Here is a 115,343-nt window from a genome sequence, read left to right on the forward strand (position 1 = left end):
CGGCCGGTGGGGGGGGGGCGCGCGGGGGGCCCCCCCCCCCCGGCGCGGGGGGGGGCCCCCCGGCGGGGGGGGGGGCGCGGGGGCCCCCCCCCCCCCCCCCGCCCCACGTCGTCGTATCCGTGGTCCGTCACCCCGGCGGATCGGTCGGACCGACGCGCTTCGGGTTCATCGTCGCGAAGACCGTCGGGAACGCGGTCACGCGCAACCTCGTCCGTCGACGCTTGAAGGCGATCGCGCACGAACTGCTCGCCGGCGTGCCGACCGGGCACGACGTGGTGATCCGCGCACTGCCAGCCGCTGCGCAGGCCGGATGGCCTACCCTGCTCGGAGACGTTTCGCGCTCGTTCGCGCGCGGAGTGGAGAAGGCAGCATGAACCGCAGTCGGCTGACCCGGATCGCTTGGGTCATCGCGTTGCTCCCGCGCAACGCGTGCGTCGTCGTGCTCCGTGCCTACCGCGCGGTCATCTCGCCGCTCTACGGGAACGTCTGCCGTTACCACCCGTCGTGCTCCCGGTACGCGCTCGAGGCCATCCAGCAGTACGGGGTGGTCCGTGGCACGGCCTTGGGTGCGTGGCGGATCGCCCGCTGCAACCCCTGGGCAGCCGGCGGCATCGACGACGTCCCGGAACGACGTCGTTCCTACACCGTGAACCGGTTCGGGTTCGTCACCGGCCCGACCTCCACACCGCAGCCCCAGCAGCCTGCGATCGCCCCGCTGCTGCTCTCCCAGCGAACGCGAAAGGCGTGACCGCCCCCATGGACTTCATCGGAACGATCCTCTGGCCGCTCAAGTGGGTGGTCTCCGCCATCCTCGTCGGCTTCCACTGGATCTTCGAGAACCTCGGCATGGACCCGGGTGCCGGCATCACGTGGGTGCTGTCGATCATCTTCCTGACCTTCGTGGTCCGCGCCGCGCTGATCCCGATCTTCGTCCGACAGATCAAGTCGCAGCGCCGCATGCTCGAGGTCGCGCCGCAGCTCAAGAAGATCCAGGACAAGTACAAGGGCAAGAAGGACCAGTTCTCGCGTGAGGCCATGAGCCGCGAGACCATGGCGCTCTACAAGGAGACCGGGACGAACCCGCTGAGCTCCTGCCTGCCGCTGCTCATCCAGATGCCGATCTTCTTCTCGCTGTACTCGGTGCTGCACGAGGCGCAGATCAACAAGACGGGCATCGGCCTGCTCTCCAGCGACCTCGCTCGCTCCTTCGGCAACGCGTCGCTCTTCGGCGCCCCCCTGCACGAGACCTTCACCAACGCGTCGGGCTGGGAAGTCCGGGTGATCGCGGGCTTCATGATCGTCGTGATGACGGCGTCGCAGTTCATCACGCAGCTCCAGCTCGTCGCGAAGAACATGTCCCCGGAGACCAAGGAGTCTCCGATGTACCGCCAGCAGAAGATGATGCTGTACATCCTCCCGCTGGTCTTCGTCATCTCGGGTCTCTCGTTCCCCCTCGGCGTCATGTTCTACTGGCTCGCCTCGAACATCTGGACGATGGCGCAGCAGTACTTCGTCATCCGCAGCATGCCGACCCCGGGTTCCGAGGCAGCTCTCGCCCGCGAGGCCCGCCTCGCGAAGAAGGCCCAGCGCCGCGGTACCCCGGTGCTCGCGGAGGCCGGTGCAGGCGCGGCCGCGGTCGAGGTCGAGCCCGTGCGGGTCACGACGCAGCGTCAGCAGCCGGTCGGCAAGAACCGGTCGAAGAAGAACGGGAAGAAGTAAGTGACGGACGACACCACCACCGCCGAGGCGCCCGAGACCGACCACGATGAGGTCGAGCGCGACGAGGCCGACATCGCCGGTGACTACATCGAGGAGCTGCTCGACATCTGCGACCTCGACGGAGACATCGAGATCGAAGAGCGCGGCGGCCGGGTGTACCTGTCCGTCACGGATGACGGTGACTCCCTTCGTGTCCTGTCGAAGCCGGAGACCGTGACGGCGCTCCAGGAGTTGACCCGCATCGCGGTGCAGGCGGAGACGGGCGAGTTCAGCCGCCTGATCCTCGACGTCGCTGGCTCACGCGATACCCGTGCGTCGGAGCTGCAGCGCCTCGTCGACACCGCGATCGAGCGGATCGAGGGCGGATCGTCCTCTGCGGCGCTCCCCCCGATGTCGTCCTACGAGCGCAAGCTGGTCCACGACCTCGTCGCGGAGAAGGGCTTCCACTCGGAGTCCGAGGGTGAGGGCCGCGACCGGCACACCGTCGTCACGCGATGACCGAGGCTTCCGCACCGGAGCTCGAAGTCGAACCGGCCGCCGCGGCGGCCCTCTTCGGCGACCGCCTGGAGCTCGCCCGCTCGTTCACGAACGAACTCGCACGGCGGGGTGAGGAGCTGGGGCTGATCGGCCCCCTCGAACTGCCCAGGCTATGGACGCGACACATCCTCAACTCAGCGTTGCTGGCACCCCTCCTGGAGGCCCGTGGCCGAGTCGCCGACGTTGGCTCCGGTGCCGGGTTGCCCGGCCTGGTCCTCGCGATCGCGCGCCCGGACGTACACTTCACGCTCATCGAGCCGATGGAGCGCCGGGTCGACTGGCTGAACGCCGAGGTCGAGCGCCTTCCCCTCGACAACGTGACGGTGGTCTGGGCGCGTGCCGAGGACGTCGCTGACGACATCGTCGTCGACCAGGTGACTGCCCGTGCGGTGTCCGCGCTGTCGAAACTCATCCCCCTCACCGTTCCACTCGTGCGCTCCGGCGGACAGCTCATCCTGATGAAGGGCGCGCGGGTCGACGAAGAGGTCGAGAAGGCTCGCAAGGTCATCCTGCGCAAACGTCTCGGCGACGTCGAGGTCCTCGAGCTCGGGGACGGTGTGGTCGAGGAGACCACGCGCGTGTTCCGGGCTACAGTTGATTGACGCCGGCAGCAGCGCTCCGCGTTCCACGTGAAACACGAACCGGGGAAGAGGGCACTCGTTGAGTTCATCCACCGACTACGACGCTTCGACGCCGCTCGCTCGTGAGATCGCTGACCTGAACCGACGCCGGCGGGCCATCGCGACCCAGCAGTTCCCGCTGCCGGAGAAGACCCGCATCATGACGGTGTCCAACCAGAAGGGTGGGGTCGGGAAGACCACGACGACGGTCAACCTGGCTGCCGCCCTGGCGCACGGTGGTGCTCGCGTTCTGGTGATCGACCTGGATCCGCAGGGCAACGCATCGACCGCCCTCGGAGTCGATCACCAGGCTGAGGTTGCGAGCATCTACGACGTCATCGTCGACGAGGCGCCCATCGCTGACTGCGTCCAGCGCTCCCCGGAGTCGGAGACGCTCTGGTGCGTGCCGGCGACGATCCACCTTGCGGGCGCGGAGATCGAACTCGTGTCGCTCGTCGCGCGTGAACAACGGCTGCGGACAGCACTCGACCAATACTTGGATTCGCTCGACGAGCCGTACCACTACGTCTTCATCGACTGCCCGCCGTCACTCGGCCTCCTGACCATCAATGCCTTCGTCGCTGCCGAGGAAGTGCTGATCCCGATCCAGTGCGAGTACTACGCGCTCGAGGGTCTGAGCCAGCTCCTGCGGAACATCGAGCTCATCGAGCGGCACCTGAACCCGAAGCTGCGCGTCTCGACGATCCTGTTGACGATGTACGACGGCCGGACGAACCTCGCGAACCAGGTGGCTGCGGACGTCCGGGAGCACTTCGGTGACCAGGTGCTGAAGTCGATGATCCCCCGGTCGGTACGTGTCAGCGAAGCCCCGAGCTACGGCCAGAGCGTCGTGGCGTACGACGTCAACTCCACCGGCTCGCTCTCCTACCTGGAGGCGGCTTCCGAGATCGCAGCACGAGGAGCGCAGAACTGATGGCACCGAAGCGAACCGGACTCGGCCGAGGCATCGGCGCCCTCATCCCGACGGCGACCGAGCAGCAGGACCGTCCCGTCGACGTGTTCTTCCCGACCGGGGGATCGCCGGCATCGGCGCCGACGGCAGAAGACCTCGTTGCCGTCCCCGGCGCCCGGCTGGCGAACCTGAATCCACTCGACGTGGTCCCGAACGCGCACCAACCGCGCAAGGAGTTCCGTGAAGAGGAACTGCAGGAGCTCGTGCACTCGATCCGCGAGATCGGTGTCCTGCAGCCGATCGTCGTGCGCCCCATCACTGGTGCCTCCGGCACGGAGCCCCAGTTCGAACTCATCATGGGCGAGCGTCGTCTCCGCGCGACGAAGGAGTTGGGTCTCAGCACGATTCCCGCCATCGTCAAGGAAACCCCCGATGACGCGATGCTGCGCGATGCGCTGCTCGAGAACCTGCATCGCGCGCAGCTGAACCCGCTCGAAGAGGCGTCGGCGTACCAGCAACTCCTCGCCGACTTCGGCATCACGCAGGAGCAGCTCGCGCAGAAGATCGGTCGGTCCCGGCCGCAGATCACGAACACGATCCGTCTGCTGCGCCTCCCCTCCCCCGTGCAGCGGCGAGTCGCAGCAGGTGTCCTGTCCGCGGGCCACGCTCGGGCGATCCTCGCGGCCCCGGACGCAGAGGCGATGGAGTACCTCGCCGAGAAGATCGTCAACGAAGACCTCTCCGTGCGCACCGCTGAAGCGCTGGCGCAGCAGCTTGCCGCCGGAACTCCGGCAAAGCCCAAGCAGCAGACGACGAAGCGCCAAGCGCACTTCGACGACCTCGCAGAACGCTTGGGCGATCGTCTGAACACCCGGGTGAAGATCGCCGTCGGCGCGCGGAAGAGCTCGGTCACGATCGACTTCGCGAACGGCGAAGACCTGAACCGTATCCTCGCCGAGCTCGGTATCCGCGACATCGGCGAGTAGGCGGTCATCGGCGGCGCTGCTGGCTCCTCCTGCGGGAGTGTGCGCCGCACTCCGCCGCACTCCCCCGCGCTGCGCTACACGGGCGGCGGGAGCCTCTTCGGTCAGACATTGATCGTCAGCCGCACGAGGTCGCGCGCTCATGGGGTCAGCAGCGGCCTGTGCGGCTGTCTCCGGGCCGAACGTCCTCGTCTCGGGTGTCCGGCCTACCCCAGCATCCGCAGCGGCGCCAGAGCGCGTTGAGCGGTTCGCGCACGCCCCTTTGGTGGGCGGCGGCGGTGAGTTTCGCAGACGCGTCGACGATCCGTCACGCCCCTGAAGATGTCGCAGGGGCTCCTCATCATCGACCGTTTCACGTGGAACGGCAGGACGCGGCTGTTCCTTAACCTCGGGCGCGAGCTCGAGCGATGTTTCACGTGGAACGCTGCAGGCCTGGAACGCTGAGAACACCGGAGCTCGGTCGCGCAGTGCCTCTCTCACTCGTCGTCGCGCGGGGTAGCGGGCGCGCTCTGACGAGGGTACGCGCCCGAGGCTGAGGAGTTCGTGCGCTTCCTTACACGCAATGTTCCACGTGGAACGACAAAGCAGGGCAGGGCTGTGGCGCCGCGACCCGCGCCGGCTGGTCGCTGTCTCACGTGGAGCGCCGCAGGCGTGCAAGCTTCCAGACTCCGACCGCGGCGAACACCGGCTTGACCGCGGCCATCTCGCCCCAGCGATGGTCCGGACCAGGTACCAGCCGCCGTGCGAGATCCGGACGCTGGCGGCGGAGATAGCGCCGCGCCTTCTCAGCATGGAGACTGTTGGACGCGAACACGATCCATTGTGCGTCGGCGAGAAGTGGCGCGACGTTGCGGACGTTCTCCCACGTGGACCGACTCTCCGTTTCGACGACGAGTCTCCCTGACCAACCGAGGTCGTCGCGGAGGTGACGACGGAGGAGTTCGGCCTCGGCCATGGAGCCGCGGACCGCTCCCCCGCTACAGATGATCGTGGTGCCAGGTCGGCCGCGCGCACTCCGAAGGGCGATCCGCGCGCGCCAACGATTGATCATGTTGATCCGTGAGTGGCCGTTCGCGAAGCCGAGAACCACCACGCAGCCGGCGGCCATGGCGTCCGGTATGGCCGCGAGTCCGTGGCCGCGCCGACTTGCGCAAGCGTGCAGACCGTCTGCGGCGATCACCACCGCCAGAGCGACCCCGGTGCCGACGGTGAGGAGGGATGTTCCACGTGGAACACGCCTCTGCTGCATCGGGGGATCAGTGCGCGTCGTCGCGGATCGCCTGCTCGGCGAGTTCCGCGTAGGTCCAGCCGAGATCGAACCCCGATGCGGAGAGGGCCTGCGGGACGAGCGAGGTCTCCGTGAGGCCCGGCAGGACGTTGGCCTCGAGGAACCACGGCGTCCCGGCCCCGTCGATGATGAGGTCGACACGGGACAGGTGCCGGAGGCCCAGCGCTTCGTGCGCGGCGACGGCGGCCGCGGACACGGAAGCCGCCTGCTCCACCGAGAGGCGCGCGGGGGTGTAGAACGTCGTCTCACCGGCGTTGTACCGCGCCTCGAACCCGTAGGTTCCACTCCTCGGCACGATCTCGACCGCCGAGAGTGCAAGCGGGCCGTCACCGGTGTCGATGATGCCGACGGCGACCTCCACGCCCCGGATGAGCTGCTCGACGACGACGTCGTCACAGTAGGTGTACGCCGTGACCATCGCACGGGGCAGGTCGTTCACGTCGTCCACCAGCGTGACGCCCTGAGCGCTGCCGCCACGGGCCGGCTTCACCGCCAGCGGGACAGGGTGCTCACCGGCGATGGCCTCGAGTACCCCAACCGCACCGAGCTCGCGGAAGACGTCGTGCGACAGCGTGATCGACCGTGGAGTCCGGACGCCGGCGCGCGCGACGAGCGCGGACGCGGTGGGCTTGTCCCATGCCAGGCGGGCCGACGTGGATCGCGAGCCGACGAACGGGATGTCGAGTGCCTCCAGGATGCCCCGCAGGGCCCCGTCTTCTCCGGACGCGCCGTGCAGAGCCGGCCACACGACGTCCGGGCGTGACTCGGCGAGAGCCGGGAGCAGCGAGGCGTCCGCATCCCGGAGGTCGACGTTCCAGCCGTAGCCGGTCAGGGAGTCGGCGACCCGTCGACCGGAGCGGAGGGAGACGTCACGCTCGTGTGAGATCCCTCCGGCGACGACGACGACGTGACGGTGTGCGGGCGCGGCCATGCGGGTGGTCCTCCGTGCTGGGTAGGAACGAAAGTGCTGATCAGGAGATGTTCGGCGGCGGAGCGGACACCGACGACGACGGCCGGACGACGGCGTTCGCCCGCGTGGCGGAACCGAAGGTCTCGAGGAGTTCCAGCTCGTCGTTGACGACCGTCGCGAGACGCTTCACCCCGACCCGGATCTGCTCGGCGGTCGGGTAGCAGAAGGACAGCCGGATGTTCCCGCCGCCGCGACCGTCTGCGTAGAACGCGGTCCCCGGCGTGTAGGCCACGAGTTCCTTCACCGCGCGAGGCAGCATGCCCTTCGAGTCGAGGACGTCCGGCAGGGTGAGCCACACGAAGAACCCACCGTTCGGTCGGGTCCAGGTGAGGTCGGGCAGGAACTCCCCCAGCGCGGAGAGCATGGCGTCGCGGCGCTCGGCGTAGAGCCCACGGAAGGTGTCGATCTGACCCTTCCAGTCGGCCGCATCGAGGTAGGCGTTGACGACGTACTGCCCGAAGGAGTTCGGCGCGAGCACGGCCGATTCGTTGGCGAGGACGAGCTTCTCGCGGATCGCGTGCGGAGCCAGTGCCCAACCGACCCGGAAGCCCGGCGCGAGGGTCTTCGAGAACGAGCCGAGGTACACCACGCCCTCGTCGTCGATCGAGCGGATCGCCTGGGGCGCCGGCTCGTCGAACCACAGGAGCCCGTACGGGTTGTCCTCGAGCACGAGGATGCCGTTCGAGCGGCAGATGTCGAGGACCTCGATCCGGCGCTCACGGCTCATCGTGACGCCAGCGGGGTTGTGGAAGTTCGGGATCGTGTAGAGGAACTTGACCCGCTTGCCCTGCGTCCGGAGGTTCGCGATCGCCTCGCGCAGGGCCTCCGGGACGAGGCCGTGCTCGTCGGTGGTCACGTGCACGGTCTCGGCCTGGTACGAGCGGAAGACGCCGATCGCGCCGACGTAGGACGGTGACTCGGCCAGGACGACGTCGCCCGGATCGATGAAGAGTCGCGTGACGAGGTCAAGGGCGTGCTGCGAGCCCGTGGTCACGACGACGTCGTCCGCCGAGGCACGGATGCCCTCGAGGCTCATCACGTCGACGATGTGCTCGCGCAGGGACCGCAGGCCCTGCCCCCCGCCGTACTGGAGCGCCATGGCGGCGTCCTCGGCCATCACGCGGTCGATCGAGCCCGTCACGAGCTCACGGGGCAGGGCGGAGACGTACGGCATGCCCCCGGCGAGGGAGACCACCTCGGGGCGCGATGCGACGGCGAACAGGGCTCGGACCTCGGAGGCGCTCAGCCCGGCGGTGCGCTGGGCGTAGGAGTCGTACCAGGGGTCGAGGCTGGTGCCGTTCGTCATCGTGTGCTCCGTTCACTGAGGCATTCCCGCCACACTACGACATGTGCTGCGGAAACCCGGGGTCCGATCGGCCTCTGGTGGCCTGCATCGTGAGAGAACGCACCATCGGACGCACAGGTGTCCGGCCAGCGACAGCAGAACGCCCCGCCCCCGGGACCGGGGACGGGGCGTTCGAGCGTGTCGTGCCGACTACGCGAGGAACTCGGCGAGGTCGGCTTCGAGCGCCGGCTTCGGCTTGGCGCCGATGACGGTCTTGACGACCTCGCCGCCCTTGAAGACCTTCATGGCCGGGATCGAGGTGATCTGGTAGTTCATGGCCGACTGCGGGTTGTCGTCGACGTTGAGCTTGACGATCTCGATCTTGTCGGCGTGCTCCGCGGCGATCTGGTCGAGGATCGGCGAGACCGCGCGACACGGACCGCACCACTCGGCCCAGAAGTCGACGAGGATCGTCTTGTCGGACTTCAGGACCTCGTCCGAGAAGGTGGCGTCGGTGACTGCCTTGGCGTTGGACATGTGTGCTCCTTCGTGGATCCCGGTCGCAGCCGAGAAGTCGTTCGGTGGGTACAACGGACGGGCCGCTGTGACATTCCCCGGGTTCAGGCGCGTGCGGCCTCGACGTCGACCGTGACGGGCGGCTCCGGGGTGACGCCCTCGGCCGGCACGGTGAGGTCGTCGTCGAGTTCGGCGAGGTACTTCTCCGCGTCGAGCGCGGCCACCGTACCCGAACCCGCAGCGGTGATCGCCTGCCGGTAGGTCGGGTCGATGACGTCACCGGCCGCGAACACGCCCGGCAGGTTGGTCTTCGACGAGCGGCCCTGGACGGCGATGGTGCCCTCCGGCGCGATGTCGATCTGCCCGTGGATGAGGTGGGTCCGCGGGTCGTTGCCGATCGCGATGAAGAGTCCGTCGAGCTCGAGCGAGGAGGCCTCCCCGGTCACGGTGTCGCGGAGCTGCACGCCCGTCACGGAGGACTCACCGTCGATGCCGATGACCTCCTTGTTCCACGCGAACTCGATCTTCGGGTCGTTGTGGGCACGGTCCTGCATGATCTTCGACGCGCGCAGGGTGTCCTTGCGGTGGATGACCGTGACCTTGTCGGCGAAGCGCGTGAGGAACGTCGCCTCTTCCATGGCGGAGTCACCACCGCCGACGACGGCGATGTTCTTCTGACGGAAGAAGAAGCCGTCACAGGTCGCGCACCACGAGACGCCGTGGCCCGACAGGCGCTCCTCGTCCGGGAGGCCGAGGTGACGGTAGGCGGAACCCGTCGCGTAGATCACCGCGAGGGCCTCGTACGTCTCGCCGGAGCCGACGGTGACCTTCTTGACCTGGCCGGTGAGGTCGACCGACACCGCGTCGTCGTACAGGACCTCGGCGCCGAACTTCTCGGCCTGCTCCTGCATCTTGATCATCAGGTCGGGGCCCTGGATGCCCTCGGGGAAGCCCGGGAAGTTCTCGACCTCGGTGGTCTTGGTGAGTTCGCCACCGGTCTCGACGCTGGACGCGACGATGAGGGGCTTGAGCTCCGCGCGCGCGGCGTAGATGCCGGCGGTGAACCCGGCCGGACCGGAACCGATGATGATGAGCTGGCGCATGCCTCGCTGCCCTTCCGTTGAGTGCTGACCGGGTCAACACATGCTACCGGCGCGACATTCCACGCCACCCGTGCAGCGCGGCCAGCGGCCGACAGGACGCGGACGGCGACCTGGCCGCGAGCGGGCTCAGCGACCGAGTAGGGCCCAGGGACAGCGACCGAGTCGGACCCGGGGTCAGCGACCGAGCCGGGCCCGGACGATGTCGACCGCCCCGCGGATCTCCTGGTTCCGCGCGAGCGCCAGCACACCGAAGTAGACGAGCGCCATCACGACGCCGGTGAGGACGATCGTCAGGACCGCTCCGGTCGCGTCGGACATCGCGAACCCGCTCGCGCTGAACGCTCCGAAGAACCAGACGACCACGAGGCCGACCGCTCCGGCCACGAGCGCGGCGACGATGAACTGCAGGTGCGACCGGGTCACGTTCGCACCCTCCATGCCCTTGAGTCGCCGCGACACGAGCACGAGTGCGAGGACGGTCTGCGCCGAGCCGGCGAGCGTCGTGCACGCCGCGATCGAGAACCCGATGACCGTGTCCGGGAGCAGAGACACCGAGAGGGCCCCGATCACGAAGAGGACCGACTGGACGCACTGCATGAGGAACGGCGTGCGGTGGTCGTGCAGCGCCCAGAACACCCGCTGGATCACGAACAGCATGCTGAAGAGGACGAGTCCGGGCATGTAGGCGAGGAGCACGGCACCGATCGACAGTGCACCGTCGAAGGTGCTCGCGAAGATCCGGCCGAACGGCACCGACACCACCATGAGCGCCACGGAGGCGAACACGGTGAAGAGTCCGACGATCCGCAGGCTGAGGGACAGGTTCCGCCGCACGGCGTCGAGGTCGCCGCGTTCGGCGTCGTGGCTCATCCGCGTGAAGTACGCCGTCGCGATCGACACCGTGATGATCGAGTGCGGCAGCATGAACAGCAGCCAGGCGTTCTGCAGCACCGCGTTGCCCGCGGCCCCGGTCCCGAGCGACGAGACGCGTGACTGGACGAGGCCGGCGAGCTGCGTGACGAGGATCATCGCGAAGAGCCACCCGGCAGCGGTCCCCGTCGCCTTGAGCCCCACGCCCCGCCACCGGAAGTCCGGGCGGTAGGTGAGACCGGCACGACGCCAGAAGAACGGCAGGAAGGCGGCCTGCGCCACGACGCCGAACGACGCGCTGCCCGCGAGCACCGCGATCTTCGCCGGGGTCCAGTCGTCGAGGCCGGCGTTCACCGAGCGGTCCCCGAACAACGCCATGAAGACGATGAGCCCGCCGACGGCGATGACGTTGTTGATGAGGGGCGCCCACGTGAACGGCCCGAAGACCTGCTTGGCGTTGAGGACCTCGCCGAGGAGCGAGTACATCGCGTAGAAGAGGATCTGCGGCAGGCACCAGAACGCGAAGGCCACGGCGAGGTCGGTCTGGGCGGCGGTGAAGCCCTTCGAGCCGTCGCCGCCCTGGATGCTGTACGCCCAGACGAGGAACGGTGCCAGCGCGGTGGCGATGATCGTGATGACCACGAAGACCGTCCCGCCGAGCGTCACGATCTTGTTGACGTACGCGGTACCGCCGTCGGTGTGCTGCTGCATCGACCGGACGATCTGCGGGATGAGCACGGCCGAGAGCAGACCCCCGGCGATGAGCGCGTAGATGTTGTTCGGCAGCTGGTTCGACACGGCGAACGCGTCGGCAGCGACGGAGCCCTGCTGGCCGATCGCGTAGGCCAGGATGATCGTCTTCGCGAACCCGAGGACGCGCGACACCATGGTGCCGGCTGCGAGCATCGCGCTCGCTCGGCCGAGGCTTCGCTCGGCGACGGGTTCGGCGTCGACGACGGGCTGCGGCTGGGTGGTGCTGATGAGGGGCTCCTCGGGTGCGGGCTGCTCGGCGGGTCGATCGGTCGGTCGGCGCGCGGGGTCGTCCGACGCTTCGTCGTGGTGACCGGAACCGGCCTGGAGGCGCGCCCCGGCCCCGCCGTCGAGGCTCGCCTCGTCGAGGTGCTCACGGTCAGTGCGCGATGCCGCAGCCGCGGCTGCCGGCCGGCCCGGGCCGTCCTGCGGATCGCTGCGGGGCCCTGCGACCGCGGCAGACCGCGCGGCCGCTGCTGCGTGGCGGACGGGCACCGGGCCTCCCGGCTGTCCCGCCTGGACCGACGGACCCGACTGGACCGCCTGGACCGACTGACCCGGCTGCTCGGCGAGCGGGCGGTTGGGGTCGTCGTCCTCGTCGTCGGTCTCGCCGCGGCGACGTCGCGCCCGCTTGCGGATGCTCCGGAAGATGCCGAAGCCGAAGATCGCGACGAGCGCGATGCCGGCGACGGCGGTGATGACGGTCTCCCACTGCGCCTGCACGTTCAGCTCGACGGTGGCCGGCTGCGCGATGGTCTGACCGGTCGGGGTCGTCAGCGCGAGGGTGAGCGACACCTTGCCGTTCGCCACCGACTGCACCGGCACCGTGGTGCGCGTCGAGGAGTCGCTCTGGACCTTGACCACGATGTCGTTGCGGACGACACGGAGCGCCGAGTTCGACGGCTGCACGGAGAGCCGGACCGTCACCGGGTACTTCGACTCGTTGCGGATCGAGATCGGCAGGGACGACCGGTCGCCCAGCAGCGTGAGGCTGCTCGAGTCCGTGATCGTCACCGACTCGGTCGTCTTCGTCCAGCCCGCCACGCGGTTCGTGATCGCTGCGTCGAGGGTGTCGCCGTCCGTGCGCCAGGAGTTCGAAGCGAGGGCCAGGAGCTGGAGTCGTGCCGGTGCGGTGACGTCCTCGGGGGTGTCGAGCGCCGTGGCGAAGCCGGAGAGGGCTTCCGAGGCCTGGACCAGCCGCTCCAGGCGGTCGATGCGGGCATCGCCGTCCGACGCCTTGGTCAACGTCAGGGAACCGGGGGTCGCCGACGCGGTCGAGGACAGGTCGGTCGGCGCGGCCCACGGGGTGCTCTCGAGCGCGTCGAGGGCCTGGGACAGCCGGGTGGAGTCCGACGGCCAGTCCCGACCGAGGGTGAGGAGGACCGGGGACGTCGCGGTGCCGGCGCGGGCCGCGCTCGCGAGGGTCGCGGTGAGCTCGGACATCGCGGTGTCCCAGGTGCGCTGGTCGGTCGCGGTCGCCGCCTGGCGGAGGAGCGACGACATCGCCTGGTCGGCCACGAGCACCTTGTCGGAGCCGATGCGCTCGGACGCCGGGATGGTGGTGTCGGCACCCGCGGAGGTGTTCCCGCTCGCGACGATCGTCGTCGTGGTGCCGGCTTCGCGGAGCGCCGGGAGGTCACCCTGGGCGACGGTGCCCTCGACCGGCCACGCGACGTCGTCCATCGAGTAGTCGAAGTCGAGGAGCGACGAGGTCGTGGGGAGGACCTCGGTGCTGTCCGGGTCGGTGCCGTCGGCGGCGCCATCGGCCGCGCCGGTGGCTCCGTCGGTCGGGGAGGCGGTCGCGGTGTCGCCCGGTGCGGCGGTGGAGGGTGCGTCCGTCGGGGCGGTCGCCGACGGGGTCGGGCTCGGCGTGGAGGCGCCGGGGAAGTTCTCGGGACGGATGCCCGCGTCGAGCGAGATCGGCGCGAGGACGCCGTCTGCACCCGCCTGCCGCAGCCCCGTGACGTCGGCGTCGGCCCAGGGCAGCGCGAAGGTCTCGTTGCGGATGTCCTCGAGGTCCTGCAGCCACGCGGTCGCACTCGACGGTGCGTTCTGGCCGAGGATCCGGATCGACGCGATGATGCGCGGGTCGATGCCGACCGCGACGTTGTGCCCCTCGGCGGCGCGGAGCTGCTGGGTGAGCGTCCCGTCGACCGCGGTCGCGGCGGCGAGTTCGTCGGCCCCGACGAACATGCTCGACGAGTGCGGCAGGGTGATCGGCATCGCGACCGAGACCCCGACCGGGGTGACGCCCACCGACGTCTCGGCCGACGCCGGGTCCCACGTGATGGCGGAGCGGGCGATGGCGGTCGTCCCGCCAGCGGTGTAGACGGCCGCGATGCGTCGCGGACCGAACGAGCCGTAGCCCCCGAGTCCGACGTTGCCCGGGACGATCTTCACCGAGCGCAGGGTGACCGAACGGTGCGCCGGGACGGCCGGGACGTCCACAGTGTCCATCGGGGCGCCAGGGTAACCGGTCGTGCTGGTGTCGACGAGCCAGTCGGACAGCTGGTCGCGTGAACTCACCACCCGGGAGATGTCGAGCTCGGCCGTGCCCGCCGGGAGCGCATCGTCGGTGTCGTTCGTCACCGTGACCGAGAGCGTGAGGTCCTCGTCGCGGTGCACGACCCCGCGGTTCGCCGGGGACACCGTGACGCTCGTCGTGCCCTCGGTCGCGGTCGACACCTCGGCGGGAGCCGTCTCGACGGAGGACGCGGTCGTCAGGGCGCTCGCGGACGGGGCGTCGACGGGCGCGACGACGAGGCCGAGCGCCACGAGGGACGACGCGGCCGCGGCGAAGATGGTGCGGAAGAGCTGCATACAGGGGTGCCCGGGGGATCGACCCGGACCGTGCACGAGTGTATGAGGCCCCACCATGAACACCGCCCGTGCGCGCGCAGGGTGTGGAGAACTCGTCGGCTCGATCTGGGAGGATTGGTCCGTCATGCAGTCCGTTGCCCAGGCCGTCGAGCGACTCGACGCACTCGCCGAAACCCTCCCCGTGGCCACCCTCGCGCGGGCGTTCGCCGACGCCGGACACGAGCTGGCCCTCGTCGGCGGCCCGGTGCGCGACGCGTTCCTCGGCCGTCCGGTCACCGACCTCGACTTCACCACCGACGCCACCCCGGACGACGTGCTCCGGATCGTCGAGCCGATCGCGAGCGCCACGTGGGACGTCGGCCGCCAGTTCGGCACCATCGCCGCGCGGGTGCACGACGAACAGGTCGAGATCACGACCTACCGGAGCGACGTCTACGACGGCGAGACCCGGAAGCCCGAGGTCGCGTTCGGCGAGACCATCGAGGACGACCTGCTCCGCCGCGACTTCACCGTCAACGCGATGGCGCTCCGACTCCCCCAGCGCGAGCTCGTCGACGTGCACGGCGGTGTCGAGGACCTGCTCGCCGGGCGCCTCCGTACGCCGCAGCAGGCGACGGTGTCGTTCCGCGACGACCCGCTGCGCATGATGCGGGCGGCCCGGTTCACGTCGCAGCTCGGGTTCACCGTGTCCGACGACGTGCGCGACGCGATGGCCGAGCTGGCCGACTCGATCGAGATCGTCTCCGCCGAGCGGGTGCGCGAGGAACTCGTCAAGCTCCTGAACACCGCCGACCCCGTCCCCGGTCTCCGGCTGCTCGTCGACACCGGGCTCGCCGAACGCTTCCTGCCCGAGCTGCCCGCGATGAAGCTCGAGATCGACGAACACCACCACCACAAGGACGTCTACGAGCACTCGCTCACGGTGCTGACGCAGGCCATCGGGTACGAGGCCGAGCGCCACCCCGGCGCAGCCCCGGACACCGTGCTCCGGCTCGCGGCGCTCCTGCACGACATCGGCAAGCCCGCGACCCGGAAGCTCGAGCCCGGCGGTGCGGTGAGCTTCCACCACCACGACCTCGTCGGGTCGAAGCTCGCGAAGAAGCGGCTCCGTGCCCTGCGGTTCGACAACGACACGATCGGCTCCGTGGCCCGTCTCATCGAGCTGCACCTCCGATTCTTCGGCTACACCGACGGCGCCTGGACGGACTCCGCCGTCCGTCGCTACGTCCGCGACGCCGGTCCGGAGCTCGAGCGGCTCCACGAGCTCACCCGCTCCGACGTGACGACGCGGAACCGCCGGAAGGCCGACCGCCTCGGGTTCGCGTACGACGACCTCGAGGCACGCATCGCGACCCTCGCCGAGCAGGAGGAACTCGATTCGATCCGTCCCGACCTCACCGGCGACGACATCATGCGCATCCTCGACATCGCGCCCGGACGAGCCGTCGGTGAGGCCTACCGCTTCCTGCTCGAGACCCGGATGGACGAGGGCCCGCTCGGGCCCGAGGAAGCCGAGGCGCGCCTGCGTGCCTGGTGGGCGGCGCGCGACGCCGACTGAGCGTCGCGCCCCGCGCGCAGGGTGACCGCCGGGAGGGCCGGGGCGGCTTCCACAGGTGGTGGCGCGCCTCCAGGCGGTCCGGTAGGCTGTTCAGGTTGTCTCCGTGCGTCTGCGCGCTGACACATGCATCAACCCTCCTGCTCCGGGAACCGCCCGGAGCCGCCGAGACCAAAGGAGGTGGGTTCCGCATGCACCAGTACGAACTGATGGCGATCCTCGACCCCGAGATCGACGAGCGCACCGTCGCTCCCAGCCTGGACAAGTTCCTCGCCGTGATCCGCAACGACGGTGGCACCGTCGACAACGTGGACGTCTGGGGCCGTCGTCGTCTCGCCTACGAGATCGCGAAGAAGTCCGAGGGCATCTACGCCGTCGTCGACTTCACGTCCTCCCCCGAGGCCGCCAAGGAGCTCGACCGTCAGCTCGGTCTCTCCGAGGCCGTCCTCCGCACGAAGGTCCTCCGCGCCGAGGAGGCGATCGCTCAGGTCGCCGCCCAGAAGCAGCGCGACGAGGCCCGCGCGGCCCGCAAGGCCGCGAACGCGACCGCGAGCGCCGAGTAAGTCATGGCCGGCGAAACCGTCATCACGGTGGTGGGCAACCTCACCGCGGACCCCGAGCTGCGCTACACGCAGAACGGGCTCGCGGTGGCGAACTTCACCATCGCCTCCACCCCTCGCACGTTCGACCGTCAGGCGAACGAGTGGAAGGACGGCGACGCGCTGTTCCTCCGTGCGAGCGTGTGGCGCGAGTTCGCCGAGCACGTGGCGGGCTCGCTGACGAAGGGCTCGCGCGTGATCGCGCAGGGTCGTCTGCGTCAGCGCTCGTACCAGGACCGTGAGGGCCAGCAGCGCACGAGCATCGAGCTCGAGGTCGACGAGATCGGCCCCTCGCTCCGTTACGCGACCGCGCAGGTCACCCGTGCCTCGGGTGGCAACGGCGGCGGTCGTGGCCAGGTCGGCGGCGCGAACGCTGGCGGCAACGGCGGCAACTGGAACAACGGCGGCGGTCAGTCGGACGCGCCCTGGTCCCCCCAGGGTGGCCAGCAGGGTGGCGGCAACGCACAGTCGAACGACGTGTGGTCGACGCCCGGCGGCTCGTACGACGACGAGACCCCGTTCTGACCCCTCCGGTCCACCGGACACAACTTCTTCATCTCTAAGGAAAAACAATGGCTGGAAAGAGCACCGGCGACCGCCGGAAGCCTCGCGGCAAGGGTGGCAAGAACGCCGCTCCCGCGAAGTCGATCAAGGTCGGCGTCATCGACTACAAGGACGTCGCGACCCTTCGCAAGTTCATCTCCGAGCGTGGCAAGATCCGCGCCCGTCGCATCACCGGCGTCTCCGTCCAGGAGCAGCGCCTCATCGCCCGTGCCGTGAAGAACGCCCGTGAGATGGCGCTCCTCCCCTACGCCGGCTCCGGCCGCTGATCGGAGGATCTCCCATGTCGAAGCTCATCCTCACCCACGAGGTCTCCGGCCTCGGTTCCGCCGGTGACGTCGTCGACGTCAAGAACGGCTACGCCCGCAACTACCTCATCCCCCAGGGCTTCGCTGTCGCGTGGTCCAAGGGCGGCGAGAAGCAGGTCGAGTCGATCCGTGCCGCGCGTACCGCTCGCGAGCTCGCCACCATCGAAGAGGCCCAGGACCTCAAGATGAAGCTCGAGAACGCCACCATCCAGCTGTCGGTCAAGGCCGGCAAGGACGGCCGTCTGTTCGGCTCGGTCCGCCCGGCGGACGTCGCCGCTGCGGTCGAGGCACAGGGCGTCGGCTCGCTCGACAAGCGCAAGGTCGAGGTCCCCGCGACCATCAAGACCGTCGGTGACCACGAGGCCACCGTGCGTCTGCGCGAGGACATCACCGCGGTGATCTCCCTCAAGGTCGTCGCCGCCAAGTAAGGCCGCGAACACCGCTCACGACGGGCGGGTCTCCTCCGGGAGGCCCGCCCGTCGACGTTCCCGCAGGCGGCGGTTCGCGCCTGGCTGGTTACCGTTCAGGTGAGCGCTCCGAACCTGGAAGCAGCGTGAGAAAGTTGCCCTCAGGTTTCGGTTTGTCAACTGGTTTTACACACCCGAAACGGCCGGTTCGTCAACCTTCAATGGGAACTTGAACCCCACTTTTCCACACACGGTGTGGAACGGAAAACCCCAGATCAAGCGGTCGAAACTGTGTTCTAGAAGCAGGTTGTCCACACACCTCTCCACAGTTGTCCACACGGCACTCCGGCGTGTTCCGCAGCCTCTCCACAGAGTTATCCACAGGGCACATTTGTGGGGATAACTCCGAGGCCCTTAGCGTGGCCCGGCGACCTGGCGATGTCGGTCGTCCGGCATAGAACTTCGGTGCGGGCAGGGGCCCGCGCCGTACCAACGACAGGAGTCCGTGTGTCGATCGCGCATCTCGATCCGTCCCCCCGCGACGTCGCCGACCGCGGAGGCATGGAGCGGACGCCGCCGCACGACCTCCTCGCCGAACAGTCGACCATCGGCGGCATGCTCCTGTCGAAGGACGCCGTCGCTGACGTCATCGAGACCGCGCGCGGGGTCGACTTCTACATCCCCAAGCACGAGGTCATCTTCGACGCGATCCTCTCGCTGTACTCCCACGGCGAGCCGACGGACGTCATCGCCGTCACCGACGAGCTCACGAAGACCGGGCTGCTCTCGCGTGCCGGCGGTGCCGAGTACCTGCACAGCGTGACGAGCATGGTGCCGACCGCTGCCAACGCCGGGTACTACGCCGCGATCGTCGCCGAGAAGGCCGTGCTCCGCCGCCTGGTCGATGCCGGCACCCGCATCGTGCAGATGGGCTACGCGTCCGAGGGTGAGGTCACCGACCTCGTCAACAGCGCGCAGGCCGAGGTCTACAACGTCGCGGGCGGCGTCCAGACCGAGGACTACGTGCCGCTCACCGACGCCATCGGCGCCGCCATCGACGAGATCGAGGCCGCGAAGGGCCGAGACGGCCAGATGACCGGCGTGCCGACCGGCTTCAGCGGGCTCGACGGGCTGACCAACGGCTTCCACCCCGGACAGCTCATCATCGTCGCCGCCCGACCCGCACTCGGCAAGTCCACCCTCGCCCTCGACCTGTGCCGGGCGGCCGCGCTCAAGCACAACCAGACCGCCGCGTTCTTCTCGCTCGAGATGGGGCGGGCCGAGATCGCCATGCGTCTGCTGTCCGCCGAGTCGAGCGTGCCGCTGCAGAACATGCGCAAGGGCACCGTCGACTCCCGCGACTGGACGACCATCGCGCAGACCCGCGGGCGGATCAACGACGCCCCGTTCTTCATCGACGACTCCCCCAACATGACGCTCGTCGAGATCCGCGCGAAGTGCCGCCGTCTGAAGCAGCAGCACAACCTCAAGCTCGTCGTCATCGACTACCTGCAGCTGATGACCTCGGGCAAGCGCGTCGAGTCCCGCCAGCAAGAGGTCTCCGAGTTCTCGCGAGCCCTCAAGCTCATGGCGAAGGAGCTCGGCGTGCCGGTCATCGCGCTGTCGCAGCTGAACCGTGGTCCGGAGCAGCGTGCCGACAAGAAGCCGATGATCTCCGACCTGCGTGAGTCGGGGTCGATCGAGCAGGACGCCGACATGGTGATCCTGCTGCACCGTGAGTCGGCGTACGAGAAGGACAACCCGCGTCAGGGCGAGGCCGACCTCATCGTGGCGAAGCACCGCAACGGGCCGACGGACACGATCACGGTGGCGTTCCATGGGATGTTCTCGCGGTTCGTCGACATGCCGCAGTAGGGCCTTCGAGCTGTCCCGGAGGCGCCCTTTTTTGGTACCGGCACTACAGATTGGGCAACTTTTGAGATGTCCATCGCAGTCTTGGTCGCTGTAGGTTCCGTGCGGACATGGCACCTTCCGTTACACATGGCACAGACGTGGCACCTGCGGCTCAGCCTCGTCGTGTCAGCGCGGAATGTATAGTCATCGCGTGCTGACTATTGCCCCTCGGCTGGACGTTATGAACCGACTCGGCCGCGCCCTGTCAGACCCGACGCGGTCCCGCATCTTGCTCCGTCTGCTCACTGCCCCCGGCTACCCGGCCCGGCTGGCGGAGGAACTGGAGCTGACACGGACGAACGTGTCGAACCACCTCGCATGCCTTCGTGGCTGCGGGATCGTCGTCGCTGTACCGGAGGGACGCAGCACCCGGTACGAGATTGCGGACCCGCACCTCACTCAAGCCTTGGGCGCTCTCGTCGACGTCGTGCTCGCCGTTGACGACGGAGCCGCCTGCACGGACGAGGACTGCGATGTTCCCCTGTGCTGCGGAGTCGGCGCATGAGCGCCGCCGTGCAGCTCACAGCCCCGCTGTCGACCGCACGCCGGAGCGTGTTGCAGAAGCGGGTGCGGTGGATCGTCGCAGCGACGATCACGTACAACGTGATCGAGGCCGTGATCGCGATCGCCGCCGGCACGGTGGCGTCTTCAACGGCACTGATCGGGTTCGGCCTCGACTCGATCGTGGAAGTCCTCTCCGCCGCCGCGGTGGCGTGGCAGTTCGCCGGCCGTGACCCGGAAGCACGCGAGCGCACCACGTTGAAGGTCATCGCCGTGTCGTTCTTCGGCCTCGCGCTCTACGTCACCGTCGACGCCGCCCTCACCCTCGCCGGGCTCCGCGAGCCGGAACATAGCACCGTCGGGATCGTCCTCGCGGCGGTCAGCCTCGCAGTCATGCCGTTCCTCAGCCTGCTGGAGCGTCGAACGGGGAAGGAACTCGGCTCCGCGTCTGCGATCGCGGACTCCAAGCAGACCCTCGTATGCAGCTACCTCTCCGCCGCCGTCCTGATCGGGCTCCTGCTGAACACCCTGTTCGGATGGTCCTGGGCCGACCCGGTGGCCGGGCTCGTCGTCGTCTTCTTCGCCGTCCGCGAAGGCTTGGAGGCGTGGCGCGGCGACGCCTGCAAGCAGCCGGTGTCAGCGCTGACCGGTGAGCGCGACGTCGATACCTGCGACTGCTGCTGACCGGCTGGGCTTCCCATGCAGCGTGGGGAGCGGTTCCTGCTCGACTGGTTCGAGTTCGAGGCCGTCGAAGATGGGTACCGGCTCTGGTCCGCCGACGACCCGGAACCAGTTGCCGACGTCGAAGCCCTCCCCGAGCAGTGCCAGGTGTGCATGCAGCGCTCCGGACTGCGATTCCGATGCGACAGTCTCGACGACGCTGAACGCCGAGTCGCCGCATGCCGCTATCTCGGCCTCTAAACATCCGCTACTGGGCGAAATCAAGGACGTGCCATCTCCTACGAAACTGCAGACGTCGGCGCGCTCCCGTAGCCCTCTGATTCCGTGCGACAAGGGCCACATAGAGCCGAAACCTACAGTCGCGGGCATACCCGTGTAGGTTCCGCGGTCAGGCCGATGGCTTCCGCCGTCGCGGTTCGTCAGAAAGTAAGGGTCAGCGTCTGTGGCTGATCGTTGCGACGGTGCCAGTGCCCCACTGACCCGGCACCGTCGCCGCGACCTCACCGCGAATGGATGGCGAGCCGTGACCCAGGAGCGTGCTCTAACCGGGTCGCTTGCAGGCTAACCCGACTCGTCGTCAGGCTCTACCCTCGTGCCTCATACTGGCCCTGCTCCGGCTGGTTACCGGGGTAGAGCCCGAACGTGTCACCTGATCGGCGCGGAACGGCTCGGGTGGCGTCCGGGGTTGCCTTCCCGTACAGAGGGCGCCGCTCTCACCGGCCACCCCGTCGAAGGGGCTGCGGTGCCGGCTACGCCGTGTCTAGCGGTTGCCGGCGACGGGGATGTCCCAGTAGTGGGGTTGTTCGTACTGCTCGGACCAGCCGCGTCGCATCCGTGTCGCCGCCCGGTCAAACTCGGTCACGACGTCCGTGTCTGCGGTCAGGAGCGCCTGCAGACGGAGGCCGTCGTAGAGGGCGAGGAGCTGCTTCGCGCCTCGGACTGGATCCATCGTGGACGGTTCCCGACCCTCCCGCACATCAACAACCAGCCCCTCGTGGATCGCTTCCCGGAACCGCCGGTACATCGACCGGTAATAATCCGCCCCATCCAACGACGCGTCACTGGCCGAGGCGAGGCTGTAGGCCAGCAGCTCCATCAGCGCCGGCTCTTCCGCGTGCGCGGCCATCAGCGCGTGCATGTACGCGACCGTGCCCTTCTCGGCGATCAACGGCGCCAACGGTGCCGAGATCGCATGCGTCCACCGCTCCACCGTTGCAGCCAGCAGTGCACGATCTGTCGGGAAGAATTCCCGCACCGCTTCCGGTGTCATCCCTGCGTGCGCGGCCGCGACGACGAGGCTGAACCGGGTTACACCGCCGTCGTGCAGGGCGGTGATCGCACCGTTGATTGCCCGCGTGCGGGGAGCTTCTTCCGCCTCCGTAGTCTGGCTTGTCAGCGGGGCGAGGGGGTGCTTGCGGAACCACTCCAGCAACCCGCGGGCACGTGTCAGCCCCGCCGCCGGATCGAGGGCCTGACCGGACGCGAACAGGTCCCGGAAGCCGGGAACCTCGTGCACCAGCGGATCGAGCGGCTGGAACGCCATCGACCAGTCCGGGAACGACCGCTGAGCAATCGGCTCGTCAGCCAGGACCCGAACGTTCGTGTGCCGCGGATCGCGGCGAACCTGCTCGAACCGGGCGCCGACGGTCTCCTCGTCGCCCTCGAGGATCCCGAGGCAGTTCTCGCCCTTGTGCGCGAGGATCCCCGTCACCCCGAGTGCGGTGTTTCTCTCCCGTCCGACGGCGAGGATCTGCGCGAGTTCTGTGTCCGTGATCGGACGGGTCTGGGTGCTGGTGTAGACGATCGATCGCATCGGTTCTGGTCTCCCTGTTCTTCCCGGAACGCTGCAACTCCCGAGTGAAGCCCGGCATTGAGCCCGGCCGCAACCCCCCGACCGAGCACAAACACATCGACCGCGATGGACACATGGGAAGCTGGTGCCAAACCGAGCGAACCAAAGGCGTACGCGGACGATCGTCGTTGCTTCGGGTTCGACACGATCGTTGTGGCGGAGGCCGGTCCGGGAACAGGAGATTTAGGGGCCCGTCGCCATGACCCTGCTCGGTATGTGGCTCCTCCACCGCAACCAACGGCCGGACCGGAATTGGGGACTACCGCACGAGCGCTGATCCTATTGACGCAATTGAGACACCCGTCGCTGTTATGTACGAAGACCCGGCTCAGCTTCCTGAGCCGGGTCTTCACCGTGGGGGCCGTGGGCTACATCTGGCCGACGGTGCCACCGGCGGTGTCGCTGTAGTACCAGGAGCCGGTGGCGGGGTCTTGGTGGAGGGTGGGGTCGGTGGCAGGGTCAGCCGAGTGGCTGCCAGTGTCCTGGACCACAACAGAGGTGGTACCGGGTGTGGTGGCGGCCTGGGCGGCGGCGCCGGTGATGAGGGTCGCGGTCGCGGCTGTGGCCAGGGCCAGGGAGACGACGATGCTGCGACGAGTGCGGATGGCGGTCATGAGAAGGCTCCTGATCGAGGGTGTCGGGCCGGTTCTGGCCCTTCACCACCACATGTCCCGTAGCGTCAGCAGCTTTCATCGACGGCCCATCTTCTCGACTCACTCCCAGGCTTCCTGACGTGTGAAAGATGGTGGGGGATGGCGGACGTGTCGAGGTGTGAGCGTGTCGGAAGAAAGTGAGCATGCCCGGTTCAACGAGGTCGCCGGAGTCGTCGTCGAGCCGGTGCGGAGATATCTGTACCGGCGAGTAGACCAAGCGACGGCGGACGATGTCCTCAGCGAGGTCTTAGTCGTGCTGTGGCGCAGAGGGATCGAGGTCCCGGTAGGCGGCGAGATCCCGTACGCGATCGGGGTTGCCCGGCTACAGCTGCAGAACGCTCTTCGCTCGATGCGCCGCCAGGAGCGGCTCGTCGCCCGGATCATCACCATCGACCCGCCACATGAGTCAGTGTCCGAGCAGGGCGCAGGGGATCCGTGGGTGGGCCTGGTGCGACAGGCTCTTGGTCAACTTGGCGAGTTGGACGCGGAGGTTCTGCGCTTGCACGTGTGGGAAGAACTCGCGGTGTCGGAAGTCGCGGAAGTGCTCACGATGACGCCGAACGCGGTCTCGATACGGCTACACCGGGCGAAGAAGAAACTCGCCGACAAAATCCGAAAGATGGCACCGGGTGTGGGACATACAGCAGCGAAGAAAGGAGGACAATCATGACGAACAACCGCCACGATACCGACGAAGCCGGTGACAACCAGGTCCTCGCGTGGATGCGCGAGGCAGATCCGACCTCTGCCCTGAGCCCACTGTCGGCACCGCAGCTTGAACGTCTGAAGCAAACCGCCACGACCACCACCAGTAGTATCGCTCCTCCCCGCGCCCGCAGCCGTCGCCGCTTTTTCGCCATCGCCTGCATCCCTATCGCAGCGACGGCCGCGGTCATCGGCGGAGTCAGCCTGGTCGGGCCGAGCAGCACCAGCGGCGGGGTGACCGCGCTGTCTGCACCCGCTGCGGGCGGGCCAGCGGCCATATGCGCCAAGGTCACCCCAGAAGCACTGGCGACGTCCACGCTGGCGTTTCGAGGCACGGTCACCTCCACCGCGGACGGCCTCGTGACCTTCCGAGTCGACGACGTCTTCTCTGGCAATGCCGAGAAGACCGTCACTGTTCCCCAAGGCGACCCAAAAGCCCAGGTCGACGGTGCTGCGCCAGTGTTCAAGGACGGCACCACCTACCTCGTCGCCGCGACCAAGAACGTCATCCGGTCCTGCGGCCTCTCCGGTGAAGACACCCCCGAACTCGACGCCCTCTACGACCGCGCATTCTGACAATGCCCAACCCCAAGACGGTGCACACGCCGCCCCACAAGGTCCCTCAATGGCGCGCCCCACACGTGCCCCCGGAGCGAACACGTCGCGACACCGCCGTCATCGCCGTTGTCGACGCGATGGTCCTCAGGCTGTCGCTCAGCAGCGAGGGACCACCACGCTTTGCTCCGCCACCTCTTCAGCAAGTGAAGACCGCCACCCAACTTTCCTAGCGGTTCACATAGCGGCAGACGCCCTCACGGCACGCCCATCGTTGCGGGGGCGCCACACTGTCCCGCAGGAAATAGCAGCCCACGGAAAGGGATATCAGCGCATTGCCTGCCTATTTCGAACGCACAGCACCTGGACATTGGGTGGTGCGCGATACCACTGGTGCCGTGGCCGGGACAATCAGACGCAACGGTAGAGCCTTCTCAGTCGCCAGCGACCCTCCGATTGATACTGCGAGCTTACCCACGTTCGCGGAAGCCTTTTCATGGCTTTTCAGCCCCGAATTCGCTCAACTTCCGCCAATTCAATCGGTGACGGACAAAATCGTCGCCTCGGCGAGCTGGAAGTCGATCGCCTGCCAAGGCTTTCTCACGGAACTTCCTGCGCGCTGAGTGCGACGACCGCGACCGCCGGTCCACAATTCGCTGCGACAACGGTGCCAGGCTCCTACTGCCGGCGCCGCTCCCTGCACCATGACCGTGTCCACGACGGCGGTCGTCGAGCGGCTCGTCGCGTCCGACCATGTCGAGCGCCACGCCCCCACTTGCCGAGGTGCCGTCGGCGACCACAGGCAACCTCTCACGAGAAGCGTTGACATCAGCATGCGGGAACGGGGTGAGGCCGGCTTGTTCGGGTCAACCAGCCTCACCCTGGAGCGATCCTTCCGCTCTGGCCGAGAACCACTCGGTTGATGCAAACGTATAGACTTTTGGTTGTGGATGCAACCATCAGTTCGGGGTGCCGGACGTTGGCTACGCGGCTGACGCGCACATGATGGGTGGTGGCCCGAAGCCGGATTCGAGGCGATCACGCCGTCACGTCCAGGTCCAGGTCCAGTTCGGAGGGTCTGGCGAAGGAGGACGACCACGGTAGGCGTGCCCACAGCACATGCCGCGCCTCCAGCGAGGTCGCCGACGGTATCGACAGAGTGCGCAGCGGCGTCGAGATCGTGTCGCACCTTGAAGATCGTGGTCCCGTGCGCGGCGCCAGGGCCGTCAAGCAGTTCGGGCTCTGCAACCTGGCGCGCCACGTCGAGGAACTTCGTCGGTTCGTCGAGGATTGGCAGATCAGTCGCCTTCGCGATCCAGACGCCTCACCGCTGTCCGCCGTTCAGGTTGTCAACGCCCCCGCGCCGACACTGCGATGGCACCGGCGACCTCGAGGTCCCGAGCGACCGAGGCGTCACCCTCCGGGCTCTACCGCTGGAACGCTTGAGGTTACAGGTATCGTCCGTGTCCGGCGAGGCCGACGGGCCCGATCGCCGCAGGCATGATCGGCTGCTGCGGCAGGAACTCCATCGCCTCTGGAGCTTCACGCGTCGTTGCGGGAAGGCACCGCCTACGTGTGTTGACCAACAGAGCCCGAATAAGTCAGCTGCCGGTGGGCAGAGTCATTCACAGGATATGGGTGCCTTCTTCACCCAGGGTGCGGGTCAGCGTGCCACCGAGCAGCTCGGCACATTCCCGGAGCCCGACCATCGCGTGATGCGCGCTAGGTCGCCCCGGCTCCGCGACCAGCTCCGTCAACACCCTCCCGCCCGTCGTCGTGATCTGTAGGTGTACCTCCGCACCGGGTGCGTGCTTCCGGGCGTTCGTGAGCCCCTCCTGCACCAGACGGAACACCGCACGCTGCACCGCCGTCGGTAACGGCCGGTGCAGCTTCACGTGTGAGTGCACGACAATTCCGCTGCACGTTAACAGGCCCGGCAGGTCCTCCAAGGTTGGTTGCGGCGCCGGCCGTCCAAGTCGACACGCTCTGGTCTCGAACAGGAGGCACTGAGGCTTGAACGACGGGGTGCCTCCAACGACGGACGTCGCGTGGGCCCCCTCGCTGAGGCCTGACCGACGGGAACGTCTCCCGACGGAGGGTAAGGCAAGCCTCCGAGGGTCGTGGGGGCGGCAGCGCCGCTCGAGAACTTCGCCCAGTTTTGGGTGGACACCTCAGTTAGACGGTCAGATCGACTACCATGGTGAGTACAAACAGAGCCCCGATCGGCTGGATCGAGTGGGGGCTCTCATACAGCAGATCGGGGCTGAGGTGTCTTGGTAGGACGTCCTCGACCTTAAGGGTTCCGCAACTCTTACGCCAGTCGGCCACATGGTGGACAACGGCGTGCATCTGCCTCCTCGGAGGAAGTCCTCGGCGGTGCTGCGATTCGCTGGGTGTGGGTGGTGTTCTTCGCCGACTCACGGCCCATTGAAAGCTCCGCCGTCGCGGGTCTTCCTCTTCTCAAGTGCCAAGGAGGCACATCTTGAAGAGCAACCCCCGTGGTTACACGGTCACCTGCCCACACTGCCGCACGAAGTTCCTCATCGGCGGTTACTCGCCGGGGATGATCCGGTGCGGCGCCTGCGGCCGCGCGTTCAACTTGCGCTGAGGGCTGTGAGGTGGTGCTCCTTAACGGGCACCACCTCACATCAGCCGGGCGCGCTGCTGAACGCGCGGCCCACCCTTTGCACCCGATGACGAGCGCGAGGGGCCATGGCCCCGACCAGGATGAGTTAGGACGAATAGTGGGCAAGTCAGACGACGCACGACGCAAGCTGGCCGAACTCGCGAAGAAGCGAGCGGCAGTTGAAGCGGACATCAGCAAGGCCGAGAAACGGAAGGGTGGGAAGGACGCGGAAGCTGCATCGAAGGCAGCACGCGCGGCATCGACAAAGAGCGATTCGTCCCGCCGCATGTATCTGCGGCAAGCGGAGACGGCGCGGAACGCCGCAGCCAGCGAGCAGAAGAAGCTCGCCGCGCTCGCATCGAAGCGGGCGGACCTCAGTAAGCAAGAAGCGACCGTAAACCGGGACCTGAACACCGCGATTCAGCGAGAGAACGCCTCTGCCGCTCGACAGGCGGACAAGGACCGCCGCGACGCTGAAACCGCGCGCCGCGCAAACGAGCGTCAGCGGCAACAGGACCGCCTAGAACAACAGCGCCACCAAGCAGCCGTCGCCAACCAGCTCGCCCGAACAGAGGGCCGCCTCGGTGCCCAAATCGCGGCGCTGCGGGAGCCAAAGGCCGAACCGCTCCGGATCCTGTACGGCACGGCGACACCCGACGGTGACCTCCGGGTCAACCAAGAGATACGGCGAGTGGAAGCGGCCGTGCGCTCGGCGGTGCACCGCGACCAGGTCTTGATTCAGCACGCTCCTGACATCACCAGCGGTGACCTGCTCGACTACGTCACGTCGTTCCGGCCCCACGTCGTGCACTTCTCCGGCCACGCGAACGCCGACGAGCTGTTCTTCGACGACGGATCGTTGGAAGGCGCCCACCGAAGCCTCCCGATCAGCACGTTCATGGAGGCCCTGTCCGCCGCCGACGAGCCGCCCCAGCTGGTGGTTCTGAATGCATGCGAGTCCGCCGAAAACCTGCAACCACTCCTCGCGGGAGTGCCGATCGCCATCGGCATGAAGGCCTCGGTCGGTGACGCGGACGCGATCACCTTCGCCACCCGTTTTTACCGAGCGGTCGCTGACGGCCAGTCAGTACAGGGCGCGCTTGCGCTCGCAAGCGCCGACATGAAGATGAACGGCCTCGACGACTACGACCTGCCCACGATCGTCACCGCCGACGACATCAACCCCGCCTCGGTGCGACTCGTCGTGAACGACACACCTGAATCGGAGCGATGAGACGCGAAGTCCCGAGGACACAAAGGCGGTGCAGGAAGCACTGGCAGCAGCGAACCCCCGCTGGGAGTCGAGTTAGTTAATGCGCGAAGCGTACGAGATTAGTCCGCGTGCGTCCGCCTGGCGAGAAGTCATCAGCGGTCTCACCTGGGCATTTGGATCGGCGGAAATTCGCTACACCAACGTGGCCGTGGACGGCTTCGATGACAACGCGGTCGTCCGACTGCGGCTCTTCACTGACGTGCACTTGATCATGGCCGACATCGCAGGTGACGAGTCAAAGCGGGACACCAGCATCACGGTCATTCCGCTCGGCCGTCCCCGCCAGCTACGCCTGTTGCGCACACCTCCCCTCACCGCGAGCGAGACCGGTCTTACGGGGCCGAAGCGGATGCGCCTCGCGCTTAACTTCGACGGCACGCCGGAACCGATCTACGTCGGGGACGAACAAACGATGACGTCGAGCACCGCGCTGGCGGACTACAGCGAAACGCTTCTCGCTCAACTCCGCTGAGCGCGTCGCGACAACACAGTCAGCTCACGACAACGAAGACCTTCGGGTTGTAGGCCTGAAGGAGGAAGGAGGGGCAAGGTGGCTCTTCGATTCAGCGTTGGCAAGAACAAGGGCGGACAGCCGAGCTGGTGGCTCTACGGAGCAAACGGCGAGAAGGTTGCCTTGGCCGGCGAGACCTTCGCTTCAGGAGCGAATGTTCGCCGATCAGCCGTAGAGTTCCGCGACGGCGCCGCGATCGCAAAGTACGAGGTGTACGTCGATGCCGGGTCAGCCTGGCGCTGGAGGGCGTGGCGGTCAAGCGACAAAGTCGCCGCCTCGGGGTAAGCGTTCCTGTAGCTTCCGCGCGTTCACGCCCGACGACCAGGTGGTTTCGGACGACATGGCACCACGCACGATGGTCGGCTTCCGCGGCAGTCGACATATTCCATCGAGTCGATCTTCGCTAACGAAGCGGATGAGCCTTCCGTCTGCCAGTCTCAACTTATGATCGGTTCTCACGTACGGGTAAGCCGGGGTCCTGCTGCGTTGACCGTCGCGGTGTGCCTCAGCGCCGTTCTCGTCGGATGCGCCCAGCAGTAAACTGACCCGCTCGAGGTCAACTTCAGCTGCTAATTCCGTGCACTGTCGACGAAACGTGCGAGACGCGGGTTCTGGAACCCGTGCCATCCGTGGTACATCATCCCTTCCTGTTGCGCTCCCTGATCCATAAGTTGGAAGACGGATCGAAGCTCATCGTCGGACCTCGCCGAAAACACCGAGCGGGCTCGGTCGTCATCGAGCACTGCTAGAAACGCTGGCTCCGCCCGGGCCGAACGGTAGAACGAGAAATTAGGGTAAGCCCCAAGCCTGCTGTCCTCGGGATCCGTAGTGGCAATACCGCGTAAGACGTCGAACTGCACTAGCAGCGTCACCGTGTCTGCTCGACCCGTCTCGTCGAGGAGAGCGAACAAATGATCTGCGATGGGGGTGGCGTCCGCGATGACGCCGGACCGTGTCAGGTCCTCGTCCTGTCGAGCCTGTGTGGAACGCGCCGCCATGACCTCAGCCTTGCGAAGCAGGCTCGTCCAATAGCCGTTGTGCGTGTAAGTCGGAGCGAGACGAGCGAGGGCGTAGATCTGTTGCCAGCGCTTCTCGTTAACCAGAGCAGCACCCAGGGCCATGGCGCTGGTCATCACGAGGCGATGGCTCGTCACGAAGGTCGACGGATACTGCATGTACTCGTCGTCGTTGGCGCTGTAGATCGTTCGGTAGCTCTCCATCACCTCTGTGAACGGGTCGGAGAGGCCGTACCGCGCCGTCAGCACTGCGACGATGTTCAGCCGATCAAACTCGCGCTGAACCTCGACAGCTGCGGCTTCGTTGTCGACGTCTCCGTTCGCTCGCGCCTGCTCGACGATGCCCCGAGCCGTGTTCGTTATGCGGCGCACTAGAGTGTCGAGGCCTACGGCGTCCTGCCGTCGAATTAGTTCAGTGGCCGCAACAGTGAAGGAATCGACCGGGATATCCGTCGTGAGGTTCACGTAACCGGCCCCATCCAAATTGGGCGACGCCTGCCGAATGGTCTCGAAGATGTCCTTTCGCCACTCCTCTTTCCGCACCGCCACAATGCGCTCAAGGATGCCCCTGGCCTCGTGTTGATTCCACCGCACACTCGACGTGCCTCTCCGCACGAACACATCGCTTTCCCGCCATACGTCACCGCCCTCGTGTCCGGCGTCCTTCGTCATGATGCGCAGTCCGTCTTGGTGCGGCCCGATGCCAATCAGCAGATAGGTCGAGTTCTCCCACACGAGAAGGCTGGCGCTGAGGTCGAGAGGTTCACCGAGAACCTTCACGACCTTCGAGCGGATCTTCTGCTCGTCGTAATCGCGTGGATTGGCGGGCGAGAACGTACCACTGGGCGAGCCGTCGTCGTTGGCACCAACGACCACATATCCGCCGTCGGGCAAGGACTCCATGGCTGCGAAGTCTTTGCACAACTCGACCAGGTCCCGCTTGTCGCCTGGGTTCCAGGTGGACTTGTACTCCAGGTCCGGCATCTCAGCAGCGCGACGCAGAAGCGCCGACAACACATCGACATCGACAGGTTTGACCATGAGGCGAAGGCTACTGCTCGGTCTCCGGTGCTCGCCACCGCGCGCGTGTCCGTTGACGGGGGTGCTGGCTAAGGTCCGAAGATATGGAAGCAACGACGCTTGAACCCCGCACTTTGGCCCCTGGCGACACTGTCGCGGTTGTTTCCCCGGCGTCGTGGCCGGAGGACTCCGTACCTGGCTGGATCGCTCAACAGGTCGAATCGTGGGGCCTTCGGGCGGTCATCCCTCCGCATGCGCTGGACCACCGCGGCTACCTCGCCGGCACCGATTCCGACCGGCTCGCGGACCTCAACAGTGCCATCCGTAACCCAACGGTTCGGGCCGTGATCGCTTCGACCGGGGGATGCGGCAGCTTCCGTATCGCCCCGTCCGTCGACGTCGAGGCGTTCCGCGCCGACCCCAAGCTGCTCATCGGGTACAGCGACATCACAGCGCTGCACTGCGTGTGGGACGCTGCCGGCGTTCCGACCCTGCATGGCGCGATCGCCGGCGCTCACGCTGACCACGTCTGACGGCTACTCATGGAGGGCGCCCAGACCACCGTCGACGCTGATGCTAGCGCCCTCTCGGCGAGGCTCACTACGACGGGGCATGCTGAGGGGGCGCTCTTCGGCGGCAATCTCGAGATGTTGGCGCGGTCGGTCGGGGTCGTGGACCTCGACCTCGCGGGCAGGATCTTCCTCCTCGAGATCAACCGTGCCGCGGGGCTGGGGATGGTGGACCGGGCGCTGACGCAGCTGCGGTACTCCGGAGCACTCGATGGCGTTGCGGGCGTCGCGCTCGGCAGCATCCATCAGTTCGCCGGCTACGAGGACCGGGGCTGGACGATCCTCGACACCCTCCGTGACCACCTCGATGCGCTCGGCGTCCCTGTCCTCGGCGGCCTACCGCTCGGGCACATCGAGGACCTCGTCACCGTGCCTCTCGGTACGCATGCCGTCCTCGACGTCGATCATGGTCGACTGATTACCTCTGCACCGTCCGGAAGGTGATCGGCCATCGGACACGTCAGTGACGGCGCCGCAGATCGCGCACGGGACAGACCCACCTGCTCTGGCGAAGCGCCGGTGCCGGAGCAGGTGACCCGTCCGCGGAACTTGTCGCAAGCGACAAGTCGGTGACAACTCGCCCCGGAAAGTGACAAGTTCCCGCGTAACCTACACTTCCGCAGCCGCGCCAACGCGCAACGTGCAGCCGACAACGTTCGCCTGAACGCCGGAAGTGCCGGTGGTCTCTGACAGGCCTCAGCTCACACAGCTCATCACTTCGCCGGCCGGACGGACGCGGGCCACCGGCGCTCGCTATGCACTGCTCAGCGGCCTCGCGGACCAGGTGATGCTGCCGCCCGGCCTCAGCCGCCCGCGCCGGAGCCAGCTCATGAACGCTGCGGCCTACACGATGCGGGAACGTCGCCCGGCTGAACTAAACTGGTCGTATGCCCAACCGGTCCTCACGATGCAGTGCTGGTGGCCCGTTGGTGTTCGCCTACTACCCCGTCAAGCTCACGCCCTCCGCAGATGCCATCGAGGCTGCTGCCGCAGAGTTCGAAGAGCTGATGCGGCGACCTGGCCGTCGTTGGTCACCGACAAGCTGGCGGCTCGAGCGGCGACGTTTCACCCGTCGGCTCGAGGCTGCTTGCGCGGGCGAGTTGGAGCCCGTGACCCATGTGAAGGACATCGATCGCGGGGCGCACGAATACCTCTTCGAGATCCGGTGGGACATTGGCGTCCTCGAGCACCGCGATGGCCGCGACGTGCACAGCACGGTGCCCGTCCGGCTGTACCACGCAGAACCGACGACGATGACGGACGTGATCCTCGGTCTCCATCTTCACGAGAAGGAGATCGTGGAGGACGACACCGCCGCGACCAACGACCTGCAGGACATCGAAATTGACAAGGCGATCAAGCGGTTCCACGACGGGAGGCCCGTGAAGTGGGGCATCGTCTGACTGGACGCCCACAGCTCAGCGGTATAGACTAAAATCTATGAACGACGAGACGTCCCGACTCGACGCTCGCGCGGACTCCCTCCTGGAGTCCAGCGAGAACCTTCTGAAAGGACTCATCGCGCTTCGGAAGAAGCACAACCTCTCCCAGGCCGAGGTCGCCGAGCGCATGAGCGTCAGCCAGCCGACTGTAGCCGCGTTTGAGCGTTACGACGCCAACCCCACACAGTCCACAATTCAGCGCTACGCCATGGCAGTCGGCGCCCGGATCACGATCACGGTCATCGACGACTGCGAGGAGCACCAGATCAGCGACGACCGATTTTCGTCCGTGCTCAGCGCCTCCGGAACCTGGTCGAAGGCACGTCGCGTCCCGGTGTCCGTGATTGAGCAGCAGAGGTCTTTCACGAGTGCCTGAGCAAGGCATCACCGTCCAAGACGTTGTCGATGTTTCGGACCTGATCGACGTGTCGTACTACGAGCTGTCCGCCGCCCAGAACGACAACTCGGCGCCCGGCGCTCCTGAAGGCGATACGCAGCTGCATCTCGCTCAGGAGATGAGCTACGGAACCCGCGACGACGACCGAGGGTTCCGGGTGCAGATCAGGACCACTATCGACGCCCCCGACCAGGGCAAGGTTGTCATCGGCGTCAGCGCCGCCTGGCAGTACTCCGGTGAATCCGCGCAAGCCATCTCCCGCGCAACGATGCTGGACTTCATCAACAACGTCGCGGTGATGGTGCTGCTGCCGTACATCAGGGAAGCAACTTCGGACCTCACCCGCCGCGTGTTCGGCAGCGCCCTCGTGCTGCCGATGATCCAGCGCGGCCAGATCGGGTTCGCTGAGACTCACGCGTCAGACACCTGAGGCCCGACCTCTCGACACCCGCCCGCGACGGAGCCAGATGCCGCTGTTCGAGCGTCCCGCGGTCGCTTACGAGCTGAGAAGGGAACACGCCGTGGGGCGACTAACATCGGCTCCGCGGCGCCGTCGCGTCGGCGATCCCTGCCCCGACTGTCGGCTCTCCTCGGTAAGCTGGGGGTCCGGAAGAAGGAGGCCCCTCGTGTCGACGATCGCACCGTCGCCTCTGTCGAACTCCGCTATCGCCGAGTACGCAAGACGTGTTGCAGCAGCCCATGGCGAGTACGAACAGGGCAGCCGCCTCGATCTGATGCGACTCGTCGGCGTGCTCGGCGGACGCGTTGAGACCTCCATGGACATCGTCGCGCCCGAGGCGCTCACGGTTCACGAGCCGGGCAACTTCACGGTCCATCTGCCCCCACTGACCTCGGACCGGCGCGACCGCTTCACCATTGCGCATGAGCTGGGGCACTACTTCTTGCACTACCTGCACCCGCAGCAGCAGGGTCGAATGGCATTCGGGCGGGGCAGCCGCAACCGTGCCGAGACGCAGGCGAACATCTTCGCCTCGTCGCTGCTGATGCCAGCGGACGCGTTCGTCGCAGCCGCCGAGCGTTATGGGCACGATTGGTGGCGTGTCGGCGACGAGTTCGGCGTTTCCCCCAGCGCCGCGTCGGTGCGCGCCCAGGTCCTCGGACTCATCTGACCGGTGGCGAAGGTCAGCAAGTCCAAGCTGTTCGTCTCGTGCGATCTGGTCGGATCGACGCAGTTCAAGCAGAAGCAGCCCGGATGGCAGAAGGTGTTCCTGTCGTTCTATCGGGAGTTCCCGCAGTTCGTCGCGCGAGAGAACGTCCGGCATGCTGCAGCCGCGGGCCAGGAGCCGCCGACGTTCGAGCTGTGGAAAGCGGTCGGTGACGAACTCATCTTTGAGGTGCACGTTCGTGCGGAGGAGGAAGTGGGTCTTGCGATTCGGGTGTGGCTCGCCGCCATGCGGGCGTACGAGACCGAATCGCTGGCGGACTTCGGGCTCGCCCTCAAGGGCGGTGCGTTCGTCGCGACCTTCCCGGGCCCCGACAGCGAATCGACGATCCCTCGCGACCCCATGATCGAAGACTCCGACGACCCGGTCGTGATCCTCAACAGCACTGCACTGCACGGCAAGCGGACACACACGAAGTTCTTGTACGACTACTTCGGTCCGAGCATCGACACCGGGTTCCGGATCTTCGGGCTCTCCTCGCGCCGCTACTTCACCCTCAGCGTCGAGGCAGCTTGGGCACTGTCAGCAGCCGCGTACACCGCGGCGGGTTCGCAGCTCCTCCAGGACCTGCACCACGTCAACGACGTTGTCTTGCACGGTACCCATGCACTGAAAGGGGTGTGGGCCGGGCGTGAGTACCCCGTCTTCGCAGTCGACCGGGATAACGGCGACGCGGTCAACGTCGCGCTGGCTCAGCTGCGCACCACGGACATGACGCCCAACAAGGTGATGGACGTCTGCCGGGCATGCCATCAAGACCCGTCATGGCCGTCGAGCCTGTATCTGCCCGCCTCCAACGACGCGGCCTTCTGTAACGAGCCGTCCGATGCTATGAAGCCGCTGCTCGACGCCGAGTCCCCGCTGAACCCTCCGGCACAAGGGGCCGCTGAGGAACCCGGCGGCGACAACTTGGACGACAAGGCACCCCTGGGTTAGGGACCGCGCGCAAGTGTAATGCGCCGTCGCCGGAGCATCGTGCGTCATTGTCCCGCTCGTAGTGTCCGACATGTCCTCGATCGAACGGGTGTCGTTGCCGGTTGGCGCGAGTCGTCGTCGGCGGCCCGGCACCGCGACGTTGACCAGTGGCCGCACTGCCTGCGTATCAGGGCTGAGGGTTCGGCGGCATAATCCTCGATACGCGCTCGGCTTGCGTCGCCGACCACGCCGCCGGCGCGATGCGGCTCCGCACGCACAGTGCAGCTGGACTGTAGGAATAACTCTCCGGCTTGGGCGGCTTCGTCAGTGCTCGGAGGTGAGGCCAATGACGGCGTCGACGGAGACTTCGACGAGGAGGTCAGGAGATGCGAGCGCGGAGATGCCGACGACGGTGTTAGTGGGCAGGACCTCGGCAAACAGTTCGCCGTGCACGGCACCGACGGCGTCGAAGTCACGGTCGATATTGGTCAGGTAGACGGTGGTGCGGACGACGTCGGTGAGGTCGGCTCCGGCGTTCTGTAGCGCCTTCTCGATGCGGTGGAAGATCTCGCGGGTCTGCGCTTCGGCGGTGTCGCCGACACCGCCAGAGGTGGTGCCGGAGATGAGTACGAGGTTGCCGATCTTCACGGCCCGGGAGTAGCCGAGGATGGATTCGCGGGGCGAGCCGCCGGGGATGTTGGTGCGCGTGGCCATTGGTTGACCTTTCAGACGGTGAGGTCGGCGATGCGCCGCCAGCGGGTGGAGAAGTCGGCCGCGCGGTCTGGGGACCACTCCGGCTCGAACGAGAGGGTGGGCTTCCAATCAACGATCGCGTCCTCGAGCGTGAGGCCGGGGGTGACGGCGACCCGTGCGAGGGCGGCAGCGCCGAGCGGCGTGGCGTGCTGCGACGGGTACACGTCGACCGGGATCTGCACGAGGTCCGCGACGGACTGCATGAGCACCTTGCTCTGCGTGAGGCCACCATCGACGCGGAGCCGCTGCAGCGGTTGGCCAAGGTCCTGCGCCATGCTGCGTGCAACCTCGGCGACTTGAGCTGCGATGCCTTCGAGGACGGCGCGGACGAGATGCTGGCTGCTGGTGGAGAGCGTCATGCCGGTGATGGTTGCGGTCGCGTCGGGTCGCCACCAGGGCGCTGCAAGTCCGGCGAGGGCCGGGACGCACATGACGCCTTCGGAGTCGGCGGAGGCGGTCTGGTCGAGGTCGCGGGCGCTGTTAATGAACGTCAGCTGTTCCAGCCACCGGACGGCAGATGCGGCTGTGTAGATCTGCCCGTCCAGGCAGTAGAGGCTCTTTCCGGCGTGCTGCCAGGCGATCGACGTCGACAATCCGGACCTGGAACGCACCGGGTCCGTGCCGGTGTTCGCGAGCAGGAACGCGCCTGTGCCGAACGTGCATTTCGCCTCGCCGGCGACGAGGCACCGCTCAGCGACGAGGGCGGCTTGTTGATCGACGATCAGCCCGCCGACGGGGATCTCACCACCGCCGAAGAGCGACGTCACCCCTGCGACTTCGGTATTCGACAGGATCTGTGGCAGCCGTTCTCGGTCGAGGCCGAACAGTGCCAACAGCTCGGGATCCCACATGCCAGAGTCGAGGTCGAGGACGAGGGACCGACTCGCGGTGGAGATGTCGGTGACGAACTCTCCGGTCAGCTGGTGGATGAGCCAGCTGTCGGACGTTGTGACGACACCATCGGTGGTGATGTTGCGGCGAATCCACGCCTGCTTCGGGGCGGAGAAGTAAGGGTCGAGGACGAGTCCGGTCTTCTGGGCGATCCGTTCGGCGTGCGGACGAAGCTCGGCGCAGATGCTCTCCGACCGTCGGTCCTGCCAGACGATCATCGGTGACAGCGGATTGCCCGATTCCGGGTCCCATGCGAGAACCGTCTCACCCTGGTTGGCGAGGGTGACCGCGTCGATGGCGACCTGCGCTTCGGTGACAGCCTGACGTCCGGCGGTGAGGACGGAGTCGAGGAGCGCATGCGGGTCCTGCTCGACACCGCCGCCAGGGAGATACGTCGGACGAACGGGGACCTCACTGAGCGCAAGCACGCTGCCGCCTCCGTCGACGACGACTGCCTTGGTGCCGGAGGTGCCCTGATCAATGGTGAGGACGGTCGTCATCGCCGCACCTGCTCGATGTCTGTCTGCGCTGCGGCGTGCCGATTCGCGGTGCGACGCCACCACTCATCCTGCAGCACTGCCCGGTCGGCGATTGGGGTCGGCGCCTGCTGGGCGGTTGTTTTGATGCCCAAGCCGGGCAGCAGGTCGGCGACGTAGGCGCCGATGCCGAGCGACGCTGACAGGCCCGTTGAGCGGATTGCGGCGACGTTGATGAGCTTGTTGGACGCGTCGGAGACACCGATGACGTAGTTGGTGCCACGGCCCGCGGGGCGGAGGCCCGCGTAGGTCGCGATCGGGTTCAGCCCTTGCAATGCCGGGTAGTTCGCCACCGCCTTTTCCAGCACCTCGGTGTGCGCCTCGGGACGGACCGACCAGTCGTTCTTGTCCTCGAGGTCGACCGCGGTGGGTCCCGCGACGACGTGACCGTCGAGGGTCGGGAACACCAGCACCCCCTTCGTGCGCTTGGTCGGCACGGGCAGGACGATGTGGTCGAGGGTCTTACCGTCGGGCAGCTCAAAGACGAAGAACTCGCCCTTACGGGGGTAGATCTCGAAGGAGTCGTCGCCGAAGAGGCGAGCGATGTCATCGGCGTGGAGGCCTGCGCTGTTGATGGCCAGCCTTGCAGTCACCTCGCCGCCGTCCTCGAGCTGCAGGGCGACGCCATCGTCGGACGTTGACGCGCTGATGACGCGGGCATTCCGTTCGACCTGCGCACCCGCGGCGACCGCTGAGCCGGCAAGGGCGAGTGTGAAGGCCACCGGATCGGTGACGGACTCGCCCGGTACCAGGAGCGCACCGTCGGATTCGCGGATGCTGACCTCGACGCCGTTGGTCGCCGCGTTCTCGGCGAGTCCGCGGATCGTACTGTGATCCTCCGGCTGGTGTGGGATGAGTTCGGCGCCAGCGCGGATGACCGGCACATCGAGGGCTTCGAGCACGGCGGGGCGGATGGCGGCGCTACGGACGATCAGCTCGGTCTCAAGCTGACCGGGTGTGGAGTCGAACCCGGTGTGCAAGACGCCACTGTTGGTGCCGCTGGCGGAGTAGGCGAGGTCGGAGTCGGACTCGAGGAGCACGACGTCCACGCCGCGGTGAACGAGGGTATGAGTGATGGCCGCGCCGACGACGCCACCGCCGATGACGGCGACAGTTGCGGAGATGCTTCGTGTGGTCATGAGATGCCTTTCGAGGTGGTGCGAGTTCAGAGCTGGTCGGCGGTGGTGACGGTGCCGGTGTCGAACGCCTTATCGACGTCGACCATGGCGGGCATCGTGAGCCCGTCGCGGCCGCGCGTGATGAGGAGGTAGGCGAGGTAAACGACCCCAATCGCGATCATGACTGCGACGTACAGCAGCGGCTGCAGGAATGAAACGTCGCGGAAGATCAGCAGTTCGTAGATGAGCCAGATCCCGGCGAACACGATGATGGGCACCTCCCATTTGCCGAGGGAGAAGCCCTTGCTGGCGGGCAGCGCCTTCCGCTTGATGGCGTACATGAGCACGGTCCCGGCGTAGATAATCGCGGGTAGTAGCGTCGCGGCGGAGAACAGGGAGAAGAGTGCATCGCTGGTGTTCGCGAAGATCGCGAGGATCAGCTGGCTGATGACGAGGACGAACGCGGTGGCTGCGACCGGGGTCGCGCGTGAGCGGCTGACGGTCCGCAGGAGCTGCCAGCCCGGGAACCGCTTGTCGCGGGACATCGCCCAGACGAGGCGGCTGCCGCTGAGGGTGATGACCAAGCCGCAGGAGAAGATGGAGATGACGACCAGGACCAGCAGGATCTTCCCGATCACCGGGCCGAGCACCGAGGTGATGATGGTTGCGACGGGGGTGCCGGAGTCTGCGAGGCCGGAGGTGCTGGAGGCGAGGGCGGTGACGGCAATGAGGAACAGCATGCCGAGGACACCGAGGGACAGCACCGCTTGAATCATGGCCTTGGGAATGACCCGCTCCGGATTGCGCGTCTCTTCGGCGAGGTTCGCTGCGGACTCGAAACCGACGATGGTGAACGCGCCGAGGAGGAAGCCGAGCGGGAACGGGCCGGCGTGAGTGAGGTCACCGAAGCTCCAGTACCCCTCGCTGGGGATGGGAGCAGTGGCGAACAGGTGTGCGAAGTCGAGTCGGCCGACGACGGCGCCGACGACGAACAGCAGCACGGTGAGGCCGATCATGCCGATGATCTGCACGGTGACGGCGACGGTGTTGACGCGGTTCGTCAGAGCCGTAGAGATGGCGACGAGGACTGCTTGGAGCAGCATCACGACCCCGGTGATGGCCCAGTTGTTCGCGGCCGTCGCGGTGTAGCCAAACAGTTCAGGAAGGATCGTGGCTGCGATCGTGTAGTCCACAGCGACCACTACGACGATGAGGAAGGCGAACGACACCCAGCCCATCAGCCACCCGGCGATCGGGTTCGCGATCCGGGACACCCACTGGTAGGCGTAGCCGCTGATCGGCATGCGAGCGGCGAGTGCTCCAAAGATCGCCGCCACAGCTACCTGCCCGACAGTCGCAATCGGCCACGCCCAGATCCCGCGGGGACCCGAGGTGCTGATGACGGAGCCGTAGGTAGTGAAGATGCCGGTGGCGATGGAGACGAACCCAAAGGCGACGGAGAACGAGGCGTACCAGCCCAGGTTCCGTTTCATCGCTTCGGGCTTGGCGGAGGCCGTAGCCGTTTCCCTGGGGGCGCTCATAGTGTCCGTCCTTCGTTGCACGTTTGTTGGTATAGACCAATGTCCGCGAGGTTAGGTGCGGCCGCCTACGCTGTCAACTGTGACTTCCCGCCAGCTCCGCGATGACGCGGCACCGACCCCCGTGTACCTGCGGATCGCGGAGGATATTCGCGTCCAGATTGACGCGGGTGATCTCCAACCAGGCGATGCGCTGCCTCCGGAGCGGGAGCTGACCGCCGGGTACAAAGTCAGCCGGATGACGGTGCGCAACGCGCTCGGCGTACTCGAGGCCGAAGGACGCATCTTCCGGGACGCCACACGGGGCACCTTCGTCGCACGGCCCCGCCTTCCGCTACGGGTCGGCAGTTTCTCGAAGGAGGTCGAACGCAGCGGCGGCTCGGCCGGCGCTGAAGTGGTGTGGGTCCGCGAGGACGTCGCCGGAGCGCCGGAAGCGCAAGCGCTTGGCTGCGATCTGGGAGAATCGGTGTACGTCATCCAGCGGCTGCGCCGTTGGGACTCGGAACCGGTAGCGGTGGAGACAACGTTCTACCGCCGAGCCCTCATTCCGGACCTGCTCGCAGGTGATCTTCTCGGATCGCTTTGGGACCGCCTCAGCGAGCGGGGGATCACCTTGGACGCCACCGCGGCAACCGTTGAGGTGGTCACGCTCGATTCAAACACTGCGGCGCTCCTCGACGCCCGCCATGGGGCACCGGGACTGCACATGACGCGGCAAACCTTCGACGTTTCTGGTCGGTGTGTGGAATACGCGCACGACGTGTATCGGGCGGACCGCGTCGCGTTGACTATCGATCGACCATTGCACGACCGCGGAAGCGGCTGAATGTCTAACGACTCAGCTTGAGGCCCTGAAGGTCACTCGCCGGCGCGGAGAGTGCGGGTCGGTCCGACGGTGAATGACGCATGAACCAGACGGTCGGCCGCTCGCTTGTCCGAACCTACGTACAGGGTGGTCAGACAGGCTTCTGCGACGGGAAGGTCGTTGAGGGAGTCGGTGTAGAACGTTGCGTGCTGAAGCGGGATGCCACGTTCGAGAAGCGAATGAAGTTTCTGTTCGCCGACGTTGTGCCAGGAGAAACGCAGACCGTGTGAGTCGCTGGTCAGCGTGGAGCCGAGGACCTCAATGCCGGCGACGTCGATGGCGGCCAGAAAGCGCTCGACAAGCTCGCGTTCGCTGGCTGTCGCGACGATCACTGGGCCGTGCTCTCGCGCCTCTATGAGCGCATCGACTAGGGAATGCCGTACCCAGCCAAATTCAGCAAACTGCCGCACGGTGTCAGCGGCTAGTGTGCTGTAATCGTCGGCGCGGACGCCGAGCAGCGCTACCGCCACGATGGTTGCATCGACGCGTTGACGTCCAGCGGGTGTTCGCAACATGCTTCGGAGTGCGAGTAGTGCGAGCACGCGGACTACCGCCAGTGGACGGCGCCGAATCGCCTTGCGGCACAGCACTGTCATCGAGTCGCGGGACGTAATGACACCGTCGAAGTCGAAGATGCTCCAACCGCTCATCGGTCAATCCTCCTAAGTCTTAGTGTCCGCTGCGTCACGCGGATGCCGACGACTGCCTCGGCGCTTTGTGATGGCTCACCGCGTCGACAGGATCGGGTCATCGTCCTCCCCCGTCCCGCTGGCGGCAGCGTCGACGTCCATCGCCTCGTCTGCAATGCGGGCCACGTGCAGCGCGAGATAAACGGTTTCCGCGCTTGAAAGCGGATGGCCTAGTCGTAGCGCAAACAGCTCACGTAGCCGCAGCGCAGTGTCCCAAGCAATCCGGTGCTCGAGCTGTAAAGCAGCGGCGAGGGCAGAATGGGGCAGGGTCGACTGCCGTTCGCTGCGAGCACGCACGAAGATGTACCGCAGATGCGTGAAGAACCGGGCGGCGGCGACGCTCTTACGATCCAGTGGTCGCGCAAGATGTTGCTCGACGACGTTGAAGGCCTGTATGAGCAAATCGCCTTCCGTGATCGCATCCGCCATGCTGACGCTGGCATGGGTTGCGCTGACCAGGTGCAACGTGATGGGTGTGATCTCCGCGCTCGGCAGCGGAGTTGGAATCGCGTTGTTGATGCTGTCAAGTATCAGCCGTGCGGCGTCCCATTCAGCCGGGTAGAGGTACGCAAGTTCACCGCCCAGGGGGTACCGGACATGAAGGCCGTCGCGCATCCTGAGTACCGCGAAGTGCACGTGATCGGCGACGGCTACAACGAGGCCGGACGTGACTTGCAACCGCGGTAGGAGCCGTCGAGCGGCTCCGAGTGTCGCGTCGGCGAGGTGGAGGTACTCCATCGGGATTGCCGCGATTTGGTCGCCGAGCTGGGATGCGGCGTCCGCCGTGTCCGGCACGAACGTCCGCGCGACGCGAGACGTGTCGGCGTGTTGTCCGGCGCGCATCTTGAAGCCCACGCCCCGCCCGGTGAGGACGACCTCCCGCCCGCTGCCGTCGTCGGCGAGCACGGCGTTGTTGTTGAACACATGAAGGATTTTCATGTCGCCGCTCGCTCCGCTGGGTGGTGTGTCACCGAATGAGCGCTCCGTTGGAGCTGATGACGTCCTTGTACCAATAGAACGACTTCTTGCGGTGTCGATCAAGGCTGCCGGAGCCGTCGTCGTGGCGGTCCACGTAGATCAGTCCGTACCGTTTGCTCATCTGCGCAGTGGATGCGCTGACGAGGTCGATGCAGGACCAGACCGTAAATCCGAGGACCGGGACACCATCGTCGATGGCGTCCGCGGTGGCGCTGAGGTGGTCGTTGAGATACGCGATGCGGTAGTCGTCCTCGATGCGGAGTCCGTCGTCGGTCCGCTCCGGGACGTCTACAGCCCCGAGCCCGTTCTCGATGACGAAAAGCGGCTTCTGCCAACGGTCCCAGTACGCATTGAGAACCACGCGCAAACCGACCGGATCCACTTGCCAGCCCCATCCGGTTTCGGTTGCTGCCAGGGCGGGGTTGGGGACCCCGCCGAGGAAGTTCCCCTCGCCGCGGATGCGCAGGTCCTCGTCCGCGGTCTCGCAGACGCTGACGTAGTAGCTCAAGGACACAAAGTCCACGGTGTTCAGGAGGTCGTCGCGGTCCTGGTCGGTTATCTCGAGGGTGACGCCAGCGCGTTCGAGAGTGCGCAGCAGGTACGACGGGTAGTAGCCGCGGCAGTGCACGTCGCCGAACCCGTAGTTGACTCGTTCTGCCTGCTGCGCGGCGAGCACATCCGCCGGCGCCGGGGTCAGGGGGTAGGTCGGCATCGCGAGAATCATGCAGCCGATCTGCGACCCCGGGATGAGGTCGTGCGCGAGCCGAGTAACGCGGGCGGATGCCACGAGTTCGTGATGCACTGTCTGGTAGAGATCCTGTAGCGGCATGTCCTCTCGGGTGCGTGGCACTCCTCCGGCGAAGAAGGGCAGCTCGAGGACCGCGTTGATCTCGTTGAAGGTCAGCCACCGTTTGACACGGTCGCCGAAGCGCTCGAACAGCGTCCGCGCAAACTTCTCGAAGAACCCGATGAGCGCGCGGTTCTCCCATCCGCCGTACGCACGCGCGAGATGCAGCGGCGTTTCGTAGTGGCTCAGCGTGACGATCGGCTCGATGCCGTGACGCTCCAGTTCGTCGAGGACTCGCGCGTAGTAAGCAAGTCCTTCCTCGTTTGGTTGGTCCTCGTCGCCGTTGGGGAAGATGCGGCTCCACGCCATCGAGAACCGGTACACCGCGAACCCCATTTCGCCCAGCAACGCGATGTCGTCGACGTAGCGGTGGTAGTGGTCGATGCCTATGAGCTTGAGGTTGTCCGGGGTCGGCTCCTCGGTCACTCTGCCGCGTTCGCCGTCGGGAAGCACATCTTGGATGGAGAGGCCCTTACCGCCCTCGGCGTAAGCACCTTCAATCTGGTTCGCCGCGGTCGCGCCACCCCAGAGAAATCCGTCGGGAAAGTTTGCCATTCGTGTTTGTCCTTCTCCGGGTATCAGCGCTTGACGATAAGCGCGGGGCTGGTCGAGTTTATTACCGTATCTGTTACCGGGGTCAACGAGCTGTACTCAGACGAGTTGGTGACCACCACGATAGTCGTCGTGTCGAACCCGGCACCCTTCACAGCTGCCAGATCAACCTCTGCAAGCGGTCCGCCGACGGTGACCCTTTGCCCAGCGTCGACCAAGGAGGTGAATCCGCGGCCCTCCAACTGCACGGTGTCGATACCGATGTGTATCAGCACCTCCATGCCGTCGTCGGTCTTAAGGCCGTAGGCATGGCCGCTGGGGAATACGGCGACGACGGTGCCAGAGACAGGGGCAACAAAATGCCCGTCATCCGGGACGACACCGAATCCACCGCCCAAAGTGCCGCTGGCGAAAACTTGGTCGGGTACGCGCTCGAGCGCAATCATCCGGCCCGCGACTGGTGCGCGGACGTGGCCCGGCGCTTCAACGGGAGTGTCTGCGGCTGGGGTGGCATGCTCGTCAGTGTTCTGGTCCACTTGTTCCCGATTTACGAAGAGGAAAGTAAGAGCAAATGGGATGACGATTGCCGCTCCGACTCCGATGAAGAGCATTGCTGCGGATCCGCGGGCGAGGAACGCGGCCATCGAAAGCACCGAGTAGAACGAGATGAAGGTGTCCGGGGCAACACCGCCGGATGCGACAATTGCGCCGCCGACTGCGCCGCCGACAAGCGCAAAGGCAAACGGCCTGCGCAGAGGAAGGTTGCTGCCGTAGATCGCGGGTTCGGTCACGCCCGCCACGAATCCGGACGCGGCGGCCGCGAGAGCGACCCGGCGGCGAGCAGCACTACGTGTGCGCAGCGCGACTGCGATTGCGGCGGAGCCCTGCGCGAGAACCGCTGGTACCAGCGGCGCGGCGATCAGCGAGTATCCACGCAGGGAGATCTCCTGGATCACGATTGGGTCAGTAGCCCAATGCAAGCCGAAGATGACAAGGACCTGGTAGATCCCACCGAGTAGGCCGCCGGCCAGCCATGGTGCGAACTTGAATGCCTCCTCGATGGCCCCGGACAGCCCGTCCGCGGTGAGAGTAGTCAACGGACCAATCGTGAGCAGGATCAGCGGCACCATGACGAGGACGACGAAGAACGGCGTCATAAAGGATCTAACGAGTTCGGGAAGCCAGCGCTGCAGCCACCGCTCGAGATATCCTTGTACCCATACCGCCACGGCGATCGGGATAACGGAATAGACGTAGTGCATGGCAACGAGCGGAATTCCTGCGAAGTTTGTAATGACGATCGGAACACCGCCAAAGGTCGACGTTGCAGTGCCATCTGCGATCGCGACGATGCTCGGATAGACCAGCGCCCCCGCGATGATCATCGATGTGAACTCGTGAGTTTTGAAGCGTCGCGCGGTCGAGATGGCGATAAACATCGGGAGGAAGTAGAATAGCGCGTCGGCTGCCGCCGTCAGAACGACTGTAGTGGGACTTTTTGGGTCGAACCACCCAAGAACGCCCCCGAGTGTCAGTAGTGCTTTGAACAATCCCATCCCCGCGAGCGGCCAGATCAGCGGGCGCACAATGTCCGAGATCAGTGCGATTGCCCGATTTAAGATGTTGCCAGAGGGGCGGGCGGCCGGAATTTCTTGCGTGTTGGAGCGACCGAGCATGTCCTCGATGCCGGCGTACACGTTTTCCACGCCATCGCCGATCACGATCTGGAATTGGCCCCCAGCGCGCACTACCGCTAAGACCCCAGGCGTGGAGCGGATCAGGGCATCATCCGCGAGCTTGTCGTCCGCGAGCTGCGCACGAATTCGAGTGGCGCAGTGCGTGATGTTCCGGATGTTTTCGGCACCACCCATTCCGGAGATGATCGCCTCGGGGAGGTGCTCTTGTCGCGTCTGTGACATCGGTGTCCCGTCCATCTTGCTGTCGAAGGAGCCATAAAAAAAGACCTGAGGCGCATTGAATGCGTCTCAGGTCTTGCCTCGAAAGTAACAACCCTGTTCCACGGCAGAACAAAGTCCGCAGTGGATTTGAGAGTCGAAGATATAGCGGACGTTCCGCTCTGTCAAGCCCCACGGCTGGGAACTGCAGCGCTTGGTTTGCCGGCGTTGCCCGATCGTCTACACATTTGAAACATAAATTATGGGCGCATCGACTGCTACGACCCAGAGTGGCAGGCAGCGACTCCACCTGCATCGAAACCGCGCCGCCACCCCTTGGCCGCGGATCAAGGGTGATTAGGACGGATGGGCAAGACATCCGCCGCGGCGAGGGTAACCGACCGGGCTACACACCAGGCTGTTCTTCTGGATGCCACTCGTGGGAAACCTGGCTGGAACCAGTGTTGCAGAAGGCGCATGGAGCCACGAGGGATCGGTCCCGTGAGAGCCGCCTGATGAACACGTTCCACCGGTCGGGCAGGACCGCACGTGGCGGGGAGTAGGCCGGATCTAGTGTTGCCGCCGTCGGCGGGGGACTCATTTTGTTGGATACGAGCGTTCGAGCGGTGGTGTGCCGCCTGGTCGCACACTCGAACGGCTGCGGTGACGCTCAGCGGTGCTGTACGTCTGTCATACGTCGCACCCAACGGTTCCCCCGGTAGTTGCGGCCGGGCGGTCACGGTAGTCCTGCTGCCCGTTCAGGGACAGGCGTGAACAGTGGAGAAAGGAGCTGCAAGAAGTCGATACGGTCGAGGACGCTCAGGAGTTACGCAAGGTGAAGGCACGTCCCGACCGTGACACTGCGGACGTCGGCGAGGCATAGTCTCCTCGTGACTTGGCGGGCGCCGTAGTTCGACTAGGAATCTCGGGCAGCTCGAGAGCCCGCGCGGAGCCACGTGGCCGAAGGTGGTTCGAGGTGGCCGCCGTCGACGCGGAATGCCTGGAGCATGTACTCCGCGAAGCGCTTCCAGGCCGTCGGTGCCGACCGCTGTGTCCTCCGGATGAGACCGGCGTTGGCGTGCTGCAGCATGAACAGGTCCGACTCGTCGAAGTCGGCACGTATCGCCCCTGCGGCCTGCGCACGCTCGACGAGAAGCTGCGTGGCCGCCAGGGCTCGTCTGGTCTCGGCGCGAAACAGTTTCGATCCGAGGCCCGGCGAGAGGATGACGTCACTGAACGCGAGGTCCTCCGCCTGATGCCGCATGACGAACATCACGTAGTCCGCAAACGCATCCCAGGGCTCGGTGCGTGCGCGCTCGGCTGCCGCTACGGCTTCATCGGCGAAGCGCCGCATCTTCTCCTCGAACACCACACCTACCAGGGCCTCGATGCTCGGGAATCGACGGTAGATCGTGCCGACCCCAACCCCGGCCTTCTCGGCGATGTGCTCGAGCGTGACCGCGGTGCCTTCTTCGGCGAACACGCTCCCGGCGGCGCAGATGATCGCCTGACGGCGGCGCTCGGCGTCGGCGCGGAGCGGGCGCGCTGTGGTGTCCATGGACCCGAACCTACCGGTAGTGGAATAGATCCTCCAGTTCGCTTATTGTGCCAAGTGGAGCGATCGCTCCACTAAATGTCACAGAGGAGAGCAGTCATGAAGGTCGTCGCGTTCAGCGAGTTCGGTGCCGCCCCCGAGGTCACCGACATCGAGGTACCTCAGCCCGCCGCCGGCGAGGTCCGCATCAAGGTGCACGCCGCATCGGTCAACGGGTTCGACCTGTCGGTCGCGAGCGGCAACCTCGAGGGCATGATGGAGCACCGCTTCCCAGTTGTCCTCGGGAAGGACTTCGCCGGCGTCGTCGACGCGGTCGGTGACGGTGTCGACAACTTTGCGATCGGGGACCGAGTGTTCGGTGTCGTCACGAAGGACTTCCTTGGTGACGGCTCCTTCGCCGAGTACGTCACCGTCCCGGTCGCGGTCGGCATCGCGAAGCTGCCCGAGAGTATCGCCTTCACTGAGGCCGCGGGCCTCGGGCTCGCCGGTACCGCTGCCGTCGACGCCTTCGACGCCGCCGCGATCAAGCAGGGCGAGACCGTCCTGGTGGCAGGCGCCACCGGCGGGGTCGGCCAGCAGGCGGCACAGCTCGCCGTCAAGGCAGGAGCCGTCGTGATCGCGACGGCGTCCTCCGACGAGGAGAAGGCGCTCGTCACGGGCCTCGGCGCAGCGCACACCGTCGACTACAAGGGCGACGTCACCGAACAGGTCAAGGCGATCACCGCCGATGGCGCCGACGTGGTCCTGAACTTCGCCGGCGACCCCACCGCTGCTGTGACCGCGGTTAAGGCCGGTGGCCGATTTGTGTCGACCCTCATCATGTCCCCCGAGCAGGTGCCGGCCGACGGAGTGCAGGTCTACCCGATCTACGCGACCCCGACGGAAGCGACCCTTGAGCGGCTGGCGAAGAACCAGGCCGAGCAGCACACCACCGTCACCGTGCAGCAGGTCTTCGACCTCCACGAGACCAACGACGCGTTCGCCGCGTTCGGCGCCGGCACCCTCGGCAAGCTCGTCATCACCATCAACTAACCACACCGATTGGGGGACCAGGTAGGCCCGAACGCCTGGTCCCCGCCCTTCGAAGTCATTGACGCACGAGGCTCCCCATGAAACTCGGCGTGTTCTCCGTCACAGACATCAGCCCGGACAGCGAAACCGCCGCCAGCGGCATCGACGACATCGCGAGCTACAGCGTCAACGAACAGTCGGAAGAGCGTGCAGTTCAGCGAACACCGCATCAAGGTGTGATCGAAGAGACGTGGCAGTGCTCTGGTCAGCGACCCATATCTCCCAGCTGAGGTCGAGTGCGGCAAGAGTGGCAGCGGCGAGCGTGCGGGCATGGAGCGCTTCGAAGCCGGCAAGCGTCAGCGCGTCCGCTAATGCATGGCGTTGCTCTATACGTCTTCCGCTGAGATGACGGGAGATAGTGGGCGTCGACGCGATCATGCTGACCCGGGCACGCATTTGCTGATCAGTCTCGGCGAGCGTCGCCAGTGGTTCCAGGAGGCGACGGACGTAGCTAATCCCGTCCTCCGCGGAGCGGCGAGGAGTGTCCGCGACGAAGCCGGCGATGTCGGCGCTTGCCGCCTCGACGGCGGCAATGACAGCGTCCTCTTTGGACCCGAAGTAGCGGAAGTAGGTAGCTCGTGAGATGTCGACGGCGCGGGCTGCGTCATCGACGGTGGTTTCCTCGAACCCTCGTTCGGCGAACACTTCGAAGATTGCCGCGGCGAGGACGCGGCGGGAGTGCTCTCGAGTACGCATGGTGAACCTCCTGGGTACTTCGTCATCGTACGAGAGCTGCCCGGCGGCACTGGCCGCCGGGCAGCTCTCGAGGGTGGTGCGTTAGGCGACGGCCCAGCCGCCGTCGCTGGGGAGGATGACACCGTTGACGTTTGCTGAATCGTCGCTGAGCAGCCAAGTGATGGCCGCGGCAAGCCGGTCGGCGGTCGTCGGCGCCGGCATCGTAGCGTGCAAGATCGGACCGACACGGTTGGCGGCGAACTCGGACTTCATCGGTGCTTCGATGTTTGTGGCCACGCCGCCTGGAGCGACCGCGTTGGAGCGGATACCGCTGGGGCCGTAGTAGAACGCGACGTTCTGCGTCAAGCCGACAAGGGCGTGCTTCGAAGCGGCGTAGGCGACGCCTGACGCGGATGCGCGCAGCGCCGCCTCGGAGGCGACATTCACGATGCTGCCGCGTTGCTGCTCGAGCATGCGGGGTAGTACCGCGCGGGTGAGGCGCATCGGGCCGGTGACGTTCACTGCGAATACACGGTCCCAGGTGGCGTCGTCGATCTCCGCTGCGGGGAGGAACCCGTCCATAATCCCAGCGACGTTTGCGAGCGCGTCAACGCGGCCGCCGGTTGCATCGAGTATGTCGGCGATGGTGGCGGCATCGGCGACGTCACCAGGCACCGTCGTGAGTGCCGTGGTGTTGGCCTCTTGGCCGAGTTCGCTCAGTCGGTCCACGGCGACGTCGGTACCGACGACGTCGGCTCCTTCACCGAGCAGGCGCAGAGCGGTGGCTCTGCCAATGCCGGAGCCGGCGCCGGTGACGATGACGGTCTGGTCTGTGAAGCGGTTGTTGCTCATGTGCGGTTCTCCTTCGAGGGGGTGTCAATTCCGGTGAGGACTTCGTGCATGCTGTGTTGCCGCCATTCGGCGAGTAGCCGGTGGAAGCGGACCGGGCCGGGGCTGTAGGAGCCGCTGCCGTGTTGTCGGGTCCCTTCGCCGTTGTAGTAGCCGGGTGTGCAGTCGCGGAGGAAGGAGGCGTTGTCGACGGTGACGTCGGCGATGGCGTCGGCCCATCGCTGTTCTGCTGCAACAGTGGGTTCGACCACGTCTCTCCCTGCATTACGAGCAGCGGTGATGATTGCGGCGATGTGCTCGGCCTGTTCCTGCAGGATGTGGACGAAGTTGACGGCGTTGGCGTTCTGGAGCGAGCCCAGGTGGAAGAGGTTCGGGAAGCCGGAGCTGATGAAGCCATGCAGGGTATGCGGGCCGTGGGCCCATGACTCCAGCAGCGTTTGGCCGTCTCGGCCGTGTACCGGCATTGCGCCGGAGCGCACTCCGGAGATGCCGGTTTCGAAGCCGGTTGCGAAGACGATGCAGTCGACGGGGTACGCGGTGGTGCCGACGAGAACCGCGTCCTCGGTCGCACCGGTGATGCCGCCGTGATCGGCTGTGTCGACGAGTGTGACGTCGGGCCTGTTGAAGGTCTGCAGGTACAGGTCACTGAACGTGGGCCGCTTGCACATGTACCGGTACCAAGGCTTCAGCAACTCGGCGGTTGCTGGGTCGGTGATGACCTCGTCGACGCGGGCCCGGATCTGGTTCATCTTCCGTGCGTCCGCGATCTCGTCCCGGAGTGCGTCGGACACGGTGCCGCTGTTCTGCATTCCGGTGAGCACCTGCCGTTGCAGCGCCGCTGTTGAGGTCCACCCGTCACCGATGAGGTCGGTGTCGGTCTCCTCGCCGGTGACGACGGCGAGAAAATTCTCCATTCGTGCCCGCTGCCATCCGCTTGGTTGGCTGCGTGTCCAGTTCGCGGACAGGTCATAGTTGTCGCGGACGTCGACGCTCGAAGGGGTGCGCTGGAAGACGTAGGTGTGTGCCGCGTCGCGCCCGACATGTGGGATGACCTGGATGCCGGTTGCGCCGGTACCGACGACGGCGACGCGCTTGTCCGCGAGGCCAGTCAGCCCTCCGCGTTCATCGCCGCCGGTGTAGCTGTAATCCCATCGGCTGGTGTGGAACGTGTGCCCGCGGAAGGTATCGAGGCCCGGAATCGCTGGCAGCTTCGGTTGTGTGAGCGTGCCTGAAGAGACGACGACGTGCTGGGCGCGCATCTGGTCACCGCGGTCCGTACAGACGAGCCACTCCCTGGCGTCATCGTCCCAGCGCAGCTCGGTGACGCGAGTGTGGAACAGCACGTCGCGGTACAAGTCGAAGCGGTCGGCGATGGCGGCCGCGTGGTCGCGGATCTCATCGCCCGGCGCATAACGTCGGGTCGGGGTTGTGCCGACCTCCTCGAGGAGGGGCATGTACACCGACGCTTCGATGTCGCAGTGGATACCGGGGTAGCGGTTCCAGTACCAGGTGCCACCGAATCCGCCGGCCTCGTCGGTCAAGCGGACTGATTCGAATCCGGCTTTGCGGAGTTCGACCGCGGTGAGCATCCCACCGAACCCACACCCGACGACGAGGACGTCGACCTTGTCGGTCTTCGGCACACGCTCTTCAACGGGCGTGTACGGGTCTTTCGCCCAGTACCCGAACTCGCCCCGGAGGCCCGAGTACTGCCGGAGGCCGTCGGGCCGGATACGTCGATCGCGCTCATGTCGGTACTTCTCGCGCAGGGCGTCGAGGTCAAAATCGAGGTCGTCGGGGATGGTGCTAGCGGGCATGTCTTCCTTCCAAGCGTCGGGCGGACGTGCGCCGGGATTCGCGAGATGCTTCATCGGGCGGGAACGGTCTGCTCTGCCTCGGCGCTTGCGGCTGGGACTTCCGCCTTGGTGCGCGGGATGGCGAGGGCGAGGCCGGCGCAGACAACGGCGGCGATCAGACCGAGCAGGAACACGATGCCGAACGAGGAGGCCTGATCCGCGCCGGTGGAGCTGGCGAGGATCGCGCCGACCAGGGCGGACGCTGCCGTGGTGCCGAAGGCGCGCATCAGCGCGTTCAAGCCATTCGCTGACGCGGTCTCGTGGCGCGGGACTGCGCCGATGATCAGCGCGGGCATGGCGGCGTAGCCGAGTCCGATGCCGATCCCGATGACGGTGTTGATCAGGGCGATGCTGAGCGCGGTCAACGGTAGGAACAGGCAGCCAGCGTAGGCGATAACGATGACGATGGCGCCCGCTGCGAGCAGCGGCTTCGGTCCGATGGAGCGTTCGATCCGTCCGGCGATCGGCGACATGGCCAGCATGGCAAGGCCCGACGGCATCAGTACCAGGCTGGCGGGCAGCAGGTCGATGCCGAGCCCGCCGACCTGACTCGGCAGCTCCAGCAGCTGCGGGAAGGCAATGCTTGAGGAGAACAGCGCAAAGCCCATGGCTACCGAGGCGAGGTTGGTGGTGAGCACTGCAGGCCGGGCGCTGACCCTCAGGTCCACGAGCGGCGCCTTCGAGCGCAGTTCGAACCACCCCCATCCGACGAGGACGAGCACACCGGCGATGAGGCACGTCAGCGTCGCCTTGGATCCCCAACCCCAGGTGTTGCCCTGGGAGATGGCGAGGAGCACGCCGACGAGACCGGCTGCGAGCCCGATGGCGCCGACGATGTCGACCCGGCCGGGTGCCCGGTCCCGGTCAGCGGGGGCAACAACGGCGATGAGGACGAGCGCTGCCGCGGCGACGACGGAAGCGACCACAAACAGCATGTGCCAATCGAGATTCTGTGTGACGAGCGCGCTGATCGGCAGGCCGATTGCGCCGCCGACACCGAGGGTGGCGCTCACCAACGCGATCGACGATCCGAGCCGGCGGGAGTCGACAACATCTCGAAGGAGCGAGATGCCGAGCGGGATGACGCCCATCCCGGTTCCCTGCAGCGCCCGACCGATGATCAGGGCGATCAACCCGGGTGCTGCCGCGCTGACGACGCTACCGATCAGGAGCAGGGCCATCAGCACCAGCGCGATGCGCTTCTTGCCGAACATGTCACCAAGTCGGCCTGCGATCGGGGTCGAAATCGCCGCGGTGAGCAGGGTCACGGTGATGACCCATGCGGTGTCGGTCGGGTCCGCGTTCAGCAGCTTGGGTAGCTCCGACTGGATGGGAATCAGGATCGTCTGCATGAACGAGGCGCCCATGCCGGCGAACGCTAGCGTCGCCACGACGGCGTTCTGACGGCCCTTGCTGTACGGCGATACCGAGGGTTCGGGGGAAGAAGTCGTCATGGACTCACCTTTCTGAGACTGCGTCTCACTGTGCGACACAGTATCACCAAGGTTGTTCGGTCCCCAGAGCCACTGAAGCCGGGGTGATGCGACGCGGTCACGTGGAGCATCGTGCGGGTGATCACAGTTGGTACGCACTGCCGGCAGGGTGCGTCCGATGACTTAAAGGGGTGTCGTGTGGCTGGCGCGCATGATGGCTGCCGACGCCGCGACTCTCGTTTCTCCATGGTGCGCTCGACGTCGTCAGCAACCTTGTCGACATCGCCGACCCGCCTTCCGCGGGTCGCCGCGAACACCGTCGCTAAGGCCGCCAGGGGACACTGTCTCCAAGGCTCACCGCGACGACATCTTGCTCGCGAAGAGGTTGTGATGCCGGTGGGTGGCGTTGCGAATCGCTGAGGAGACGCATGCAGGAGGCCGGGAAGTTCCGTCGATAATCGACGCAAAAGCAACCCGCCTGATTGACTGATCTGCTCCGATCCGGCCTGGCATGGTTCGACCGCTCGGTTCGTTGGTTGCACTTCGATGCGGGGTCTTCGAGGCGCCGTGCTTGTCCATGCGCGGATCGAGTACGGCGGCTGCTCGACCAAAGACCGCTTGTCGCCGCGGCTGCAGTACTGCGCGACCGGGAGCGCGTTCTCCTCGATCGCACAGGCGAATGATGAGCCCGCCGGCTGCTGGCCCACCGGCCGGTGTTAGAAGGACCCGCCCGGCGAAACAATTTCCGCGGCACGGAGAACGGACCGGTTCGGTAGGTTCATGCTGCCGATCAGGCGCAGGTTTGGAGTCGTCGAATGCCTCGCTCAGCTCTCCGAGACAAACAACCTTGGGCTGAGTGAAGCGTCGCTATAGGTGGCGGTTCGGCCCGCTATCGCGCGCAAGGGCGCGGTCCCTCACCGAAGCCAATGTCCGTCCGGCGGCAGCGCGCAATCGGTTGCGGCTTCACGTTGCTGTCGTCTCTCGCCCCGCATCGCGGCGTGGTTCGCGTTCCAATCGGCCCTGTGTGTCGATCGACCATCGTGCGCCGAAGGTGTCCGTGAAGGTGATCTTGTTGACGCGGTAGCGCTCGGTGCGAGTGTAGGGACGGACGTAGCGGTCGAACTCCTCGAGCACGGCGGGGTAGTCCCACTTTGCGTCCTTCTCGAGCGTGACGAAGTAGCGACCGGTAGGCAGTACGACGATGTCTACCTTCGTCTGCGGATTGCCATGGAGCGTTGCTTCCACTGAGACGTCTCGTATTGGAAGACCTGAGTCGTTGGCGATGACCAAGCCGTATACCTGCGCCTGAGTTGGGGTGGCTCTCAAGGAGCCAGCCCAAGCCGACACTGCGCCAGCTTGTGTCCGTGAGTCCAGTTCCGCCTGGCGCTTGCGTGCCTGGCGGTCCTGGAAGAGCTGCACAGCGCCGAAGCCAACAGCCAACGTCGTAATCCAGGTTGGGACGTCTCCCCAAGCAGTCATTGAGCCCCCTCCATATCCGGCTCTTGGTCACCAGATGTGACACCGCCAGCCATGGACGTACTCTAACCTGGTTGAACGACCCATTTTGCGTCGGAGGCTGCGGAGGCAACCTGTCAACCGGGGGAACCGACGGTCGTACGACGTTGCCTCTGTGCACGGCGACGACGTGATCTCCGCCTACTCGAATCATCATCGGGCGGGCGACGCACGGGCCGAGTTCCCCCTAACGCACCTCAAGGAAGCAGAAATTCGATGAACCGAGCCGCGCAGTACACCATCGCCGCAGCCGGAACCCTTGCGCTGGCCGCTGCTGCCCTCGGCGCGGCAACCGTGCTTGGCGTGCTGCCCTTTGGAAACAGCGACGAGCACCCGCCATGCGACCAGCTACCACAGAAGGCGCAGGTGCGGAGCGCGATCGAGACGCACGGTGACCTCGTCGACACGTTGCAGCGTCAGGGCGACGAAGTCAGCGTTTCGATCGGCACGCCGTGCTCGTCCCCGGCTGCGCTGTTGCAGGTGTTCTACGGGACCTCCGACGAGCGGTCGAAGATCGAGAAGGTACTGACCGAGGCGGACGGCTCTGGAGTACCCGTGTCGGTCATGCACCGATAGGAGCAGCATCAGCCGACCGTCCACCGCCAGCACATGAACCTCGCCATGACTGATCCCGTCAACGGTGATGAACCGGATCCGCAGACCACCGTCCCAGCAACGGTCTCTGACGAGAGAACCGACTTCCTCGTTTGGATGCCGCTGCGGACTGGTGTCGTGCTGATCGCCTCGTCGACCATCACGGCCATCAGCGTCGCCGCGGTGGCCGCTCTTGTGTCCGTTTTCGGCGCAACTGCCGCACAGTCGTTTATAGCTGTGGCTCGCTTCGGTTTGGGCGTGGCAGCGGACGCGAACTGGCTGCTCCCTACACTTTTCGCAGCGATTCTCGCAGTGCTCGCCATCCTTGCCGGGCAGAATTTCATCGGTCTTCACGAGCATGACGTAGCGGCGAACCGACGACGTCTTGCTGCTGCAAGCTGGATCATCGCCGGGGTCGCTACGGCGACCCTCTTTCTGAGTTTCCTAAGCCTGGCTGCCCCGGAGACAGCACCGCGTCACCTTTGGGCAAGCACGCTGATCACTGCGCTGATCGTGTCAGCAGCGTTCTGGGGTGGTGACATCGTCCTCAGATCACCGCAGCAGCAGCTGATCGTGCTCGCCACCACGGAAGAAGACCTGCAGCGACGCATCGACGCAACACCCGGCTCTCACGAGCACCGCCGTCCCTGGCTCCGATTGACGGTTAGCCTTACAGGCCTCGCTCTCGCTGCAACGATCGCGGCGAGTGCGTTTGTGTTGCTCGCGAGTGCGTTATTGCCCGCCCAGGTGGGAGGCGAAATGGCTGATCTCCCTATCCTCGTGTGCTTCTGCGGCGGAGCCGCGGTCGGTGGATCCCTGCAAGCGTCATTGATCAGCCAGATGCGGGACAACACGATCACTCGGTGGGGCGCACTGCTCTCGGCGGGACCGTCGACGCTCATCGCGCTGGCGCCGCTGGGCGTGATCGGGGCATCGCTTCCAGCCTCCTCAGCTACTCGCGCCTCGGTGATCGCGATCCTCGGCGCGTACACGCTGCCCATCCTCTCGGCATTCGCGCCGCGCACGGTGTGGCGAGGCTGGACACCTCGGGGCGGTCTCGACGGGCTCCGCTTGCGCCGCTTCCGTCGCCGCCACCAACGGCTCCAGCAGCAACGCCAGCGCATCGAACTCGCCGCGCGCGCCAAACGACAGCATGAGGGGTGGCGAGTTCGCCGGGGCATGTGACTCCGCGAGCCTGTTGCTTGCCGATTGATACGCGCGCCAATCAGATGGCCAACTGATGAACAAACCGTCGATCCACGTCTTACTCAACAGCTATGACCTGTCCGATCGCACGGACACCGGTGCCGTGCGCCAAGCCATCCCGATCAGTGTCCGCTGAGTGCTGGCATCGCCTCGACTCCAGCTGGACAACTCGCGGCGGGCACCGCTTGAGATGCGCCACGCACTTCGGCCCGTTCCCTCGGCGGATGTCGAGATCTTCATAGCCGACATCACGGGCGCAGAAGCTGCGTGGCGCAGGGTCCGCCGTACGAGGTACGCAGCGGTTGGAGAACAACGTCGGCTGAGACCGGGGTGCTTGAGTTCAGCGAGTCACGATTATAGAGATTATAGATCTCGTCGCTTTATAGCTGGCGGCGTCTACTTGGTGGCAGTCCACCGCGACCGCAGCCGCGCATCCCCCGCTCTAGCTTTCCGGCGGTGCGGAGGCGTCGGTGGCCTGAGGGGCAGCGTTGTCTCAGCCCGGGCGAAGGGCGCAAGCAAGGACCAGTGACGCGAGCATCGCCGGCGGCCTCGGTGGCGTCCGCATCGAAATCTCAGCCCTCGCCTGGCTTATCGGTGACGGTTGATGACCCTGACGATGAGCAAGGCCACTGGACTCAAGAGTCCGTCTCACGAACCGCGGCTCGTGGGGCGCCAGACAGGTGGGTTCGCGCTAGATGGGCGGCGTACGACAGCTTCGGATGCTGGAGCACGGACCGCTCTAGATGCTCCGACGGTAGACCCAGCTCGTGGAGGAGGTTGAGTATCACGACACCGGACGTGACCTCGATTACGGCGTGCAAGTGGAGGAAATCTTCCTCGGCCGACCCGAGGTGCGCGATGCGGTTCCGTGCGTTTTTCGCGGCAGTAGCCCACTGATGGACATCACCAACCAGAGCTGACCCCGGCCCGCCGAGACGGTTGGCAAGTTCGAGCAGACGTTCGCGGAGGGTGGGGACGTTTGCGGTCGATGTCAGTCGCTCGGACAGCCATTGCTTATGAGCGGGGTCCACCCGGTCAAGCAGGTCTCGCCGCAGCTGCCGGAAGCTCTGGGGTGGGATGGGAGGGTCCGGAGCAAGTGCCCGATGCAATGCCTCCGCGGCGGCGACAGCTGTCACGACACGGTTTTCGATGTACCCGCTCGGCACGTACTGCAACCCCAGGATCATCCCGCGGGCAGCGGCGAACCGTTCCCGGATTGCGAGCCACCGCGGCATTAGGACGGCGAAGTCCATGTCGTCGAGCGTCAGGAGGAAGTGATGGTGCAGCTCAGCCTTGAGGTTCGGCTGCGCGTGTGTCACGCGATGCTGCAGCAGCTGTACCTCGCGGCGCTGGTTGCGAGTGGGGTGATCCGCGGGGAAGGCGTCAGGGGTAGCGGGAAGGAACAGCCGAACGCCGATGACCGCCGATGCGCTCATCGTCGTTAGAGACATCAGGTCAGCGGCACTAGCCACCAGGTCGAGCCACCTATCGAGCGGTTGCGGCAGCGCAGTACTGAACTGGATCGCGTCGTACTCCTCGACGGACGTTCTTCTTCGCGAGCGGCTGGCTCCGCTGCTCACGATGTTCCAATGGTCCAAGGTGATGGTGAGGTCGTCGAACTCCGCCTGTAACGCGCTCAGCTGCTCCAGGTGCACCTCGCGGGAGCATGAATTCTCCTGCTTGTAGGTGCGGTGGATACCGGACCGTGCAGACCATGTGGTCAGGTGTTCGACCGTCGCGCTGACTCCGACGAAAGCCGGTTCAGTGGACGTTGGTAGGTGACAGCCCAGGAGTGCGACGCCGGCTTGAAGATGCAGGTGGTCGGGCGCGTCGGAGCGCTTGAACCGGTTGTTGCTTCGCGTCACCGTCGATACGTGCAAGTGGAGCAGCGTCACAGGGGTGCCGTCGGCGACGGCGCCGTGCACCATCGCCCACTCCTTGAGCTGCCCTGTCGACAGCCCTGGCACTTCGGGCAGCTCCGTCTCGTACTCCCAACCCCCGATGAGTCGAAGCTCGACCCCCTTCATCGGATCGAAGTGCAGCACCCCCGGGTGCTTCGCGTCTGGTTCGGACGGGATCCACCAGAAGCCTGTCCATTCTCCGGGTTCACTCAACGCCGCTTCCGCCACCGGTTCATGATCGTTCGCTTCACCGTCTGTCACAACCCGATGCTTCCGTGCGGTGCGGCGTTACACCGGGCCGCGCCGAATCGACGTGCCGATGCCCGGTACTCTCTCCCGGGTGCCGCGACCATCGTCGCGGACTGCTCGGAAGGAACCGCTACCGATGAACTCGCTCCCCGCCCGCACCTCGACATCGGGGCGACGAACACGCATTGCTGCAGCCGTGGCGCTGGCATCTACGCTCCTGCTCACCGCTTGCACCGGCGCCGCGGACTCCAACGGCGACGCCGGCACTGTTCGCGTCGGCCTCGTACTCGAACCGACCAGCCTCGACATCCGGACGCAATCCGGAGCGGCCCTCGAGCAGGTGCTCATCGACAACATCTATCAGGGGCTCGTCGGCCGAACGCAGGACGGGCAGATCCGCGACGTTCTCGCGGCCCAGCACAAAGTCTCCGGCGACGGCCTGACCTACACGTTCACGCTGCGCAAGGGCGCCGCGTTCCACGATGGGAAGCCGGTGACGGCCGCGGACGTCGCATGGTCCCTGCAGCAAGCGAAGGACACGAAGACCTTCATCGACTCCCCGAAGCTCGCCAAGGTGTCATCCATCACCGCGGAGTCCGATGACGTGATCGTCCTCAAGCTCACCAACCCAGACTCCGATCTACTGTGGAACCTCACCGGGCGCGCCGGCCTCATCTTCGAGCAAGCGGCACGAAACGATCGATCCGACAGCGCGAACGGAACAGGGCCATTCAAGGTGGCGTCCTGGAAGCAGGGCGACTCCCTGACGTTCACCCGCAACGACGCCTACTGGGGGCCGGAACCGAAGGTCAAGAAGGTCGTACTCCGCTACATCACCGACCCCGCAACCGCCGTCAACGCGATGGCTAGCGGCGACCTGGACGTCTTCAACCCGATCGACGGCACCCTCAAGAGTCAGCTGGAGGGCAACCCCGACATCGCCCTCCACACCGGGAAAACCACAGACAAGTACACGCTCGCCTTCAACAACGCCGAGGCACCCTTCACGGACAAGCGCGTCCGCACGGCCATCCGTCAGGCCATCGACCCAGCTGCGCTGATCAAGGCAATCGGCGGCACGGGCGTCGAGCAGGGTGGACCGATCCCCGAACTCGACCCCGGCTACGAAGACCTCTCGACCATCGACGCGTACAACCCGTCACGCGCCAAGCAGCTGCTCTCTGCTGCCGGCGCCCAGAACCTGAAGCTGACCCTGACCTACGCCAACGTGTATCCGACAACCATCGGTGACGTGTTGAAGTCGCAACTCGCGGATGTGGGCATCACCCTCACGGTCAAGCGCGTGGACTTCGCGACGTGGCTGTCGCAGGTGTTCAAGAAGAAGGACTTCCAACTGTCCATGGTCGACCACGTCGAGGCGCGAGACTTCGGCAACTGGGCCAACCCGGACTACTACTTCGGCTACAACAACCCGCAGGTGCAAGCGCTGTACGCCCAGTCGATCGCCGCGACGTCGAACGCGAAGAAGGAGCAGGCGCTGCGCGACGCCGCCCGCATCGTGAGCGAGGACGCCGCCGGCGAGTGGCTCTACACGGCAACCGAGATCACGGCAGTGCGACACAACGTCATCGGCTTCCCCGTCGACGGAGGCAACTCTCGTATCGACCTGTCACAGCTGCAGCTGAAGTAGCTACAAAGGAGCGGGCGTTCGGCGCCCGCTCCTTCGCAGAATCCGGACCAGGGGATGGTTCAGAGCTGATCTTCTTCCGCGCTGGGCTCCACGGGGCCACCGGCCTGAATCGCCGGACTCGCCGCGTCGTACCAAAACGCGTCTGCGTCGATGCTGCTCGACCGACCGAGCATGTTCAGCGCGTTGCGGCTCACACCCTGAGGACCGAGCCGCGCCGCCGCTTCGTCGATCGTGAGGACGCGCGCTGGCAACGACCTGCCGGCTGAACGGAAGAACGGCTCCACGAGGTCCGCTACCGGTTTCGGCACACGTTCCGCGGCGTGCAACGCTGCCGGAAGGGCCGGACGCGTCAGTAGTGCGGCGATGCCGTGCGCAAGACGCTGGGCAGTGATGGCCGCGACCGCGACCTCCGGGCCGCCGAGCCAGGCGTCTTCCTCGAGCATGAATCTCGCCAAGGGTGGCACGACCCAACGGTCGCCCGGTCCATGCACCACATGCGGCCGGATGACGGAGCCGCCTGCAGCGAGGACCTTGTCCTCCGCGGCCGCTCGAGCCGTCGATAGCGGCGAGCTGGGCCGCCGTTGCATCGATGCGGGATCGCCGAAGCGCCCGAAGCTCTGGCCATACACGCCGGTGGTACTGAGGTACAGCAGCCTCGTGCCGCTGCTTGCCGACGCCTCGGCCACTCGGCTGGCCGCAAGCACGTTGCCCAGCCAGAGGTCTTGCGGGGTGCCGATGGTCACCGACGCGGCGTGCACAACATAATCTGCGGCGTCGACGTGCGGCCGAAGATCGCAGGTGCGAACGTCGCCGACGACCACGTGCCCTGGAACGTCCCTTGGGCGACGCACGATCGAGGTCACCGTGTGACCTTTGCTGAGGAGCACTTCGAGTAGCCGCGACCCGATGAAGCCCGTCGCGCCGGTGAGGAGGACCCTCACCGCAGCGCCCCGGCTTGATGGAACGTCCTGCCGATACGCTGTCCGGCAGAGGTCGGCGGAAGGATGCATGGATGCCCGATGAGCGAGCGCCGCAGCAAGAGCGGTCCCTGGCGCGCCGCGCCGCGATCCTGGAGTCGGCCGCGTCGATCTTTGATCGTGTCGGCTACGGGTCCGCGAGCCTGTCGCAGATCGCCACGGAGGCGGGTCTCGGGCAGGGTTTGCTCTACTTCTACTTCCGAACCAAGGAAGCGATGGCGCTTGCCGTCATCCAAGAGCAGAACGAGCGCACTTTCGCGGTGATGGGTCGGCACGCCGACCCCGTTTCGCCGTTCTCCACGCTCGTCCGAGCCTCGCGGGGAATCGGGGAACTGCTGCTGACCGACGCTGTCGTTCGCGCCGGAATCCGGTTGTCCCTCGAGCAGGGCGTGTTCGCCGAACCCACCTCCGAGTTCTACGACCAGTGGATTCAAGGCGTCGTCGATGCGTTCGCGGCCGCTCGCGACGTCGGTGAGATTTCCGACTCCATCACGCCGGAACGTCTCGGAGCGAACGTCGTGGCGTACTTCACCGGCGTGCAACTGGTCTCGAACGTCCGCACTGGTCGAACCGACCTGATGAACGCCCTGGACACGATGTGGTCGGTGCTCGTCGATGCGCTCGTGACACCGGAGAACAGGAATCGGCTCCGCACCGTCGTCAACGACACATTTGGAAGCCCGGCGCTTCATGAGGTCCCGGTCGCGAGCGACGCGGTGACCTGAACGCCGAACACGTCTTCCGCGACGACGTCCGCAGTTTGGACAGTTCGGCCACCAACGATCAGTTCGCGACGGTTCACGACATTCAGGTCGACTCCCGCGAGGCGCTGGGGCGTCGGTGTGTGACGCAGGAACCCTGCTCGTCGCATCCACATGTTGCCGCTCTGCGCGCGCCGGTCGGCGTCACCCTGGTAGAGCGCGACCTGAGACATCTGCGCCGTGAGCATCATCACCTCCAAGAAGGACACTGACGACAGCGTTGAACTTTTCCGCTCGTAGGTGCAGCTGACTCGGGAATCGGTCAGCAAACGGACTCCGGTAGCGTTCCCGGCCCGCCAGCCGTCGTCGGCAAATGTGGGAGGCTTCGACCGCGTCCACTCGGACTCCACTTTCAACGACCCGACGCTGTGACTGAGGCGTACGGTGTCGGGGCCGGTGCGATCTACCCGCGTGCGCACCGGCACCGCGTCCAGCTCCGTGAACGGCCGGGCACCCGCGCGAACACCGAGGGAACGCTCGTACCCGTACTCCCCCAACCAAGTCATCGGACTGGCAACGAGGGCGGACCGGACTGCGCCGGCGACGCGAATCGCGTCCGCGGTACTCAGGTGAGCTTCGCGTGCGACGCCGGCCTTCAGCGACCAGTCCCGGGGGTACGCCACCCGAGCGACGCCTTCCGCGGTGGCGTCATCGGTCGCGACCAAGTCCATCAGCTCGAGGCGGACACGGCGGTGCCCGTCACCGAGAAATCGGCCGTGCGCGGCACCGAGGTGCGCATCGAAGCCGACGTCTGATGCGGCAGCTTCCGGCTTAGGCGAGGAAAGCATGGACATTTCGAACCCCTTTCGAAATCACGACCAGTGAGTTGGTCGACCACCCAAAAACTAGGTCAGGTCCGAAACTGGGCAAACACCCAGCAATGGGACTTGCGAGTTGGTCCGGCAGGGGCGGCGCCCTCCTCGGGAGGAGAACCGGCGTGCGGATCACTGACGCCAACGTGGCCCTCGCGCGCCGATCGGGCCAGCACGTCAACGATCGCGACCCGTCGGCTATCGACGCCCTCTCGTCACGCGACTGGGTAGTCACCCGCGGCACTCGACCGCTGAGGAGCTGGTGCCGCAGGGAACCACTCGGCGCCGATCCTGCCCACCCAACTTGTCCTCGGCACCGCCGCTGTCCTGCTCGGCCGTGACAGCCCGAGCTGTCTCCAATGGGGATGGGCCCTTCGACTTTGGCTCTACCGACAGTGCTCAGGTGCCAGGAGCTGGTCGATCGACCGACTTACAGTACGCTCAGGAGTGAGTCCCGTCACGTGAGCGGGCCCGTGAGATCGTCTCGAAGTGGAGCGTGCAGTGCCCCAGTCCCCGACTCCGGACCAAGCGGTCCTGACCAGCGCGTTCGACGCGTACCGTGCGCAGGAAATGGCCGATGCGCCCCTCGGCGAGGCGTTCGAGCACTTCTGCGGGCAGGAGCTGACCAAGCAGTTCGGGTTGAGCGCGGGTGAAGTCAAGAAGGGGGTCATCGGCGGCAGCCACGATGGTGGCGTTGATGGCTTCTATGTCGTGATCAACGAGTCGGAGGTGCTCGATATCGACAGCCCCTTGGTGCTAGGGGACAAGAAGGCGCTGCAGTCGCTGCCGCAGAACGCGACAGTTGACGTCGTCGTCATTCAGTCGAAGTGGACGGGGGCGTGGCAGAGCGATCCGTTGACCCGCCTGCGAGACACGCTGGAGAAGACGTTGCCCTTTCATGCAGAAGAGAAAGCGTTGGAGCTGACTCTGAACAGCTCAATCATCGAGCGGACTGGGATCTTCCGCCGCCTGTACGAGAACACGCTCACCAAGTTTGCGCGCTTCCGGTTCCACATCGACTACGTCACGAACGGTCCGGATGAGCACCTCGTCGATAATCACGACGCTGAGGGGAAGCGCAAGGCCCTCGAGGCTGCGGTCAAGGCGTTACTCCCGGCGAATGCGACGGTCGAGGTTCGGCTCCTCGGTGCCCGCAAGATGTGCGAGATCATCGCTACGACGCCGGCGACGACCTCGACGCTGCGTTTCAACGGACCTTTCATCCGGGACAACCTGTCGTTCGTCGGGTTGGTGACCCTCGGGGACTACCTCGATTTCATCCGTCAGGAGGACGGGCAGGAGCTGCGACCGAACATCTTCGACTCGAACGTTCGAGACTTCGCGGGCTCGAAGGTTCAGGTGAACGCCGCGATTCGAACTACCCTGACGAGCGCGGAGGGGCCGACGTTCTGGTGGCTGAACAACGGGGTGACGGTGCTGTGTGACGCGGCGCAGGATGCGCCGCCGCTGTCGGTGTCGTTGACGAATCCGCTTGTCGTCAACGGACTACAGACCTCCAACGTGTTGCATGAGGCGCAGCGGGACGGCGATGTGCCTGAGGAGCGACTCAGCGATGGGTTGCTTGTGCGCATCATCACCTCCTCCGACGAGAACGTTCGCGACGGTGTGATCGCGTCCACGAACCGGCAAAACAGCATTCAGCCGAACCAGCTCCATGCGACCGAGAAGCAGCACCGCGATATCGAGGCGTACTTCAAGACGCAGGGGTGGTACTACGAGCGGCGGAAGCACCAGTACCGCGGCACCGGCACGCCCGGTAGCCGAATCGTGGCAATGGCCGATCTGTCGCAATATATGATCGCGATCGCCTTGGCGCGCCCCGATGACGCACGGGCGCGGCCGCAGAGCGTGCTGAGTAACGACAAGTTGTACCAAACGATCTTCGGCGACGGCGTGGACCGTGAGACGTACCTCTCGAGCGTGAGGGTGATGGCGCAGGTTGACGCCTACCTGCGGACAGATGAGGCGAAGGCGATCTTCGACGACTTCACCAACGCACGGTTCTACGTCGCCGTCGGCTACGTGATGCGCACGTTGAAGGCGTACTCGCCAGACAAGATCAAGTGGGATAAGAACTACCATCGGATGCCCGACACGGCGGACACCGTGCGACTCGCGGCGACCTTGAGCACCTTGAAAGATGTCTACGACGCGCACCAGGAGGCACACCCTACGTCGACGAGAGATCAAGTCTTCAAGGGCAAGGCCCTGAAGAGCGCGTTCTTCACGGCGCTGGCCACGTGACCCCGACTGACCAGTCGACGGGCGGTCGCCGTTCGCCTCGACCGCTGATCGACTGCGTGCGCTACCGCAGCGTAAACGTCCCACAGCTCGCGCGACCAACCTTCGACCCATTCCTCGGTCACATCGGGTCGATGTGATTGGGGGACAGGTGCGGAGGACCGGCGGGCTCCTCTGGCTGTGGGTCGTACTCACGATCCTCGGCACCGCGATACTGGGCGTCGTCATCTTCACGCTGTTCTCCCGGCTGATACCAGTCGGGAAGAGCGGCCTGACCTCGTCCGATATTTACGACCTCACCAGATCGGCCGTAGCGGGTACCGGCATCCTCGCCGGCGCCGGCGGAGCCGTCCTCGCATACAGGGGGCAACGCGTCCGCGAGCGGCAACACGACCTCGACCTCGAGCGGCAAGCTGGTGAGTCCCTGCAGCGAGGATTCGAGCGAGAACGCGAGTTCCGGGCGCGGTACGGCGACGCGGCCGAACATCTCGGACACGATGCGGCCGCGGTGCGGCTCTCCGGCGTGTTTGCCTTGGGGTCGCTGGCGACAGACACAGACGATATCGAGCTTCGCCAATCATGCGTCGACGTGCTGTGCGCCTACCTGCGGATGCCACCACGAACACGACCCGGGACCGTCGGTGACGCGAGCAGCGGCGCCCCCGTCCCAACGACCATCGCGGACGAGGGCGATCGGCAAGTCCGCGACAGCATCCAGCGCTTGATCGCCGGCCACCTACAGCGCGGGAACGAACGGTCCCGGTGGACCGGTGTCAGCGTCGACCTGCGGGGAGCGCAACTCGTCGATGCAGACTTTAGCGGGGCAGTCTTCGACGGCCTCACCCACTTCGATGAAGCGGTGTTTCTCGAGACCCAAAGCTTCGAGGGTGCCGAGTTCCGGGCGGAAGCATCGTTCGCAGGCGCAGTGTTCCGCGGGCCTGGTCACTTCCATAGTGCGAGCTTCGCTGCCGACGCAAGCTTCCGGCGGGCCCGGTTCCAGAACGGCCTCAACCTCAGCCACTGCGGATTCGCGAAGCGATTCGTCTTCAACGGAGCGACCGTGAAGGGCGGAGCAAACTTCGACTCCACCCGGTTCTTCGGCTTCGCCGGCCTGTCGCACGTCACATTTGACGGTGCCGCCAAGTTCAGGCGCTGCGTATTCGGCCACGATCTGTACGCGCTGAAAACACAGTTCATGCAGACCACGTCATTCCGGCGTGCCGATCTACACGGCATGACGGACTTCTCTGACGCCGTATTCGTGGAGGAGCCGCTCTTCCGCGGGGCCCGGGCAGCTGTCCCGATTCGAGCCCGCGGAGCAACGTCACCTTCAGCGCCTCCTGGAACGGACATCTTGGTCGGCGTTCTGCCGTTCCGCCCGACGACCGAAGAGAGCTACCCCTTCGTAGTCCTCCAACGGTTCTTGTTCTGGAGCGTCCTCCCAGTGCAACCACCGTCAAGTCACGAATCGCGTTAGCGCCTTAGGAGGCGGCAGTCGGTGGAACAGTCCGCTTGTACGATATAGACGTGGTGGAGCAGGCGGAGGGACTTCGCGCAGACGCTGAGCGGAACCGGAAGCGGGTTGCCGAGGCAGCACGGTCCGCGTTCGCTCAGCTCGGCCCGGACGCACCGATTGTTGAGATCGCCCGCCGTGCTGGCGTGGGCACGGCGACGCTCTACCGTCGCTTCCCCACTCGAGACAGTCTTCTCGCGCTGGTGTTCGAAGAGCGCATCGGAGCCTGTGCCGAGATGCTGACCGACTACATCGCTCGAGCGGAGGCCGACCCGTGGGCGGCACTCGAAGCATATCTACGGTCACTGTTTCGTAACCAGCAGGAAGACCGATCGTTCAGCACCGCCCTTCTCCGACCGATGGTCGACGGTGGAGTCGCCGAACAAGCGCGGCAGCGCGCTCAAGAACGACTGGGAGAACTTCTCGGGCGCGCCCGCGACGCGCATACGATCCGCGACGATCTCTCGGTGAAGGACGTTGAGCTTATGCTCCTCGCACACGACGGAGTCATCGCGCACGCACAGCACAATGCCGACATCGCACGCATGCAGGACCTCCTCATCGACGCCTGCCGACGGTGAGTGTAGGCGCCCCGAGAAGCGAGATCACGTGACTTGGGCGAACGCACCCACCGTGAGCGCTCTCAGCAGAAACCGACGTCCGTCTGAGGCCCCTCTGACGGACCTGCACCTGATTCTTCGGTCGTCGGGCGCGTCCAGACGCATGCGCCGGTCACGGGATCGCAGTAGCCATCGGCTTGCCCGTCGCCCATAACGACCATGGGTGTCGTGAGTGCTTCCGGGGGTGTGTCCTGCGTTGAAGCCATGTCTAGCCCTCTCGACTCGGAAAGTGGGCGCATATGCCCGCTTCGTGTATGCTACCCAAAGTGGGCATGTGTGCCCACTTGTCAAGGGAGTGCATCGTGTCCACCATCGCCATCGTCGGAGCCGGCCCAGGTCTCGGCATGTCCATCGCTCGAGAGTTCGGATTCCACGGCTTCAACGTCGCGCTGATCGCTCGCACGCAGAACAAGCTCGACCAGCTGGTGGAGGAACTCGGCGCTGCAGGAATCGAGGCAGCGGGGTTCGCCGCCGACATCATGCAGCGAGACACACTCGACGAAGCGCTGCAGCTCGCCTCGGAACGCTTCGGCGGGATCGATGTCCTCGAGTTCTCACCCGCTCCCGGCGCCGCCGCCGCTGACGGTCTTGGCATGGTCGACGTGATGGATGTGACCGTCGAGACGATGCGTCCGCAGCTTGACTACTACCTCAACGCTGGCATCACCGCGGCCCGTGCGGTGTTGCCGGGGATGCTGGAACGGCGCTCCGGAACGTTGTTGTTCACCTCCGGTGCAGGGTCTGTGACACCCATTCCCATGATGGGCAACATCAACGCCGCCTCCGCCGCCCTGCGGAACTGGGTGATCAACCTGCACAATCCACTTCGCGAGCACGGCATTCACGCCGAACACATTGCCATCGGCGTGTACATCAACTCGGGCTCCGCCGAGACCGCCGCGGACACCATCGCGAAGACCTATTGGGACGCGTACCAGAGGCGAGACGGTGCCGAACGTGTCTACACCGTCGATGTCACAGCCCCCTGACCTCATCCCCACTACTCACTCCCCGGAGGTCCTTCATGCAAATTGAAATCTGGAGCGACATCGCCTGCCCATGGTGCTACATCGGGTCCTTCCGTTTGGATGAAGCCCTTCGGCAGTTCCCCCACCGCGACAACGTGCAACTTGTGCATCGCTCGTTCGAGCTGCACCCGGGATACCCGCTCGACGACACCATGCCGGTACTTGACATGTTCGTTCAGCGCTACGGGACCACCCGGGAGCAGGCACGAACGCAAGAGGGCCGGCTGCAGCAGGTCGCGCAGCAAGAAGGGCTTCCCTTCAGCATCGAGCGGGACTTCGGTAACACCCGGCGCGCGCATGAACTCGTGCACCTTGCTGATGAGCACGGACTCGGGCATCAGATGATGCAGACGCTGTACCGCACCCTGTTCAGCGCCGACGGCACCCTGTTCACCGAGGAAGGGCTCGTCAGCGTCGCGGTCACGGTGGGACTTGACGCAGAAGAAGTACGCGCCGCCCTCCAAAGCGGCCGCTACCGGGAGGCGGTCACCGCCGACGAAGCCAGGGCTCACGAGCTGGGAATCAGCGGCGTGCCGTTCTTCCTCATCGACGGCAAGTACGCGCTCTCCGGTGGTCAGAAGGTGTCGGCCTTCGTCGACGTACTGAACCAGGTGTGGGAGGCCGAGGAACACGTCCCTGACCCTGCTGTATAGCTAGCCCCGGCACCATTGCCTCTTCCCGCCCGGTAGACGCGGGAAGAGGCAGTGGGCTGCCCCGCGGTCAGGACGATGGGGGGTCACACCGTGGCCCCTCAGCCATCACAATTCGTACGTACCGTCGGAAGTGCAGCTCGGCACGTGCCAGCGCCCACGCCCCTCCGACGAAAGCCCACTCCTGTCTTCAGCACCTGACGCCTCGCCGGCGGCTCTCCACCAACCCATCAGCGACCACGCGCTCATCGGCGATATGCGCTCCGCGGCACTGGTCAGCAGCAACGGCACCATTGACTGGTTCTGCCCTGAGCGGTTTGACCACGGCAGCGTCTTCGGCGCCATCCTCGACACTGACAACGGCGGACACTGGTCGATCACCGCAAGCGACCCAGAAGTCAAGACCCGACAGTTCTACCTCCCAGACACCAACGTGCTCGTCACCCGCTTCTCAACCGCGGGCGGCGTCGTCGAAGTGCGTGACGCAATGCCAGTGCTCCGCGCCAACGACCCCGACCACCGCCAGCGCATCGTCCGGCAGATCGTCGGCATCCGCGGGCAACTACCGATGCAGGTCGCGCTCGTGCCGCGTCTGGATTACGGCCAAACCCGCACACACGTCGAGCGCGCCGGGATGGGCGCGCTGATCACAGGCGGAGACTGGCACCTGGTCCTGCACAGCACCGCCTCCCTCGCTGACGTGCGACCAGACGGCATCTTCACGACCTTCAACATCCACGAAGGCGACGAAGTCGGACTCACCCTCGCCATCGGCCAACGCGAAGACGTCCGCACCGGCGACACGGTGGACGCCGCTGCCCTTCTCGCAGCCACCGTCGACTTCTGGCAACAGTGGCTTCGCCAGTCGAACTACCGCGGCCGATGGCGAGAGATCGTCCACCGATCGGCTCTTGCACTGAAACTACTGACCCACGAACCCACCGGCGCCGTCATCGCAGCGCCAACGACCTCGCTGCCAGAAGTTCCTGGCGGGGAACGCAACTGGGACTACCGCCACGTGTGGGTCCGCGACGCCGCCTTCTCGATGTACGCGTTGCTGCGCCTCGGCTTCGCGGACGAAGCGGGCGCGTTCGTGAAGTGGCTGATGCACCGCATCGACGACGGCCTCGACGGAGATCTGGGCCCGTTGCGCTCGATGTACGACATCGACGGCGGGAGCGCCGCCGGCGAGTACGAACTCGACCACTGGGCAGGTCACGACGAGAGCCGACCAGTGCGTGTGCGAAACGACGCCGCGGAACAGCTCCAGCTCGACGTCTACGGGGAATTCATCGACTCCGTGTACCTGTACGACAAGCACGGCGACGGCATCGGCTACGACGACTGGAACCGCCTCCGAGCCGTCGTCGACTGGCTTGCAGATCACTGGAGTGACCCCGACGAAGGGATCTGGGAAACCCGAGCGGGACGCCACCAGCACACCTACTCGCAGATGATGAGCTGGGTCGCGTTCGAACGCATGATCCGCATGGCCCGTCGGCGCGGCCTTCCCGGCGACCTGACGAGTTGGGCCAGGACCCGCGACGCGATCGCCGAGTCCGTCCACACGGGTGGTTGGAACCAAGACCTGCAGGCGTACACACAGGCGTTCGGCGGTACCACTTTGGACGCCTCTTTGCTGCTGATGCCCGCCGTCAAGTTCCTCTCGCCCGCTGACCCGCGCTTCGCAAGCACCCTCAAGGCTGTGCAGAAGCATCTCGTCACCGACACTCTGGTGTTCCGGTACAACGTGGCCGACTCGCCCGATGGTCTCGATGGGGAGGAGGGCACCTTCTCGATGTGCTCGTTCTGGTACGTCGAAGCACTCACCCGAATCGGGCAGCTCGACGAAGCAAAGCTGGCGCTGGAGAAGATGTTCACCTACTCCAACCCTGTAGGCCTGTTCGCCGAGGAGATCGGCCTCGACGGTTCCCAGCTGGGCAACTTCCCGCAGGCGTTCACCCACTTCTCATTGATCAGCGCCGCGGTGAACCTCGATCGCGCGCTCGGGTGAGGAGCATTTCCACACCGTTCGTCGGGTCGGCACTACCCCGACGAGCCGGCCGACCTTTCAGTCCGGCCCAGACTTGAACTCGCCGTCGTTCCTTCGTCGACCGCACAGACTGCCACGAGGTGGGGGTCCGCATCTCAACCTCCCCAAACGAATCCGACGACGCTTGAGTGGCAGAGCCTCGACAGCAGCCGGCTCAGGTCCCATGTGATCCTCGCCGCCTACTGAGGTCGGTCCTGGGCAAGCCCGGAATCGTGCACTGCCGTCATGCGAATGGTCTTGCCAGCAAGAGTCTGGCAGCGTACGACGACAGTCTGGCTGGCGCTGCCAACGTCCTGACGTACCAAACAGCGCCAGCCAGGTAGCTCTTACCCCTTATCGCCGACCCGTGGCAGGTCAGACAGACGGAGATCACTGTGGCTCAGAAGGTCGTCTACGACAAAGTCGGTGGAGCCGACGAGCTTCGACTGATTGATTACATCCCGACGCAGCCCGGCGCTCGGGAAGTTCGAGTCGCCGTCCGCGCCGCGGGCGTCAATCCGGTGGATTGGAAAATCCGCTCCGGTGCGTTCGGCCCCGGGGCCGGCACCGACCGCACGATCGGCTTCGACGCCGCAGGCACCATCGAGGCGGTCGGCGCCGACGTAACCGCCTGGCAAGAGGGCGACAACGTGATCCTCGCCGACATCGTCGACGCCTACTCATCGAACGTCGTCACCAGCGAGGATCATCTCCTACCAATTCCGACGCCCCTATCCTTCGATGAAGCCGCGGCGATCGGGGTCCCCGCTGGAACCGCATACCAAGCGGTGCGATCGCTCCGGGTCAGCGCCGGCGACGTCCTCCTCGTCCACGGAGGAGCTGGCGCCGTCGGACAGGCGGCCATCCAGTTCGCCCGACGAGCGGGAGCAACTGTCATCGCGACCGCCAGCCCACAGAATCACGAACGCCTCACCGAACTCGGCGCAATCCCCGTTGCCTACGGCGACGGCCTCACCGCTCGGTTGCGAACCACTGCCGGGGTCGTCACAGCTGCGCTTGACGCAGCTGGCTCCGACGAAGCCATCGAAGCCTCACTCGAGCTTGTCGCCGACCGGAGTCGGATCGGAACGATCGTGCGCGGCGCAGACGCAAGCACCTTCGGTATTCGCGCGTGGAGCGGCGGGAGCCCGCAACCGCTCACAAACGAGGAGCTGCAGCTCCGCCGCGACGGTATTGGCGAGGCCGCGCGCCTCGCCGCGGCGGGCGAGTTCGATATCGAGATCGCCGCCCGCTTCCCGCTGGGGGACGCAGCTGCCGCGCACACCCTCGGCGAGTCCGGGCTGGTTCGCGGCAAGATCGTCCTCCTTCCCTGACAAGGTGCGCTGAGTGCATGCATCAACTGCACGTAGCGCCGACGACGCCAGCACGAAGGTCGCGGTCCAGCGAGGCCTGAACGACGGCCGCGCGGTGGTGACGGCCGCGGCGATCATCATGATCTCGGTGTTCGCGGGTTTGATCTTCTCGGACTCCTCCACGATCAAGCCGATCGGCTTCGGCTCGCGTTCGGCGTGCTGATCGACGCCTTCGTGGTCCGGATGCTCCTCATCCCGGCGGTGATGCACCTGCTTGGGAAGAGCGCCTGGTGGATCCCGAAGTGGCTTGACCGGATCCTGCCGGACGTCGACGTTGACGTCGAAAGCGCGAAGCTGCAGCGTGCGATCAGCCGATACGAGCCAAAGAGCATCGGCGTGGAACGCACGCGCAGCTGAACATGTTCTCCGCGCTGCGTTGAGCTATTTTCGGCGCACGAGGGACGAGGCTCCCCCCAGCTCGGATTCGGGCCGAGCTGGGGGGTTCGGGCCGGGACTGCCACCGCCTCTGGCTCGGACGTACTGTCGTAGTCATGAGCACGAAGGAAGACGTCAGACACTTCTTGATGTCCCGTCGCGCTGCCGTGACTCCCGAGCAAGCGGGACTGCCCAACGTGCACAGCGACCGACGAGTACCAGGCCTGCGCCGAGAAGAAGTCGCAACCCTCGCAGGCGTGAGCGCCGAGTACTACACCCGGCTCGAGAAAGGCAACATCGGAGGCGTGTCCGAGTCGGTGCTGAACGCCGTCGCGACCGCCCTGCGACTCAGCGACGTTGAACGCGAATACCTGTTCGATCTCGCGCGGGCAGCGACGGCTTCACCAACAACGCGTTCCGCGAAGCGTCCCGCCCCCACGGTCCGCGCATCTGTGCAACGCATGCTCGACTCAATGATCGTGCCCGCCATCGTGCAGACGCCTGATCAGACCATCGTCGCGTCCAACCTGCTCGCCAGAACGCTCTACGCGCCGATGTTCGCCGTGGACCCCCAACCGAACTTCGCCCGCTTCAACTACCTGGATCCCCGCTCCCAGCAATTCTTCGTCGACTGGGAATGGTCACGCCGCACCACCGCGGCAATCCTGCGCTTCGAGCTGGGACGGCACCCGCAGGACCGCGACCTGGCAGCTCTCATCGAAGAACTGCACGCCAACGAATCGTTCCGGCGGGACTGGGCGCTGAGCAATGTGCATGAGCACCGGACTGGCGTGAAGTCCTTCCGGCACCCAGACATCGGTGTACTCGAGGTGACCTTCGACGTCTTCGAGACCCCCGGTGAGCCCGGACTGAAGATGGTGACCTACAGCGCACCGGCCGGCACCGAGACCGCAGAAAAGCTCGCCATCTTGTCGAGCTGGGCAGCCGCCCAGGCCCAGCAGCCAGAACCCAGCGAACCCACCGCGTAGACCTCCACGCGACGACCAAGACGTAGCTCACTCGCACCGAGAACGGTGCGCCTACAACGACCTAAGGAGCACCATGCGCATCCTCGTCATCGGCGGAAGCGGCCATATCGGCACCTTCCTCATCCCCCGCCTTGTCCGAGGCGGCCATGAGGTCATCAACATCAGCCGCGGCAGCCGAGTGCCGTACTCGGATTCGCCCGAATGGCAGCAGGTGCAGCAGGTTGCCGCCGACCGGGAGCAGGAAGACCGCGACGGCACGTTCGCCGAGCGCGTCGCCGGCCTCAACGCTGACGTGGTCATCGACCTGGTCTGCTTCACTCTGGATTCCGCGAACAAGCTCGTCGACGGGATCCGCGGCAAGGTGCAGCACCTCATCAACTGTGGGTCCATCTGGCGAGCCGGGGTCAGCCACGTCCTGCCTATCACCGAAGCCAACCACTCGGCACCGTTTGGTGAGTACGGCATCGAGAAGCAAGCCATCGTCGAGATGCTGAAGGAAGAAAACAGCCGCGGCGAACTGACCACCACGTCCCTGCACCCTGGCCACATCAGCGGACCCGGCTGGATCCCTATCGGACCTACCGGCAACCTGGACAAGAACGTGTGGGCAGCTCTGTCGTCGGGCGCGGCGCTTCCCGTGCCTGGGCTTGGCGCGGAGAGCATGGCGCACGTGCACGCGGACGACGTCGCCCAGGCGTTCGAGCTGGCAGTCGAGAACCGCGCCGCCGCTGCCGGGGAGGACTTCTTCGTCACCGCCGCCGACGCCCTCACCGTCCGTGGATACGCGACGCTCGGTGCGTCCTGGTTTGGACTCGAACCGCAGCTGGAGCATGTCAGCTGGGAGGCGTTCCGTGCACCGCTCTCGGAACGCGACGCTGACCTGAGCTGGCAGCACCTCGTTCGCAGCCACGCATTCAGCATCGAGAAGGCGAACCGCCTCCTCGGCTACTCACCCCAGTACACCGCCGGTGAGACCGTCCTCGACTCGGTCCGGTGGCTCATCGACAACGGCGAGGTGAGCGTCGACCGTCCTCTGACGGTCTGACACAACACCGAAGCGGGTGAGGAGCGCAACGCTCCTCACCCTCTTTCGTTCTGCCTCAAACAGTCTTCTCACCCCGAAAGGTCAACCGATATGTCGGCCCCAGCCACGCGAGAGCGCGTGAAACTTCCCTTCGTCGCCTACGTGCTCGCGATGGGCACGTTCCTTATGGGCACAACGGAGTTCGTTGTCGCTGGCATCCTCCCTGAGATCGCCTCCGACCTGCACGTCACTCCCGCCCGTGCCGGACTCCTGGTCACCACCTTCGCGGTTGGCATGATCGTCGGTGCGCCCGTCATGGCGATCCTCACCCGAAAGCTCCCCAGCCGGCTGACGCTCATCCTCGCGCTTCTCGTCTTCGCCGCCGGACACCTCGTCATCGCGATAACATCCGTCTTCACCATCGTCCTCATCGCCCGATTCCTCACCGCGGTCGCCACCGGCGCGTTCTGGTCTGTGTCGATGATCGTCGCAACCCGAGCCGCCGGATCCGGAGCCGGCGCCCGCGCCGTCGGCATGGTCGTCGCAGGCGGCACCCTCGCCAATGTGGCCGGAGTCCCGATTGGAGCATTCGTCGGACAAGCCCTCGGTTGGCGCGGCCCGTTTTGGGCCCTTGCAGTCCTGTCAGCCCTGGCGACGTTGGTGATCGCCCGCCAGGTGCCTGCCGAACACGCCGACGCGAAGTCGTCGTCGCTGCGCGCCGAGTTCGCGGGACTGCGATCCGGACGCATGTGGCTCGCAATGGCCGGAAGCGCCGGCATCATGGGCGGCGTTCTGAGCACTTACACCTTCGTCACTCCGCTCCTGACGGAGCGGTCAGGAGTACCCGAACAGCTCATGCCGCTCGTGCTCATCACCTTCGGCGCGGGATCCCTCATCGGAGTCACTATCGGTGGCCGCCTCGGCGACGCGCACCCGTTCCGCACCACACTGATCGCCGCAAGCCTCACCACGGCGCTGCTAGCGCTGCTGGCCATCTTCTCCGGCTTCGCAGTACCGGCAGTCGTCCTGATCTCCCTGGCCGCACTGACCGGCTTCGCAGTGAACCCGATCACGATCTCCCTGTCCGTGACCTACGGCAAGGGTGCGCCAAACCTCGCCCCGGCACTTAGCACCTCGGCGTTCAACGTCGGCATCGCGAGCGGGTCCGGACTTGCCGGCGTGTTCCTGGAATCGCCGCTGGAACTGGAAGGCCCGGTCACGGTCGGTATCACCTTCGCCCTCATCACCGTGGTAGTCCTCGCGATCCTTGGCATGATGGAGCGACGCCGACCGCAGCTTCCCCGCGGGCACGCCGACGAGCAGGAAGAAGTTGCGGCGGCGCCCGCCCACTAACGGCGCGTTCACGACGACATGCCGAGTTGGATGCCTCCTCGATGACCGGGGAAGCATCCAGCTCGACGTGCACGCCAGCACGGAATAACCCCGTGCCAAACTGGGCGAGTGAGTGACCAGGCCAAGGAGCATGACCGGACCGACGGCAACGGTCTCCTACCAGCACCGACCATGCGAGACATCGCCGCTCAGCTCGGAGTCTCGCGCCAGCTCGTGTCGATGGTGCTCCGCGGCGTCGAAGGTCCCAGCTCACAATCGCGCCAACGGATCCTCAAGACGGCGCGTGACCTCGGCTACCGCCCGAACTCCAGCGCTCGGCTCCTCACACGGAACCGCACCAACCTGCTCGGCGTCGTCTTCTCTATGCGCAACCCGTTCCAGGTCCGATTCGTCGAGCGGTTGTTCGACCGTGCCGCCGAGCACGGCTTCGGCGTCGTTCCCGGGCCGATGACTGCTGAGCGATCCATGGACACCGTCCTCGCACAGCTGCTCGAAGAGCGCGTCGAAGGCGCAATCATCTTCAACCCCGAGCGCGATTCCGCCGTCCTCGACGAGGCCCTCGGCCGCATTCCTGTCTCGCTCATCGGCGAGTGGATCGACGATGCGACCGTCGACAACATCCACGTCGACGAGACCGCCGGGCTCAACCAAGCAGTGCAGCACCTGGTCGGTCACGGGCACTGCGCGATCGCCTATGTCGGCGGCGCGGGCGGCCGTGTCGGTCACGACCGGCAGGCAGCGTATGAGGCGGCTATGCAGGCAGCCGGTCTGGCGGACACGGTTCGGGTCTTCGGTAGCGACTTCTCCGAAGAGGGTGGCGCCGACGCCGCCCGGCGCATCGTGGAACTGGACCGCGACGCCCGGCCCACCGCCATCATCTGCTGCGGTGACCAGTGCGCAACCGGCGCACTCGCGATCTTCAATCAGCACCAGGTGGCGGTTCCGGATGAGATGTCGCTGATCGGCTTCGATGACAGCTACCTGGCGGCGCTGTCCTACCAACAGCTCACCTCCGTCCATCAGGACGTTGACGCATCCGTGGACGCGGCGCTCGCCTCTGTGCTCGAGCGTGTCGAGGGATCAACACGGCCCGCGCGTCGCATTCCGACTCGGACACGGCTGGTCGTGCGCGCCTCAACCGGTGCGCGAAGCTAACGCGTGCAGGCACGGCATGAGGGGCGCCGATTTTCTGATCGACGCCCCTCATGCCGTGCGCGGCTGACTGCCATCCCCCTGGGCCTGCCGCCCAGGGACGCCGTTACCGCACGCTCTTGATCGGCAGGACGACGGCTGCGCCGATGAAGGCGATGATCCCGGCACCCCACAACAGGACCGGGTAGTTCTCGGTACCGCCGCCGATCCCCAGCAGGAACAGGCCGATTGCTGCCCCAACGGACTGCGGGAGGGAGTTGGCGATGTTGATGACTCCGAGGTCCTTGCCGGGCTTTTCGGGGTCGGGGAGGACGTCGACGACCAGCGCGTTGTCGACGGCCACGTAGATGCCGTAGCCGAAGCCCATGACGGCTTCTGCGATGTAGAAGTGGCCGACGTCGTTCGCGAAGGCAAGAACCACCAAGCCCACGCCGAACATCAGCGTCGAACCAGCAACGAACACCTTCCGGCGGCGGAGCTTGTCCGAAAGCCAGCCGGAGATGGCGATCGCGACGAACAGCGTGATTGTGTAGATGAGCACACCGGTAGCGACTGCGGGTACCGCTGCCTTCGTGGACAGGCCGAGGTGGTCCTCCATGTACAGCAGGCGGAACGTCGTGAACAGGAACGACGCGAGGGTGATCAGGAAGCGGGACCACCATGCCAGCCCGAAGTCGGGGTTCTTAATCGGGTTGGTCCAGAAGGTCTGCACCAGGGTGAGGAAACTGAACGGCTTCGGTCGGTTCTCCGGCAGGCGATCCGGCGCCACGAGCACGTACACGACGATCGTCAGTACACCGAAGAGGCCCGGCAGGATGAAGACCAGCGGCAGGCTCCACGCGAACCACGCGGCGACGTAGGTGCCGGCGAGGATCGAGACGTTCTGCGCCAGCCCGAGGACGCTCGAAGCGCGACCACGCTGCTCTTCAGGGACGTTATCGGCGAAGTTCGCGACGAGCGCGGCGAACGCAGCGTTTGACCCGGTCTGGCACACCAGCCACGCGATAGCGAGCGTTGCGACGTTCGGTGTCACGGAGACCCAGGCAAGCCCGAGGGCAAGGACGATGATTCCGCCGAGCAGCCACGGCTTCCGCCGACCCCATCTCGTTCGGGTGCGGTCACTGAGCATGCCCCAGAGGGGATTGCCGATCACCGCTCCGATCGTGCCGATCGGCAGCACGACCGCGAGTACTTGCGCTGGGTTGTCCGGGTTCAGAACTTGCGCCTTGAGCTGCATGCTCACCATCACCGGCGACAGGATCGCGATGAAGATACCGAACTGCGCGAGTCCGATTGCTGCGATGTACCAGTTGCTGGCACGTGTTGTTGCCACCGCTGAAGTGAACGGGTGGGCCGGGATCCTCGTCGACATCGACGCCTCCTTGAGTCGGGTGCCGAGGAGCCCCACTGTTTAGCGCGTGCTAACCTCGGTGGACGCCACCTTAGCCCGCGCTAAGGAATTTGCCAACGCCGTCAGGAGAAACATGACGCTCTCGCATTTGCCAGCCCCGCACCTCTACCGCTCCGGCTCGAGTGAGCCAGCTCTTCGTTGGGGTCTGGTCGGCCCGGGGTGGATCGCCGGCGAGTTCGTAGACGCCGCTCACCGGCACACGCAGCAGCGGTTCACTGCCGTCGCCTCCCGCTCGCCGGAGCGCGGTGCGGCCTTCGCTGCCGCGCACGGCATCGAGCACGTCGTGGGATCCATCGTCGAACTCGCCGCCCGAGATGACGTGGACGCGATCTACGTCGCGACGCCGCAGAGCGATCACCTCGCGAGCGGCCTTTCCGCTATCGCTGCCGGCAAGCACGTCCTCATCGAAAAGCCCATCGCCCTGAACGCTAACGAGGCACAGCAACTTGTCGACGCAGGTCGCGCCGCCGGCGTGCTGGTCATGGAAGCGATGTGGTCCCGGTACCTCCCGCAAACATCCGTCCTCACACAGCTCCTGCACGACGGCGTCCTCGGCGAGATTAGGGCTCTGCACGCCGATCACGGACAACGAATCGACGCCGATCCCTCTCACCGTCTGTACCGACCAGAACTCGGCGGCGGAGCCCTGCTCGATCTCGGGATCTACCCGGTGCAGTTCGCGTCCTTGTTCCTCGGGACACCGCAGTCGGTGACTGCCGTGGGGACGATGACCGACACCGGTGTTGACGCGCAGTCGACGCTGGTACTGGAGCACAGCGGCGGGGCCCAGGCGACGCTCACCACGACGCTGCTGGCGCGCACGCCGACCGGCGCCGCTGTTGCGGGTTCGGAAGCGACGATCACCGTCGATCCGTACTTCTACACGCCGACCACCTTCACGCTCGCTGGCGCCGCGCACGACAGCACCGCACTGCACTGGTCGGACGAAAGCGGACTCCGAGGATTCGAAGCACTGTCCTGGGAAGCGACCGCGTTCGCGTCCTTCGTCGGTGACGGCCGTATCGAGTCCCCGGTGCACGGCCACGACGAGACCGTCGCCATCCTGCACACCATCGACCAGGCGCTCGCGCAGCTGCCCGCGCCTGCCGTCACTGTCTGATCCGGAGGAACCCGTGAGCAACCGCATCCACGACCTTGAACAGCAGGAAGCCGAACTGGTCCTTCCCCGCTTCACCCTCGATGACGCTTGGGCGCTGGGCTCGCGTCTTGTCGACATCGCGCGCCGCGAGGGCCACGGCGTCGGTATCGACATTCGCCGCCCAAACCTGATTCTCTTCCGGGCAGCGCTGCCGGGGATCGCGCCCGACCAGGAACGATGGATCGAGAAGAAGGCCGCGCTGGTGCTGCGGATGGAGACCAGCGGCGCGCTCGTCGACGCTCGACACCGCGCGGCCGGCATTGACGCGGCGTCCTTCGGCTGGCTGCCGAACGAGGACTACGCGATCACCGGCGGCTCGTTCCCGATCCGGGTGCAGGGCGTCGGCGTCGTCGCCGCAGCGACCGCTTCCGGGCTCAGCTCGGACGAGGACCACGAGTTGATCGTGCAGGGCATCCGCGAACACCTCGCGGCAACACGAGAGACGTCAGCATGAGCCCGTCGGACAGCAGCACTATTCCGCTGCGAACACTCCTCCCGAACCAGAAGACGCGCATACGCGCGTGGAACCGCGCCGATGGCTCGATCCGCACCGTCTACGAAACCTCTGATCGGCTCTTCGAGGCGCCGAACTGGACGCACGACGGCCGGCTGCTCCTCAATGCGGACGGGCTGCTCTGGACACTCGACCTCGCCGGCGGCGAACCGGTCCAGGTGAACGCCTCCGGCCTCCCCGCAGTCAACAACGACCACGTGCTGTCCCCAGACGGCAACACCATCTACGCTTCCGCCAACGACTTCCACATCTGGCAGCTCCCGCTGGAAGGCGGCACACCGACGCGGATCACACCGGAGGACGGCAGCCTGCACTTCCTGCACGGCGTCAGCCCGGACGGCGGCCGTCTGGCGTATGTGCGTCTCGTGCCGGAGGGCGACAACTGGTGGGCATCCGCCACCGTGCACACCATCGGCGTCGACGGCGTAGACGACCATGCGGTGACGACTCACCCCGGTCCCGCCGACGGCCCAGAATGGACGCCGGACGGTCAGTGGATTGTGTTCAACACCGAACAGTTCTCCTCGACTGCTGGCCACGCGCAGCTGGCGCGCATCCGCCCAAACGGTAATGACCTCGAGCAGCTGACCTTTGACGAACGCGTCAACTGGTTCCCCCACGTCGCCCCCGACGGCGACGCGGTGGTCTACCTGAGCTTCCCGCCGGGAACGGAAGGGCACCCCGCGGACAAGGCCGTCGAACTGCGGCTCGTCACGGTGAACCAGTGGACAACCCCGACCACACTTGCCGCATTCAACGGCGGCCAGGGCAGCATCAACGTGCCCAGCTGGGCGCCCGACAGCTCCGCTTTCGCGTTCGTCGAGTACCCCATCGGAGCAGACGCATGAGTGGCGTCCGCGCGGCCGTCATCGGCACCGGCATGATCGCCGGCGTTCACGTCCGCGCAGCGCGAGCGGCCGGTGCCGCCGTCATTGGTGTGCTCGGCCGGAACCGTTCCCGCTCTGAAGACGCCGCACATCAATTCGGTGTCACCAGGGCCTACGCCGACCTGGACGAGGTCCTCGCCGACCGCCCCGACGTCGTCCACATCTGCACCCCCAACGACCAGCATCACGCGCAAGCCCTCGCCGTCATCCGACACGGCATCAACGTGATCTGCGAGAAACCACTCGCGGTCAACGCGGAGCAGGCCGCCGAGCTTGCCGAGGCTGCGCGTGACGCCGGAGTCGTCGCAACCGTGCCGTTTGTGTACCGCTACCACCCGATCGTCCGAGAAATCCGCGCACGCATCGACGACGGGCTGCTGGGCCGGGTACTCGGCATCCACGGCTCCTACCTGCAGGATTGGATGCACGACGAGAACGCAGCGTCCTGGCGCGTCGACGCCGCGACGGGCGGACCTTCACGCGCGTTCGCCGACATCGGATCTCACTGGTGCGATCTGGTCGAGTTCGTCACCGGCGAGCACTTCACCAGCGTCACGGCGCACACCGACGTTGTCTACGAGACCCGTCCAGCGGCCGGCGGCCCCTCCTTCAGCAGCGGAGCTACGGCGGCACCGCACGTACCGGTCACGACCGAGGACACCGCAATCGCGACCTTCCGCACGGCGTCCGGCAGGCTCGCCAACACCGTCGTGTCACAGGTCGCGTCCGGGCGGAAGAACCGGCTCTGGTTCGAGATCGACGGATCCCTCCGTTCCGCAGTGTTTGATCAAGAGCAACCAGAGTCCGCCTGGTTCGGATCACCGACCGGCGGCGAGATCATCGTCCGCGATCCGTCGAACGGGTCCGCGGATCAGCGACGCCTCGGCGTGGTTCCCGCCGGGCACCCCCAGGGGTACCCGGATGCATTCGCCGCATTCGTCGCTGACACCTACACGGCGATCACGACCGGCGAGACGCCAGTGGGACTCCCAACCTTCGACGACGGCGCACGATCAGCGCTGATCGTCGCCGCCGTCGTCGCAAGCGCTCGATCATCGTCAGCCTCGACCGCTATCCCCGAAAGGATGCCCGCATGAAGCTCGGCATGCTCACCGCCTGCCTCCCCGGCTGGTCACTCGACCAAATCGCCGATTTCGCCGCCAACCAGGGGTACGAGCGACTCGAAGTTGCGGTGTGGCCCAGCACCGGCGGCCGCGACTTCGAAGCGTCCCACCTGCCGGTGGCGACCTTCACGGAGGAAGACGCCGTTGCAACCCAGGCAACGCTTGAGCGCACCGGCCTTCAGATCTCCGCTCTGGCCTACTACGAGAATAACCTCCATCAGGACCTCGGGCGACGCGAGGAGATCCGCAGCCACCTCAAGCACGCGATCGACACCGCGGCGCAGCTGAACGTGCCGTACGTGGGGACCTTCATCGGACGCGACAACACCAAGTCCGTGCGAGAGAACATGATCGAAGGCAACCGCGTTCTCCCCGAACTGGTCGACTATGCCGGCGAACGCGACGTCAAACTCATCATCGAGAACTGCGTCATGGAAGGCTGGCACCCGGACGGCTACCCGGGCAACATCGCTTACTCGCCAGAGCTATGGGGCTGGGTAACAGGGCTCGGCTTCGGCTTGAACTGGGACCCGTCGCACCTGACCTGGATCGGTATCGACCCGGTCGAGACGATCCTGCCGTTCGCCGAGCACATCGTGCACGCGCAGGCGAAGGACCTCGAGCTGTTTCCCGCGAAGCGGAACGAGTACGGCTTCTTCGGCAAGGTCGACAAGCAGGGCGACCCGTGGGACATGGGCTGGTGGCGTTTCCGGGTACCAGGACGGGGAACTGTCGACTGGCCGCACGTTGTCGACCGGCTCTACGAAGCGGGCTTCGACGGCACCCTCTCCGTGGAGCACGAAGACCCCCTCTGGAGCGGCACCGACGAACGAACCCTCGAGGGACTCCGCATCGCACACCGCACCCTCCGGCCGCTCATCGCGGAGGAACACTGACAATGTGATCGTGGTGCGGACGGCGTCCGGAGCCTGCGAGTGCCGTCTGATCGAAACCGCTGGAGGCGCCGGGCAATCGTCGTGCACAGATGAGCAGCTCAGGTCGATTCGCGCTGCACGACCCGCACCGGCGCCTCCAGCACATCGCCCGTCCCGTCCCGTCCCTCCGCACGCGCGACGACTCGGGCAGCAAGCGCCCGCATGTGTGCCTTCACATCGAAGCGGACGGTACTCAACTGCGGTCGAGTCAGCAGCGCGAGCTGATCGTCATCGACTCCGATGACCAGCACCTCGCGCGGTGCGTGCAAGCCCAGGTCTCGCGCTGCGAGCAAGACCGCCGCACCGTGGAGATCGTTGAACGCGCAGACGCCGACCGGTCCGGCTCCCGCGCGCAGTGCGTCACGGATCGGGCGCAATCCGTCGGCGTCGAGCGAGTCGACGAGGACGACATCTGGCTCATTCCGCCCCGCGGCTACGGCCGCGCGCACAACCCCTCGGATTCGATCGTCCCGCACCTCGGACTCGCGGACGGTGCGCGGTGCAACGACAACGATGCGTTGCGCACCACGCGCGATGAGGTGCTCGACCTGCAACGACCCGGCAAGCCCCTGGAAGTCATCTGCGGCGCGCTGACCGCCGCTGCTGTGGAACCAAGCCTCCTCGACGGGTACGAGCAGGCTCTGCAAGGACGTCCGGACCGACTTCGGAAGGTCATACATCGCAACGACTGCGCACGGTGAGACGCTACGGACAAGGACGTTTGGCGCGCTCGGGGCAGCGCCAGTCCGACTCACGACCATCGCGTAGCCACGGCCTTCGAACTCGGAGCTGAGCGTTGCGATCGCACGATCCATCAACACCGATGGCTCCCAATCGGGCTCGAGGCACAGCACCAACCGGCTCGACCCTGAGCGCAGGATCTGGGCGGCTGCGGACGGAACGTAACCCAGCTCGCGAGCGGCGGTCCGAACAGAGTCCCTCGTTGCGTCCGAGATGCTCTGCCCGGGCGCATCGTTCAGCACGAAACTCACCGTCGCGCGAGATACGCCTGCTCGTCGCGCTACATCTTGCGCCGTGACTCTGGTGCCCACGCTCTAAGTGTGGCACTCTTCTGGCGAGGAACTTACACGTGTAAGTCCTGCTTCGAACTGAAACGATTCAAGGGAGAATCATGCGTATCGATGCAGCAACAGGCCCGACAACACGGCAAGCCTGGTGGATCACCGGCGTACTCGGAATGGCTTCCTACCTCGACGCCGCCGCAATCGCCGGCACCGGAACGGCGCTCGTGCTCTATCAGAAGAGCCTCGGACTCTCAGGCGGCGACATCGGAGCGCTTTCAGCGCTGCTGACCTTCTCGATCGCGATCGGCGCGCTCGTCGGAGGCAGGCTCGGCGACCGGTTCGGGCGACGGCGGATCTTCGCGGTCACCATGATCATGTTCGCCGTCGGCGCTGGTCTTCTCACCGCAGCACCCGGCGTCGGCTTCCTCTACGCGGGGCTTGTGATCCTTGGGCTGTCATCAGGCGCGGATCTCCCCGTGTCGCTATCGATGATCGGTGAAGCAGCGCCGGCAGGGAAGCGCGGACAGATGGTCGGCTCCACGAACTTCCTGTGGGTGCTCGGCATCGTCGGGGTCATCCTCATCGGCATCTTCTTCGGCGCGCTCGGCGCCACCGGAGCGCGCATCATCTATGGGCACCTCTTTGTCATTTCGATCCTGGTGCTGATCTGCCGCAGCGGGATCCCAGAGTCCGCGAAGTGGCGGCAGGCAGCTGACACCCGCACCGCGAGCGTCGCGATCAATGGCGCAGCATCCGACATCGGCGCTCTGCGACAGCTCGCGCACTCCCGCTTCCTCCTGCCAGTGATCGCGCTCGGACTCTTCTTCGGCATCGCGAACATCAGCGCGAACACGAACGGCCAGTTCCAGACGTACGTGTACGTCAACGTCGCAGGCCTGGATGTGCCGACCGCGTCACTCTTCGGGCTGATCGGGATTGGGATCGGCTTGGCGTCGACGCTGCTGTTCGTGCGATTGGTCGACGGCGTCGGCGCGCGGAGGTGGATGCTGCGCGTCGCGGCAGTCTTGGCCATCTGCGCATTCGTGCTGCCTGCCGCCGTCGGGGTGACCCCGGCAACCATCATCACCAGCACCATTCTGTTCTCGATCGGCGGCGGCATCATGGGCGAACCGATGTACAAGGTGTGGAGCCAGGAGATTATCCCGGTCCTGTTCCGCAGCAGCGTCCAAGGCATCACCATCGCATTCACGCGGTTGCTCGCCGCTGCGATCGCGCTCGTCACGCCTGCGATAATCGCCACCGGAGCGACGAACCTGTACTGGTTCCTGACTGGCACGACCGTCATCGCCGTGACGATCGGCCTGTTCTGGTTGCCCCGATTCCAGCGCGCAGACGACGAAGCAGGCATCTCCGCCGACGGGGCCGTCCCTATCGGCGGCGTCGACGACGGTGTCGCCGTCAAGCATGGGACCGCCCAGTGATCGACAGCCCGAAGATCATGCCGACCCCGACTCCGCCACGTTTCGAACATCACACAGCACATCGTCTCGGCATCGGGGAGCGAGCACCACGACTGTCTTGGACCACGGAACCTGCGGTGTCGGAGCGGCAGCAGCGAACACGCTTCGAGATCATCCGGCAGCGACCCGGCTCGGCCGCCACGACGACGGTGGTCGAGCGGGAGGGAGACGAGCAAGTGCTGACGCCCTGGCCGGATACTCCACTGGCCGACGGCGAGAGAGTGCGGGTGCGGATCAGCGTGGACCACGGCGCAGGGTGGGGCCCATGGAGTGATCCCGGCACCGCAGAGGCCGGATTGATCGCGCCCGAATCATGGAGCGCCGCCTTCATCTCCTCGCCCGGCGCCGATCCGATCACCCGCGAAGACCCGCAGGGGCGCACGATGCGGCAGCCCCCTCGGTTCGCGCGCACCTTCACTCTCGCAGGCACGGTCGCATCCGCGCGGCTTTACATCACCGCGCAGGGCGTCGTGCAGGCGGAGGTGAACGGACACCGCGTCGGGGAGGAGGAACTCACGCCTGGATGGACCAGTTACCGTCATCGGCTGCGATACGCCACCTTCGACATCACCGATCAGCTGCAGCCGGGCGAGAACAGTCTCGGCCTGCTCGTCGGAGACGGTTGGTGGCGCGGGCACCTCGGCTTCGGCGGCGGCACCATGGACGTCTACGGCTCCGAACTCGCGGCCGCCGCGCAGCTGGAAATCTTCTATCAGGACGGCACCGCGCAACGCATCAAGACCGACGACCAATGGCGCAGCGACTACGGAGCCATCATGAGCAGCGGCCTCTACGACGGTGAACACTTCGACGCGCGACTCGACACCTTCGACTGGGCCCGCCTCACCACACGAACCGGGACACCCGTGCGCACACAACCGCTCGACGCGACGCTTCTCACATCGCCCACTGGACCGCCAGTAACGACGACCGACGAGCTGACAGCCGTCCAGATCGAAGATCGCGGCGACGGACGGTGGATCGTCGACTTCGGGCAAAACCACTCCGGCCGAATCCGTCTGCACACGCTCGGCCAACGAAACGCCACCATCACGCTCCGCCACGCAGAAGTCCTCGAGAACGACGAGCTGGCCGTCGCTCCCTTGCGAGACGCCGCCGCGACCGACGTTCTCATCACCGGTGACGAGCCCCTGCAATGGGAACCTCGCTTCACGATCCACGGCTACCGATTCGTTGAAGTGTCGGGCTGGACCGGCACACTCACCGATCAGCACATTCACTCCGCGGTCATGCACAGCGACTTGGAACGTCGGGGCTGGTTCGAGTGCTCAAACCCGCTCGTCAACCGGCTCCACGAGAACATCGTCTGGAGCACCCGGTCGAACTTCGTCGATATCCCAACCGACTGCCCGCAACGCGACGAGCGGCTCGGCTGGACCGGTGACCTGCAGGTTTTCGCACCGACCGCCTCGTTCCTGTTCGACACAACCGGATTCCTCCAGTCCTGGTTCACCGACCTCGCCGCGGAGCAAGCAGAACTGCAGTGGATGCCGCCCTGGGTGCCGTACTTCCCCCTCGAACCGTTCGCCAGCCTGCCGCGAGACCCGTCAGCGGTCTGGGGCGACGTCGCCGCCCTCACACCAGCCGTGGTCCATGCGCGCACCGGGGACCTCGACTTCCTCCGACGGCAGTACGAGTCCGCAACGCAGTGGATACGTCATGTGGAACGCGCCGCGGGACCGGATCGGATCTGCCGTCGCAGCGAGCAGCTCGGCGACTGGCTCGATCCCGCGGCAGATCCGGAGAACCCGTTCGTGGCAACGACCGACAAGTATTTGGTCGCCACCGCGTACTTCGCTCACACCGCCCACGTCCTCGCCGAGACAGCCAGTGCGCTCGGATTGCCTGAGGACGAAGCAACCTGGTCGACCCTCGCGGCGGAAGTACGTGACGCGTATGCGCGCGAGTACGTCGGCGCCGACGGGCGAATGCGTGACGACACACAAACCGCGTACGCGCTGACGACCGTTTTCGACCTCTGGCCGGACCAGGAAACCCGGGCCGCCGGAGCTGAGCGCCTGGCGGACCTCGTTCGGGCATCCAACGGGCGGATCGCGACCGGTTTCGCGGGTACCCCTCTGGTCTCCGACGCGCTGACCAGCACCGGACACGTCGACGAGGCTTACCAGCTCCTCGAGGCCACGGAGTGCCCGTCGTGGCTGTACACCGTGCTCGCCGGAGGCACCACAACGTGGGAACGCTGGGACAGCCTCCGACCCGACGGATCCCTCAACGCCGCCAGCATGACCTCGTTTAATCACTATGCCTTCGGCGCGGTCGGCGACTGGCTACACCGCACCGTCGCCGGGATCGCGCCGGCGGCACCCGGATACCGGAGCATTCGTTTCGCACCCCGCCCCGGTGGGTCCATCACATCGGCTTCCGCAACACACCACACCCCGTACGGGCCCGCACACATCAGCTGGGTCAACGTCGACGGCACCCTGCAGGTCGATATCGCCGTCCCGTCAGGCGCCGAAGGGATCGTCGACCTGCCCGGCACGGACCCTCAACCGATCGGACCCGGAGCACACCACTTCGCGCAGCCGCTCCTACAGGAGGCATGATGACCATCCGCATCGTCAACCACACCATCGACGCCGATGCTCCCGTCTCTGTCCGCGTCTACGAACCCGAACACGCCAACGGCACCGGTCTGCTCTGGATGCATGGAGGAGCGTTCATCCACGGCGACCTCGACATCCCCGAAGCTGACGCGACGAGCCGCTACCTCGCCGAACGCGGCATCACCGTCGTTTCCGTGGACTACCGGCTCGCTGTCGACGGCATCCATTTCCCGATCCCACTCGAGGACTGCCTCACCGCCTGGCAGTGGTGCACAGGCCCGGGAAACGACTCCCCGAACGTTCTCCAATGGGCCGTCGGCGGAGGATCCGCCGGAGGGAACCTCGCCGCCGCCCTCGCCGTCCGGCTCCGAGACGAACATCAGCCGCTGCCGGCGGGAAGCGTCCTGGTCTACCCGGTCCTGCACGCCGTACCACCCGAACCCGACCCGGAACTCGCTGTGGCACTGGAGGCCCTAACCGCTGAGCAACGCTTCGACCCCGAACCAGCTCGGGAACTCAGCCTCAACTACGCCGGCGACGAAGATCATCTGCTCCACCCATGGGTGTTTCCCGGCCACGGCACCGGCAATGGCCTCCCTCCCACGCTGATCATCACATCCGACGTCGACTCGCTGCGCCCATCGGGGGAACGGTACGCAGCGCTCCTCACCGACGCCGACACCCCGGTCACTCTCATCCGAGAGCACGGCTCCCTGCACGGACATCTGAACTACCCGACGACCGCGGAAGCCCAACGCACCCTGCAGCGCACCGAGCGTTGGCTGACCGCCCTCACCGATCCCCACGCGATGGCATCGGATGATGCGTCTGCGGGGGCCACCGCATGACTGTGCCACCACCTGCACACTTGAGTGCCGCAGCCCGCGAGGTCCTCGCCCGCACAGCCGGCACGACACCCTTCCCCGACCCCACGGACGTCAACGCCTGGCATCGCGTCATCGCCGCCGGAAACCAAGGTATGCGCGCGTACTTCGCCACCCTGGACCTGTCTACGAGGACGCGGCGTGAAGTGATTCGAGGAGTGGACGTCTGGGTCACGTCTGATGAAGAGGGCTCCGCGTCCGACTCGGTGATTCTCGACATCCACGGTGGTGCGATGATCCTCGGCGGCGGAGATCTCGCCGGACTCATCGCTCGCAGAAGCGCGCACGGCACAGGTCGCTTGCACTGGGCGGTGGACTACCGCATGCCGCCGGACCATCCGTTCCCGACCCCAGTCGATGACGTCGCAACTGTCCTCGATTACCTCATCGGTCGGATCGGTGCCGAACATGTCGCGGTGATGGGCGGATCAGCAGGCGGGAACCTCGCCGTCGCTGCGCTTGTTCGACGCCGCGACCAGCATCGCCCCATGCCAGCCGCGCTCATCCTCGAGGCCCCCGAGGTGGATCTCACCGAATCCGGCGACTCATTCGTCACGCTTGCCGCGGCCAGCAACACCCTGCAAAGCCTGCTTCCGGTCAATCGCCTGTACGCCGCCGGACGCGACCTCGCCGACCCGGCCCTCTCACCGCTGTTTGCAGACCTTCACGGCCTCCCGCCGACGCTGCTCTGGACCGGCACCCGGGACCTGTTCCTGTCGAACACCGTACGGCTGCATCGTGCCCTCATCGCAGCCGGAACCGAAGCGCACCTGCACGTCTGGGACGGGATGCCCCACGGCGGGTTCCCCGACGCCCCCGAAGGGCAGGAAGTGAACTCGACCGTCCGGCAGTTCCTTCGCGACCGGGGTCTCTGACCGCCCCCGGACAACGAAGGACTGCCCGACGTTCGCCCATCGCCGGTCTCGGCCGGCGCCGACGCGGTGATTCGCAGCGCCCTCACACGAATGTGGGGGTCCGCGCTTCGACCTCCCACGCCACCGTGCTGCTTCGTACAGTCAGAACGAAATCAGAGCGCGACGCGGTCCTGCCGAGCGCCGAGATCCGCCCTCGCCCGCCCGCGGCGAGCGTCATCCGTCCCGACCGCAGTTCCTCGCCGCAAGCGTCGATTGTCGGGACGCCACCTATTAGAGGGAGACGACTATGCAGTACACACGACTGGGTTCTTCGGGGCTGAAGATCAGCCGTATCGCACTTGGCACCATGGGCTACGGCGACGGATCCCGTGAAAAGTGGGCGCTCGACTACGACCAGGCGCGGCCGTTCTTCGAGCAGGCCCTCGAGCTGGGCATCAACTTCTGGGACACCGCCAACATCTACAGCTTCGGCGCGTCCGAGACGATCGTGGGCCGCGCCATCCGCGATCTCAGCAAGCGCGACGACATCATCCTCGCCACGAAGGTCAACTTCCCGATGGGCGACGGCCCGGGCGACTCGGGACTGTCGCGCAAGGCGATCCTGCAGCAGCTGGACGCTTCGTTGAGCCGGTTGGGCACGGACTACATCGACCTGTACCAGATCCACCGCTGGGACCCGGAAGTGCCCGTCGAGGAGACGATGGAGGCGCTCCACGATGCGGTGAAGTCCGGCAAGGTCCGCCACATCGGTGCGTCGTCGATGTGGGCATGGCAGTTCGCGAAGCTTCAGCACGCCGCCGAACGGAACGGATGGACCCGGTTCATCTCCATGCAGGACCAGTACAGCCTGCTGCAGCGCGGCGAGGAGACGGAGATGTTCCCGCTGCTCGCCGACCAGGGCGTGGGGAGCATCCCGTGGAGCCCCCTCGCCGGCGGCGTCGTCGCCCGTCCGTGGGGCTCTTCCGACACCGCACGTGGGAAAACGCTCACCGAGAAGGATGACAAGGGCCACCCGATCTGGCTGCCCACCGACGAGCAGACCGTCAACGCGGTCGAGCGCATCGCGAAGGATCGCGGCGTGTCCATGGCAACAGTTGCGCTGGCATGGGTGCTCCGCAACCCCGTCATCGACGCGCCCATCGTCGGTGCGTCCAAGCCGCACCACCTCTCCGACGCGGTCGCAGCGTTGGACGTCACCCTCACTGACGATGAAGTGACCGCACTTGAGGAGCACTACGTGCTCCGCGAGCCCTCCCACTTCTAAGCCGAATGACCCGCGACTCCCCGCCAATGGCCTCCTCGCCACCGGCGGGGAGTCGCGTCGTTCCCGACCGACGATCCCGCTCGGCCGGCCGCGCCGACAGCATCCCTCTGGAGGACTCATGAGCCAATACGACAAGCGCAATCCCCTTGACCTGTACCCGGCTCCGCCGTTCCCGCCGCAGCCGCAGTCGCTGCCCGGGCTTGCGAAGGACATGGAACCGAACCCCGACCACGGCGAGGGCACTTACGTCGGCCTCGGTCGGCTCCGCGGGTTCCGCGGCGTCGTCACCGGTGCCGATTCCGGCATCGGCCGGGCGGCGACGATCGCCCTCGCCCGGGAAGGCGCTTCCTTGGTGCTGTCATACCTCCCCGTTGAGCAGCCGGACGCCGAAGCCGTCCGCGACCTCCTCGTCAGCGAGGGACACAGCATCACTCTGTTCCCGGGAGACCTCGCCGACGAGCAGTACTGCACCGACCTCATCGACCGAGCGGTGGAGGTCCTCGGCGGACTCGACACCCTTGTCATGGTTGCCGGCCACATGGCCAGCAACGACGACATCCTCAAGCTGGAGACCGCGGCAATCGACCGGACGCTGAAGACGAACGTCTACTCCCTGTTCTGGTTGACCAAAGCCGCGATCCCCTACATGGACCCAGGATCGTCGATCGTCACCACCGGCTCCACCCAAGGGGTTTACCCGTCACCGAACAAACTTGACTACGCCGTCTCGAAGGGTGCGGTCGGGGTGTTCACCGCAGCGCTCGCGCAGCACGTCGCCCCGAAGGGCATCCGGGTCAACTCCGTCGCGCCTGGGTCGGTGTGGAGCCCGATGCAGCCTGCATCTGACGACGTCGAGACGGTGTCTGCATTCGGCGGTGACACTCCGTACGGCCGCCCCGGCCAGCCCGCGGAACTCGCCGCAGCGTACGTGCACTTCGTCAGCCCGGAGTCCAGCTTTACGTCGGGTGCGACCATCACGATTGCTGGCGCGACTCCCACTGTGTAGTTGGTGACCAGTTTGCGAGCCGGGTGGCGCGCGAAGGGAACCGATGTGCAGCGGGGGGGGGGCAGGACACGTCCCTCTCGTCGCTTGTTCCGCAACCTTCGCCATCAGCAGCGTTGAAAGGCTGCGGGGCCTGATATCCGGGGAACTGCCGCCGGCAACGGAGTCCCGGTCAACGACAGCCGGAGTTCGAACCGACGACACGTCTCATTGCCGGGCTGTTTCAGTGAACCGGCTGGTTCGGATGGGCACAAGCTTGGTGGTCAGGCCGGCTGGTTTGCGGTACCGAAACCCCGTTGGATAGGCGATGACATGCAATGGGGGGTTCGGAATGAGCCCCCCTCCTGGCTGTCACTCGCTCCTAGAGTCGGAAGTGTCAGCGAATCCTACCGGCGTATTGGCCGCCGCGACGCGACCAGCACGTCAACCTGGCGCACGGACATTCGGACTCCACCACCTACCGCCACTTCTGGCATCCGCACGGCTGCGTCGTGCGAGTATCTGAAAAGGACCTGATGACCGCTCCCGCGCTCTCAAGAGCCGCTCGCCGATCTGCGCCTCGTCTGTTCCCCTGGACACCCATACTGATCCTGGGATTCGCCTGGTTTCTCGCGGTAGCGGTCGAGCTGGGACCCTCGGGCCTGCTGACAGACATCGCGGATGACCTCGATGTAAGTCTCTCCGCCGCTGGAACGCTCACGACGTTCTACGCACTCGGTAATGCGATCCTCGTGCTTCCCTTGACCTCTTTCGCGCTGCGATTCTCACGCCGTCCCGTCCTCGCCGTCGTGATGGCGGCGCTGACCCTTAGCACCGCGGCAGTCGCCATTGCGCCGCACCTGGTCCCGGCTGACGTCGGCCGCTTTGTTGGCGGCGCCTCGTACGCGCTGATCTGCACCCTGTTCCCCGCCGTAGTGCTTCGTATCGCGGGTCCCGGCAACGGCGCGAAAGCGCTCACCGTCGTGTTCACGGCAACGAGCCTGGGAACCGCATTTGGCGCCCCGGTCGCTTCTCTTGCAGGTGCTGCGGTGGGATGGCGTGCCACTTTCCTTGGGACCGCAGCGCTCATTGCCCTCGCGGGCGTTCTGATGTGGTTCGTCGTACCGGCGGTTCGTGAGCAGCAGCACAAGTCCATCGGGCTGGTTCGAACGATTCGCCTACCAGGCGTTATGCGCGTCGCGATCGCCTGGTCGCTGACGATGCTGGCGCACTTCGTGGTGCTCACTTACATCGACGCGTACCTCCAGGACTACGGCATTCCGAGCTACGTCACGAGCATCGCCCTCGCGGTTTCAGGCGTCGGCGGCATCATCGGAACCATCGCCATCGGACGCCTCTCCACGCGTAGCTTTTACGCCGCACTGCTCAGTGCCCCGGCTGCCGTCGCGGTCGGCCTGGTTCTCGTCATCGTCGGCCAAGAGAACCTTCCCGTCATTCTGACTGGCGTAGCGATCTGGGGTGCTGGGCTCGCCGCGACCGTCGTCGTCTACCAACAGGGTCTACTTGTTGTCGGGGCGAAGGCGCCCGAAACAGCCACGAGTATCGGTGTGCTCCTAGCTCAGTTGGGCTTCGCCGCCGGATCCACGGTCGGTGGCATCACGATCAACCTCATCGGTATTCGCGCAGTCCCGGGTGTCGCCATGGTCTTCGTGGCCGCTTCGATCCTGCTCACACTGCTGCTCAAGCGCACCGTCACCGAAGCGGACCCTCACGCTCACCTCTGACCAGCGACGACAACACCGCGTGTCGCTGGAGCCTTCTACGCTGCGCGTATGGACATCACACGAGAACGAGTTACAGCGCTAATCGGGCCACTGCGCGCGATAGCAATGGACCAGCCGGACAAACAACGATTAACACGGGCGCAGCTGGAGGCGTTGACTGCTGACGTCGCTGCGACCGGCCGTCAAGACTGGATCGCGATCGTGGACGCCGCGAACCAGGCACCCGACGGTCACGCCGATGAACCTCTCGAGGCGCTCATCCGTCACCTCAGCTGACCTCGGCTCGAGCGCCACACGCGGACATGGGTATGGCCCGGTCGTGACCGACCAGGCCATACCCATTCCTGCACCCGTGAAGCGACGCCCTTAGCGCTCCACGGCGGGCAGCGGTTCGGCGAACACGCGGAACTCCGACCCTGTCGTGTGCTGCTCCCAGAGCGTGTGCGCGAGGACGTCTGGGTCGTGGGTGGGGTGCCCCGGGGCGATTGCGTTCGGGATGATGAGCTGATGCACCCGAATACCTTCGGGCTGCAACGCGTCGTGCAGCATTTGCCCGTAGGCGCTCTCACCGGCGAACCCCGTCGACGTACCTGCGACCTTCGCGTTCGGGCGGGCGGCGCTGCTGCCGTTGATGAACAGCACGGTTCCAGTTCCGGCCTTCCGCATTCCCGGCAAGACGTGTTGTACAGCTCTCGCCGGCGCGAGAACCGAGAACGCAACGGCCGCCTGCAGCTCGCCGACGGTCGTGTCAAGGACGCTCTTCAAGAACTCCTTCGCAGGCAGAGGACTGTACGCGAGAACCTCGATCGGCCCCAACGCATCGGTCGCCTGGTCAAGAGCGTCGCCGAGCGCGTCCAAGTCATGGACATCAGCGGCAAAGCCTCGAGCTGTGATCCCTTCGCCGGCCAGTTCGTTAGCCAGTTCGTCAACTCGTTCCTGGTTTCGAGCGATGAGGGCGACGGCGAGGCCTTCGCTGCCGAAGCGCCGTGCAATTGCGGCGCCAAGGCCTCGGCCTGCGCCAGTGATGGCGATGGTTGACATACAAGACTCTTTCCATTGTGGCCGCGATGACGCGGCTCTCTGATACTGGTCGACCTGGGTTGGAACGAGACAGTGTGGCTTTGCCGTAGCGTGCCGCTACTCGATCCCCGCGGGGCCGGGAGGGGTGAAAGCCGCGTCATGCCTTCAGCATTCAACCGGCGATTGCGGACGTCGGACACGGTGCGCTTGGGTGACGGCGATGCTGGCTGCGAAGGCGATAGCAGCGGCGACTGTCATTACCATGCCCAACGTCAAGGCGGTTGTCGTGCCTGCTGCTCCGACAAGCGGTGCCGTGATTCCGCCGAGCGCGAGACGTGAGGTTCCCAGCAGGGAGGCCGCCGTTCCGGCCATGTGGGGATAACGCGAAACCACCAGGGCAGTACCGGCGGGGGACATGATGCCGATGCCAGCGACCATCAGCACGACTGCGCCGATGAACGCTGCAGCATTGGCGTGGGTGATACCCACTCCGAGCACGGCGGTAGCGCCAGTGAGAATGACACCCACGCCGACTGTGAGGGTGCGGGCCTCTCCCCGGCGCTCAGCGAGAGCCCCGCCGAGGTAGCCACAGATCACGAACGCGACCGACCCGCTCCCGAAGGCGTAGGAGTATGCAGCTGCGCTGAAGTGATACTGACCTTGTAGCACGTATGTGGCGCCGCTGAGGTAGGCGTACAAGCACGCGTTCGCGAACGCGACGGCGGCTACGACGCTGACCACTCGCCAATCACGAACCAGAGTGCGGTAGTTCCGTAGCGTGTGGGCCACGCCGCCAACCACCCGGCGGCTCGTCGGCAACGTCTCGGCGAAGGACACGGCGACGAACAGGAAGATGCCGACGCCGAGCAAGGCCAGCACGATGAACACTCCCCGCCACGGCATGATCGACGCCAGCGCCCCACCGATGAGCGGCGCGACGATGGCGGCGGACCCGCTCAGCACCGCCAACCGACCGTAGAAGCGCACCAGCCCGCCCCCGGCGTGTGTGTCGCGGCCGGCAGCTTGCGCGATCACCATCCCGAAGCCGCCCGCCACCCCTTGCACCAAGCGGGCAGCCGCCAAGGACTCCACAGTCGGACTCACAGCGCAGAGTCCGGAGAACGTCGCATACGCGGCGACGCCGATCAGGAGCACACGACGTCGCCCAAACCGATCCGACAGGGGGCCCGCGACGAGCTGCCCGATAGCGAGCCCGACCAGGCACGCCGACAACGTCACCTGCGCGATCGAATCGGACGTTCGGAACTCCCGTGTGATCGCGGGCAGGACCGGGAGGTAGAGGTCCAACGAAAGCGGACCGAAGACAGTGAGCACCCCCGTCGCGACGGTGAGGCCTACCGACAGGCGACGGGAAACGCGCACACCGGTACGAACGGCCGCCTTCTCAACGTCTTCGGACACGTGCATCCCTCTCCACTGCCCGTCGGGCCACAACCGTGGCTACTTGCCACCGAATCGGACGGTAGGCGGAGCGGCGCCCTTCTGAGGGGTCCGGACTCGAACCCCCAAGGAACGAGCAGATGCAGCGGCGGCCGGAACGACGGAGTGGTCCGATCGCAACCCGGCAGGAAAACTTCCGTGAAGCAACCCGAGGCTTCAGACGTGATGTGACAAAATCCCCGATGAGCGTACTGTTCGGGCTTCGTAAAAATTGCGAAGAAGCATCCGTGACCGGTAGGGTTGCCGCACCCGCAGCGACGGTAGAGGTTGCGCGACCACTCCCCGCTCGCGGAAGGACCAGATGCGCCGTGTGGATGGCATGCGCACTGGTCGGGGCGCCGCCGTCTGCTTCGCAAGGGCGTGGCGGCGCCCCACCCAAACGCAATCCTACGAGCCCGCATTCTGGCGCCCGTCCGACGCGCCCCGCTGGCTATGCTCCCGTTCGCGACGTGCAGTACGAACCCAGTACGAGACGGAGTTCGGGCTTTCGCTCAGCGCTACTGCGATTATTCGCGCGGACAGTCCACGGTCCGACAAGGCAAGCATCAACGCTTTCCGGTCGCGGTCCGCGGCGTGAAACGCTTGGTTCCTCTCGACCGCAGCGGCGAGCAGCGACTCGTCGGCGCTGTCGCTCCCATGAGTCAACGCAGCCGCCTCACGCATCCGCCGCCTGCTCAGCGATGCTGTCGTCGGCTTCGAGGTGACGCGCGCGGCCAAGGCGGATCCAGTCGTGCGCCGTAGAACGGCTGACGCCCACCCCGGCAGCGATCGTTCGTACCGAAACGCCGGCTTCGTTGAGATCCGCGACGAGATCCTGTAGCGCCTGTTCCTTGGCGCGCACCTCGACGTAGTACGAGTGAGCAACCTGGACGAGCTTGCTCGCGTCAACTACTCGCAGGGGCTGAGCACGTTGGTGGTCGGTCATGGGTGCTACCTCCGGTTGAGAAAACCGGTCTCGCCATTGCATGCCAACGACCGGCCTGGCAGGATGCCAGTAACCGGTGGATGTTCTGTTGAGTGTCTGCTGGAGTAGCGCGATGATCCCTGCCAGGTTCCTTACGCTCCACAGCCTGTGGCCCACGAGGCCACGATTGGCGTGCTCGCACACGCGTGCGCTCAGTGTAGGAGCGCACCGCGACTCCCGGCAATAGCCGGCGGACGAGCACCCGGCCTCAGGAGCTGCCGTGCCTCGTCCCGCACGCACCGAAACCGTTCAAGTCGTCATCGGTCAAGGTCTTCCCCCGCGTCCGCTTGCCGAAGTCACCGGTAAGGACGTGCTCGATCAGAAGGCCGCCCGGATCATCCGGTCGTATCAGGGACAGCGGCACAAGCCGGTGTGGCGGTGGTTCGCCACGACGCGGCGGCTGATTCTCTGCGAGTCGCATCTGGAGGCGGTGCGCCTCGACATCGCCGACTTCGATACCGCCGTCGTCGCAGCGAAAGCGCAGCCGTTCTGGGCAGAGGGCAACTTCCACGGGAAGCGCATCGCGCACGTGCCGGACTTCCTGTTCGAACTTCGGGGAGGGCGGTTCCTTCTCGTCAACGTGAAGCACCCGAAGTTCGCTTCGACCGAGCGGGCGCTCCGCGCCTCCGCGTGGGCAGCACACCTGGCGCGTAGTCGTGGGTGGGACTACGAGTACTGGACCGGTGAGCATGAGGTCGGGCAGTTCGTCCCGAACGTGCAAGCGCTGCACGGCTTCGCGAACCCCGCGCGATTCTCAAGCGACCTGATTACAGCGGTCCGCTCAACCGGCGGGCTTTCCATGCAGGAGATCGTCCAGGAGTTGCCGTTGTGGGATCCCCGACAGGTTCGCGCGACCGTTCTGCACCTCCTCTGGACTGGTGCTTTCCGAGCGGACCTGACCCTTCCCTTCGATAGCTCCACGAGGATGGAGCGACGGCCGTGATCGCGGACGGTGTGTTCGAGGTCCAGCTGAACATGCTGCTCACCGTCGGAGACGAGGTCGGCCGTGTCATTCAGCTCACGCCGAATTGCGGCGTCATCGTCGCACTCGGCAACGGCACGAAGATCGGGCTGACCGCACACCAAGTCGCCCTCGGCGCGAGGGGCTCATCGCTTCCGCCGGTCCATCGGGACGACTTGCACGAGACCCTCTCGTCGGCATGGGCTATGGCTTCAAAGGCTGCCCGGAAGCGCGCAGTCTGGAAACAGAAGCACATCTTCGAGCTGAAGACCGGCTTCAAGCAGGGCTACAAACCCAAACCGAAATCCACCCCGAAGAAGGATTACGACCCGGCACTGCCGTGGGCCCGACGCATCCAGACGAAAGCGTCGCAACTGGACGTATCCGTGCAGACGATCCGCAACTGGGTCGAGTGGGAACGCACCGGAGGTGCGCCGGCGCTCCTGGACAAACGATCAAGCAAACGAGGTCCGTTCGCCTCGATCGACCCGCAATGGATCCTCGCCGCCCGGAAGTTGCTGAAACAGCGGGAAGGCGAGTCGAAGATGAGCGTTCGCAACATCGCCGAACAGCTTGACCGTCAACTACGCGACTCGGCCATCTTCCGGCCGTCGATCGAAGCGGCGATGACCGCGCTCGAGGCCATCGTCGGCAAAGACAAGGACCTCCACGGCGCTCGGGCGCGCGATCGGTCGAACAAAGCGGTCGGCAACGGGGTGCACGGACTCCGCATGGCCGCCTATCCGGGCCACATTGTCGTCCTCGACGCAACACCGCTGAACGTACGTGTGTACGACCCGAACTCGAACACCGTGGGCGGCTGCGAACTCATCCTGGCCATCGACCTGTTCTCCCGCGCGATCCTCGGCCTGACGCTCGTGCCCACGGCCCGGTCCGTGGACGTCGGAGCAGTCCTCTGGGAAGTCATCAAGCCCTATCAGGGCCTACCGGGCGAGCTTCCCTACGTTGGTGTGCCGCATGCGCTGCTCGTCCCAGACGACCGGTACGCCGGAGTTCGGGAGCAGCCACAGCGGGACGGCACCCATCAGGGGCCGCGGACCGGGCTCGGTACAGGCGTAGTCCCTGACACGCTCGTCGTCGACCACGGCTCGATCTTCGTCTCCCACCACGTTTTCGGCATTGCGCAGAGCCTGGGCATGACCATCGAACCGGCGAACATCCGCATGCCGAACCAGAAAGGACAGGTGGAGCGGTCGTTCGGCACCATGGAACCGTTCCTCGAACATCTGCCCGGCTACAAGGGCGCGGACATCAGCGGCCGCGGAGCGGACCCGGATGCCTCCGCGGTACTCGACATACGGTCCGCGGAAAACCGCATCCGCGGCTGGGTGCGTGAGGTGTACAACGAGTCCTGGCATGAGGGCATCACCATCCCAGACGCCTCGAAAACGAAGTGGACGCCTCGACGAGCGTTGGAAGTCGGGCAAGAGCTGTGGGGGACGCCAGTACTACCCGTCGACGAACGTCTCGCGATGGCGTTCCTTCCGTACTTCGTGCGGACGATCGGCTCCGCCGGCGTCGACGTCAACGGGTTCCGCTACAACGCTGAGATCTTCGGTCCGTACCGCAACAAGCCCAACCCGGCCGGAAACACCGACAACCCCTCCGGCTACGTCATGCGTGTCCACCCCGGCGACATCTCAATCCTGTACTTCGAAGATCCGGTGACACACGACGTCCATGAAGTGCCATGGCGCTACCGCGACTACGTCGGCCGGTCCTTCTCCGCCGAACACCTGCGCCGAGCCGAGGAGATGTTCGCCGGCGACCCCGAGCCGGTCCCGAAGCACGTGATGCTCCGCATGTTCTTCGATCGCGTCCACGAGCACGGCTGGGACGCCACCGCGGTCGAACGTCGAGTGGCGCAACGCCAAGAAGGGTTCGACGATCCGGTGCAAGAGATGATGCGCCAAAGCGACAACGTGTTGCGCGACCCGACGCTCCTCACCGACCCGCCCGAAGAACACCCGACAGATCCGCCGGAGAGCCAGCGCGGCTTCGCATCCGATGACGACGACAGCGACGAGCCGGACGCCGAGTTCGATGCGGAACTCGACCTCCTCAGCCTCATCGACGCGGAGGACGCGTGAACAAGGGACGCGCCGTGGCGCTCGATAGCGGCTACACCCTCGAACCCGGCTTCCTGCGCTGGCAGGAGAGCCTCGAAGCACCCGCAGCGTTGCAGCGACCAACCCGGCAATTCCTCGACAGCCTCAACGACGCCGAGCGATCACGGTACGAAGACGACCGCCGCACCGCCCACGCGACAATCCCGGTGATCGTCACACCGCAGTACGAGGCACTCCGCGACTGGTTAGGGGGCCGAATCCGGAAAAACGGACGCTTCACCACCGGCAAACGGCTCTGCTTCGTCATCGGTGAGCCGTTCCAAGGCAAGTCCAGCTCCGTCACACGGATCCTGCAGCAATTCGAACTTGATGATGTCCGAAAGTACGGCACACACACCGCACGAGGCCTCCTCCGATTGAGCGTCGCGTCGATCAGTCTGTGGCGAACCGAGAACCCGACCTCCAAGAACGTCGCTGTCGCGCTTGCCGAGTACTACGGCATCCCCGACGTTGACCGGAAGACGGCTCTGATGCTTCTGCGAGAGGTGCAGTCTGCCGTCGAGCGGCACGAAACGATGGTCATCTTCGTGGACGAGGTGCACTACTTCGGTCGCTCGGCGAAAGCCCGCGAGGAACTGACCAGCTATTTCAAGTCCCTGATGGACCATCTCCACGTCACTATCGTGCTGGCAGGAATCGGCATCGACCAGCTCATCGCCGAGGACACTGCCGGCATCGGCACACGCTCACAGCTGTCCCTGCGCTCCTACCGGCCCTTCCGCCTCGGCGGGTTCGATACCAGCACACACGAGAACCGGAAGAAGTACCTCCAATTCGTCGGCGCCCTGAGCAACAAGCTGCTGCTCGCCGATCAACCCCGCGAACAGCTGCAGCTGGAGTGGGGGCTCTGGCTCCTCGGCCGCAGCGGCGGACGCACCGGCCTGCTGGTCGAGATCGTCGTCGACGCGGCTGACGCAGCGATCCACGCAGGCCGGGAGCATCTGCTCCTGCAAGATCTTGACAGCGTCGACCTGCCACGCGAAGCCGAACGAGGACGCACCGTCGACCTCGAGCGGGTCACCACGAAAGTCGAACTCTCGGAGTGGCTCCGATCAGGGCGACTACTCACACGATCGGATCCAGCACGGTGACGTATCGGCTTCCGCTGCGATTGCCGGTGTCGGACGGCGAATCAGTCCTCAGCATGTTGAACCGGACAGCACATCTGCTCGACCGAACCCTCGACGACATCATCCGAATCACAGGTGCCTCGACCGCGCGGGACAAACCCAAACGGCTCGCGCACCTCGAACGCAGCGCACTGACAGAATCGGAACGCCTCGGCATAGCGAGCGCCCTCGCGATCAGCCCCGAACAGGTTGCAGCGGGGACCGTTGAACGGTTCCACAACCGCGGCCTCGTACTCGCCAAACGTGGCTCGCGTGTCACCCACTTCACCCTGTGGTCAGAACCCGACCGCGGGGCCGTTTGCCCTGATTGCCTGCGACAACGCACTGGACGGCAGATCGAATGGCGGCTGGCGTGGACGTTCCTCTGTCACCGCCACGGTCGGCTCCTCATCGACACCTGCCCGTACTGCCAGCAGCGCATCCCGATCAACAGTCCCGGACACGCGCTCAATCCGAACGCCTGCGGCGCAGACAGCGGCGACGGCGCATGCACGTTCGACTTGACGATGACCAGCGGTGAACGCGTCGATGAGTCGCATCCCATCGCCGTCACCGCCCATCGGCTCCGCCAACTCATCACCAGCGACCGTGATGACCAGATCGTCTCTGACGAAATCAACGACTATCGTGCCGTGGCGGTCGGGCTGCTCAACGCTTGCGACGAACCCGAACTCCGGGCACGCGCGCACCTCACGGACACCGCGATCAGCGGCCTCTGGCGCAAGAGTGAACGCGCCGGAGCGGCACCACCAGCGGAGACGCTCTTCACCGCAACTGTTCTGACCGGCGCCGACCGCATCCTCCACAGCGCCGACAGCCGAGAACGGCAGGCGTTGATCGCACCGCTGCTCATGGACTCAGCCGCCCGCGCCGCGGACCGAACCCCCTTTGCGCAACTCCGGGCGTACTGGCCATACTCGCAACGCTTCGAACGTCTCGCGTTGCAAGTACTCGACCGCAACCTTGGGACCGTCGACCGGCTCCGATACCGTTCACCCACCCAAGGTGCAACGCAACCCGACCGGTTCTCGCAAGGGGACTCGAATCGCATCGCGGGACAGACACCGCAACTGTTCTGGCCGCAACTGGCATACCTGCTCGCCGCGAACGCCGACGGCGACGCCGACACCTACCGAGCCGCACTCAGCACCGCGTATGTGCTCATCGGCCGTACCGATCGCAGTGTCGCAGCCGTCCACACCCTGCTCGGCTGGCCGGAAGGCCACGCGCCGCAGTTCCGCGGTGCCCTCCTGGGTGAAGCGACTCCCCGTGAAGCCACCATCCGATGGCTCTGCGAATTGCGCGGTGACTCACCGTTCCACGCCGCTCCGTTTCTCGTTGACTACCGTCGGCGGCGGGCAGTCGACATGCGGCCCAAACTCACCGACGCCCTCTGGCTGTCGTTGTGCCGGGCCCTCGATTGGCCGCCATCAACACCGCTACGCCGCCGCTGCGTCGCCTGGTTCATCGGCCGACGCATCACAGGGCTAGCACGCCCGACCGTCGACGTCCCACCCACCGCAGCGCAGTACACCGCGTTCCTTCTCGGCCTGCGCGTCGACCACGCAATCGTGCTGAACTCGTTCGCGCAATACATCGTCAACGCCATGAAAGTGCCCGGCCCCGCTCTCGCGCAACCTCCACTTCGCCCGCGCCATCTGGCGACGATGCTGGAGGAATCGCGATGGAACAACGACCGGCTCCGACTCGACGCGCTGCTTCAGCAGCAGCCGTCGAATACGCTCAGCCATCTGGAGGGCGCACTCGGGATCAGCAGTGTCCGCTTACGCCTCCTCCTCGAACACCGAACCGACGCCGTCGATGAACAGTTGGTCGCCAACCGATCGTTTCTCCGGCCGAGGCCCGCACGAGGTTGAGCCGTGCCGTTCCCACCGCACCGGCCGTCGTTACCAAACCGTGATGCCGGCAATCCGACGCACGATGTCCGACGGGTGTTGTCAAACAGCGAGGAGTTCCACCCTTACGCCGCCTGACTTCTTACAGTACGCATTTGTCATACGAGCCGAGCCCGCAGCGCGACCCGCCTCAGGCGAGGCGCTAGCGAACCGGCTTCCACCTGATCTAGCGTGCCAAATCCGGTTGGCTGTCCTGCCTTCCGCGCGCTGCGTCCGGTTTTCCGGACGCCCTGAGATGGAGGTTGGCGAACGTGACATGGCGCCCTGCTGACAGCTCCCACACCCCGGAGAATGAGGTCGCCGTCGCTGGCGACTGGCACGCAGACGTCCGGCATGTTCCCGCGCTTCTGAGCAGGATCCACCTCGCCCGACCGAACGTTCGCACGGTGTTGCAGCTCGGCGACTTCGGCATTGGACGACGCTCCGCCCCGACGTTCATCGACACGATCGAACGTCTTGCGAACACGTTGGACCTGCGAGTGCTGATCACGCCGGGCAGCTACGACGACTGGAGCGCGCTGCGCCTGGCGTTCCGCGCTCGCCCACAGTCGCCGTTGCAGCTGACCGAGCACATCTACGCGTTGCCGCGCGGCTGCCGTTTCACAATCGCCGGGCGGAGGTTCCTATCGTTCGGTGGCGGGGCGTCTGCGCGGTTCGTCGATGCGGAAGCAGGCTCACAAACGGTCGTGCCCACCGCTGTCGAGGTGGATCGTTCAGTTGCTGCGGGGGCAGTGGATGTGCTGCTGCTGCATGAGGCCGTCGATGATGCGGTCAGACAGGTGGCGACGAAGATCCGTTACGAAGCGCGCCGCCAACGCCAGTCCGCATCGGTCCTCGAGGCCTCGCGTGCCTCCCGAGCGCTCGTGACGGATCTCCGGAATCGTCTCCGTCCGGCCGTGACGCTCCACGCGCACATGCATACGCGGGGCGCGCATCGAGATGCAGCGTCGACGGTCATCAGCCTCAGTCGGGAGAGCCGATCGGGCAATGTCGGTTTCCTGTACCTGCCGACGTTGCAGTTCACCTGGCTGGAACAAGCCACAAGTCAGGCAGCATCCCATGCGCACTGAGAACCTCAGTTTCGACGACGCCTCGAGCGACGTGCAGCGGAGGCGCCGAAACGGGCTCAGTTCCGCGGATCGCAGACGGCAGCCGTTCGAGCGCGAGAGCAACGGTGGCTTACAGATCGCCGATGAAACAGGCGTCGCGGTGTCGACGGATTGGGAGTCCATCACCGCGCTCGCGACCGAGCAGTTGACGCGCGTCACTGCTGCCCGTCCCGACATCCGCACCGTCCTGCACCTCGGTGACCTACGACTCGACCCCGACATCGGATCGGGCACCAGCAGATTCCTCCGCAAGGTCAACCGCGCGCTGGAATCGTGCGGCGTGGAGCGGCTGCTCGTCACGCCCGGAAATCACGACGACTGGGAGCGCATGAGCCGCTGGTGGACGCAGCATGACGAGGCCGCGTACCGCGTCGCCAGCCGCATCTGGTTCCTCAGGCCCGGCACGCGCTTCGTGATGGCCGGGCGCTCCATCCTTTCGTTCGGTGGCGCATCAGCTTTCGACCGCGCCCACCAGCCGTGGTGGCCGCTGAGCATGCCGGACCCGGACCGTGCCCGCAGCGTGGCCGCTCAGGGGCCGTGCGATGTGCTGCTGACACACGAGGCCGTCGGCAGCGGGATCCGCGCCGTCCGACGCGTCATCGACGGCCCTTCGTCCTGGCCCGTGGAGGAGATCGATGACTCCATTCGGTCGCGAGCCGTCGTCGACGAACTGCGCGGCGCGGTCCATCCGGCTGTTGCACTGCACGGACATATTCACCGGGCTGGCTTGGAACGTACCGAGGGCTCTCTGACGGTTGCTCTTGCCGGTCGACGGCCGGAGTACAACGCGGGTTTTCTCGACCTTCCGACGTTGACCTGGCAGTGGTTGGAGGACGCAGAACGATGACATCCTTGACCCGGAAACTCGGTGCCTTCGTCCTCGATCTGGCGGCATCGCAGCACGGTCTCCTGACTGCCGAGCAGCTGCCCATACCGCTTCACAGCGGTCGCCGTCACCTGCGCGGACTCGCTCGCGTTGGGGAGGTCACCCTCCTTGAGGCAGGTGTCTATCTGCATGCCAGCCATCCGCAGACCCCGACGATTTTGCCCCTCGCCGCGTACATCGCAACACGCCCAGACCAGGCACTCACAGCCCGGCGCAGCGACGACCAAGTGGTGGTCCGTGGAGCCGGCGCCGCAGCGGTCTGGGGGCTCAACGGACTGTTGCAGGACACCGTCATCTGTTCCCAGCAGCCGACACCGCAGCATCGTCGCTTCGCGGACGTTCAGTACGAGACCGGCTCGCTCGCACCGACGGAGATCGTCCGGCGCGGCGGGTATCCAGTGCCGTCCATCGAACGGGTCATCGCGGACGCGCTTCAGTTCGATGGCGACCTGGAACACGTCGCAGACGCACTGCAAGTCGCGCTCTGGCAGCACTACATTCACCTGCCCACCCTGCAAGCGTTGGTTGAGGAACAAGGCTCCGACGCGATGAACGGAACGCAGACCTGGGGCTACCTCGTAGCGGCTGTCGGAGGCTGGCCGCATCACGACGGTTTCCAGTACCCCGTTCGGCCCGACGTCAAACGGCGCAGGATCAGCACACCCGGCCGGCGCTCTTCAAACGCCAGCTCCGTCCCGGCCGCATCGACCACACGTCACGACGTACGGACCGCCGCGCCGCAGATGAGCGGAGCGGGCAATGCCTTGCGCTCCCATCGTGCCGAGGTCGCGCAAGCGGACGATCTCGACGATCCCCGTTCGCTTCTCCGCCAGGTGGAGCGCGGCGTGCCGATCGTCCTCCTGCGAGGCAATCACCCGGTCGCTACCCTCCTGCCGATGCGCCGGAATTCTCCTCGGATCCGCTCGCATCGAGCGTCTCGTCTGAGGACGTCGATCGTTCGCCAGGAGGTTGCGTCCCAATGACTTCCTCACGCCTGGACGCTGCGGAAGGGATGCGTACCCTGAGCCGCTACCTCGTAGCGGAAGTCGACCGCTCCGGCCGGCTCCCACCGCTGCTCAAACTGCACTGGTACCCACACGAGTCCGAGGTCGCACTGGTCGGCGACGTACGCCGAGGCCCGTACGCGCTCGCGATGCTCCTTGCCCGCATTCGCTTCCGCCGGCCACGGGTGCGCTTCGTCCTCCTACTCGGCAGCAACGGATTGCCCACCTCCCCGACGTCACGCGCAGGTCGACTGATTCGCTGGATGGCATCGTCGAACAAGCAAACGTTGCTGATCACCCCCGCTGCAGGCGAATGGCCGGCACGTCCAGCTCGACGACAGGACACACCCGGTCTTCCGCAGACGGTCGTGCTCGGTGACGCGGTGACCATCCTGGGTCCGGGAGTGCGCCTCCGGTTCGGGCCTCTCACGTTCGCCTCCTTCGGCGCCGGCCCAGCTGTTCAGCCACGGCACGCTGATCAATCGGACGCTGACGTTTTGCTCACATCAACGCCGTCCATTCCGCGCAGCGGTCCCACCGCATCAACGCAGGGAGAAGCAGCCACCGTGCCGCTCAACGTCGCTGACGAGTGCGAGGGGGCCGTGCACGGACCGTTGCGATTCCAGCCGGCGCCCGCGTCGTGCTTCCGTTTGCCAGCGCGGGGTCCCCAAGGCGGTGATTCTGCATCGAGGGCCGGATGGACCACGCTGCGTTCTCGGTCGGGTCTTGGAGCCGTGCGGTATCTCCGGCTCGACAAGTCGCCGTGACGTTGCGGGAGCGACCCTCAGATGGGGCGTGCCGTCCAACTACAAGGCAGTCAGCGCTGAGAACGCGAAGCGTGCTGAGAGCGAACCGGGGTGTGCGTCATCTTTGGCCTCGCCGGAGATCGGAGACGAAGTCGATCGGGATGTCTACCCGACGAGCGGTAGCCATCGTCTGCACGGCGTCTTGGTCTCGTTGCGGCCATTCACGCAACGCCGTGCCGAAGACGATCCGGTCGGCCTGTAGGGCTTCAGCAGCGTCGAGTCGTTTCCCGATCAGCTGTTGGCGATACTGACCGCCTCCCAGATCACTTTCCTTGCTCTCACCGATGATCAGTTCGCCGTCACGGTGCGCGATCAGGTCAAGCTCGAACGATGGCTTGACTGCGCCCTTCTCGGTGAATTCGATCTCTGCCAGATCGTTGTAGTTCCGGGCGAGGCGAGCCAGACGGTTGCCGAGCAGGAGGGGCAGGTCGCCGCTGTCGCTCAGAACGGTGCGCCAAGCGGGGTGGAGGTCGTAGTAGAAGGCGGGTTCGTCGCTGGAGTGGTGCCATCGGGCGGCGGTGACTGCGTTTACGGCGTCGCAACGGTCGCAGGTGAACTGTGCTCCGACGCGGTCGATGGACGCGAATTGCAGGGTGCCGCAGTCGACGCAGTTGAGCATGAAGCCTCGTGTGAGCAGTCTCCAGCCCAGCATGATGTCGAGGTGCTCGCGAAGCGACGTCGGATCGTCGATGGCGCCGTGCTGTAGCAGCGCGTTGAAGGTCAGGAACGATTCGAACCTGGAGTCGCGTCGTAACCGCACCCGGCCGTCACCGGAGGGCTCCGCTGACTGGAAGGCGTGGAGCATCGACCCTGCCGGCGATCCCGCGAGGTCTCGGAGCGCGTCGCGTCCTCCGACGCGAGCGGCGATGAGGTCGCTGAGTTGGCCGGGACGGGACGGACCTGCTGTCATCGTGTTGCGCGCTGCCGCTTGCTGAACCCAAGACATCAGCCCGAGGAACTGCAAGCGAGGTCGCGCTAAGCGGTGCTGCAGGAGGGTCCCCGCGGGAAGGTACCCGGTGAAGGCAGCGTCGAAGCTGATGCCGTCTTTGCTGTCGCGCAAATTCGCCCACGTGGTGGCGTCGGGAGCGTGCAGATGCTCCGCGTTGACTCCTCGGCCGTCGGGTACCTGCCGGTCGTGCACTGCCGCATCGACGAACCATCCGGGTCGTGCGTTGTCGGTTAGGAGCGACTCCGCAGCGGCTGGGAGCGGAAGGTCGGGCTCGTGCGCAAGCACAGCCGTTCCGTCTTGCCCGACAAGCATTGGGAACGTCGTGCGCCGGCTGACGTGATCATCGATCAGGAGGCGTCGTTGCGGAGCAGGCACGGGGTGTTCGGTCGCTCGAAGCTGTTCGTCGGCGTCGTCAAGGCCGGCCTGACGGAGACTGGTTCGCAGCCCCGCCACCACCTGCTGCAGCTCGCCCGCGGACGCAGAGGCGGACGCCACGAACGCGGGCCGCTCGAACGGATCGGCCCCGATACGAGTGGTGAGAGCCGCGGTCAGGGCCGCCTGATCCGAGGGCTGCTTCAGCATCGTCTCGGAGATCCACAGTGCTTGACCGTGGAGTCGGTCAAGGAGCACGGCAAGTGCGAAGTCTGCTGCGGAGTCGCCGTATGCAGCGGTTACCAGGGGCGGGTTGTAGTCGTCGTCGTTCCAGCCGAGGCTGTTGTTGACGGTTTCGAACCACGGTGCGAGGTCGCGGCTCCGCAGCGAAAGCGCGATGAACGCGAACCAGGTCAATGGTTCTGGAGCATCGGCAGCATCGCGTGAGACAAGCCACCGGAGGAGATCGGCCTGCTCCGGCTCCGGCTCCGCCTCATTCGTTCGACTGGTGTGCGGCGCGCCGGTGATGAACGCAGCGAAGAGTGCCGCGTCGGACTCCCAGTCGCTCCTGGCTACGAGCGCTGCGGGCAGTCGCTCGGCGCGCAGGGGCGTGAGCTGCGACGGTAGCGGCTCACCGAAGGCACGAAGCCGTAAATACTGCGGGATCGGTGTCCCAAAGGTGTACCCGCGCAGCAGCGAGCAATACGCCGCGAGGGTTCCCGCAGCGACTGCTGCTGCGCTCGGTGCGACAGAGTCGTCGACGCTGACATCACCATCCGCGTCGTCGCCATTGAGTAGGTCGTCGCCATTGATCAGAGGGTCGTGGAGCGCTTCCGGCGACAGCGCAGACCACATCGCTCGTCCCGGGGCGAAAACTGCGAGGTAATCCGGGTCGTACTGGCGAAGGTGGCGCAGCAGCGTCGGTGACACGGCTCCGTCGGCGGCGTATGGCACGAGCACGAAGCCCTCGCCACCCCAGATTCCCGTAATCGCCGAGAGAGCCGCTCGCGCCCACTCTCGCCAGGAAGAGCCGGAATAGATCAGGACGGCAACGCGTGGGGGACGATACGACGTCGTGACCTCACGGTGCTCGAGCATCACTGCGCGACGCCCTTCAGACGACGGGAACATGCGGATCGCTTCGCGGGCTCCGACGACGCTGAGCCGCGGCCGCGGTCAACAGCCCGGTCGTCGGCAACGCAAGAGCTGATTGAGAGGGAGATCTCGACTAGTGGGCGGCGTCGTACGCGTCGCGCACCGTCTGACTGATCCGACCTCGAGACGACACCTCGTGTCCATTACTGTTCGCCCACTCGCGAATCCTCGCCAGCTCGTCAGCATTGCCACGCTTGGCTGCGGTACTGGTACGGGCGCGAGAGGTGCGGCTGACCTTTCGACCGGAGGCGATGTAGTCCGACAGCGCCTCTCGCAGCGACTCGGCGTTCTTCTCGGTGAGGTCAATCTCGTACTCTGCACCATCGAATGAGAACGACACCGTGCGGCCATCACCCGGTTCGATGACATCGCCGGTCAGATCATCGACAAGATGAGTCGTCACTCGCTGCGCCATTTGTTGCTGCCTTCCGCTTCATGGTTGATGCGTGGTTCATTGTGGCATGTCTGATAACTCGGCGCTGCGCGCACTTCCGCAGGGCGACGAGTCGATTGGCCGCCGCGTCACGGGGTCGCGTCCACCGGCATCCTGCGGCTCCGTCAGCTCAGGAGGTGGTGTACGGCAGTGAGGAACCCGCCGCCCACGCTGAGGAGGCCAACGGCCACGAGAGCGCAACCCGACTTCGCCGCCGCAGCGGCAGGCTTGGCGGCGGCCGATCGTGCTGCATCAGGAGTGGCGCGCTCTCGCTTCGGTTGCGGCGCCGGACCCGAGTACGCCGCCGGAACGTCGTATCGGCCGGCGGACTCAACAAGGCGCGGCATGGTGACAGGTGCGCCCTGAAGGTACGCATTGTCGACTTCGCTCGCTTTGGCCGCCTGCAGGACAACTTCAGCGGCAAGCGCAGAGCCCTTCACCTGCGCCCATGCGGCTACCGTGAGACCCCTCGCGGCGTGGTGGTCGACCAGCGCGAAGTAGTGCCGTGATGACTGCGTGCTCATCTCCCCGACACGCTGCCCACGCACCCGCACCTCAATGAACTCCCGCTGACCACCGCGGACCTTTTCCTCGCTACCTCGATGGAGCGTGACGAGGAGCAACGATCGATCGGCACGCCCGGCGAACGGCGCGAGCACATCGAAGTGCTTCTCCTCACCGGTCACCTGTAAGCCAGAACCCCAGGGCAGGATCGAATATGGCTCTTTCGGCCCCTCGTTCAGCGGCACGATGAGGTGCGGGTCCGGCAACGCGACGCGAACGTTCGCGTGGAAGCGCGTACCGGTGCCCTCCCAGTTGTCACGGACAACACCCCACACACGCGCGGGCACGACGGCGGTGACGCCCGACGCAGCGAGCCGATGCAACACCGGCGCGAACACTCGCGCGTCGTCGCGTGTGAGGTATCCGACGACCGCGCCGCTGATGCGGACGCTAACCGCGTTCGCGTCGTAGGGGTTGTCCGGTTCGGGGATCAACGTGGCTTCGGTGTGCAGTTCCCGGTCCTGATCCTTCGTCAGACGACCAAGCAGCGGACGGATCGCGTCCTCGTACTGGGCTTCACCGGCTATTTCGTAGTTCGGCCAGGTCGCGTTCGGGACTGCGTAGGTCGACGTGCTCACAGACACAACATAGTGAGGGATGGCTAGTCACATCAGTCCCTGGGCGAAAATCGCTCAGGAACTAGTCACTGCCACGGCTCCTTGTCAGTAACGGCCTGTGCGGCGCGGCCGATTGTGATTCACATGGACTCCGCCAACGAAGTAAGTGTCCCGTCCGTTCTCCACGGAACGGCGGGAGACGCGATCGTTGCCGCGCACGCTCTGGGTACACCGCAGCAGTCGATCGCGATGTATGCCCGATGGTGGCAGCTCGAAAGCTGGGTGCGGGACCTGATCTATATGGAGCTTCGTGCCGCGTTCGGAATCGAATGGACCGACGCCGTTCGTCGTGCACAACGACGAGAAGAGCGCGACGCTTCCTTCTCGCACATGACGGGCGTCGACAACGACAACCCGCTGGCGTACCTCGACTACTCGCAACTCGTCCGCATCATCCACGACGACTGGAACCTGTTCGCCCCCTCGCTGTTTGAGCGCACTGCCTGGGAGGGGCGGCAAGCGGAGCTACTCCAGATCCGCCACCGCATCGGGCACATCCGGCGCCCCAACCGTGACGACCTGAGCCGGATCGAACAGACGCTCCGAGACCTCGAAACCGGCGCGTTCATCGCCATGTCCGACTACAACACCCGATGGCGGCCACCCGCCGATGGAAGCGACGCAGTGACCGATGGGTGGATCCGCCGCAACCACAGCATCGCCTTACGTCTACTCGATCATGCGCAGCGTCGCTACGACACGGAGCTGCAGATCTCCTTCAGTGCCCGACCATGGGCCGTCACACCGTTCGTCTACGGGCCCGGGATCCTCTGCCACGTCAGCTTCAATACCGGCGGGCGCTCCATCGACGTCGCCCGGCTGTGGCGAGAGCTTCACGCGCAAGACCTCGTCAAGCACGTGGTAGCAATCGATGTGGACTACGCCACCTCGGTCAGTGTGACGTTCTCCGGAGCAGACGACGGTGCCGCCGTCTCCGACGCGATTGGAAGGACCTTCGAAACGGTGCTTCAAGTGAGCAATGCGCGGAACAGCCCGGACGAGTGGTCGCGGCTCGAGGAGTTGTACAAGCACCTCGACTTCCGTGTGCACGTTGCCACTGGCTGGAACATCGTTGCTTCGGACACCCTCCCAATCAGCAACTTCATGGCAGGCGCGTCGGTCCACCTCCCACCCAACCGTGTCTGAAGCAGCCCAGACCAGCATGGCTGAGCTGGGCCCTCGCGGCGTGCACTCACGAGCAGGGCCGTTCCGCGTTCGTCTAGGACGTTGACTCCGGGGGGCCGAGAACGATCTGAACGGTTTGTTCGACGCGAGCGCGCGAAAGCTCGACCGAACCCAGAGTGAGGAGGGTCAAGTCGCCGATGACGAGGTCGGCGAAAGCAGTCGAATCGACGTCCGCGGAACAATCACCGTCACGGACGGCTTGGGCGATGCGGCGTTGCAGAACTTCCCGGGTGGGGTGGGTGAGGAGCGCGTCGAACGCGGCCAGCGCTTGCGGGTGCTCGGTCACCGCCGCGATCAGCGCGCGCACGATGGGGCGGGTGTCGGCCCGAAGGCTCGCTTCGGCTGTCGTGTACCACCAGGCGGTCAAGTCTTCGCGAAGTGACCCGGTGGTGCCCATCACGGGTGCGGTCACCGGCCACGCGCCGTCCAGGACTGCCTCGGCCACGAGGACTGCCTTGGAACCCCAGATACGGAAGATCGTCTGCCGGCTGCTGCCCGCTCGCGTGGCGACGTCCTGCAACGAAAAGCCGTCGTACCCCTCCGCCTGGAGCAGGGCTGCTGCGGCCGTCAGAAGTTTCTGCCGCAGGAGCGGGTCCGCGGGCCGGCCTGGTGATACCACGATCAGCGAGGAGCGTTGGCGGCGCCGCCGTCGATGAAGAACGGATGCCCAGTGAGGTACGCGGAGGCGTCGCTGGCAAGGAACAAGATGATCGGGCCGAGGTCCGCCTCAGCATCGCCGATGTAGTGCACTGGGATGCGGGCTTCCATCGCCTCTTTCGCGCCGGGCGTTGCATCGAGGTAGGACTGCAGCGCCGAGGTCAGGATGGCGGGGAAAATGACGTTCACCGTGATCCCGTACCGGCTCCAGTCGGTAGCGGCGGCGTAGGTCAACGACGCAACCGCACCCTTCGCCATGGCATAGTGCCCGAAGTTCTCAACCCCTCCGCGTGACGCCCCAGACGCGGTATTGATGATGCGGCCCCACCGCTGCTGCTTCATGAGCGGGAACACGGCCTGCATCAGCCGGTACGAGGCCAGCGGGCCGGACTCGAACGACTGCGTCACGAGTTCGTCGGTCAGGTCCTCCCACGGAACCGGTGTCAACCCCGTCTGGGCGTTGTTGACGAGGATGTCGATCCGGCCGAAGCGCGCGACGGTGTGCTGCACGAGCACGTCGATGTCGTCCTTCTTGGTCACGTCACACCGCAAGGCGAGAGCTTCGCTTCCTGCTGCGGCGATCTCCTCGGCGACGGCCCGAAGCTCGTCGTCATCAAAGACATCGGAGATCACAACGTTTGCACCTGCTCGAGCGAGCGTGAGCGCCTCAGCTCGACCGATCCCACGACGCGCTCCCGTGACGATCGCGACCTTGCCCGCCAACTGGTCCGACATGACACTCCTCCAATTGCGTTACCGAGTAACGTAACACTACCGCGCGAAGCCGTCCTATGACTAGCCGTGAACTGTCGACGTAGTCGGACAGTCAGCCAATCGGTTGGCCCGGACCCGCTCGACGGAGTACTGGCCGCCGCAGCCTCGCTCGACGCCATCTTGGGCGGCCCGTGGCGCGACGGCAGTTACCGCAGGGTTCGAGGTCGAGGAAGGCCGAGCGTTTCACGTAGGGTCGCTTGATCGGTGTAGCTGTCCCGGTAGATGCCGCGCTCCTGGAGGAGTGGGACGACGCGGTCCACGAACTCGTCGAGACCGTAAGGGTTTGTGTGGGGGACCACGACGAACCCGTCGACTGCGCGCTCTTGCACGTACCGATCGATTTCGGTCGCGATGTGCTGCGGTGTTCCGACGAAGCCACCCCGAGTCGAGACGCGGATCACGAGGTCCCGGATGGATAAGCGCTCCGCGGCGGCAAGGTCCCGCCAGGACTGCACCAACGCCGGGACGTCACGGGTGTGCCGTGCTTTGCCGCGCAGGAGGTCGGGGGCGTCGTAGTCCGGGTCGATAGTCGGGAGTGGGCCGTCGACGTCGTAGCCAGACAAGTCTCGGTTCCAGACGTCCTCGAGGAACGCGATCGCG

The 115,343-nt window shown here is 65.8% G+C and carries 103 protein-coding genes and 2 pseudogenes (1 of these 105 running past the window's edge); 66 read left to right on the forward strand and 39 right to left on the reverse strand.

What is annotated here, in order from left to right; genetic code table 11:
- The first annotated feature begins 119 nt into the window (after positions 1-119).
- Genes rnpA through ACIPYW_RS05715 form a run of 7 tightly spaced genes read left to right on the forward strand, consistent with a single transcriptional unit; the run spans position 120 to position 4,775 of the window.
- The gene (gene rnpA / locus ACIPYW_RS05685) at positions 120-374 is read left to right on the forward strand and encodes a ribonuclease P protein component (protein ID WP_400411590.1); all 255 of its coding nucleotides are present in this window, start codon (positions 120-122) and stop codon (positions 372-374) included.
- Entirely contained in the window at positions 371-748 is a 378-nt protein-coding gene (gene yidD, locus ACIPYW_RS05690; RefSeq protein ID WP_400411592.1) for a membrane protein insertion efficiency factor YidD, read from the forward strand. The genes rnpA and yidD overlap by 4 nt, the downstream gene beginning before the upstream one ends.
- Positions 749-756: 8 nt before the next feature.
- Entirely contained in the window at positions 757-1,719 is a 963-nt protein-coding gene (gene yidC, locus ACIPYW_RS05695) for a membrane protein insertase YidC (RefSeq protein WP_290134168.1), read from the forward strand.
- On the forward strand, positions 1,720-2,217 hold the full coding sequence (locus tag ACIPYW_RS05700) for a R3H domain-containing nucleic acid-binding protein (protein WP_058724812.1): 498 nt from the start codon (positions 1,720-1,722) through the stop codon (positions 2,215-2,217).
- Positions 2,214-2,858 (forward strand): 16S rRNA (guanine(527)-N(7))-methyltransferase RsmG, encoded by a 645-nt coding sequence (rsmG, locus tag ACIPYW_RS05705; RefSeq protein ID WP_400411595.1) that lies wholly within the window; start codon positions 2,214-2,216, stop codon positions 2,856-2,858. Before ACIPYW_RS05700 ends, rsmG begins: the two co-directional genes overlap by 4 nt.
- A 58-nt stretch (positions 2,859-2,916) precedes the next feature.
- Entirely contained in the window at positions 2,917-3,810 is an 894-nt protein-coding gene (locus ACIPYW_RS05710; protein ID WP_400411597.1) for a ParA family protein, read from the forward strand.
- Positions 3,810-4,775 (forward strand): ParB/RepB/Spo0J family partition protein, encoded by a 966-nt coding sequence (locus ACIPYW_RS05715; protein ID WP_400411600.1) that lies wholly within the window; start codon positions 3,810-3,812, stop codon positions 4,773-4,775. Before ACIPYW_RS05710 ends, ACIPYW_RS05715 begins: the two co-directional genes overlap by 1 nt.
- A 628-nt stretch (positions 4,776-5,403) precedes the next feature.
- Here the strand turns inward: ACIPYW_RS05715 and ACIPYW_RS05720 are convergent.
- The 6 genes from ACIPYW_RS05720 to ACIPYW_RS05745 all read right to left on the reverse strand — a co-directional run bounded on the left by ACIPYW_RS05720 (position 5,404) and on the right by ACIPYW_RS05745 (position 14,374).
- Positions 5,404-6,021, reverse strand: coding sequence for a YdcF family protein (locus ACIPYW_RS05720; RefSeq protein WP_400411603.1), 618 nt, complete (start codon positions 6,019-6,021; stop codon positions 5,404-5,406).
- A 7-nt stretch (positions 6,022-6,028) separates the two neighbouring features.
- Positions 6,029-6,991, reverse strand: coding sequence for a D-alanine--D-alanine ligase (locus ACIPYW_RS05725; protein ID WP_400411605.1), 963 nt, complete (start codon positions 6,989-6,991; stop codon positions 6,029-6,031).
- A 40-nt stretch (positions 6,992-7,031) separates the two neighbouring features.
- The gene (locus ACIPYW_RS05730) at positions 7,032-8,336 is read right to left on the reverse strand and encodes a PLP-dependent aminotransferase family protein (RefSeq protein ID WP_400411608.1); all 1,305 of its coding nucleotides are present in this window, start codon (positions 8,334-8,336) and stop codon (positions 7,032-7,034) included.
- A gap of 189 nt (positions 8,337-8,525) precedes the next feature.
- Entirely contained in the window at positions 8,526-8,852 is a 327-nt protein-coding gene (gene trxA / locus ACIPYW_RS05735) for a thioredoxin (protein WP_022832611.1), read from the reverse strand.
- An 83-nt stretch (positions 8,853-8,935) separates the two neighbouring features.
- Positions 8,936-9,934 carry a thioredoxin-disulfide reductase gene (gene trxB, locus ACIPYW_RS05740; protein ID WP_400411610.1) on the reverse strand — a complete coding sequence of 333 codons (999 nt, stop codon included), beginning with the start codon at positions 9,932-9,934 and terminating at the stop codon, positions 8,936-8,938.
- 174 nt (positions 9,935-10,108) lie between these two features.
- Complete coding sequence (locus tag ACIPYW_RS05745) at positions 10,109-14,374, reverse strand: DUF6049 family protein (protein WP_400411612.1); 4,266 nt, start codon at positions 14,372-14,374, stop codon at positions 10,109-10,111.
- A gap of 124 nt (positions 14,375-14,498) precedes the next feature.
- On the opposite strand from ACIPYW_RS05745, the gene ACIPYW_RS05750 reads away from it, so the two are divergent.
- The 8 genes from ACIPYW_RS05750 (at position 14,499) to ACIPYW_RS05785 (ending at position 20,903) form a co-directional block, all read left to right on the forward strand.
- A complete protein-coding gene (locus ACIPYW_RS05750; RefSeq protein ID WP_400411615.1) occupies positions 14,499-15,932 on the forward strand; it encodes a CCA tRNA nucleotidyltransferase in 1,434 nt (477 codons plus the stop codon).
- Positions 15,933-16,120: 188 nt separating this feature from the next.
- Positions 16,121-16,492, forward strand: coding sequence for a 30S ribosomal protein S6 (gene rpsF, locus ACIPYW_RS05755; protein WP_058724526.1), 372 nt, complete (start codon positions 16,121-16,123; stop codon positions 16,490-16,492).
- A 3-nt stretch (positions 16,493-16,495) separates the two neighbouring features.
- Positions 16,496-17,053 carry a single-stranded DNA-binding protein gene (locus tag ACIPYW_RS05760; RefSeq protein ID WP_400411617.1) on the forward strand — a complete coding sequence of 186 codons (558 nt, stop codon included), beginning with the start codon at positions 16,496-16,498 and terminating at the stop codon, positions 17,051-17,053.
- A 47-nt stretch (positions 17,054-17,100) separates the two neighbouring features.
- Complete coding sequence (gene rpsR, locus ACIPYW_RS05765; protein WP_017887834.1) at positions 17,101-17,358, forward strand: 30S ribosomal protein S18; 258 nt, start codon at positions 17,101-17,103, stop codon at positions 17,356-17,358.
- A 14-nt stretch (positions 17,359-17,372) separates the two neighbouring features.
- On the forward strand, positions 17,373-17,825 hold the full coding sequence (gene rplI, locus ACIPYW_RS05770) for a 50S ribosomal protein L9 (protein WP_290133388.1): 453 nt from the start codon (positions 17,373-17,375) through the stop codon (positions 17,823-17,825).
- Positions 17,826-18,365: 540 nt separating this feature from the next.
- On the forward strand, positions 18,366-19,679 hold the full coding sequence (gene dnaB, locus ACIPYW_RS05775) for a replicative DNA helicase (protein WP_152998015.1): 1,314 nt from the start codon (positions 18,366-18,368) through the stop codon (positions 19,677-19,679).
- 190 nt (positions 19,680-19,869) lie between these two features.
- The gene (locus ACIPYW_RS05780) at positions 19,870-20,223 is read left to right on the forward strand and encodes an ArsR/SmtB family transcription factor (RefSeq protein WP_400411619.1); all 354 of its coding nucleotides are present in this window, start codon (positions 19,870-19,872) and stop codon (positions 20,221-20,223) included.
- Positions 20,220-20,903 (forward strand): cation diffusion facilitator family transporter, encoded by a 684-nt coding sequence (locus ACIPYW_RS05785; protein WP_400411622.1) that lies wholly within the window; start codon positions 20,220-20,222, stop codon positions 20,901-20,903. Before ACIPYW_RS05780 ends, ACIPYW_RS05785 begins: the two co-directional genes overlap by 4 nt.
- 757 nt (positions 20,904-21,660) lie before the next feature.
- On the opposite strand, the gene ACIPYW_RS05790 is transcribed toward ACIPYW_RS05785, so the two are convergent.
- Together ACIPYW_RS05790 and ACIPYW_RS05795 are read right to left on the reverse strand one after the other, a co-directional pair.
- On the reverse strand, positions 21,661-22,713 hold the full coding sequence (locus tag ACIPYW_RS05790) for a BLUF domain-containing protein (RefSeq protein WP_400411624.1): 1,053 nt from the start codon (positions 22,711-22,713) through the stop codon (positions 21,661-21,663).
- Between the two features lie 407 nt (positions 22,714-23,120).
- Positions 23,121-23,366 (reverse strand): hypothetical protein, encoded by a 246-nt coding sequence (locus ACIPYW_RS05795; protein WP_400411625.1) that lies wholly within the window; start codon positions 23,364-23,366, stop codon positions 23,121-23,123.
- 157 nt (positions 23,367-23,523) lie between these two features.
- Here ACIPYW_RS05795 and ACIPYW_RS05800 point away from each other — a divergent pair, with 157 nt between their 5' ends.
- Positions 23,524-24,075, forward strand: coding sequence for an RNA polymerase sigma factor (locus tag ACIPYW_RS05800; protein WP_400411628.1), 552 nt, complete (start codon positions 23,524-23,526; stop codon positions 24,073-24,075).
- Positions 24,072-24,686 carry a hypothetical protein gene (locus tag ACIPYW_RS05805; RefSeq protein WP_400411630.1) on the forward strand — a complete coding sequence of 205 codons (615 nt, stop codon included), beginning with the start codon at positions 24,072-24,074 and terminating at the stop codon, positions 24,684-24,686. The genes ACIPYW_RS05800 and ACIPYW_RS05805 overlap by 4 nt, the downstream gene beginning before the upstream one ends.
- Positions 24,687-26,290: 1,604 nt before the next feature.
- Here ACIPYW_RS05805 and ACIPYW_RS05810 read toward each other — a convergent pair.
- Positions 26,291-26,560 carry a hypothetical protein gene (locus ACIPYW_RS05810; RefSeq protein WP_400411632.1) on the reverse strand — a complete coding sequence of 90 codons (270 nt, stop codon included), beginning with the start codon at positions 26,558-26,560 and terminating at the stop codon, positions 26,291-26,293.
- 849 nt (positions 26,561-27,409) lie between these two features.
- On the opposite strand from ACIPYW_RS05810, the gene ACIPYW_RS05815 reads away from it, so the two are divergent.
- The 3 genes from ACIPYW_RS05815 (at position 27,410) to ACIPYW_RS05825 (ending at position 29,360) form a co-directional block, all read left to right on the forward strand.
- A complete protein-coding gene (locus tag ACIPYW_RS05815; protein ID WP_400411635.1) occupies positions 27,410-28,525 on the forward strand; it encodes a CHAT domain-containing protein in 1,116 nt (371 codons plus the stop codon).
- 79 nt (positions 28,526-28,604) lie between these two features.
- Positions 28,605-29,036: a hypothetical protein gene (locus ACIPYW_RS05820; protein WP_400411638.1), complete on the forward strand. Its 432-nt coding sequence runs from the start codon at positions 28,605-28,607 to the stop codon at positions 29,034-29,036.
- Between the two features lie 78 nt (positions 29,037-29,114).
- Positions 29,115-29,360, forward strand: coding sequence for a hypothetical protein (locus ACIPYW_RS05825; protein WP_400411641.1), 246 nt, complete (start codon positions 29,115-29,117; stop codon positions 29,358-29,360).
- A gap of 284 nt (positions 29,361-29,644) precedes the next feature.
- On the opposite strand, the gene ACIPYW_RS05830 is transcribed toward ACIPYW_RS05825, so the two are convergent.
- Entirely contained in the window at positions 29,645-31,132 is a 1,488-nt protein-coding gene (locus ACIPYW_RS05830; protein ID WP_400411643.1) for a helix-turn-helix domain-containing protein, read from the reverse strand.
- 83 nt (positions 31,133-31,215) lie between these two features.
- Here ACIPYW_RS05830 and ACIPYW_RS05835 point away from each other — a divergent pair, with 83 nt between their 5' ends.
- The 7 genes from ACIPYW_RS05835 (at position 31,216) to ACIPYW_RS05865 (ending at position 35,639) form a co-directional block, all read left to right on the forward strand.
- Positions 31,216-31,644, forward strand: coding sequence for an LD-carboxypeptidase (locus tag ACIPYW_RS05835; protein WP_400411645.1), 429 nt, complete (start codon positions 31,216-31,218; stop codon positions 31,642-31,644).
- A 9-nt stretch (positions 31,645-31,653) separates the two neighbouring features.
- Positions 31,654-32,124 carry a hypothetical protein gene (locus ACIPYW_RS05840; RefSeq protein WP_400411647.1) on the forward strand — a complete coding sequence of 157 codons (471 nt, stop codon included), beginning with the start codon at positions 31,654-31,656 and terminating at the stop codon, positions 32,122-32,124.
- Between the two features lie 443 nt (positions 32,125-32,567).
- A complete protein-coding gene (locus ACIPYW_RS05845) occupies positions 32,568-33,083 on the forward strand; it encodes a hypothetical protein (protein ID WP_400411649.1) in 516 nt (171 codons plus the stop codon).
- Positions 33,084-33,120: 37 nt separating this feature from the next.
- The gene (locus ACIPYW_RS05850) at positions 33,121-33,498 is read left to right on the forward strand and encodes a helix-turn-helix domain-containing protein (RefSeq protein WP_400411651.1); all 378 of its coding nucleotides are present in this window, start codon (positions 33,121-33,123) and stop codon (positions 33,496-33,498) included.
- Complete coding sequence (locus tag ACIPYW_RS05855) at positions 33,491-33,949, forward strand: hypothetical protein (protein WP_400411653.1); 459 nt, start codon at positions 33,491-33,493, stop codon at positions 33,947-33,949. Before ACIPYW_RS05850 ends, ACIPYW_RS05855 begins: the two co-directional genes overlap by 8 nt.
- Positions 33,950-34,145: 196 nt before the next feature.
- On the forward strand, positions 34,146-34,649 hold the full coding sequence (locus ACIPYW_RS05860) for an ImmA/IrrE family metallo-endopeptidase (RefSeq protein ID WP_400411656.1): 504 nt from the start codon (positions 34,146-34,148) through the stop codon (positions 34,647-34,649).
- A 3-nt stretch (positions 34,650-34,652) separates the two neighbouring features.
- Positions 34,653-35,639: a hypothetical protein gene (locus ACIPYW_RS05865; RefSeq protein WP_400411658.1), complete on the forward strand. Its 987-nt coding sequence runs from the start codon at positions 34,653-34,655 to the stop codon at positions 35,637-35,639.
- A gap of 303 nt (positions 35,640-35,942) precedes the next feature.
- Here the strand turns inward: ACIPYW_RS05865 and ACIPYW_RS05870 are convergent, their stop codons facing one another.
- The 4 genes from ACIPYW_RS05870 to ACIPYW_RS05885 are packed head-to-tail and all read right to left on the reverse strand — an operon-like array spanning position 35,943 to position 40,457.
- Entirely contained in the window at positions 35,943-36,332 is a 390-nt protein-coding gene (locus ACIPYW_RS05870; RefSeq protein WP_400411660.1) for a Rid family hydrolase, read from the reverse strand.
- 11 nt (positions 36,333-36,343) lie between these two features.
- The gene (locus ACIPYW_RS05875) at positions 36,344-37,762 is read right to left on the reverse strand and encodes an FGGY family carbohydrate kinase (RefSeq protein ID WP_400411662.1); all 1,419 of its coding nucleotides are present in this window, start codon (positions 37,760-37,762) and stop codon (positions 36,344-36,346) included.
- Positions 37,759-38,937, reverse strand: coding sequence for an NAD(P)/FAD-dependent oxidoreductase (locus tag ACIPYW_RS05880; protein WP_400411664.1), 1,179 nt, complete (start codon positions 38,935-38,937; stop codon positions 37,759-37,761). Before ACIPYW_RS05880 ends, ACIPYW_RS05875 begins: the two co-directional genes overlap by 4 nt.
- A gap of 26 nt (positions 38,938-38,963) precedes the next feature.
- A complete protein-coding gene (locus ACIPYW_RS05885; protein ID WP_400411667.1) occupies positions 38,964-40,457 on the reverse strand; it encodes an APC family permease in 1,494 nt (497 codons plus the stop codon).
- A 79-nt stretch (positions 40,458-40,536) separates the two neighbouring features.
- Here ACIPYW_RS05885 and ACIPYW_RS05890 point away from each other — a divergent pair, with 79 nt between their 5' ends.
- Complete coding sequence (locus tag ACIPYW_RS05890) at positions 40,537-41,280, forward strand: GntR family transcriptional regulator (protein WP_400411669.1); 744 nt, start codon at positions 40,537-40,539, stop codon at positions 41,278-41,280.
- 32 nt (positions 41,281-41,312) lie between these two features.
- Here ACIPYW_RS05890 and ACIPYW_RS05895 read toward each other — a convergent pair whose 3' ends face one another.
- From ACIPYW_RS05895 to ACIPYW_RS05915, 5 genes are all read right to left on the reverse strand, one after another.
- Positions 41,313-41,969 (reverse strand): HAD family hydrolase, encoded by a 657-nt coding sequence (locus tag ACIPYW_RS05895; protein WP_400411672.1) that lies wholly within the window; start codon positions 41,967-41,969, stop codon positions 41,313-41,315.
- A 75-nt stretch (positions 41,970-42,044) separates the two neighbouring features.
- The gene (locus tag ACIPYW_RS05900) at positions 42,045-42,947 is read right to left on the reverse strand and encodes a PRD domain-containing protein (protein WP_400411674.1); all 903 of its coding nucleotides are present in this window, start codon (positions 42,945-42,947) and stop codon (positions 42,045-42,047) included.
- Positions 42,948-42,975: 28 nt separating this feature from the next.
- The gene (locus tag ACIPYW_RS05905) at positions 42,976-44,388 is read right to left on the reverse strand and encodes a glycoside hydrolase family 1 protein (RefSeq protein WP_400411677.1); all 1,413 of its coding nucleotides are present in this window, start codon (positions 44,386-44,388) and stop codon (positions 42,976-42,978) included.
- Positions 44,389-44,411: 23 nt separating this feature from the next.
- Positions 44,412-46,304: a beta-glucoside-specific PTS transporter subunit IIABC gene (locus tag ACIPYW_RS05910; protein ID WP_400411680.1), complete on the reverse strand. Its 1,893-nt coding sequence runs from the start codon at positions 46,302-46,304 to the stop codon at positions 44,412-44,414.
- An 892-nt stretch (positions 46,305-47,196) separates the two neighbouring features.
- A complete protein-coding gene (locus tag ACIPYW_RS05915; RefSeq protein ID WP_400411682.1) occupies positions 47,197-47,838 on the reverse strand; it encodes a TetR/AcrR family transcriptional regulator in 642 nt (213 codons plus the stop codon).
- A 96-nt stretch (positions 47,839-47,934) separates the two neighbouring features.
- On the opposite strand from ACIPYW_RS05915, the gene ACIPYW_RS05920 reads away from it, so the two are divergent.
- Positions 47,935-48,867, forward strand: a complete 933-nt coding sequence (locus ACIPYW_RS05920; RefSeq protein WP_400411684.1) for a zinc-binding alcohol dehydrogenase family protein — start codon at positions 47,935-47,937, stop codon at positions 48,865-48,867.
- 165 nt (positions 48,868-49,032) lie between these two features.
- On the opposite strand, the gene ACIPYW_RS05925 is transcribed toward ACIPYW_RS05920, so the two are convergent.
- The 5 genes from ACIPYW_RS05925 to ACIPYW_RS05945 form a co-directional block, all read right to left on the reverse strand.
- Positions 49,033-49,602 (reverse strand): TetR family transcriptional regulator, encoded by a 570-nt coding sequence (locus ACIPYW_RS05925; protein ID WP_400411686.1) that lies wholly within the window; start codon positions 49,600-49,602, stop codon positions 49,033-49,035.
- Positions 49,603-49,683: 81 nt separating this feature from the next.
- Positions 49,684-50,433 carry an SDR family NAD(P)-dependent oxidoreductase gene (locus ACIPYW_RS05930; protein ID WP_400411688.1) on the reverse strand — a complete coding sequence of 250 codons (750 nt, stop codon included), beginning with the start codon at positions 50,431-50,433 and terminating at the stop codon, positions 49,684-49,686.
- Positions 50,430-52,301: a flavin-containing monooxygenase gene (locus tag ACIPYW_RS05935; protein ID WP_400411690.1), complete on the reverse strand. Its 1,872-nt coding sequence runs from the start codon at positions 52,299-52,301 to the stop codon at positions 50,430-50,432. Before ACIPYW_RS05935 ends, ACIPYW_RS05930 begins: the two co-directional genes overlap by 4 nt.
- Positions 52,298-53,740 carry an MFS transporter gene (locus tag ACIPYW_RS05940; RefSeq protein WP_400411692.1) on the reverse strand — a complete coding sequence of 481 codons (1,443 nt, stop codon included), beginning with the start codon at positions 53,738-53,740 and terminating at the stop codon, positions 52,298-52,300. Before ACIPYW_RS05940 ends, ACIPYW_RS05935 begins: the two co-directional genes overlap by 4 nt.
- A 942-nt stretch (positions 53,741-54,682) precedes the next feature.
- Positions 54,683-54,964 (reverse strand): hypothetical protein, encoded by a 282-nt coding sequence (locus ACIPYW_RS05945; protein WP_400411694.1) that lies wholly within the window; start codon positions 54,962-54,964, stop codon positions 54,683-54,685.
- Positions 54,965-55,450: 486 nt separating this feature from the next.
- On the opposite strand from ACIPYW_RS05945, the gene ACIPYW_RS05950 reads away from it, so the two are divergent.
- Together ACIPYW_RS05950 and ACIPYW_RS05955 are read left to right on the forward strand one after the other, a co-directional pair.
- Positions 55,451-55,810 (forward strand): hypothetical protein, encoded by a 360-nt coding sequence (locus tag ACIPYW_RS05950; protein ID WP_400411695.1) that lies wholly within the window; start codon positions 55,451-55,453, stop codon positions 55,808-55,810.
- Positions 55,811-55,843: 33 nt separating this feature from the next.
- Positions 55,844-57,013 carry a hypothetical protein gene (locus ACIPYW_RS05955; RefSeq protein WP_400411697.1) on the forward strand — a complete coding sequence of 390 codons (1,170 nt, stop codon included), beginning with the start codon at positions 55,844-55,846 and terminating at the stop codon, positions 57,011-57,013.
- A 656-nt stretch (positions 57,014-57,669) separates the two neighbouring features.
- On the opposite strand, the gene ACIPYW_RS05960 is transcribed toward ACIPYW_RS05955, so the two are convergent.
- The gene (locus ACIPYW_RS05960; protein ID WP_400411700.1) at positions 57,670-59,196 is read right to left on the reverse strand and encodes a HEPN domain-containing protein; all 1,527 of its coding nucleotides are present in this window, start codon (positions 59,194-59,196) and stop codon (positions 57,670-57,672) included.
- Between the two features lie 124 nt (positions 59,197-59,320).
- On the opposite strand from ACIPYW_RS05960, the gene ACIPYW_RS05965 reads away from it, so the two are divergent.
- The gene (locus ACIPYW_RS05965; protein ID WP_400411703.1) at positions 59,321-60,835 is read left to right on the forward strand and encodes an ABC transporter substrate-binding protein; all 1,515 of its coding nucleotides are present in this window, start codon (positions 59,321-59,323) and stop codon (positions 60,833-60,835) included.
- Positions 60,836-60,894: 59 nt separating this feature from the next.
- Here ACIPYW_RS05965 and ACIPYW_RS05970 read toward each other — a convergent pair whose 3' ends face one another.
- Positions 60,895-61,845: an NAD-dependent epimerase/dehydratase family protein gene (locus ACIPYW_RS05970; RefSeq protein ID WP_400411705.1), complete on the reverse strand. Its 951-nt coding sequence runs from the start codon at positions 61,843-61,845 to the stop codon at positions 60,895-60,897.
- A 2-nt stretch (positions 61,846-61,847) separates the two neighbouring features.
- Here ACIPYW_RS05970 and ACIPYW_RS05975 point away from each other — a divergent pair, with 2 nt between their 5' ends.
- The gene (locus tag ACIPYW_RS05975) at positions 61,848-62,537 is read left to right on the forward strand and encodes a ScbR family autoregulator-binding transcription factor (protein WP_400411708.1); all 690 of its coding nucleotides are present in this window, start codon (positions 61,848-61,850) and stop codon (positions 62,535-62,537) included.
- Here ACIPYW_RS05975 and ACIPYW_RS05980 read toward each other — a convergent pair.
- Positions 62,501-63,367 (reverse strand): AvrD family protein, encoded by an 867-nt coding sequence (locus ACIPYW_RS05980; protein ID WP_400411711.1) that lies wholly within the window; start codon positions 63,365-63,367, stop codon positions 62,501-62,503. The two genes, ACIPYW_RS05975 and ACIPYW_RS05980, sit on opposite strands and share 37 nt — an antisense overlap.
- A gap of 588 nt (positions 63,368-63,955) precedes the next feature.
- Here ACIPYW_RS05980 and ACIPYW_RS05985 point away from each other — a divergent pair.
- From ACIPYW_RS05985 to ACIPYW_RS06040, 12 genes and pseudogenes are all read left to right on the forward strand, one after another.
- On the forward strand, positions 63,956-65,650 hold the full coding sequence (locus ACIPYW_RS05985) for an AIPR family protein (protein ID WP_400411712.1): 1,695 nt from the start codon (positions 63,956-63,958) through the stop codon (positions 65,648-65,650).
- 148 nt (positions 65,651-65,798) lie between these two features.
- Positions 65,799-67,124, forward strand: a complete 1,326-nt coding sequence (locus ACIPYW_RS05990; protein ID WP_400411715.1) for a pentapeptide repeat-containing protein — start codon at positions 65,799-65,801, stop codon at positions 67,122-67,124.
- A gap of 50 nt (positions 67,125-67,174) precedes the next feature.
- On the forward strand, positions 67,175-67,741 hold the full coding sequence (locus ACIPYW_RS05995) for a TetR/AcrR family transcriptional regulator (RefSeq protein ID WP_400411717.1): 567 nt from the start codon (positions 67,175-67,177) through the stop codon (positions 67,739-67,741).
- A 341-nt stretch (positions 67,742-68,082) separates the two neighbouring features.
- Entirely contained in the window at positions 68,083-68,769 is a 687-nt protein-coding gene (locus tag ACIPYW_RS06000; protein ID WP_400411719.1) for an SDR family NAD(P)-dependent oxidoreductase, read from the forward strand.
- A 35-nt stretch (positions 68,770-68,804) separates the two neighbouring features.
- Positions 68,805-69,461 (forward strand): DsbA family oxidoreductase, encoded by a 657-nt coding sequence (locus ACIPYW_RS06005; RefSeq protein WP_400411722.1) that lies wholly within the window; start codon positions 68,805-68,807, stop codon positions 69,459-69,461.
- 130 nt (positions 69,462-69,591) lie between these two features.
- Positions 69,592-71,472: a glycoside hydrolase family 15 protein gene (locus ACIPYW_RS06010; RefSeq protein ID WP_400411724.1), complete on the forward strand. Its 1,881-nt coding sequence runs from the start codon at positions 69,592-69,594 to the stop codon at positions 71,470-71,472.
- Positions 71,473-71,885: 413 nt separating this feature from the next.
- A complete protein-coding gene (locus ACIPYW_RS06015; protein WP_400411726.1) occupies positions 71,886-72,824 on the forward strand; it encodes a zinc-binding alcohol dehydrogenase family protein in 939 nt (312 codons plus the stop codon).
- A 49-nt stretch (positions 72,825-72,873) separates the two neighbouring features.
- A pseudogene (locus tag ACIPYW_RS06020) lies at positions 72,874-73,220 on the forward strand (MMPL family transporter); the annotation flags it as partial.
- A 167-nt stretch (positions 73,221-73,387) separates the two neighbouring features.
- Complete coding sequence (locus ACIPYW_RS06025) at positions 73,388-74,227, forward strand: helix-turn-helix transcriptional regulator (protein WP_400412522.1); 840 nt, start codon at positions 73,388-73,390, stop codon at positions 74,225-74,227.
- 73 nt (positions 74,228-74,300) lie between these two features.
- Positions 74,301-75,272: an NAD-dependent epimerase/dehydratase family protein gene (locus ACIPYW_RS06030; RefSeq protein ID WP_400411728.1), complete on the forward strand. Its 972-nt coding sequence runs from the start codon at positions 74,301-74,303 to the stop codon at positions 75,270-75,272.
- Between the two features lie 117 nt (positions 75,273-75,389).
- Entirely contained in the window at positions 75,390-76,604 is a 1,215-nt protein-coding gene (locus tag ACIPYW_RS06035; RefSeq protein ID WP_400411730.1) for an MFS transporter, read from the forward strand.
- A 108-nt stretch (positions 76,605-76,712) separates the two neighbouring features.
- Positions 76,713-77,759: a LacI family DNA-binding transcriptional regulator gene (locus ACIPYW_RS06040; protein WP_400411732.1), complete on the forward strand. Its 1,047-nt coding sequence runs from the start codon at positions 76,713-76,715 to the stop codon at positions 77,757-77,759.
- 103 nt (positions 77,760-77,862) lie between these two features.
- On the opposite strand, the gene ACIPYW_RS06045 is transcribed toward ACIPYW_RS06040, so the two are convergent.
- Positions 77,863-79,128: an MFS transporter gene (locus ACIPYW_RS06045; protein WP_400411735.1), complete on the reverse strand. Its 1,266-nt coding sequence runs from the start codon at positions 79,126-79,128 to the stop codon at positions 77,863-77,865.
- A gap of 112 nt (positions 79,129-79,240) precedes the next feature.
- On the opposite strand from ACIPYW_RS06045, the gene ACIPYW_RS06050 reads away from it, so the two are divergent.
- Genes ACIPYW_RS06050 through ACIPYW_RS06070 form a run of 5 tightly spaced genes read left to right on the forward strand, consistent with a single transcriptional unit; the run spans position 79,241 to position 83,747 of the window.
- Positions 79,241-80,287 carry a Gfo/Idh/MocA family protein gene (locus tag ACIPYW_RS06050; RefSeq protein WP_400411737.1) on the forward strand — a complete coding sequence of 349 codons (1,047 nt, stop codon included), beginning with the start codon at positions 79,241-79,243 and terminating at the stop codon, positions 80,285-80,287.
- A gap of 13 nt (positions 80,288-80,300) precedes the next feature.
- Positions 80,301-80,780 (forward strand): heme-degrading domain-containing protein, encoded by a 480-nt coding sequence (locus ACIPYW_RS06055; protein ID WP_400411740.1) that lies wholly within the window; start codon positions 80,301-80,303, stop codon positions 80,778-80,780.
- Entirely contained in the window at positions 80,777-81,688 is a 912-nt protein-coding gene (locus tag ACIPYW_RS06060; protein ID WP_400411742.1) for a TolB family protein, read from the forward strand. Before ACIPYW_RS06055 ends, ACIPYW_RS06060 begins: the two co-directional genes overlap by 4 nt.
- Complete coding sequence (locus ACIPYW_RS06065; protein ID WP_400412524.1) at positions 81,685-82,824, forward strand: Gfo/Idh/MocA family protein; 1,140 nt, start codon at positions 81,685-81,687, stop codon at positions 82,822-82,824. Before ACIPYW_RS06060 ends, ACIPYW_RS06065 begins: the two co-directional genes overlap by 4 nt.
- The gene (locus ACIPYW_RS06070; protein ID WP_400411743.1) at positions 82,821-83,747 is read left to right on the forward strand and encodes a sugar phosphate isomerase/epimerase family protein; all 927 of its coding nucleotides are present in this window, start codon (positions 82,821-82,823) and stop codon (positions 83,745-83,747) included. The genes ACIPYW_RS06065 and ACIPYW_RS06070 overlap by 4 nt, the downstream gene beginning before the upstream one ends.
- Positions 83,748-83,845: 98 nt before the next feature.
- Here ACIPYW_RS06070 and ACIPYW_RS06075 read toward each other — a convergent pair whose 3' ends face one another.
- Entirely contained in the window at positions 83,846-84,838 is a 993-nt protein-coding gene (locus tag ACIPYW_RS06075) for a LacI family DNA-binding transcriptional regulator (RefSeq protein ID WP_400411745.1), read from the reverse strand.
- A gap of 80 nt (positions 84,839-84,918) precedes the next feature.
- Here ACIPYW_RS06075 and ACIPYW_RS06080 point away from each other — a divergent pair, with 80 nt between their 5' ends.
- From ACIPYW_RS06080 to ACIPYW_RS06115, 8 genes are all read left to right on the forward strand, one after another.
- Positions 84,919-86,253 carry an MFS transporter gene (locus tag ACIPYW_RS06080; RefSeq protein ID WP_400411747.1) on the forward strand — a complete coding sequence of 445 codons (1,335 nt, stop codon included), beginning with the start codon at positions 84,919-84,921 and terminating at the stop codon, positions 86,251-86,253.
- A 116-nt stretch (positions 86,254-86,369) separates the two neighbouring features.
- Positions 86,370-88,880 (forward strand): family 78 glycoside hydrolase catalytic domain, encoded by a 2,511-nt coding sequence (locus tag ACIPYW_RS06085; RefSeq protein ID WP_400411750.1) that lies wholly within the window; start codon positions 86,370-86,372, stop codon positions 88,878-88,880.
- Positions 88,880-89,728, forward strand: coding sequence for an alpha/beta hydrolase fold domain-containing protein (locus tag ACIPYW_RS06090; protein WP_400411753.1), 849 nt, complete (start codon positions 88,880-88,882; stop codon positions 89,726-89,728). Before ACIPYW_RS06085 ends, ACIPYW_RS06090 begins: the two co-directional genes overlap by 1 nt.
- Before the next feature lie 20 nt (positions 89,729-89,748).
- On the forward strand, positions 89,749-90,639 hold the full coding sequence (locus ACIPYW_RS06095; protein ID WP_400411755.1) for an alpha/beta hydrolase: 891 nt from the start codon (positions 89,749-89,751) through the stop codon (positions 90,637-90,639).
- Positions 90,640-90,925: 286 nt separating this feature from the next.
- Positions 90,926-91,903, forward strand: a complete 978-nt coding sequence (locus ACIPYW_RS06100; RefSeq protein WP_400411757.1) for an aldo/keto reductase — start codon at positions 90,926-90,928, stop codon at positions 91,901-91,903.
- 211 nt (positions 91,904-92,114) lie between these two features.
- Positions 92,115-92,909, forward strand: a complete 795-nt coding sequence (locus tag ACIPYW_RS06105; RefSeq protein ID WP_400411759.1) for an SDR family oxidoreductase — start codon at positions 92,115-92,117, stop codon at positions 92,907-92,909.
- Between the two features lie 512 nt (positions 92,910-93,421).
- On the forward strand, positions 93,422-94,630 hold the full coding sequence (locus ACIPYW_RS06110) for an MFS transporter (RefSeq protein WP_400411761.1): 1,209 nt from the start codon (positions 93,422-93,424) through the stop codon (positions 94,628-94,630).
- Positions 94,631-94,678: 48 nt separating this feature from the next.
- Positions 94,679-94,906, forward strand: a complete 228-nt coding sequence (locus ACIPYW_RS06115) for a hypothetical protein (protein ID WP_400411763.1) — start codon at positions 94,679-94,681, stop codon at positions 94,904-94,906.
- Positions 94,907-94,996: 90 nt separating this feature from the next.
- Here the strand turns inward: ACIPYW_RS06115 and ACIPYW_RS06120 are convergent, their stop codons facing one another.
- From ACIPYW_RS06120 to ACIPYW_RS06130, 3 genes are all read right to left on the reverse strand, one after another.
- Positions 94,997-95,671, reverse strand: coding sequence for an SDR family NAD(P)-dependent oxidoreductase (locus ACIPYW_RS06120; protein ID WP_400411765.1), 675 nt, complete (start codon positions 95,669-95,671; stop codon positions 94,997-94,999).
- 144 nt (positions 95,672-95,815) lie between these two features.
- Complete coding sequence (locus ACIPYW_RS06125) at positions 95,816-97,072, reverse strand: multidrug effflux MFS transporter (RefSeq protein ID WP_400411766.1); 1,257 nt, start codon at positions 97,070-97,072, stop codon at positions 95,816-95,818.
- Between the two features lie 694 nt (positions 97,073-97,766).
- A complete protein-coding gene (locus ACIPYW_RS06130) occupies positions 97,767-98,036 on the reverse strand; it encodes a hypothetical protein (RefSeq protein ID WP_400411768.1) in 270 nt (89 codons plus the stop codon).
- Positions 98,037-98,295: 259 nt separating this feature from the next.
- Here ACIPYW_RS06130 and ACIPYW_RS06135 point away from each other — a divergent pair, with 259 nt between their 5' ends.
- The 7 genes from ACIPYW_RS06135 to ACIPYW_RS06165 all read left to right on the forward strand — a co-directional run bounded on the left by ACIPYW_RS06135 (position 98,296) and on the right by ACIPYW_RS06165 (position 107,210).
- Positions 98,296-99,018, forward strand: a complete 723-nt coding sequence (locus ACIPYW_RS06135; RefSeq protein ID WP_400411770.1) for a TnsA-like heteromeric transposase endonuclease subunit — start codon at positions 98,296-98,298, stop codon at positions 99,016-99,018.
- Entirely contained in the window at positions 99,015-101,147 is a 2,133-nt protein-coding gene (locus ACIPYW_RS06140; RefSeq protein ID WP_400411773.1) for a hypothetical protein, read from the forward strand. Before ACIPYW_RS06135 ends, ACIPYW_RS06140 begins: the two co-directional genes overlap by 4 nt.
- On the forward strand, positions 101,144-102,277 hold the full coding sequence (locus ACIPYW_RS06145) for an AAA family ATPase (RefSeq protein ID WP_400411775.1): 1,134 nt from the start codon (positions 101,144-101,146) through the stop codon (positions 102,275-102,277). The genes ACIPYW_RS06140 and ACIPYW_RS06145 overlap by 4 nt, the downstream gene beginning before the upstream one ends.
- Positions 102,274-104,193, forward strand: a complete 1,920-nt coding sequence (locus ACIPYW_RS06150; RefSeq protein WP_400411777.1) for a TniQ family protein — start codon at positions 102,274-102,276, stop codon at positions 104,191-104,193. The genes ACIPYW_RS06145 and ACIPYW_RS06150 overlap by 4 nt, the downstream gene beginning before the upstream one ends.
- A gap of 425 nt (positions 104,194-104,618) precedes the next feature.
- Positions 104,619-105,302 carry a hypothetical protein gene (locus ACIPYW_RS06155; RefSeq protein ID WP_400411778.1) on the forward strand — a complete coding sequence of 228 codons (684 nt, stop codon included), beginning with the start codon at positions 104,619-104,621 and terminating at the stop codon, positions 105,300-105,302.
- Positions 105,292-106,188 (forward strand): metallophosphoesterase, encoded by an 897-nt coding sequence (locus ACIPYW_RS06160; protein WP_400411781.1) that lies wholly within the window; start codon positions 105,292-105,294, stop codon positions 106,186-106,188. Before ACIPYW_RS06155 ends, ACIPYW_RS06160 begins: the two co-directional genes overlap by 11 nt.
- Positions 106,189-106,193: 5 nt before the next feature.
- Positions 106,194-107,210 (forward strand): hypothetical protein, encoded by a 1,017-nt coding sequence (locus ACIPYW_RS06165; protein WP_400411783.1) that lies wholly within the window; start codon positions 106,194-106,196, stop codon positions 107,208-107,210.
- Positions 107,211-108,095: 885 nt separating this feature from the next.
- Here the strand turns inward: ACIPYW_RS06165 and ACIPYW_RS06170 are convergent.
- The 3 genes from ACIPYW_RS06170 to ACIPYW_RS06180 form a co-directional block, all read right to left on the reverse strand.
- A complete protein-coding gene (locus tag ACIPYW_RS06170) occupies positions 108,096-110,459 on the reverse strand; it encodes a hypothetical protein (RefSeq protein ID WP_400411784.1) in 2,364 nt (787 codons plus the stop codon).
- A gap of 127 nt (positions 110,460-110,586) precedes the next feature.
- Complete coding sequence (locus tag ACIPYW_RS06175; RefSeq protein WP_400411786.1) at positions 110,587-110,928, reverse strand: Lsr2 family protein; 342 nt, start codon at positions 110,926-110,928, stop codon at positions 110,587-110,589.
- Positions 110,929-111,071: 143 nt separating this feature from the next.
- Positions 111,072-112,088, reverse strand: a complete 1,017-nt coding sequence (locus ACIPYW_RS06180; protein WP_400411787.1) for an HIRAN domain-containing protein — start codon at positions 112,086-112,088, stop codon at positions 111,072-111,074.
- Positions 112,089-112,211: 123 nt separating this feature from the next.
- On the opposite strand from ACIPYW_RS06180, the gene ACIPYW_RS06185 reads away from it, so the two are divergent.
- Positions 112,212-113,273 carry a Swt1 family HEPN domain-containing protein gene (locus tag ACIPYW_RS06185; protein ID WP_400411790.1) on the forward strand — a complete coding sequence of 354 codons (1,062 nt, stop codon included), beginning with the start codon at positions 112,212-112,214 and terminating at the stop codon, positions 113,271-113,273.
- Between the two features lie 73 nt (positions 113,274-113,346).
- Here ACIPYW_RS06185 and ACIPYW_RS06190 read toward each other — a convergent pair whose 3' ends face one another.
- The 4 genes and pseudogenes from ACIPYW_RS06190 to ACIPYW_RS06205 form a co-directional block, all read right to left on the reverse strand.
- On the reverse strand, positions 113,347-113,757 hold the full coding sequence (locus ACIPYW_RS06190) for a TetR-like C-terminal domain-containing protein (protein WP_400412526.1): 411 nt from the start codon (positions 113,755-113,757) through the stop codon (positions 113,347-113,349).
- Positions 113,758-113,931, reverse strand: a pseudogene (locus tag ACIPYW_RS06195) (helix-turn-helix domain-containing protein); the annotation flags it as partial.
- A 2-nt stretch (positions 113,932-113,933) separates the two neighbouring features.
- Complete coding sequence (locus tag ACIPYW_RS06200; RefSeq protein ID WP_400411791.1) at positions 113,934-114,704, reverse strand: SDR family NAD(P)-dependent oxidoreductase; 771 nt, start codon at positions 114,702-114,704, stop codon at positions 113,934-113,936.
- A gap of 185 nt (positions 114,705-114,889) precedes the next feature.
- Positions 114,890-115,343, reverse strand: the final stretch of a protein-coding gene (locus ACIPYW_RS06205; RefSeq protein ID WP_400411793.1) for an NtaA/DmoA family FMN-dependent monooxygenase. It continues 896 nt past the right edge of the window; the window shows 454 of its 1,350 coding nt (coding positions 897-1,350); the start codon falls outside the window, past its right edge — the gene reads right to left on this strand; its stop codon occupies positions 114,890-114,892.

Source organism: Curtobacterium sp. NPDC089689, from assembly GCF_044749145.1.
Taxonomy (GTDB): Bacteria; Actinomycetota; Actinomycetes; order Actinomycetales; family Microbacteriaceae; genus Curtobacterium.

Excerpts from the sequence above, each read along its gene's own strand:
- trxB (WP_400411610.1), bottom strand. The coding sequence starts at position 9,934 with ATGCGCCAGCTCATCATCATCGGTTCCGGTCCGGCCGGGTTCACCGCC.
- ACIPYW_RS05895 (WP_400411672.1), bottom strand. The coding sequence starts at position 41,969 with ATGAGCGGTTGGAGCATCTTCGACTTCGACGGTGTCATTACGTCCCGC.
- ACIPYW_RS05885 (WP_400411667.1), bottom strand. The coding sequence starts at position 40,457 with ATGAGCGCCCCCAGGGAAACGGCTACGGCCTCCGCCAAGCCCGAAGCG.
- ACIPYW_RS05745 (WP_400411612.1), bottom strand. The coding sequence starts at position 14,374 with ATGCAGCTCTTCCGCACCATCTTCGCCGCGGCCGCGTCGTCCCTCGTG.
- ACIPYW_RS05950 (WP_400411695.1), top strand. The coding sequence starts at position 55,451 with ATGAACCGAGCCGCGCAGTACACCATCGCCGCAGCCGGAACCCTTGCG.
- ACIPYW_RS06110 (WP_400411761.1), top strand. The coding sequence starts at position 93,422 with ATGACCGCTCCCGCGCTCTCAAGAGCCGCTCGCCGATCTGCGCCTCGT.
- ACIPYW_RS05725 (WP_400411605.1), bottom strand. The coding sequence starts at position 6,991 with ATGGCCGCGCCCGCACACCGTCACGTCGTCGTCGTCGCCGGAGGGATC.
- ACIPYW_RS05910 (WP_400411680.1), bottom strand. The coding sequence starts at position 46,304 with ATGTCACAGACGCGACAAGAGCACCTCCCCGAGGCGATCATCTCCGGA.
- ACIPYW_RS05920 (WP_400411684.1), top strand. The coding sequence starts at position 47,935 with ATGAAGGTCGTCGCGTTCAGCGAGTTCGGTGCCGCCCCCGAGGTCACC.
- ACIPYW_RS06025 (WP_400412522.1), top strand. The coding sequence starts at position 73,388 with ATGTCCCGTCGCGCTGCCGTGACTCCCGAGCAAGCGGGACTGCCCAAC.
- ACIPYW_RS05870 (WP_400411660.1), bottom strand. The coding sequence starts at position 36,332 with ATGGCCACGCGCACCAACATCCCCGGCGGCTCGCCCCGCGAATCCATC.
- ACIPYW_RS05785 (WP_400411622.1), top strand. The coding sequence starts at position 20,220 with ATGAGCGCCGCCGTGCAGCTCACAGCCCCGCTGTCGACCGCACGCCGG.
- ACIPYW_RS05915 (WP_400411682.1), bottom strand. The coding sequence starts at position 47,838 with ATGGACACCACAGCGCGCCCGCTCCGCGCCGACGCCGAGCGCCGCCGT.
- ACIPYW_RS05760 (WP_400411617.1), top strand. The coding sequence starts at position 16,496 with ATGGCCGGCGAAACCGTCATCACGGTGGTGGGCAACCTCACCGCGGAC.
- ACIPYW_RS06115 (WP_400411763.1), top strand. The coding sequence starts at position 94,679 with ATGGACATCACACGAGAACGAGTTACAGCGCTAATCGGGCCACTGCGC.
- ACIPYW_RS05875 (WP_400411662.1), bottom strand. The coding sequence starts at position 37,762 with ATGACGACCGTCCTCACCATTGATCAGGGCACCTCCGGCACCAAGGCA.
- ACIPYW_RS05985 (WP_400411712.1), top strand. The coding sequence starts at position 63,956 with ATGGCCGATGCGCCCCTCGGCGAGGCGTTCGAGCACTTCTGCGGGCAG.
- ACIPYW_RS06080 (WP_400411747.1), top strand. The coding sequence starts at position 84,919 with ATGCGTATCGATGCAGCAACAGGCCCGACAACACGGCAAGCCTGGTGG.
- ACIPYW_RS06045 (WP_400411735.1), bottom strand. The coding sequence starts at position 79,128 with ATGTCGACGAGGATCCCGGCCCACCCGTTCACTTCAGCGGTGGCAACA.
- ACIPYW_RS05940 (WP_400411692.1), bottom strand. The coding sequence starts at position 53,740 with ATGACGACTTCTTCCCCCGAACCCTCGGTATCGCCGTACAGCAAGGGC.
- ACIPYW_RS05975 (WP_400411708.1), top strand. The coding sequence starts at position 61,848 with ATGCCCGATGAGCGAGCGCCGCAGCAAGAGCGGTCCCTGGCGCGCCGC.
- ACIPYW_RS05900 (WP_400411674.1), bottom strand. The coding sequence starts at position 42,947 with ATGAAAATCCTTCATGTGTTCAACAACAACGCCGTGCTCGCCGACGAC.
- ACIPYW_RS06200 (WP_400411791.1), bottom strand. The coding sequence starts at position 114,704 with ATGTCGGACCAGTTGGCGGGCAAGGTCGCGATCGTCACGGGAGCGCGT.
- ACIPYW_RS06185 (WP_400411790.1), top strand. The coding sequence starts at position 112,212 with ATGGACTCCGCCAACGAAGTAAGTGTCCCGTCCGTTCTCCACGGAACG.
- yidD (WP_400411592.1), top strand. The coding sequence starts at position 371 with ATGAACCGCAGTCGGCTGACCCGGATCGCTTGGGTCATCGCGTTGCTC.
- ACIPYW_RS06090 (WP_400411753.1), top strand. The coding sequence starts at position 88,880 with ATGACCATCCGCATCGTCAACCACACCATCGACGCCGATGCTCCCGTC.
- ACIPYW_RS05850 (WP_400411651.1), top strand. The coding sequence starts at position 33,121 with ATGAACGACGAGACGTCCCGACTCGACGCTCGCGCGGACTCCCTCCTG.
- ACIPYW_RS05730 (WP_400411608.1), bottom strand. The coding sequence starts at position 8,336 with ATGACGAACGGCACCAGCCTCGACCCCTGGTACGACTCCTACGCCCAG.
- ACIPYW_RS05790 (WP_400411624.1), bottom strand. The coding sequence starts at position 22,713 with ATGCGATCGATCGTCTACACCAGCACCCAGACCCGTCCGATCACGGAC.
- ACIPYW_RS05905 (WP_400411677.1), bottom strand. The coding sequence starts at position 44,388 with ATGGCAAACTTTCCCGACGGATTTCTCTGGGGTGGCGCGACCGCGGCG.
- ACIPYW_RS06060 (WP_400411742.1), top strand. The coding sequence starts at position 80,777 with ATGAGCCCGTCGGACAGCAGCACTATTCCGCTGCGAACACTCCTCCCG.
- ACIPYW_RS05805 (WP_400411630.1), top strand. The coding sequence starts at position 24,072 with ATGACGAACAACCGCCACGATACCGACGAAGCCGGTGACAACCAGGTC.
- rpsR (WP_017887834.1), top strand. The coding sequence starts at position 17,101 with ATGGCTGGAAAGAGCACCGGCGACCGCCGGAAGCCTCGCGGCAAGGGT.
- ACIPYW_RS05715 (WP_400411600.1), top strand. The coding sequence starts at position 3,810 with ATGGCACCGAAGCGAACCGGACTCGGCCGAGGCATCGGCGCCCTCATC.
- ACIPYW_RS05835 (WP_400411645.1), top strand. The coding sequence starts at position 31,216 with ATGGAAGCAACGACGCTTGAACCCCGCACTTTGGCCCCTGGCGACACT.
- ACIPYW_RS05925 (WP_400411686.1), bottom strand. The coding sequence starts at position 49,602 with ATGCGTACTCGAGAGCACTCCCGCCGCGTCCTCGCCGCGGCAATCTTC.
- ACIPYW_RS06130 (WP_400411768.1), bottom strand. The coding sequence starts at position 98,036 with ATGACCGACCACCAACGTGCTCAGCCCCTGCGAGTAGTTGACGCGAGC.
- ACIPYW_RS05820 (WP_400411638.1), top strand. The coding sequence starts at position 28,605 with ATGCGCGAAGCGTACGAGATTAGTCCGCGTGCGTCCGCCTGGCGAGAA.
- dnaB (WP_152998015.1), top strand. The coding sequence starts at position 18,366 with ATGGAGCGGACGCCGCCGCACGACCTCCTCGCCGAACAGTCGACCATC.
- rplI (WP_290133388.1), top strand. The coding sequence starts at position 17,373 with ATGTCGAAGCTCATCCTCACCCACGAGGTCTCCGGCCTCGGTTCCGCC.
- ACIPYW_RS05880 (WP_400411664.1), bottom strand. The coding sequence starts at position 38,937 with ATGACCACACGAAGCATCTCCGCAACTGTCGCCGTCATCGGCGGTGGC.
- ACIPYW_RS05840 (WP_400411647.1), top strand. The coding sequence starts at position 31,654 with ATGGAGGGCGCCCAGACCACCGTCGACGCTGATGCTAGCGCCCTCTCG.
- ACIPYW_RS06070 (WP_400411743.1), top strand. The coding sequence starts at position 82,821 with ATGAAGCTCGGCATGCTCACCGCCTGCCTCCCCGGCTGGTCACTCGAC.
- ACIPYW_RS06030 (WP_400411728.1), top strand. The coding sequence starts at position 74,301 with ATGCGCATCCTCGTCATCGGCGGAAGCGGCCATATCGGCACCTTCCTC.
- rpsF (WP_058724526.1), top strand. The coding sequence starts at position 16,121 with ATGCACCAGTACGAACTGATGGCGATCCTCGACCCCGAGATCGACGAG.
- ACIPYW_RS05980 (WP_400411711.1), bottom strand. The coding sequence starts at position 63,367 with ATGTCCATGCTTTCCTCGCCTAAGCCGGAAGCTGCCGCATCAGACGTC.
- ACIPYW_RS05970 (WP_400411705.1), bottom strand. The coding sequence starts at position 61,845 with ATGCATCCTTCCGCCGACCTCTGCCGGACAGCGTATCGGCAGGACGTT.
- ACIPYW_RS05930 (WP_400411688.1), bottom strand. The coding sequence starts at position 50,433 with ATGAGCAACAACCGCTTCACAGACCAGACCGTCATCGTCACCGGCGCC.
- trxA (WP_022832611.1), bottom strand. The coding sequence starts at position 8,852 with ATGTCCAACGCCAAGGCAGTCACCGACGCCACCTTCTCGGACGAGGTC.
- ACIPYW_RS06160 (WP_400411781.1), top strand. The coding sequence starts at position 105,292 with ATGCGCACTGAGAACCTCAGTTTCGACGACGCCTCGAGCGACGTGCAG.
- ACIPYW_RS06065 (WP_400412524.1), top strand. The coding sequence starts at position 81,685 with ATGAGTGGCGTCCGCGCGGCCGTCATCGGCACCGGCATGATCGCCGGC.
- ACIPYW_RS05955 (WP_400411697.1), top strand. The coding sequence starts at position 55,844 with ATGAACCTCGCCATGACTGATCCCGTCAACGGTGATGAACCGGATCCG.
- ACIPYW_RS05720 (WP_400411603.1), bottom strand. The coding sequence starts at position 6,021 with ATGCAGCAGAGGCGTGTTCCACGTGGAACATCCCTCCTCACCGTCGGC.
- ACIPYW_RS05965 (WP_400411703.1), top strand. The coding sequence starts at position 59,321 with ATGAACTCGCTCCCCGCCCGCACCTCGACATCGGGGCGACGAACACGC.
- ACIPYW_RS06050 (WP_400411737.1), top strand. The coding sequence starts at position 79,241 with ATGACGCTCTCGCATTTGCCAGCCCCGCACCTCTACCGCTCCGGCTCG.
- ACIPYW_RS05750 (WP_400411615.1), top strand. The coding sequence starts at position 14,499 with ATGCAGTCCGTTGCCCAGGCCGTCGAGCGACTCGACGCACTCGCCGAA.
- ACIPYW_RS06100 (WP_400411757.1), top strand. The coding sequence starts at position 90,926 with ATGCAGTACACACGACTGGGTTCTTCGGGGCTGAAGATCAGCCGTATC.
- yidC (WP_290134168.1), top strand. The coding sequence starts at position 757 with ATGGACTTCATCGGAACGATCCTCTGGCCGCTCAAGTGGGTGGTCTCC.
- ACIPYW_RS05830 (WP_400411643.1), bottom strand. The coding sequence starts at position 31,132 with ATGGTCAAACCTGTCGATGTCGATGTGTTGTCGGCGCTTCTGCGTCGC.
- ACIPYW_RS06120 (WP_400411765.1), bottom strand. The coding sequence starts at position 95,671 with ATGTCAACCATCGCCATCACTGGCGCAGGCCGAGGCCTTGGCGCCGCA.
- ACIPYW_RS05935 (WP_400411690.1), bottom strand. The coding sequence starts at position 52,301 with ATGAAGCATCTCGCGAATCCCGGCGCACGTCCGCCCGACGCTTGGAAG.
- rsmG (WP_400411595.1), top strand. The coding sequence starts at position 2,214 with ATGACCGAGGCTTCCGCACCGGAGCTCGAAGTCGAACCGGCCGCCGCG.
- ACIPYW_RS06175 (WP_400411786.1), bottom strand. The coding sequence starts at position 110,928 with ATGGCGCAGCGAGTGACGACTCATCTTGTCGATGATCTGACCGGCGAT.
- ACIPYW_RS06105 (WP_400411759.1), top strand. The coding sequence starts at position 92,115 with ATGGAACCGAACCCCGACCACGGCGAGGGCACTTACGTCGGCCTCGGT.
- ACIPYW_RS06005 (WP_400411722.1), top strand. The coding sequence starts at position 68,805 with ATGCAAATTGAAATCTGGAGCGACATCGCCTGCCCATGGTGCTACATC.
- ACIPYW_RS05845 (WP_400411649.1), top strand. The coding sequence starts at position 32,568 with ATGCCCAACCGGTCCTCACGATGCAGTGCTGGTGGCCCGTTGGTGTTC.
- ACIPYW_RS05795 (WP_400411625.1), bottom strand. The coding sequence starts at position 23,366 with ATGACCGCCATCCGCACTCGTCGCAGCATCGTCGTCTCCCTGGCCCTG.